The sequence below is a fragment of the Lysinibacillus fusiformis genome (genome assembly GCF_016925635.1).
GTDB classification, from domain to species: domain Bacteria; phylum Bacillota; class Bacilli; order Bacillales_A; family Planococcaceae; genus Lysinibacillus; species Lysinibacillus fusiformis_F.
In genome coordinates, this window is the sequence record NZ_CP070490.1 from 807400 (window position 1) to 922742 (window position 115343).

General features: G+C 38.2%; 111 protein-coding genes, 1 tRNA gene and 1 pseudogene (2 of these 113 only partly in view). 32 read left to right on the forward strand and 81 right to left on the reverse strand.

The genetic code is table 11. The features are described 5' to 3' along the window. The 4 genes in view from dltA to dltD are tightly spaced (at most 42 nt apart) and all read left to right on the forward strand, a layout consistent with a single transcriptional unit that may run on beyond the window. On the forward strand, positions 1 to 1235 hold the 3' portion of the coding sequence (gene dltA, locus JTI58_RS04090; protein ID WP_205445399.1) for a D-alanine--poly(phosphoribitol) ligase subunit DltA. The gene continues 241 nt to the left of window position 1, outside the view; only the last 1235 of its 1476 coding nucleotides appear in the window; its start codon lies off the left edge, out of view; it ends in the stop codon at positions 1233 to 1235. After that, a complete protein-coding gene (dltB, locus tag JTI58_RS04095) occupies positions 1232 to 2395 on the forward strand; it encodes a D-alanyl-lipoteichoic acid biosynthesis protein DltB (RefSeq protein WP_205445400.1) in 1164 nt (387 codons plus the stop codon). Before dltA ends, dltB begins: the two co-directional genes overlap by 4 nt. Positions 2396 to 2437: 42 nt before the next feature. Next, the gene (gene dltC, locus JTI58_RS04100) at positions 2438 to 2671 is read left to right on the forward strand and encodes a D-alanine--poly(phosphoribitol) ligase subunit 2 (protein WP_016994756.1); all 234 of its coding nucleotides are present in this window, start codon (positions 2438 to 2440) and stop codon (positions 2669 to 2671) included. Beyond that, positions 2668 to 3843 (forward strand): D-alanyl-lipoteichoic acid biosynthesis protein DltD, encoded by a 1176-nt coding sequence (dltD, locus tag JTI58_RS04105; RefSeq protein ID WP_205445401.1) that lies wholly within the window; start codon positions 2668 to 2670, stop codon positions 3841 to 3843. Before dltC ends, dltD begins: the two co-directional genes overlap by 4 nt. Before the next feature lie 635 nt (positions 3844 to 4478). Here dltD and JTI58_RS04110 read toward each other — a convergent pair. From JTI58_RS04110 to JTI58_RS04175, 15 genes and pseudogenes are all read right to left on the reverse strand, one after another. After that, positions 4479 to 5300, reverse strand: coding sequence for a methyl-accepting chemotaxis protein (locus JTI58_RS04110; protein ID WP_205445403.1), 822 nt, complete (start codon positions 5298 to 5300; stop codon positions 4479 to 4481). Positions 5301 to 5376: 76 nt separating this feature from the next. Further along, positions 5377 to 5496: pseudogene (locus JTI58_RS25185) on the reverse strand (hypothetical protein); the annotation flags it as partial. A gap of 360 nt (positions 5497 to 5856) precedes the next feature. Continuing rightward, positions 5857 to 6384 carry a DUF6241 domain-containing protein gene (locus tag JTI58_RS04120; RefSeq protein ID WP_205445405.1) on the reverse strand — a complete coding sequence of 176 codons (528 nt, stop codon included), beginning with the start codon at positions 6382 to 6384 and terminating at the stop codon, positions 5857 to 5859. Between the two features lie 402 nt (positions 6385 to 6786). Then, entirely contained in the window at positions 6787 to 7074 is a 288-nt protein-coding gene (locus JTI58_RS04125) for a site-specific integrase (RefSeq protein WP_347709117.1), read from the reverse strand. A gap of 220 nt (positions 7075 to 7294) precedes the next feature. Then, positions 7295 to 8587 (reverse strand): phosphopyruvate hydratase, encoded by a 1293-nt coding sequence (eno, locus tag JTI58_RS04130; protein ID WP_205445407.1) that lies wholly within the window; start codon positions 8585 to 8587, stop codon positions 7295 to 7297. A gap of 2 nt (positions 8588 to 8589) precedes the next feature. After that, on the reverse strand, positions 8590 to 10131 hold the full coding sequence (gene gpmI / locus JTI58_RS04135; RefSeq protein ID WP_205445408.1) for a 2,3-bisphosphoglycerate-independent phosphoglycerate mutase: 1542 nt from the start codon (positions 10129 to 10131) through the stop codon (positions 8590 to 8592). Further along, a complete protein-coding gene (gene tpiA / locus JTI58_RS04140) occupies positions 10124 to 10885 on the reverse strand; it encodes a triose-phosphate isomerase (RefSeq protein WP_205445410.1) in 762 nt (253 codons plus the stop codon). Before tpiA ends, gpmI begins: the two co-directional genes overlap by 8 nt. Before the next feature lie 19 nt (positions 10886 to 10904). Further along, positions 10905 to 12089, reverse strand: coding sequence for a phosphoglycerate kinase (locus tag JTI58_RS04145; RefSeq protein ID WP_205445412.1), 1185 nt, complete (start codon positions 12087 to 12089; stop codon positions 10905 to 10907). Positions 12090 to 12635: 546 nt separating this feature from the next. Continuing rightward, entirely contained in the window at positions 12636 to 13652 is a 1017-nt protein-coding gene (gap, locus tag JTI58_RS04150; RefSeq protein WP_205445414.1) for a type I glyceraldehyde-3-phosphate dehydrogenase, read from the reverse strand. Positions 13653 to 13778: 126 nt separating this feature from the next. Further along, a complete protein-coding gene (locus JTI58_RS04155) occupies positions 13779 to 14831 on the reverse strand; it encodes a sugar-binding transcriptional regulator (protein ID WP_205445415.1) in 1053 nt (350 codons plus the stop codon). A gap of 174 nt (positions 14832 to 15005) precedes the next feature. Next, positions 15006 to 15128, reverse strand: coding sequence for a hypothetical protein (locus JTI58_RS25025; RefSeq protein WP_255358808.1), 123 nt, complete (start codon positions 15126 to 15128; stop codon positions 15006 to 15008). A 261-nt stretch (positions 15129 to 15389) separates the two neighbouring features. Next, positions 15390 to 15623, reverse strand: coding sequence for a glutaredoxin family protein (locus JTI58_RS04160; RefSeq protein WP_205445417.1), 234 nt, complete (start codon positions 15621 to 15623; stop codon positions 15390 to 15392). Between the two features lie 305 nt (positions 15624 to 15928). Next, complete coding sequence (locus tag JTI58_RS04165; protein WP_205445419.1) at positions 15929 to 18202, reverse strand: S9 family peptidase; 2274 nt, start codon at positions 18200 to 18202, stop codon at positions 15929 to 15931. A 148-nt stretch (positions 18203 to 18350) separates the two neighbouring features. After that, positions 18351 to 19100, reverse strand: coding sequence for a TPM domain-containing protein (locus JTI58_RS04170; RefSeq protein WP_205445421.1), 750 nt, complete (start codon positions 19098 to 19100; stop codon positions 18351 to 18353). Further along, entirely contained in the window at positions 19100 to 19681 is a 582-nt protein-coding gene (locus JTI58_RS04175; protein WP_205445423.1) for a LemA family protein, read from the reverse strand. Before JTI58_RS04175 ends, JTI58_RS04170 begins: the two co-directional genes overlap by 1 nt. A gap of 133 nt (positions 19682 to 19814) precedes the next feature. On the opposite strand from JTI58_RS04175, the gene JTI58_RS04180 reads away from it, so the two are divergent. Then, positions 19815 to 20429, forward strand: coding sequence for a spore coat protein (locus tag JTI58_RS04180; RefSeq protein WP_205445425.1), 615 nt, complete (start codon positions 19815 to 19817; stop codon positions 20427 to 20429). A gap of 87 nt (positions 20430 to 20516) precedes the next feature. Here the strand turns inward: JTI58_RS04180 and JTI58_RS04185 are convergent, their stop codons facing one another. The 4 genes from JTI58_RS04185 to JTI58_RS04200 form a co-directional block, all read right to left on the reverse strand. Further along, the gene (locus JTI58_RS04185; RefSeq protein ID WP_205445427.1) at positions 20517 to 21239 is read right to left on the reverse strand and encodes an amino acid ABC transporter ATP-binding protein; all 723 of its coding nucleotides are present in this window, start codon (positions 21237 to 21239) and stop codon (positions 20517 to 20519) included. Next, the gene (locus tag JTI58_RS04190) at positions 21236 to 21946 is read right to left on the reverse strand and encodes an amino acid ABC transporter permease (protein WP_205445428.1); all 711 of its coding nucleotides are present in this window, start codon (positions 21944 to 21946) and stop codon (positions 21236 to 21238) included. Before JTI58_RS04190 ends, JTI58_RS04185 begins: the two co-directional genes overlap by 4 nt. Before the next feature lie 87 nt (positions 21947 to 22033). Continuing rightward, entirely contained in the window at positions 22034 to 22831 is a 798-nt protein-coding gene (locus JTI58_RS04195) for a basic amino acid ABC transporter substrate-binding protein (RefSeq protein ID WP_205445430.1), read from the reverse strand. Between the two features lie 498 nt (positions 22832 to 23329). Next, positions 23330 to 23404, reverse strand: a tRNA-Arg gene (locus tag JTI58_RS04200). A gap of 305 nt (positions 23405 to 23709) precedes the next feature. Here JTI58_RS04200 and clpP point away from each other — a divergent pair. Continuing rightward, positions 23710 to 24300 (forward strand): ATP-dependent Clp endopeptidase proteolytic subunit ClpP, encoded by a 591-nt coding sequence (gene clpP, locus JTI58_RS04205; RefSeq protein WP_004228025.1) that lies wholly within the window; start codon positions 23710 to 23712, stop codon positions 24298 to 24300. A 54-nt stretch (positions 24301 to 24354) separates the two neighbouring features. Here the strand turns inward: clpP and JTI58_RS04210 are convergent, their stop codons facing one another. From JTI58_RS04210 to JTI58_RS04275, 14 genes are all read right to left on the reverse strand, one after another. Further along, positions 24355 to 24612, reverse strand: coding sequence for an HPr family phosphocarrier protein (locus JTI58_RS04210; RefSeq protein WP_004228023.1), 258 nt, complete (start codon positions 24610 to 24612; stop codon positions 24355 to 24357). 112 nt (positions 24613 to 24724) lie between these two features. Continuing rightward, the gene (gene whiA / locus JTI58_RS04215) at positions 24725 to 25672 is read right to left on the reverse strand and encodes a DNA-binding protein WhiA (protein WP_004228019.1); all 948 of its coding nucleotides are present in this window, start codon (positions 25670 to 25672) and stop codon (positions 24725 to 24727) included. A 65-nt stretch (positions 25673 to 25737) separates the two neighbouring features. Next, positions 25738 to 26733: a gluconeogenesis factor YvcK family protein gene (locus tag JTI58_RS04220; RefSeq protein WP_205445432.1), complete on the reverse strand. Its 996-nt coding sequence runs from the start codon at positions 26731 to 26733 to the stop codon at positions 25738 to 25740. Between the two features lie 4 nt (positions 26734 to 26737). Continuing rightward, the gene (rapZ, locus tag JTI58_RS04225) at positions 26738 to 27631 is read right to left on the reverse strand and encodes an RNase adapter RapZ (RefSeq protein WP_054549566.1); all 894 of its coding nucleotides are present in this window, start codon (positions 27629 to 27631) and stop codon (positions 26738 to 26740) included. Between the two features lie 9 nt (positions 27632 to 27640). After that, positions 27641 to 28108 (reverse strand): NUDIX hydrolase, encoded by a 468-nt coding sequence (locus tag JTI58_RS04230; RefSeq protein WP_205445433.1) that lies wholly within the window; start codon positions 28106 to 28108, stop codon positions 27641 to 27643. 348 nt (positions 28109 to 28456) lie between these two features. Continuing rightward, a complete protein-coding gene (gene trxB / locus JTI58_RS04235; protein WP_205445435.1) occupies positions 28457 to 29401 on the reverse strand; it encodes a thioredoxin-disulfide reductase in 945 nt (314 codons plus the stop codon). Positions 29402 to 29563: 162 nt separating this feature from the next. Then, positions 29564 to 31087 carry a tetratricopeptide repeat protein gene (locus JTI58_RS04240; RefSeq protein ID WP_205445437.1) on the reverse strand — a complete coding sequence of 508 codons (1524 nt, stop codon included), beginning with the start codon at positions 31085 to 31087 and terminating at the stop codon, positions 29564 to 29566. A 90-nt stretch (positions 31088 to 31177) separates the two neighbouring features. Beyond that, the gene (gene hisIE, locus JTI58_RS04245) at positions 31178 to 31795 is read right to left on the reverse strand and encodes a bifunctional phosphoribosyl-AMP cyclohydrolase/phosphoribosyl-ATP diphosphatase HisIE (protein ID WP_205445438.1); all 618 of its coding nucleotides are present in this window, start codon (positions 31793 to 31795) and stop codon (positions 31178 to 31180) included. Continuing rightward, positions 31792 to 32553: an imidazole glycerol phosphate synthase subunit HisF gene (gene hisF, locus JTI58_RS04250; RefSeq protein ID WP_205445440.1), complete on the reverse strand. Its 762-nt coding sequence runs from the start codon at positions 32551 to 32553 to the stop codon at positions 31792 to 31794. The genes hisIE and hisF overlap by 4 nt, the downstream gene beginning before the upstream one ends. Further along, entirely contained in the window at positions 32547 to 33179 is a 633-nt protein-coding gene (gene hisH / locus JTI58_RS04255; protein ID WP_205445442.1) for an imidazole glycerol phosphate synthase subunit HisH, read from the reverse strand. Before hisH ends, hisF begins: the two co-directional genes overlap by 7 nt. Further along, positions 33176 to 33775 (reverse strand): imidazoleglycerol-phosphate dehydratase HisB, encoded by a 600-nt coding sequence (hisB, locus tag JTI58_RS04260; protein WP_205445444.1) that lies wholly within the window; start codon positions 33773 to 33775, stop codon positions 33176 to 33178. Before hisB ends, hisH begins: the two co-directional genes overlap by 4 nt. Before the next feature lie 4 nt (positions 33776 to 33779). Continuing rightward, positions 33780 to 35054: a histidinol dehydrogenase gene (gene hisD, locus JTI58_RS04265; RefSeq protein WP_205445445.1), complete on the reverse strand. Its 1275-nt coding sequence runs from the start codon at positions 35052 to 35054 to the stop codon at positions 33780 to 33782. 37 nt (positions 35055 to 35091) lie between these two features. Beyond that, positions 35092 to 35727, reverse strand: coding sequence for an ATP phosphoribosyltransferase (gene hisG, locus JTI58_RS04270; protein ID WP_205445447.1), 636 nt, complete (start codon positions 35725 to 35727; stop codon positions 35092 to 35094). Further along, positions 35720 to 36892 (reverse strand): ATP phosphoribosyltransferase regulatory subunit, encoded by a 1173-nt coding sequence (locus tag JTI58_RS04275; RefSeq protein ID WP_205445449.1) that lies wholly within the window; start codon positions 36890 to 36892, stop codon positions 35720 to 35722. Before JTI58_RS04275 ends, hisG begins: the two co-directional genes overlap by 8 nt. Before the next feature lie 571 nt (positions 36893 to 37463). Here JTI58_RS04275 and JTI58_RS04280 point away from each other — a divergent pair. Then, positions 37464 to 37667 (forward strand): hypothetical protein, encoded by a 204-nt coding sequence (locus JTI58_RS04280; protein WP_054549571.1) that lies wholly within the window; start codon positions 37464 to 37466, stop codon positions 37665 to 37667. A gap of 686 nt (positions 37668 to 38353) precedes the next feature. On the opposite strand, the gene JTI58_RS04285 is transcribed toward JTI58_RS04280, so the two are convergent. The 15 genes from JTI58_RS04285 to JTI58_RS04355 all read right to left on the reverse strand — a co-directional run bounded on the left by JTI58_RS04285 (position 38354) and on the right by JTI58_RS04355 (position 52769). Continuing rightward, entirely contained in the window at positions 38354 to 38896 is a 543-nt protein-coding gene (locus JTI58_RS04285; protein ID WP_205445451.1) for an acyltransferase, read from the reverse strand. A gap of 5 nt (positions 38897 to 38901) precedes the next feature. After that, positions 38902 to 39543 carry a pyrophosphatase PpaX gene (gene ppaX, locus JTI58_RS04290; RefSeq protein WP_205445453.1) on the reverse strand — a complete coding sequence of 214 codons (642 nt, stop codon included), beginning with the start codon at positions 39541 to 39543 and terminating at the stop codon, positions 38902 to 38904. Positions 39544 to 39556: 13 nt separating this feature from the next. Next, on the reverse strand, positions 39557 to 40378 hold the full coding sequence (gene lgt, locus JTI58_RS04295; RefSeq protein ID WP_205445455.1) for a prolipoprotein diacylglyceryl transferase: 822 nt from the start codon (positions 40376 to 40378) through the stop codon (positions 39557 to 39559). A 46-nt stretch (positions 40379 to 40424) separates the two neighbouring features. After that, positions 40425 to 41360 (reverse strand): HPr(Ser) kinase/phosphatase, encoded by a 936-nt coding sequence (hprK, locus tag JTI58_RS04300; protein ID WP_131521124.1) that lies wholly within the window; start codon positions 41358 to 41360, stop codon positions 40425 to 40427. 142 nt (positions 41361 to 41502) lie between these two features. Next, a complete protein-coding gene (gene cccB, locus JTI58_RS04305) occupies positions 41503 to 41820 on the reverse strand; it encodes a cytochrome c551 (protein ID WP_205445457.1) in 318 nt (105 codons plus the stop codon). A 48-nt stretch (positions 41821 to 41868) separates the two neighbouring features. Continuing rightward, positions 41869 to 42711: a YitT family protein gene (locus JTI58_RS04310; RefSeq protein WP_205445458.1), complete on the reverse strand. Its 843-nt coding sequence runs from the start codon at positions 42709 to 42711 to the stop codon at positions 41869 to 41871. A 164-nt stretch (positions 42712 to 42875) separates the two neighbouring features. Continuing rightward, positions 42876 to 44105 (reverse strand): EAL and HDOD domain-containing protein, encoded by a 1230-nt coding sequence (locus JTI58_RS04315; RefSeq protein WP_205445460.1) that lies wholly within the window; start codon positions 44103 to 44105, stop codon positions 42876 to 42878. Positions 44106 to 44269: 164 nt separating this feature from the next. Further along, the gene (locus tag JTI58_RS04320; RefSeq protein WP_205445461.1) at positions 44270 to 44917 is read right to left on the reverse strand and encodes a VTT domain-containing protein; all 648 of its coding nucleotides are present in this window, start codon (positions 44915 to 44917) and stop codon (positions 44270 to 44272) included. Between the two features lie 249 nt (positions 44918 to 45166). Then, entirely contained in the window at positions 45167 to 46714 is a 1548-nt protein-coding gene (locus JTI58_RS04325) for a fatty acid--CoA ligase family protein (RefSeq protein WP_205445463.1), read from the reverse strand. 142 nt (positions 46715 to 46856) lie between these two features. Further along, complete coding sequence (locus JTI58_RS04330) at positions 46857 to 48791, reverse strand: FtsX-like permease family protein (RefSeq protein WP_205445465.1); 1935 nt, start codon at positions 48789 to 48791, stop codon at positions 46857 to 46859. After that, the gene (locus JTI58_RS04335) at positions 48763 to 49539 is read right to left on the reverse strand and encodes an ABC transporter ATP-binding protein (protein WP_004230460.1); all 777 of its coding nucleotides are present in this window, start codon (positions 49537 to 49539) and stop codon (positions 48763 to 48765) included. Before JTI58_RS04335 ends, JTI58_RS04330 begins: the two co-directional genes overlap by 29 nt. Before the next feature lie 12 nt (positions 49540 to 49551). After that, positions 49552 to 49977: a hypothetical protein gene (locus JTI58_RS04340; protein WP_205445467.1), complete on the reverse strand. Its 426-nt coding sequence runs from the start codon at positions 49975 to 49977 to the stop codon at positions 49552 to 49554. 11 nt (positions 49978 to 49988) lie between these two features. Continuing rightward, the gene (locus JTI58_RS04345) at positions 49989 to 50972 is read right to left on the reverse strand and encodes a sensor histidine kinase (protein WP_205445468.1); all 984 of its coding nucleotides are present in this window, start codon (positions 50970 to 50972) and stop codon (positions 49989 to 49991) included. After that, the gene (locus JTI58_RS04350) at positions 50972 to 51676 is read right to left on the reverse strand and encodes a response regulator transcription factor (protein WP_004230457.1); all 705 of its coding nucleotides are present in this window, start codon (positions 51674 to 51676) and stop codon (positions 50972 to 50974) included. The genes JTI58_RS04345 and JTI58_RS04350 overlap by 1 nt, the downstream gene beginning before the upstream one ends. Before the next feature lie 100 nt (positions 51677 to 51776). Beyond that, positions 51777 to 52769: a lipoate--protein ligase gene (locus JTI58_RS04355; RefSeq protein ID WP_205445470.1), complete on the reverse strand. Its 993-nt coding sequence runs from the start codon at positions 52767 to 52769 to the stop codon at positions 51777 to 51779. 144 nt (positions 52770 to 52913) lie between these two features. Here JTI58_RS04355 and yhfH point away from each other — a divergent pair, with 144 nt between their 5' ends. After that, positions 52914 to 53039, forward strand: coding sequence for a protein YhfH (yhfH, locus tag JTI58_RS04360; protein WP_004230455.1), 126 nt, complete (start codon positions 52914 to 52916; stop codon positions 53037 to 53039). A gap of 475 nt (positions 53040 to 53514) precedes the next feature. Here the strand turns inward: yhfH and JTI58_RS04365 are convergent, their stop codons facing one another. From JTI58_RS04365 to JTI58_RS04390, 6 genes are all read right to left on the reverse strand, one after another. After that, a complete protein-coding gene (locus JTI58_RS04365; protein WP_205445472.1) occupies positions 53515 to 55704 on the reverse strand; it encodes a YhgE/Pip domain-containing protein in 2190 nt (729 codons plus the stop codon). 133 nt (positions 55705 to 55837) lie between these two features. After that, the gene (locus JTI58_RS04370) at positions 55838 to 56410 is read right to left on the reverse strand and encodes a TetR/AcrR family transcriptional regulator (protein ID WP_205445474.1); all 573 of its coding nucleotides are present in this window, start codon (positions 56408 to 56410) and stop codon (positions 55838 to 55840) included. A gap of 121 nt (positions 56411 to 56531) precedes the next feature. Then, positions 56532 to 57056: a FixH family protein gene (locus tag JTI58_RS04375; protein WP_205445476.1), complete on the reverse strand. Its 525-nt coding sequence runs from the start codon at positions 57054 to 57056 to the stop codon at positions 56532 to 56534. Positions 57057 to 57059: 3 nt separating this feature from the next. Beyond that, positions 57060 to 58448, reverse strand: a complete 1389-nt coding sequence (locus JTI58_RS04380; RefSeq protein ID WP_205445477.1) for a sensor histidine kinase — start codon at positions 58446 to 58448, stop codon at positions 57060 to 57062. Further along, complete coding sequence (locus JTI58_RS04385) at positions 58445 to 59128, reverse strand: response regulator transcription factor (RefSeq protein ID WP_205445479.1); 684 nt, start codon at positions 59126 to 59128, stop codon at positions 58445 to 58447. The genes JTI58_RS04380 and JTI58_RS04385 overlap by 4 nt, the downstream gene beginning before the upstream one ends. Further along, positions 59128 to 60096 (reverse strand): YncE family protein, encoded by a 969-nt coding sequence (locus JTI58_RS04390; protein WP_243456309.1) that lies wholly within the window; start codon positions 60094 to 60096, stop codon positions 59128 to 59130. Before JTI58_RS04390 ends, JTI58_RS04385 begins: the two co-directional genes overlap by 1 nt. A 183-nt stretch (positions 60097 to 60279) precedes the next feature. Here JTI58_RS04390 and JTI58_RS04395 point away from each other — a divergent pair, with 183 nt between their 5' ends. Beyond that, the gene (locus JTI58_RS04395; RefSeq protein ID WP_205445483.1) at positions 60280 to 61365 is read left to right on the forward strand and encodes a glycosyltransferase family 2 protein; all 1086 of its coding nucleotides are present in this window, start codon (positions 60280 to 60282) and stop codon (positions 61363 to 61365) included. A gap of 179 nt (positions 61366 to 61544) precedes the next feature. Beyond that, positions 61545 to 64718: a beta strand repeat-containing protein gene (locus tag JTI58_RS25190; protein WP_431844393.1), complete on the forward strand. Its 3174-nt coding sequence runs from the start codon at positions 61545 to 61547 to the stop codon at positions 64716 to 64718. A 94-nt stretch (positions 64719 to 64812) separates the two neighbouring features. On the opposite strand, the gene hemY is transcribed toward JTI58_RS25190, so the two are convergent. The 3 genes from hemY to hemE all read right to left on the reverse strand — a co-directional run bounded on the left by hemY (position 64813) and on the right by hemE (position 68374). Continuing rightward, the gene (hemY, locus tag JTI58_RS04405) at positions 64813 to 66234 is read right to left on the reverse strand and encodes a protoporphyrinogen oxidase (RefSeq protein ID WP_205445485.1); all 1422 of its coding nucleotides are present in this window, start codon (positions 66232 to 66234) and stop codon (positions 64813 to 64815) included. Positions 66235 to 66248: 14 nt separating this feature from the next. Continuing rightward, entirely contained in the window at positions 66249 to 67169 is a 921-nt protein-coding gene (gene hemH / locus JTI58_RS04410; protein WP_205445487.1) for a ferrochelatase, read from the reverse strand. Between the two features lie 155 nt (positions 67170 to 67324). Next, entirely contained in the window at positions 67325 to 68374 is a 1050-nt protein-coding gene (gene hemE, locus JTI58_RS04415; RefSeq protein WP_205445488.1) for a uroporphyrinogen decarboxylase, read from the reverse strand. Positions 68375 to 68608: 234 nt separating this feature from the next. Here hemE and JTI58_RS04420 point away from each other — a divergent pair, with 234 nt between their 5' ends. Continuing rightward, complete coding sequence (locus JTI58_RS04420; protein ID WP_205445490.1) at positions 68609 to 69124, forward strand: antibiotic biosynthesis monooxygenase family protein; 516 nt, start codon at positions 68609 to 68611, stop codon at positions 69122 to 69124. A gap of 76 nt (positions 69125 to 69200) precedes the next feature. On the opposite strand, the gene JTI58_RS04425 is transcribed toward JTI58_RS04420, so the two are convergent. Next, positions 69201 to 70382 carry an ABC transporter permease gene (locus JTI58_RS04425; protein ID WP_205445492.1) on the reverse strand — a complete coding sequence of 394 codons (1182 nt, stop codon included), beginning with the start codon at positions 70380 to 70382 and terminating at the stop codon, positions 69201 to 69203. Then, positions 70366 to 71115: an ABC transporter ATP-binding protein gene (locus tag JTI58_RS04430; protein ID WP_115674062.1), complete on the reverse strand. Its 750-nt coding sequence runs from the start codon at positions 71113 to 71115 to the stop codon at positions 70366 to 70368. Before JTI58_RS04430 ends, JTI58_RS04425 begins: the two co-directional genes overlap by 17 nt. 104 nt (positions 71116 to 71219) lie before the next feature. On the opposite strand from JTI58_RS04430, the gene JTI58_RS04435 reads away from it, so the two are divergent. From JTI58_RS04435 to JTI58_RS24795, 6 genes are all read left to right on the forward strand, one after another. After that, positions 71220 to 71633, forward strand: coding sequence for an HIT family protein (locus JTI58_RS04435; protein ID WP_205445493.1), 414 nt, complete (start codon positions 71220 to 71222; stop codon positions 71631 to 71633). Between the two features lie 148 nt (positions 71634 to 71781). Further along, entirely contained in the window at positions 71782 to 72318 is a 537-nt protein-coding gene (locus tag JTI58_RS04440) for a tryptophan transporter (RefSeq protein ID WP_205445495.1), read from the forward strand. Positions 72319 to 72452: 134 nt separating this feature from the next. Next, positions 72453 to 72848 (forward strand): YtxH domain-containing protein, encoded by a 396-nt coding sequence (locus tag JTI58_RS04445; protein WP_048391751.1) that lies wholly within the window; start codon positions 72453 to 72455, stop codon positions 72846 to 72848. 157 nt (positions 72849 to 73005) lie between these two features. Continuing rightward, positions 73006 to 73566 (forward strand): HTH-type transcriptional regulator Hpr, encoded by a 561-nt coding sequence (locus JTI58_RS04450; RefSeq protein ID WP_004230760.1) that lies wholly within the window; start codon positions 73006 to 73008, stop codon positions 73564 to 73566. Between the two features lie 204 nt (positions 73567 to 73770). Further along, positions 73771 to 74316, forward strand: a complete 546-nt coding sequence (locus JTI58_RS04455) for a DUF3267 domain-containing protein (protein ID WP_205445496.1) — start codon at positions 73771 to 73773, stop codon at positions 74314 to 74316. Between the two features lie 69 nt (positions 74317 to 74385). Beyond that, positions 74386 to 74571 (forward strand): hypothetical protein, encoded by a 186-nt coding sequence (locus JTI58_RS24795; protein ID WP_008173337.1) that lies wholly within the window; start codon positions 74386 to 74388, stop codon positions 74569 to 74571. A 232-nt stretch (positions 74572 to 74803) separates the two neighbouring features. On the opposite strand, the gene JTI58_RS04460 is transcribed toward JTI58_RS24795, so the two are convergent. Further along, the gene (locus JTI58_RS04460) at positions 74804 to 74908 is read right to left on the reverse strand and encodes a YjcZ family sporulation protein (protein WP_004230765.1); all 105 of its coding nucleotides are present in this window, start codon (positions 74906 to 74908) and stop codon (positions 74804 to 74806) included. 143 nt (positions 74909 to 75051) lie between these two features. Between JTI58_RS04460 and JTI58_RS04465 the strand changes: the two genes are divergently transcribed. Beyond that, positions 75052 to 76032 (forward strand): peptidylprolyl isomerase, encoded by a 981-nt coding sequence (locus tag JTI58_RS04465; RefSeq protein ID WP_205445498.1) that lies wholly within the window; start codon positions 75052 to 75054, stop codon positions 76030 to 76032. A gap of 674 nt (positions 76033 to 76706) precedes the next feature. On the opposite strand, the gene JTI58_RS04470 is transcribed toward JTI58_RS04465, so the two are convergent. From JTI58_RS04470 to JTI58_RS04485, 4 genes are all read right to left on the reverse strand, one after another. Then, positions 76707 to 78011: a methyl-accepting chemotaxis protein gene (locus tag JTI58_RS04470; protein ID WP_205445500.1), complete on the reverse strand. Its 1305-nt coding sequence runs from the start codon at positions 78009 to 78011 to the stop codon at positions 76707 to 76709. A gap of 164 nt (positions 78012 to 78175) precedes the next feature. Further along, the gene (yhaM, locus tag JTI58_RS04475; RefSeq protein WP_205445501.1) at positions 78176 to 79111 is read right to left on the reverse strand and encodes a 3'-5' exoribonuclease YhaM; all 936 of its coding nucleotides are present in this window, start codon (positions 79109 to 79111) and stop codon (positions 78176 to 78178) included. Continuing rightward, complete coding sequence (locus tag JTI58_RS04480; protein ID WP_205445503.1) at positions 79108 to 81996, reverse strand: ATP-binding protein; 2889 nt, start codon at positions 81994 to 81996, stop codon at positions 79108 to 79110. The genes yhaM and JTI58_RS04480 overlap by 4 nt, the downstream gene beginning before the upstream one ends. Before the next feature lie 4 nt (positions 81997 to 82000). Beyond that, positions 82001 to 83215 carry a metallophosphoesterase family protein gene (locus JTI58_RS04485; protein WP_205445505.1) on the reverse strand — a complete coding sequence of 405 codons (1215 nt, stop codon included), beginning with the start codon at positions 83213 to 83215 and terminating at the stop codon, positions 82001 to 82003. A 258-nt stretch (positions 83216 to 83473) separates the two neighbouring features. On the opposite strand from JTI58_RS04485, the gene JTI58_RS04490 reads away from it, so the two are divergent. Continuing rightward, a complete protein-coding gene (locus JTI58_RS04490) occupies positions 83474 to 83659 on the forward strand; it encodes a YhzD family protein (protein ID WP_036075853.1) in 186 nt (61 codons plus the stop codon). Between the two features lie 52 nt (positions 83660 to 83711). On the opposite strand, the gene JTI58_RS04495 is transcribed toward JTI58_RS04490, so the two are convergent. Then, complete coding sequence (locus JTI58_RS04495; protein WP_205445506.1) at positions 83712 to 84494, reverse strand: enoyl-CoA hydratase; 783 nt, start codon at positions 84492 to 84494, stop codon at positions 83712 to 83714. A 139-nt stretch (positions 84495 to 84633) separates the two neighbouring features. Between JTI58_RS04495 and JTI58_RS04500 the strand changes: the two genes are divergently transcribed. Beyond that, positions 84634 to 85605 carry an oxygen-dependent tRNA uridine(34) hydroxylase TrhO gene (locus tag JTI58_RS04500; RefSeq protein WP_205445508.1) on the forward strand — a complete coding sequence of 324 codons (972 nt, stop codon included), beginning with the start codon at positions 84634 to 84636 and terminating at the stop codon, positions 85603 to 85605. A gap of 299 nt (positions 85606 to 85904) precedes the next feature. Here the strand turns inward: JTI58_RS04500 and JTI58_RS04505 are convergent, their stop codons facing one another. Beyond that, positions 85905 to 87554, reverse strand: coding sequence for an FAD-binding dehydrogenase (locus tag JTI58_RS04505; protein WP_205445510.1), 1650 nt, complete (start codon positions 87552 to 87554; stop codon positions 85905 to 85907). Between the two features lie 809 nt (positions 87555 to 88363). On the opposite strand from JTI58_RS04505, the gene serA reads away from it, so the two are divergent. From serA to JTI58_RS04520, 3 genes are all read left to right on the forward strand, one after another. Then, complete coding sequence (gene serA / locus JTI58_RS04510) at positions 88364 to 89977, forward strand: phosphoglycerate dehydrogenase (RefSeq protein ID WP_205445511.1); 1614 nt, start codon at positions 88364 to 88366, stop codon at positions 89975 to 89977. A 96-nt stretch (positions 89978 to 90073) separates the two neighbouring features. Continuing rightward, complete coding sequence (locus JTI58_RS04515; RefSeq protein ID WP_230593750.1) at positions 90074 to 90577, forward strand: RNA polymerase sigma factor; 504 nt, start codon at positions 90074 to 90076, stop codon at positions 90575 to 90577. Further along, on the forward strand, positions 90567 to 91490 hold the full coding sequence (locus tag JTI58_RS04520; RefSeq protein ID WP_205445513.1) for a hypothetical protein: 924 nt from the start codon (positions 90567 to 90569) through the stop codon (positions 91488 to 91490). The genes JTI58_RS04515 and JTI58_RS04520 overlap by 11 nt, the downstream gene beginning before the upstream one ends. Positions 91491 to 91534: 44 nt before the next feature. Here the strand turns inward: JTI58_RS04520 and JTI58_RS04525 are convergent, their stop codons facing one another. The 5 genes from JTI58_RS04525 to JTI58_RS04545 all read right to left on the reverse strand — a co-directional run bounded on the left by JTI58_RS04525 (position 91535) and on the right by JTI58_RS04545 (position 96436). Beyond that, a complete protein-coding gene (locus JTI58_RS04525; protein ID WP_205445514.1) occupies positions 91535 to 92323 on the reverse strand; it encodes an HAD family hydrolase in 789 nt (262 codons plus the stop codon). Between the two features lie 131 nt (positions 92324 to 92454). Next, positions 92455 to 92703 (reverse strand): DUF3006 domain-containing protein, encoded by a 249-nt coding sequence (locus tag JTI58_RS04530; protein WP_205445516.1) that lies wholly within the window; start codon positions 92701 to 92703, stop codon positions 92455 to 92457. After that, positions 92690 to 93880 (reverse strand): MBL fold metallo-hydrolase, encoded by a 1191-nt coding sequence (locus JTI58_RS04535; protein WP_205445518.1) that lies wholly within the window; start codon positions 93878 to 93880, stop codon positions 92690 to 92692. Before JTI58_RS04535 ends, JTI58_RS04530 begins: the two co-directional genes overlap by 14 nt. A 69-nt stretch (positions 93881 to 93949) precedes the next feature. Continuing rightward, positions 93950 to 95296, reverse strand: a complete 1347-nt coding sequence (locus JTI58_RS04540; RefSeq protein ID WP_205445519.1) for a GntP family permease — start codon at positions 95294 to 95296, stop codon at positions 93950 to 93952. Further along, positions 95297 to 96436, reverse strand: coding sequence for a glycerate kinase (locus JTI58_RS04545; RefSeq protein ID WP_205445521.1), 1140 nt, complete (start codon positions 96434 to 96436; stop codon positions 95297 to 95299). 165 nt (positions 96437 to 96601) lie between these two features. Here JTI58_RS04545 and JTI58_RS04550 point away from each other — a divergent pair, with 165 nt between their 5' ends. Next, positions 96602 to 97699, forward strand: a complete 1098-nt coding sequence (locus JTI58_RS04550) for a CdaR family transcriptional regulator (protein WP_205445522.1) — start codon at positions 96602 to 96604, stop codon at positions 97697 to 97699. A gap of 21 nt (positions 97700 to 97720) precedes the next feature. Here JTI58_RS04550 and JTI58_RS04555 read toward each other — a convergent pair whose 3' ends face one another. Further along, positions 97721 to 99226 (reverse strand): coproporphyrinogen III oxidase, encoded by a 1506-nt coding sequence (locus JTI58_RS04555; protein WP_205445524.1) that lies wholly within the window; start codon positions 99224 to 99226, stop codon positions 97721 to 97723. 165 nt (positions 99227 to 99391) lie between these two features. Between JTI58_RS04555 and JTI58_RS04560 the strand changes: the two genes are divergently transcribed. Further along, positions 99392 to 99790 (forward strand): hypothetical protein, encoded by a 399-nt coding sequence (locus JTI58_RS04560; RefSeq protein ID WP_205445525.1) that lies wholly within the window; start codon positions 99392 to 99394, stop codon positions 99788 to 99790. Positions 99791 to 99840: 50 nt separating this feature from the next. Here the strand turns inward: JTI58_RS04560 and JTI58_RS04565 are convergent, their stop codons facing one another. From JTI58_RS04565 to JTI58_RS04580, 4 genes are all read right to left on the reverse strand, one after another. Beyond that, a complete protein-coding gene (locus JTI58_RS04565; RefSeq protein ID WP_205445527.1) occupies positions 99841 to 100752 on the reverse strand; it encodes a stalk domain-containing protein in 912 nt (303 codons plus the stop codon). A 653-nt stretch (positions 100753 to 101405) separates the two neighbouring features. Next, a complete protein-coding gene (locus JTI58_RS04570; protein ID WP_205445528.1) occupies positions 101406 to 102068 on the reverse strand; it encodes a ribonuclease H family protein in 663 nt (220 codons plus the stop codon). 130 nt (positions 102069 to 102198) lie between these two features. Continuing rightward, complete coding sequence (locus JTI58_RS04575; protein ID WP_205445530.1) at positions 102199 to 102546, reverse strand: YlbF family regulator; 348 nt, start codon at positions 102544 to 102546, stop codon at positions 102199 to 102201. A 15-nt stretch (positions 102547 to 102561) separates the two neighbouring features. Next, positions 102562 to 103704: a DUF445 domain-containing protein gene (locus JTI58_RS04580; protein WP_205445532.1), complete on the reverse strand. Its 1143-nt coding sequence runs from the start codon at positions 103702 to 103704 to the stop codon at positions 102562 to 102564. A 209-nt stretch (positions 103705 to 103913) separates the two neighbouring features. On the opposite strand from JTI58_RS04580, the gene JTI58_RS04585 reads away from it, so the two are divergent. The 4 genes from JTI58_RS04585 (at position 103914) to JTI58_RS04600 (ending at position 107544) form a co-directional block, all read left to right on the forward strand. Beyond that, a complete protein-coding gene (locus JTI58_RS04585; RefSeq protein WP_205445534.1) occupies positions 103914 to 104117 on the forward strand; it encodes a YheE family protein in 204 nt (67 codons plus the stop codon). A gap of 172 nt (positions 104118 to 104289) precedes the next feature. Further along, on the forward strand, positions 104290 to 104706 hold the full coding sequence (locus JTI58_RS04590) for a hypothetical protein (RefSeq protein WP_205445535.1): 417 nt from the start codon (positions 104290 to 104292) through the stop codon (positions 104704 to 104706). Positions 104707 to 105139: 433 nt separating this feature from the next. After that, positions 105140 to 106459 carry a hemolysin family protein gene (locus tag JTI58_RS04595; protein WP_205447108.1) on the forward strand — a complete coding sequence of 440 codons (1320 nt, stop codon included), beginning with the start codon at positions 105140 to 105142 and terminating at the stop codon, positions 106457 to 106459. A gap of 182 nt (positions 106460 to 106641) precedes the next feature. Next, positions 106642 to 107544, forward strand: coding sequence for a cation diffusion facilitator family transporter (locus JTI58_RS04600; RefSeq protein WP_205445537.1), 903 nt, complete (start codon positions 106642 to 106644; stop codon positions 107542 to 107544). 18 nt (positions 107545 to 107562) lie between these two features. Here JTI58_RS04600 and JTI58_RS04605 read toward each other — a convergent pair whose 3' ends face one another. Both JTI58_RS04605 and JTI58_RS04610 read right to left on the reverse strand, forming a co-directional pair. Then, positions 107563 to 108300: an effector binding domain-containing protein gene (locus JTI58_RS04605; protein WP_205445538.1), complete on the reverse strand. Its 738-nt coding sequence runs from the start codon at positions 108298 to 108300 to the stop codon at positions 107563 to 107565. 65 nt (positions 108301 to 108365) lie between these two features. Then, the gene (locus tag JTI58_RS04610) at positions 108366 to 109292 is read right to left on the reverse strand and encodes a helix-turn-helix transcriptional regulator (protein WP_205445540.1); all 927 of its coding nucleotides are present in this window, start codon (positions 109290 to 109292) and stop codon (positions 108366 to 108368) included. A gap of 556 nt (positions 109293 to 109848) precedes the next feature. Between JTI58_RS04610 and JTI58_RS04615 the strand changes: the two genes are divergently transcribed. Continuing rightward, positions 109849 to 110970 (forward strand): response regulator, encoded by a 1122-nt coding sequence (locus tag JTI58_RS04615; RefSeq protein WP_205445542.1) that lies wholly within the window; start codon positions 109849 to 109851, stop codon positions 110968 to 110970. 49 nt (positions 110971 to 111019) lie between these two features. Here the strand turns inward: JTI58_RS04615 and JTI58_RS04620 are convergent, their stop codons facing one another. Together JTI58_RS04620 and JTI58_RS04625 are read right to left on the reverse strand one after the other, a co-directional pair. Continuing rightward, entirely contained in the window at positions 111020 to 111667 is a 648-nt protein-coding gene (locus JTI58_RS04620; RefSeq protein ID WP_004230823.1) for a response regulator, read from the reverse strand. Positions 111668 to 111679: 12 nt separating this feature from the next. Beyond that, complete coding sequence (locus JTI58_RS04625; protein ID WP_054548662.1) at positions 111680 to 112795, reverse strand: GAF domain-containing sensor histidine kinase; 1116 nt, start codon at positions 112793 to 112795, stop codon at positions 111680 to 111682. Positions 112796 to 112983: 188 nt separating this feature from the next. Here JTI58_RS04625 and JTI58_RS04630 point away from each other — a divergent pair, with 188 nt between their 5' ends. Together JTI58_RS04630 and JTI58_RS04635 are read left to right on the forward strand one after the other, a co-directional pair. Next, positions 112984 to 113409, forward strand: coding sequence for a disulfide formation protein C (locus JTI58_RS04630; protein ID WP_205445544.1), 426 nt, complete (start codon positions 112984 to 112986; stop codon positions 113407 to 113409). A gap of 54 nt (positions 113410 to 113463) precedes the next feature. Next, positions 113464 to 114303 carry an RluA family pseudouridine synthase gene (locus JTI58_RS04635; protein ID WP_205445546.1) on the forward strand — a complete coding sequence of 280 codons (840 nt, stop codon included), beginning with the start codon at positions 113464 to 113466 and terminating at the stop codon, positions 114301 to 114303. A 622-nt stretch (positions 114304 to 114925) separates the two neighbouring features. Here JTI58_RS04635 and JTI58_RS04640 read toward each other — a convergent pair. After that, positions 114926 to 115343: the 3' portion of an aldo/keto reductase gene (locus JTI58_RS04640; RefSeq protein WP_205445548.1), read on the reverse strand. 413 nt of this gene lie beyond the right edge of the window; the window shows 418 of its 831 coding nt (coding positions 414-831); its start codon lies off the right edge, out of view; the stop codon is at positions 114926 to 114928.

A 115343-nucleotide genomic window follows, 5' to 3' on the forward strand; every position in this document is an offset into this window, starting at 1 on the left:
CTGTTGATTCATCAACACCATCTGAAAGATTACAGCTCATTACAGAAGCTTCTGGAGCAGGTTTAGTATTGACAACAGAGCTATTACACATGCAGATGAACATTCCAGTTATGGCAGTGCATGATATTCTGGATACCTCCTCAAAGGACGTAATCCTATCATCTGCAACATGGGTTCAAGATGAGGATATTCATTATATTATTTACACTTCTGGTTCAACTGGTCAACCAAAAGGGGTACAAATAACAGCTAGTAATCTAACACACTTTGTTATGTGGATGCAGGAGCACTTCCCTTTACAGGAAGACGGCGTATTTTTAAATCAAGCACCCTATTCCTTTGATTTATCTGTTATGGATCTCTACCCAGCTCTTGTTGGTGGACACACGCTTTATGCGATTACACAGCAAGAAATTGCTAATCCAAAAGCATTGTTTGATTCATTAGCGACGTCAAATACTCGGGTATGGACTTCTACACCTTCCTTTGCCAAGATGTGTTTGATGAACAAAGAATGGGATCAAAAACTCATGCCTGCATTGGATACTTTTTTATTTTGCGGAGAGGTTTTACCGATAGCGGTATGTAACGAGTTGATGCTCCGTTTTCCACAGGCAACAATTTATAATTTATATGGCCCTACGGAAACAACCGTCGCTGTATCCTATGTAAAGGTGACGACAGAGCTAGTAGCACGCTTTGAACAATTACCGATTGCCCCTATAACAGAGCCAAACGTATCTGTAGCAGGAGATGGAGAAATTATGATTTCAGGGCCAACCGTTAGTGCTGGGTATTTGGGAGCGCCTGAATTAACAGCGAAAGTTTTCCCAATCATTGATGGCAATCGCATCTATCAAACTGGTGATATCGGCTATGAGCAGGATGGTTATTTGTTCTTTTCAGGTCGTAAGGATTTCCAAGTGAAATTACATGGCTATCGTTTAGAAATCGAAGAAATTGAAAAACAAATTAGTAACCTGCCACCAGTTTCAAGCTGTGTCGTTGTACCTATTTATAAAGAGAAGGAAATCATTTCTCTTAGTGCCCATATTGTTTTACGTGAGCCATTAACAGACGCGGCCTTCAAAACGACAAAGCAATTGAAGGCACTTTTATCGGCGTACTTACCTGCCTATATGATACCGAAAACGTTTAAATATATGGATGCTTTACCATTAAACCCAAATGGTAAGGTTGATCGTAAAGGATTGGCGGTTATGGAAACAGTATGACGCCTTATGGAAATATAGCATTTTTTGTGATCATCGGACTTTTATTACTACCTACCATCCTATTAGGGTTACGAGGCAAATCTTCGAAACGCTATAATCTTTTTGTCTCGGTAATTGTCTTAGCACTGATCTTCGGACATTCATGGAATGGGACCATTTCGCTTGTACTATTTACGGTCTTTCAGGTAGTCCTTATTGTGGCTTATCAGCGTTACCGATTTCAGCAAAATAGCGGCACTATTTTTATAATAGCTGTGTTTTTATCTATATTACCGCTTGTCCTTGTGAAGGTTCTGCCGATTCTCGGGTTACATCATTTATTTGGCTTCCTTGGTGTGTCCTACATTACGTTTAAAGCGGTGCAAATGATTTTAGAAACCCGTGACGGCTTGATGAAAGAGAAAATTTCTGTAGTAGAGCTAGTCTATTTTTTATTATTCTTTCCTACCGTTTCATCGGGACCTATTGATCGTTGGCGTCGTTTTACGAAGGATTTTCATACCGTGCCTTCCTCGGAGGATTACCAAAAGCTGCTGTTGAGTGGAATTAACTATATTTTTGTCGGCTTTTTATATAAATTTATTTTGGCTTATTTAATTTATAACTACACGCTTATTTATTTGCCTAATCATACGTATAACTATTTGACACCTTTTCAGGGGCAACTAGCGTATATGTATATGTATAGCTTTTATTTATTCTTTGATTTTGCTGGCTATAGTGCATTTGCTGTTGGGGTGAGCCGAATAATGGGTATCCAAACACCGATTAACTTTAACCGCCCATTCGCCAGCCGCAATATTAAAGATTTTTGGAATCGTTGGCATATGAGCCTTTCGTTTTGGTTTAGGGATTACGTCTATATGCGCTTTGTCCTTTGGATGACAAAGAAAAAGTGGTTGAAAAATAAATTTGCTATTTCGTATATAGGCTTCTTTTTACTATTCTTTTTAATGGGTATTTGGCATGGTCTCGAATGGCACTTTGTGGTCTATGGACTCTATCATGCCCTATTGATTATCAGCTTTGATAAATTTGAACGCTGGAATAAAAAGCATAAGCGTTGGCCAAAAAATAAATGGACGCATGCTATTGGCGTAATCATTACGTTTCATGCCATATGCTTTGGCTTCTATATTTTTTCTGGCACATTATTTTAAACAAAGGGCTGTAAGAGCCTGTTCACTAAAGGAGAATTATTAATGGATCAACAACAAGTTTTAGAAATGCTAGTCGAGTTATGTGAAGATGAAATTATTGTAGAAAACCCAGATATTGATTTATTTGAAGAAGGTTTACTAGATTCGTTTGGAACAATTAATTTATTAGTTGAAATTGAAAATCGTTTTAATATTTCAGTACCTATTACTGATTTCAATCGTGAAGAATGGAATACGCCTAATCGAATAGCAGGGAAATTAGCTGAAAGACAATGATCAAAAAAGGCTTTCTTTCTTTATTTATTGCATTCGCTCTTTTTACTGGCTTTGTCTTCTTTCCTAATGCTTGGATTAAAGCCTGGATATCCAATGAGGATGTGGAGCAAGCCAAAACTAACATGTCTCCACTTGTATTTCAAGGCACATATTTACAGGAGCGAATGTTGCAGGAGCCTAGTTCCATGCCTCTATATGGCTCCTCGGAATTAAACCGTTTTGACCCGTTCCATCCATATAATTATACGCGAGCAATTAACGCTCCGTATTCGACATTTATGATTGGACGTGGGGGCATGCAGTCCATTACCCACTTCCTGAATTTTGCAGCACAAGAAAAGAATTTAAAGGATAAAAAAGTGGTCTTTATCATCTCCCCGCAGTGGTTTACAGAGAAGGGCATGGGTGAATTTCACTTTTCACCGAATTACTCCATGTTACATGCCTATGATTTAGCTTTTAATCAGGAGATGGATGCCGCTCTTCGTAAACGAGCAATGGAGCGTCTGCTAGAATTTGATACCGTCAAACGGGACCGTCTCTTAAAGACCATGTTTCAATATCAAATGTCTAACGGCAAGGAAAAGCCAATTACTGGACGTATGGCCATGGTCGCAGGTCGTTTCCACAAGGAATTGCTAGAAAAGAAGGATTTATATTATTCCCTTTTCCCACGTAAAGGTCATGCATTAAAAAGTAATGACAAGCTCATTGCCAATCAAAGCTTTGAACAACAATTGCAGCATGCAGAGGCATATGGTGAGAAACGTGTATCCAATGACTATATGATTGAAGATCGCGCCTATCAGCGACTTGTAAATGCTAAATTTTCAAAGTTTAAAGATATACGGAAAAAAGAGGATTATACAAACTCTCCTGAATATGAGGATTTCCAACTAGTAATAGATGTTTTAAAGGATGCAGGTGCCAAGCCACTATTCGTGTCCATTCCGGTTAATGGCTATTGGTATGATTATAATGGCTATCCTGAGGAGCGTCGTCAAAAGTACTACGATAAAATGGAGCAAGTATTACAGGACGCGAATGTTGCCTATGTTGATTTTTCAGATCATGAATATGATCCTTATTTTATAATGGATACGATTCATATTGCTTGGAAGGGCTGGGTCTATCTCGATCAAGAACTAGATCAACATTGGTCACAGCCATAAAAAATAATCAGGACAGTCTAGCATTACTAGACTGTCCTCATGCTGTTGAAAAAAGATGATGTCAACGGCAGAAAAAGCAACTTTGCAAGGTGAGAGGTTGATTTCCGTTCCACCAGCGTCCTTTCCAGGGGGCGTCCGATGAGCCGCTTCACACTCACTTACGTTCGCTCCAGGGTCTCCTCTGTGACGCTAAATCCCCTAGGAGTGACGCTGGCTCCACTCCAATCAACCATTCTGCAAAGTGTCTTTACTTTTTTTCATACTAGCATAGCAATCAAATAGCCCAATATCTGTATTCTTAGGGGGGATAGGATTTTTATTTTCAATGTGGAGAAGTGATGCGTGCTAACACCCCTCCATAAAGAGTAGTGAACACCTTTACTTTATTTGAAAACCTTTGCTAAAAAGGTAACACTTTTGTAGGTTGAAGTGGAAGGCTACTTGACTCCCGTGGGATAGCGAGACAGGCGAGCCCCTGCACGGAGCGATAGCGGAGGAAGCGGCTCGGCGCTCGCCCACAGGAAAGCAAGTAGCCTGCAACGGAAACCATTTTCACCTTTCACAAAAATTCTATTGATGGTTTTGTTTTTCAACAATATGAGGACAGTCTAGCATTACTAGACTGTCCTTTCTTATTATCGTAAGAGACCTTTTATGTAAACCGCCATTTGCTTGCTTATATCATTTAGTTTTTCAATGGCTTCACTAAATTGTTGAACCTGCTCTGCCTGATCATTTGAGGCTGCTTCGATTTGCTCCATGCTTTCCATAAGTGCTTGAATATTACTCGTAATCGTTTTAAGAGAGGTTTCAATTTGTTCTGTTGCTGTAGCTGTCTCACTAGAAAGCTTCCTTACCTCTTGCGCTACGATGTTGAAACCTGCACCGTATTGGCCTGCTCGTGCCGCTTCAATCGAGGCATTTAAGCCCAATAAATTAGTCTGTCTCGAAATCGTTTTAATAAAATCTGTTACTTCATTAGAACGAGAAGAATTTTCTAAAGCATGTCGAGATTTTTCTGTAATAGTTTCACTCGTTGCAGACAATTCTTCAGAATGTGCAGCAATCGTATGTACTTTTATTTGTAGTTCTTGAATAATAGCTTGCAAACTGCCCATAAAACCTTCCACTTTTTCTTGCGCATCAACTGGAAAAATTAGGCTTAATACGGCTACAACTTTACCATTTTCACGCACAGGATAAAGCTCACTATTCATTGCAATCCCAAAATACTCTTTTGGAATGCTACGCTTTAAAATTTGTCCTTTTGTGACACTATGAAAATCAGGTGTATCCTCAAGAATAGTCCCTACTTGTAAATTCGTTTTGACTCTTGTCCCCTCTAATACAAACAGGACTTTTCTTTCCTCTGCACAATTAATAGTCATTGCTATTTCCTTCTTAAAGACTTCATGAAAAATCGGCAACGTCTCTTCTAATGATTGAATAATCCCCATATCTCTATCCCCCTCTATTTTTCTTTATTATACTAGACTGCTTAGGGTATACATACTTTGAGGTATTTTTTGTCTATTATTTAAGGTTGTAGAACGATTGTAAACCAAGGTACTCAGCTGTGGAACCAAGTTGATCTTCAATGCGAAGAAATTGGTTGTATTTTACTACACGGTCTGTACGTGATGGAGCACTTGAGCATGAACCTTGATTTATTATGGTCAATTCTATGAAGTCTACAATAAATTTGGGAGTCTTAGTGAACACAAAAACTTGAAATATCGGATTTCGCTTGTTCCGCATTGTATGGTCCAAATTATGACCTCGCATGAATAGTTGAATCGCCAAACTCTTTTTGTACACGTTCTTCAATCCATAGGCTTTTGCGTTCAAAGTGATAATTAAATGATAAAGTTCTTTGTCTGTTAGCGGTCTTTCTTCATTCATAAATAAAACCCTCCACCGATAATTTTTTTGTATCTTAGTAATTGGTGGATTTTGTGTAATAAAAATTAATGATAACAAACAGAAAAATTTACATACAATTCAAAGACTCACCTATTTTTCATCTGTGTAAAATTGTTCAATATACTGTTCTTCTTCCTCGGGCGATAATAAACGAGTTGCTCTTCCTGAATTTGTTGTGTCATCGCCACCTTGCATTTCCCAAATTTTGTTATGGTCGTCAACGGCGTTTGAAAAATCACCTTTCGACCATCTTTCCAATATTGAAATGTAAAGATCTTTATATTTATAATCGTTCATTTTAACTACAGTTAACAATCGGTCAACTTTTTCTTGTGTTATTCGCTCACGCCCCCATTGAGAAGCAGCTTTCACTTTTTGGTGAGACATGCTATGGATGGTTTCATTTACTTTCATTTCCATTAAATTATCAGGATAAAGCAATTCTTCTTTTGTAACTTTTTTATCTTCAAGCGCTACTCCGTCAACAGTTATAGTGGCTCTTTCTTTTTTGGCAACAGGTTTTTCCATTTGTTCGGTGGATTTAATGTAACCAAAAATCCCTCCAAAAATGACCAATACTGCAATGATAACAATTGCAGATTTTGTTTTTCTCTTCATGTTATTAACTCCTCCTTGTAATTTATATCATTATGCAATTATGTATTGGTTTATATTATGTAATTAGGATAATAATAACAGAATTTTGAAACAAGGTTCAATGAAAAACTATAGTACAAACACTGTTCTTAGATAATGGTATATACATTGTATACAGCATGTTAACCAACGCAAAATTGCGTTCGTTGATTAAATACAACTGATACAATTTTGTATGCGTTAATATAGGTAAGTCCATCATAGGTGCTCTCTATAGAGGAGAGTACCTCCATGCGTAAACACTGCTGAGGTATCTAGCATTTTGCTAGGTACATAACGTTTTTACAAGGCGGTCCTGTTTTGCGACTCCCTCCAAGGGTCTGAATAATGTTACGAACCTTCTAATTACTATTCGTATCCTTTTCACCAAGGGTGTGCGTAATGTGCATACCTTTCATCACACAACGATTCGGTGCGTGCCATGATGTTTAATGTGACATATTCTTCCGCCACCAAATACGTGTAAAACGACCTCAACGATTTAATTACAGTGTTAATGTAAGTCGCCTTTTTACCAAGATTTAATTGATGTTGAATATATTTTTTTACATGAACTGTAGAAACGTCTTCAATTTCATTCACCTCATGAAACTCGTCCAGATATTGAATGAAGTGAGTTATATTGTAGTTATAAGTTTCTGTTGTTCTAATTGAATAATTTTAATCTGTAATTAGCATGTAAATTCTTTTAATCAATCTTTGATAAGCAAATAAAAAACCCCCAATCTACAAGTGTTTATCACACTTATAAATCAGAGGTTGAAACAATACATACGTATTGCTAAATTCACCTAAATGTACAACATAGTTCAAATTGTATAAAAAGGTTGTGTATTACTAAGTTCAAAGCATTTTTTCTTAAATCAAATGCTTATTTTATATTATAGAATGAATTTAAACCAAGATACTCTGCTGTTGAACCAAGTTGATCTTCAATGCGAAGAAGTTGGTTGTATTTAGCTACACGGTCTGTACGTGATGGAGCACCTGTTTTAATTTGACCAGCATTTGTTGCAACAGCGATATCAGCAATTGTTGCATCTTCTGATTCACCAGAACGATGAGAAATAACCGCTGTGTAGCCTGCACGTTTCGCCATTTCAATTGCTTCAAATGTTTCAGTTAACGTACCGATTTGGTTTACTTTGATCAGGATTGCATTTCCTACGCCTTGCTCAATACCAGCTGATAATTTTTTCGTATTTGTTACAAATAGGTCATCACCTACTAATTGTACGCGACTGCCGATACGGTCTGTTAATAGCTTGTGTCCAGCCCAATCATTTTCGTCTAAGCCATCTTCAATTGAAATGATTGGATATTTGTTTGTTAACTCTTCGTACCAATCAACCATTTCTTCAGAAGTTTTTACAACGCCTTCACCATCTAAGTGGTATTTGCCATCTTCTTTATTGAATAGTTCAGAGGATGCTACGTCCATTGCAAGTTTTACTTCTTCACCTGGTTTGTAGCCCGCTTTTTCAATCGCTTCTAAGATCACTGTAATCGCTTCTTCGTTAGAGCCAAGGTTTGGTGCGAAACCACCTTCATCACCTACTGCTGTGTTGTAGCCTTTTGCTTTTAGAACAGCCTTTAGGCTATGGAAAATTTCAGCACCGATGCGTACTGCATGACGGAAAGATTCTGCACCAACAGGCATAACCATGAATTCCTGAATGTCTACATTGTTATCTGCGTGAGCTCCACCATTTAGGATGTTCATCATTGGTACTGGTAATTGTTTAGAGTTGAACCCACCAAGATATTGATAAAGAGGTACATCTAAATAATCTGCCGCAGCATGTGCGACTGCCATGGATACACCTAGAATTGCGTTGGCACCTAGCTTGCCTTTGTTTTCTGTGCCATCTAGCTCGATTAAAGCTTTGTCAATGACAACTTGATCAAGAACAGAATAGTTACCTTCTAATTCTTCCGCAATAATTGTGTTTACATTTTCAACTGCTTTTAATACACCTTTGCCTAGGTAACGAGATTTGTCACCATCGCGTAATTCTACCGCTTCGTATTCACCTGTTGATGCACCTGATGGTACGATTGCGCGGCCAAATGCGCCTGATTCTGTAAATACTTCAACCTCTACTGTTGGGTTCCCACGTGAGTCTAAAACTTCGCGCGCATAAACTTGTGTAATAAATGGCATAATTAATTCTCCTCTTTTTCAATTAATGATTGTCCTGTCATTTCAGTAGGCTGTGACACCTGTAATAATTCTAACATGGTTGGCGCTAAATCGGCTAAAATACCACCATTTCTTAACATTATATTTGGTTTTGTCACAATTACTGGAACAGGATTTGTTGTATGAGCTGTCATTGGCTCACCTGCTAAAGTTAACACTTCATCAGAGTTGCCATGGTCAGCTGTAATAATAGCTGCACCACCTTTTGCAAGGAGCGCATCTACTACTTTCCCTAAGCATTCATCTACTGCTTCAATGGCTTTAATTGTTGGCTCCAGCATTCCACTATGACCAACCATATCAGGGTTGGCAAAGTTAAGAATAATGCCATCAAATTTTTCAGCCTCAATTTCTGCAAGTAAGGCTTCTGTCACCTCATAAGCAGACATTTCAGGTTTTAAATCGTATGTCGCCACCTTTGGAGAAGCAATTAAAATTCGTTCTTCACCTGGGAATTTTTCCTCACGTCCACCACTCATAAAGAATGTAACATGTGGATATTTTTCAGTTTCCGCAATGCGCAACTGTGTTTTCCCATTCGTCGCTAATACTTCACCAATTGTATTTTTCAAGTTGTCATTTTCATAAGCAACCTGTGCGTTGACTTCATCACTATAATGTGTGAAGGACACAAATTTTAAATTCTTTGGATGCTTTGCAGATATTGCAAAACCATCGAATGATTCATTTGTAAACACTTTTGATAGCTGAATCGCACGATCAGGACGGAAGTTAAAGAAAATCACTGCATCATGATCGCCAATTGTTGCTATTGGCTCACCATGCTCTTGAATGCTAAATGGAATGACGAATTCATCTGTCACTTCACGCTCATAGGATGCTGCTACACCACTTTTGGCACTTTCTGCTGTTTGACCAACACCATCCACAAGTACATTATAAGTGAGCGCAACACGATCCCAACGTTTATCACGATCCATTGCATAGTAACGTCCATGAATCGAAGCAAATTGCCCTATGCCTATTTCAGCCATTTGCTTTTCTGTTTCTTCGATAAAGTCTAATGCCGTTGTTGGTCCAACATCACGACCATCTAAGAAGCCATGTATATAAACTTCATCTAATCCCTGCTGTTTAGCTAGTTTTAATAGCGCAAACATATGCTCATAATGACTATGAACACCACCGTCTGACAATAAGCCCATAACATGTAGCTTTGACTGATGAGCTTTAACATGTACTACTGCATCTAAAAAGGCTTGATTCGTAAAGAAATCTCCATCGCGAATGGATTTATTTAAGCGTGTTAAGCTTTGGTAAACAATACGTCCAGCACCGATGTTTAAGTGCCCCACCTCTGAATTTCCCATCTGTCCTTCAGGTAATCCAACGGCTTCTCCCGCTGCTGTTAATGTCGCATGAGGGAATTGGCTCCAATATCGATCGAAATTTGGCTTATTCGCCTGTGCTACTGCATTCCCGAATGTTTCATCTCGAAATGCAAAGCCATCTAAAATAATTAATGCTACTGGCTTTTTAGGCATTTGCTGCCGCCTCCAATAATGTTAAATAAGATTCTGGTTGTAAGCTTGCTCCACCAACTAAAGCACCATCAATATGTTCTTTCGATAAAAGCTCCTGAATGTTATCAGGCTTCACACTACCGCCATATTGAATGCGTACAGCATTCGCAGTTTCAGCGTTATAGAGCTCTTCGATTACTGCTCGAATCGCTCCACATACTTGGTTTGCATCGTCTGCCGTAGCAGTTTTACCAGTACCAATCGCCCAAATCGGTTCATATGCAATGACCATATGCTCTACTTGCTGTGCTTCAAACCCAGCAAGTGCCGCTTTAATTTGACCAGCAACTTTTTGCTCTGTTGTGCCAGCTTCACGTTCCTCTAGCGTTTCACCACAGCAAATAATAGGTACGATAGTATGTGCAAGTGCTGCTGCTACCTTTTTATTAATCGCTTCGTCTGTCTCATTGTAGTATTCGCGACGTTCTGAGTGCCCTAAAATGACATAGTCAACATCTACACTTGCTAGCTGTGCTGGACTAATTTCACCAGTAAAAGCACCTTCATTTTCATAGTGCATTGTTTGTGCACCAATCGCCAGCTCTGATTCACTAGCAACTTGCACAAGTGTAGGTAGGTAAAGAGCTGGTGCGCAAATAACAGCATCTACTTTGTCATTGGAAGGAAGTTTTTCCTGTACAGCATCTACAAATTGAATAGCTTCTTCAAATGTTTTAAACATTTTCCAGTTACCTGCAATAATTGGTTTACGCATCATTTTGCCTCCGATTAGCTTATTTATCGTTTAGTGCTACAATCCCTGGAAGCTCTTTGCCTTCCATTAATTCTAAGGAAGCACCGCCACCTGTAGAAATATGATCCATCTTATCTGCTACTTCAAATTTTTCAACTGCCGCTGCCGAATCACCGCCACCGATTACCGTGTAGCCTGCAGTTGTTGCCATTGCATCAGCAACTGTTTTTGTGCCGTTTGCAAATTTGTCCATTTCAAAGACACCCATTGGCCCATTCCAAATGATTAATTTAGAGTTTTTAATAACTTCTGCATAGTTTGCAGCTGTTTTTGGACCAATATCTAGGCCCATCCAATCAGCTGGAATAGCCTCTACATCGACGATTTGTGTTTCAGCATCCTGTGAAAATTCATTTGCCACAACAGCATCGACTGGCATATGTAATTGCACGCCTTTTACTTTTGCCTTTTCAATAAAGGACTTTGCTAGCTCAATTTTATCTTCTTCTAACAATGATTTACCGATATCATGGCCTTGTGCCTTAATAAATGTAAAGGATAAACCTCCACCGATAATTAGGTGATCTACTTTCTCTAACAGGCTTTCAATAACACCAATTTTATCTTTTACTTTGGCACCACCAATAATGGCTGTAAATGGATGCTCAGGGTTAGACAAGGCTTTACCTAGTACATCTAATTCCTTTTGCATTAGGAATCCAGATACAGCTGGAATATGCTTAGCAATTCCTTCTGTAGAAGCATGTGCTCGGTGGGCTGCACCAAAAGCATCATTGACATAAATATCTGCTAGCTGAGCAAATTGCTGTGCTAATGTCGGGTCATTTTTCTCTTCACCAGCATGGAAGCGTACATTTTCAAGCAATAGAATATCTCCATCTTGCATGTTTGCAACGGCTTCTTCCACCGCTTGCCCAATGGATTCATCAAGCTTCGTAACAGGCTTGCCCATTAATTCAGCTAAGCGAATGCCAACAGCTGTTAAACGCATGTCTTCCTTTACTTCACCCTTTGGACGACCTAAGTGAGAAGCTAGAATAACTTTAGCACCCTGCTCTACTAAATACTCAATTGTAGGAATAGCTGCACGAATACGTGTCTCATCCGTAATAGAACCATCTGCCATTGGCACATTAAAATCTACACGTACAAAAACGCGTTGACCCTTTACATCGATATCTTTCATTGTTTTCTTATTTAACATGAAGAAACTCCCTTCAAAATTTATTTTAGTCTTACACCCTTGTGTTTTACCCATCTTGGCTCTACACCATGCTTACTAAATTGAAAAGTCATTTTGGTACTTTTTCAGGGTCACTATCTAGTGTGATTATGATTCTCCAACTTTTGATAATGAACCCTAATACTTGTTTTTATAGTAGCAAAAGTTACCTTCTATGTCTTGCAATCACCATGTATCAATTACGCCTTAGCGTAATTGCGTCCAGATTTTTTTCGAGCTTGCTCTAAAAGCTCCTCTTCAAAATCTGTGACATCTGCTGGGGCTTTTATCTTGATTCAGTTTGTGTTTGGACACCCGCTGAATCAAAGAGAGCAATTTGTGTATTCATCTCACCACCTATGGAGGTGGGCGTTTTCTGCTAAATCTAGATAAAAAGGAGTAAGGGTTATCCCTTACTCCCAATACCCTTGTATATTATATCTATTCGATATTATAAAGGCTATACTTTTTGTGCATAAAAAGCAGTAATATGTCACACTTTTTACTCAAAATGTCGAAATATGATACTTATTTATGGTTTAATCCTTGTTCAGCAATGTATAAAGCTAGGTCCATTAAGCGAGTAGAGTAACCAATTTCGTTATCATACCAAGCTAAAACCTTCACCATTTTGTTTTCTAATACCATTGTTGAAAGACCATCTACAGTAGAAGAATGATGGTTACCGTTATAATCGATTGATACTAATGGTAGCTCATTGTAATCTAAAATGCCTTTTAATTCATTTTCAGAAGCTTCTTTTAATGCTGCATTAATCGTTTCTTTCGATACATCTGCTTTTAGCTCCACAACTAAGTCAACACATGATACGTTAGGTGTTGGCACACGCATAGAGAAGCCATCTAGCTTACCTTTTAATTGTGGTAATACTTTTGAAACTGCTACTGCTGCACCCGTTGTTGTTGGAATCATAGAAACCGCCCCAGCACGTGCACGACGTGGATCAGCGTGTGGGAAGTCTAGAATTCGTTGGTCATTTGTATAAGAGTGAATTGTTGTCATCATACCGCGTTCAATGCCAAATTTCTCATCAAGCACTTTAGCTACTGGTGCAAGACAGTTTGTTGTACAAGAAGCATTGGAGATGACATCATCAGTTGCTGGGTTATAATCCTCATGGTTTACACCCATAACAAATGTAGGCATTGCCCCTTTTGCTGGTGCCGATAGAATGGCTTTTTTCGCGCCTGCTTCAATATGCTTGCCTACTTCTTCCATTGAACGGAATCGACCAGTACATTCAAGCACTACGTCTACGCCTAATTCGCCCCATGGTAATTGTGCAGGATCTTTTTCAGCATATACTTTTACACGTTGGCCATTTACTACGAAAGAATCTTCATCTGCATTGACTTCAGCATCATAGATACCGTGTACTGAATCATATTTCAATAAGTGCGCAAGCTGACCAGCATCTGTTAAGTCGTTTACGGCTACTACTTCAATTTCATCATGCTTCATTGCCTCACGAAATACTAAACGTCCAATACGTCCAAATCCATTAATCGCTAATTTTAATGCCATTGTTAATTCCTCCAATAATGTGTATTGTCTGTCTCTATGAATAGAGACATCAAAATTTACTTTATGCTCATTCAAAAAGTGTTCTAGCACTTTCTGAGATCGAGTGACATGTTTGATACTTTACCATCATTCAAGATGCTTATTTTCTATAGAAGATAATTGGGCAGCAATTGCTTTGGCTGCTGCTTCATCTGTTACAAATATGGTTTGCTTAGGTGCTACTTTAAAATAAGAAAGCATTGCATTGACCTTTTGTTTTCCTGCTGCAACTGCAATGACTTGCTGACTATTTTGTACCTGCTCAAGTTGAATACCAATCGTACGTATACGATGAACAATTTCACCATTAGCATTAAAATAATAGCCAAATGCTTCACTTACAGCGCCTTTCTCCTCAAGAATTCGCAAATCCTCTGGAGATGAATTACGACGAATCGCCATTTCCTCTGCGGAGCCAATCCCGTGAATGACGCAATCTGCTTGATCGTAGAATGCCATCATTTCTGTTACCATCGGCTCTGTTAACATCGCTTGATAAGCTTGCTCACTTAAATGCTCTGGTAAAAATAAAGTACGGTACTGTGCCTCCATCTGCATGGCAAATGTTGCAACAAGTGTATTGGCCTGCATTTGCATTTCATGTCCAATCCCTCCGCGTGCAGCTACAAAAGTGATATCCTTTTGTCCGTCTAGAGGATGTAAAAATTGTGCAAGAGAGGCAACAGATTTTCCACCAGTGACAGCTACTACTTGCTCATCAAAAGCAGTCGACATAAATTGCAATGCCGCTTCTTTGCCTAGCATGGTCAGGATTGTATGATCCTCATTGTAATCACCAGGAACTACGACTACACGCTGGATGCCAAAATGGTTTTCGAGCACTTTTGCAAGCTGTGTTAAACCAGACCATTCGTAAACGATGACTCTTAATTTTTCAATGACTATTTCACCATCATCTGTACATACCATACCCGACTTTTGCGCATCTAATAACCCTTGCTCACGTAAAATATCAGTTTCTTTACGTATTTCTCTTTCTGTCATTTTCAGTGAATCGGCTAGCGCACGTCGTCCGATTGGTTGCATAAGTTGAACGGCTTGCAAAATTCGATATCTTGATTGCAGAAGCGGATACATTTCAGGAAGTAGCCTTTGCTGTGCCTCTGGAACAGTTAACATATCTATCTACTCCCTTAATTAATAGTTGTGGGTTTATTTTTATCCCACTCAATTATTTTGTGTCCCACTTATACTTTTATTATAATATGCATTGTTTTAAAGTGCAAGTAGTTGAATTGTTTATATTAAAAAAAGCCTCATAGCCATCAACATGGCTACGAGACTTTGTTGTACTTATTTAGTGAAAGATAAAATCGCGTTCTTTTTAAAACCTTCTAAAGCTTTTGTTGCTTCACTTTTATTTGTAAATTCAAAAATACGAACATCCTTTTTCTCAAATACTGTAATAACCCACATTGTAAAATCTCCCTTCACATCATTCATTTTTGTAATATAACAACCACTAAAATTTGTGATACATTCGCTAAACTGTTTTATAACAACTTCTTACTTGATACCTATTCTACTCCGTTTTTTATGAAAAGAAAGTCTAATGTGAAGGTCTTCACAAACTGTTCAAATTCAAAACGCTTTCATTGAACAATTTGTGAATTGTGTGAATTACAGCTAACAATAGAGTCATTTTTTCCGTTAATAACCTTTTATACATTCAGTAAATTAACTGCCTAATTGCTCCATCAAGGTGGCATAATCTAAATTACCATACTGGATTACAACACCATCCTTTTCAACTACAGGAATCATTAGCATATATTTTTCATGTATGCGATCATCTTGCTCAATATCAATCACATCAATTTCAAAGGGAACATCTTCCTGAACAAGCTTTAATGTCTGTAATCCTTCTACACATAAAGGACAATTTGCCCGACTAAAAAATTTAATCTTCATAGATAGCACCTCCCATCTTTATTATAAACGAAAGTACAATGAAGTTATGGCTACTATTCATTGACGATTTATATTTTGATGGATGACGCCTCTAGAATGTTTTTACCAGAATTTAAAAAGCATAATCTTATTCGTTTCAGTATTTCTCAAGTGGATGAACAATAAATTTATAATGGTATTGAGGAACTGGCTCTGTATATTTCTCCATTTGATCGTAAGAAACGCTAGACAAACTCTATTCACCTTATGTAATTAAAAAGGCATTGATTGTGAGCAAGCTACACATCAATGCCTTTCGTTTCAGATTATTTTAAATGACTATCGAAAAATTTCACCATGGCATTATAGAATTCAATTCTATTTTCTTCGTTAGCGAAGCCATGTCCTTCATTATCTTTTAGCATGTATTCTACATCCACACCTCTAGCATGTAAGGCTTCCACAATTTGATCGGATTCTGCTTTGTTTACACGTGGGTCATTTGCACCTTGAGCGACAAATAATGGTGTTTTGATTTTATCTGCATGGAAAACAGGTGAAACAGCTGTTAATAATTCTTTGTCCTTCTCTGGGTGACCTACACGCTCATAAAACATGTTACGCATAGTTTCCCAGTAAGGTGGGATGGTATTTAATAATGTGAATATGTTAGATACCCCTACATAATCAACTGCTGCAGCATATAAATCAGGCGTATACGTAATACCAGCTAATGTTGCATAACCTCCAAATGATGCACCATAAATACCGATGCGATCAGGGTCTGCAATGCCTTGGTCAATTGCCCATTGGACACCATCAGTGATGTCATCTTGAATTTTCAGACCCCATTGCTTATTTCCAGCTTGAAGGAACTCTTTACCATAGCCAGTTGATGAACGGAAATTCACCTGTAGCACTGCATAGCCACGATTAGCTAACAATTGTACTTCTGGATTGAAGCCCCACATATCACGTGCCCATGGCCCACCATGTGGATTGACAATAAGAGGGAGATCTTTCACTTCTTTATTTTTCGGTAAAGTTAAATAGCCATTAATTGTTAAACCATCTCGGCTCTTATAAGAAATTGGATGCATTTCAGCAAGTTCATTCGGATTTAACCAAGGACTTAAAGTGGCCAATTCTGTTAGTTCATCTGTTGTTGAATCGTAGTAATAATATTTTCCATAGACAGTATCACTTGAAACACTTACAATAAATTTTGTCATTTCTTTATTGTAATCATTGATACCAAGCTCACTTTCATGCACATTCAGCTTGCTTTGAATTTTACGGAAAAGCTTTTCAAAGTTCTCGTCAAAGAATTGATAATGTGGTTTATCTGTTATATATGCACCATATAGCAATTTATCGTGTTCAGCACTATATAAGACACCTGAAACATCTACTTGATCATTAGACATAATGACTTCTTCATTACCTTTTAAGTCGTATTTCACCACTTCTACTTTGTCTCTACCTTTATTTGATGTAGCATAAATGTATTGATTGTCTTTAGAAAATGCTAGTGGCATTACTTCATCGCCAGCTTCCATTTCAATAAATGGCTTGAATTCATCCTTTTCCGAATCTCTATAAAGAATCGTTCCTTCCACACCATCTGAAGCTACGGCAATTCGCACATTTCCATTGCGATCTGCTAGCCAGCTCGTAATATTACCAGGATTTTTTGCAACATGAGTTGTTTCACCAGTCTTTACATTCAGTTTATAGACATCAAAAACTGTTGCATCTTCCTTATTCATCATGATAAGTATTTCATCTTTAACACCTTGCAGACCACTTAATATGCCAACTGTGACGTTTGGATATGGTGTTAAATCTTTTTCCTCAGCGCCATTAAATGTTGTAGAATAAATATGGAAGTTTTCATCTCCACCTTTATCCTTTAAATATAGTAAATTATTATCTTTCCAGAAAAATCCTGCAACATCACGATCTTTTGAATTAGAAACACGAACGGGCTCACTATCATCATTCATCTTTTTCACGAAAACATTGGATCTGTTCTCCCAAGCAGAGGAAAAAGTAATGTAATTGCCATCAGGTGAAAGTTCATAACCAAAGTTCCCAGGATTCTTCATAAAGTCTTCAACTGAAATTTCCTTTACACCTTCATGATTGGAACCATTTTTTTCTTGTTTTGCATTGTTTAAAATTTTTACTGCATCTTGTTTTGATATTGCTTCACTACTTAATGATAAGCCATTAAATAAACCAATTTTATTGGCTTTCTCTAAATACTCAGCAAGTGAAGCCTCCTTTTCTTCTTTATTTAACGCTCTTACTAAAATTCGAGCCGCTTCATCATGTTTAATCGTCAAACTTAAATCTGTGAATTCCCCAGCCTTTACCCATTTATCAATAATTTGTTGACGCATTGAATCTGAGCCGTGCTGGAATGTTAAAGTTGTTACAGCTAAATTCAAAAATTCCTGCGCTGTCAAACGTTCTTCTTGTGCTATCACGGTGCTAGTTGTTTCGTTGGCAGCACGAACTTCTTGCATTGTTGCAGGTATAACGACAGAGGTTGTTAAAATAATCGCTAACGATGCGGATAAAAATCTTTTCTTCAAAAATGATTCCTCCCTATATCAGTTTACGTTATATCGATTGTCGATACATTTAAATTATAACAATTCTAGCATTATTGTCAATAATTGAGAGAATTTAATTGATTCATAATGAAAGCGAACTAAACAAATTAGTTCGCCACTACCCCTATTAAAATTTCCGGCTTGCTCCTCCGCCGGCGGAAGATCCTCCACCAAAGCCGCCAAAGCCACCTCTACTTGAACGTCCTCCACCAAAGCCACCTGGATAGCCTCTATAGCCTCCACTGCGAGGACCTCCGCCGCCTTTCGAAAAGAACGAATAAATAATAATGACAACGATAATGATTAAGATAATTAACCAAGTGGGCATGTCTTCCCCTTCGGTTGTATGTGCTGGTAATTCACCGCTCCAATTATACTCTTGGGCAACAGCTCGAAAAACTTCAGTATAGGTCGCTTGGAAAGCTTGATCTAAATTACCCGTACTTGCCGAAGGATAAAAGGCATTATCTAAAATGCGTCCTAATTTACCATCTGGTAATGCTCCTTCTAAGCCTTGGCCCACAGCGATTACAACGTCGTTATTCCCTTCCCCTTGACCAAAAGTAGCTAAAATCAAGACACCGTTATTTTTCTCCTTATCACCTATGCCCCATGACCGAATCAATTTTGTTGCATACATCTTTGGCTCTTGTCCATGAAGACTATTAACTGTGACTACCATGATTTCAGCACCCGTACCTTGATCCAATTGCTCTGAATAATGATTTAACTCTTCTTTGACATTCGCTGAAATTACATTGGCAAAGTCATGTATATACGTATTTTTCATGGGTGATGGCATAGCTGCTTTCGTTATATTCGTGAAAAAAAGAAGCACCGAACAAACGATGACCATCTGTACAATGCAACGTTTCATTAATGTGTACCTGATTGACTAAAGTCGATAGATGGTGCTTTGTCAGCTCCTGCTGCGGCTTTAAAGTATTCTTTTTGTTCGAAGCCAAACATCCCTGCCATCAAATTACCAGGAAAACGTTTAACATGTTTATTGAATTGCTGCACCTCATTATTGTAATCCTCACGTGCTACCGCCAGGCGATTTTCAGTACCTGCTAGCTCATCCATTAACTGACGGAAGTTTGCATCTGCTTTTAAGTTTGGATAATTTTCCACAACGACTAGTAAACGACTAAGAGCGCCCGTTAATGCATCATTGGCGACAGCTTGCTCCTCTGGTGAGCTTGCACTCCCCATTTGGGCACGCGCCTCCGTAATACTCGTTATCACCTCTTGCTCATGATTGGTATAGCCTTTCACAGATTCCACCAGATTGGGAATCAAATCATAGCGACGTTGGAGCTGATTTTCAACTTGTGCCCATTTAGAATCAACATTTTCCTCGGCTGTCACCAGGCTATTATATTTAGGTATGAATAATAAGGCAATTACAACAAGAATAATGACAATTATTCCAATTGGTCCAAGCAACTTTTTCAAATTTAAGCCTCCTTGACTTGCTTTTCCTTCTATCATTAGTCTACATTTTTACCTTTACATTTATACCGTATGAAATTGAATTGACTCGACATACTAAATACTGCAACAAAAAATTATTGAGGAGGCGTTTTTTTTGTCACAATCGTTTTACAACGAATCATCCAATCAAACAAATTTCAACCAACAGCATAGCCTAAATCATGGTGGCCATGAAATGATGGACATGCATGAAACAATTGGCGAAATTATTGCAGGTATGAACCAAGCCATTATTTTGCGTCCCCATGTAAAAGACCCTGAACTACTCAACATTTTGGATCGTCAATATAATTTCACTCTAGGTATGTACAATACAATCGTAGAGTCCTTTAAAACAGGGCACGATCCATCTGTTCCAACAGGACGTTACCAAATGGAAACAGGAAATGACTTCAAATATGGCTTAAATCCTGGTCAACCGAAAAAGCCAATGCAAAATGCTAATGAAATAAATGATGAAGCCATTTCTGGATTCTTACTTGGTGCTCAAAAAGGCGCAGCAAAATGTATGACAACCGCTGCGTTGGAGACAACAAACCCTGTTGTTCGTCGCGTTGTTGCAGATAGTATTCCTAACTGCATTGAAATGGGATACGAATTATCCATTTATCAAAATAAACACGGCTATTATCAGGTGCCTCAGTACTCCCAACAGGATATGCAAACGATGCTAAATGCATACGACACAACATCTAATCCCCTTCATTAAATAAGAACAGTCCATGGTGAATACTCATCATGGACTGCTTTTTTTAGCACAAAAAAGCGAACGAGCATGTCGTTCGCTTTTTCAGCTTTATAATACTTTTCCTAAAAACGCCTTTGTTCGGTCGCTTTGTGGATTGCCGAATAGTTCCTCTGGAGAACCTTCTTCTACGATATAGCCTCCATCCATAAAGACTACTCGATCGCCTACTTCACGAGCAAAGCCCATTTCATGCGTCACAACCACCATTGTCATCCCTTCAGCCGCTAGATTTTTCATAACATCTAGCACCTCTTTTACCATTTCAGGGTCAAGTGCTGAAGTTGGCTCGTCAAATAAAATAGCTTTTGGCTTCATAGCTAAGGCACGAGCAATTGCCACACGCTGCTGTTGACCACCCGATAGCTGCTCAGGATAATTATAGGCCTTGCTATCGAGTCCAACTTTTTTTAATAGCTCATGTCCTAGTTCTTCTGCGTTTGCACGACTCATTTTACGAATTTGCATAGGTGCCATCGTGACATTATCGATAACAGTCATATGCGGGAATAAGTTAAATTGTTGAAACACCATGCCCACTTCTGCACGTATTTCATTGATATTCGTTTTAGGATCATTAATCTTTACATTTTCAATATAAATAGCACCATCTGTTACTTCTTCTAACATATTAATGCATCGTAGAAATGTACTTTTTCCTGATCCAGATGGCCCAATGACACAGACAACTTGTTTTTCTTGAATTTCGTAATCGATTCCTTTTAATACTTCAAGCTTACCAAAGTACTTGTGTAGGTTTTCAATTTTTATCATCTTGCTTCCCGCCCTTCTACCTTAGCTTTACGAGGGACATAACTATTGCTAAATCGTTTCTCGATAAATGCTACAACTTTCGTTACACCATATGTTAAAACTAAATACAATAATGCTGCAACGATATACGGTTCCCAGAAGCGGAAGCTTGCACCAGCTACTACCTTACTAGCATATAAAATATCTGGTGCGGCAATAACTGTTACGAGTGAAGAATCTTTTAATAATGCGATGAATTCATTCCCTAATGGTGGGATCATACGTCTAAATGCTTGAGGTAAAATGACCTTACGCATCGCTTGGTTATGTGTTAACCCAAGAGAGCGTGCAGCCTCCATTTGCCCTTTTGCAATACTTTGAATCCCTGCACGGAAAATTTCTGCATTGTAAGCAGCACAGTTTAAAATAAGCGCTGTAATCCCCGATACCATATAACCTAAAGAATGACCAAAAATTGTTGGAATAACTGCTAAGTGAATTAACAAGATTTGTACAAGCATCGGTGTTCCACGGAATAAATCGATATATAGTTTAGATGGCCAATAAATCCATTTTTTACTCGATAATTTTCCAAGACCTAAAAATAGCCCTAATAGAATACCGCCAAAATAACCACTAAGTGTCAAAATAAGTGTTACGCCAATACCTCGTATAAACATATCTCGGTAGTTCCAGACAATGTCCCAGCGTAAGTCAAAGATGTCCATCCGAAAACCCCATTCCCCTTTAAATTACGAATAATAAATGAGCCGCTAGCAAAATTACTATGTTAGTAGCATCATGTCATTCATTTGTTACTCAAAATCAGTGCCCGTAATTTCTTTTAATTTACCGTTTTCTTTAATCTTTTTAAGACCTTCATTTAATTTATCTAACAATTCTTTATTCCCTTTTTGAACCATAAAGCCATAGTATTCTTTGTCGAATGCGTCATCTTCAATTACTTTTAGTTTTTGATCTGGATGAGCTTTCATATATTCATAAACTACCGCATTATCTCCGATAGCTGCATCAACATTACCATTTAGCATCTCTTGAATCGCGATTGGCTGACTTTCAAATGCCATAATATTTGTACTTGCTTCCCCTTGTAGCTTTTTCGCCGCCATATGACCAGTAGCATTAATTTGTACTGATACTTTTTTATCTTTTAATTCATCAAGAGATTTGATTTTTGAATCTTCTTTCACAACAATTAATAATTGAGACTCATAGTATGGTTCAGTGAAATCAAATGATTCTTTACGCTCTTCAGTAATTGTGATTCCTGAAGCTCCGATATTTGTTTCACCATTTTTAATTGTTTGGAAAACTGGTTCCCACCCAATATTATTCCACTCAACTTCAAAGTCCATTTCATCTGCAATAGCTTGTAAAATATCGACATCAATCCCTACAATTTTCCCTGAATCGTCAACAGATTCAAATGGTGCAAAAGTGGCCTCAGTACCAACTTTGTATACTTTCTTGCCATCTCCGCCGTCTTCTGAAGGTGTACTACCAGAAGAAGCATCATCTTTTGTACCACATCCTGCAAGTGCTAATGTTAATGCTGCGATAATCATCAGTAACATCCAACCTGTTTTTTTCATTGTATTTCCCCCTAGTTCGATAATTTTCCAAAATACGTATTATTTTTCGCAATTCGGAAATGTTAGACTATTAGGTCAATTATATTAACAATATAGTATTTAGACAACAACTTTTCGCATAAAACTAAATATTTTTTCATATAAATTTATAATTAATTCATATAATTTGAAAAAACATGTATAAATCACAAGAAATTAAACCTAAAACTAATATATATACAATGAGAACCATGCCAAATTTCGATAAATTTAGGCAAAAAAAAGAATCCCCTCAGATAGGATTCTTTTTTTTCGACTATTGCTAGTCTCACGTACAGTATGTTCACTAAAAAATAATTTGGAGTTATTGCTTTTTTGAAGGTTTGAAAGGAATAAATAGGGGAATAATGCCAACTAGGACAGTATTCACTTTATTCTTCCTCTCGATCTCCAGTAAGCAGGCTGCTAAACTACTTATTAGGAGATGAGCTATTACAGTATATCAATTCATCAGTAAAATGGCGCCCTCGGAGGGAATCGAACCCCCAGTGCAAGAACCGGAATCTTACGTGTTATCCATTACACCACGAGGGCAAAAGACACAAAAAAAAAGTACTCACTCTAGGCTTACGAAAAGCATGATGTAGATAACCCTCATTTGAAGCATACCTGCAAAATAGTGTCCTGTACTTTAAACTTATAACCTTAATTATTATACAAGCCCATCCCATATAATTCAACCATAGAATGCAAAAACAATTTATTTTTTTTAATTTCACTTTAGCAGGGTTAATATTTGACCTTCCCTGACTATAATGTGTATGATAAGGATACAGCTGAAATACAAAGGAAATTTTCAGTAAAGGTATTCGAATTTAGCTTTTTAAGGAGGATTTAACATGAATTTAATTCCTACAGTTATTGAACAAACAAGTCGTGGTGAGCGTGCATATGACATTTATTCACGTCTACTTAAAGACCGTATTATCCTTTTAGGAAGTGCCATTGATGACAATGTTGCTAACTCCATTGTCGCTCAGCTTCTTTTCCTACAAGCAGAAGATCCAGATAAAGATATCTCACTTTACATTAACTCACCTGGCGGATCCATTACGGCTGGTATGGCTATTTATGACACAATGCAAATTATTAAACCACAGGTACAAACAATTTGTATTGGGATGGCTGCATCAATGGGTGCTTTCCTACTTGCAGCTGGTGAACCTGGTAAACGTTTTGCTCTACCAAATGCTGAAGTAATGATTCACCAACCACTAGGTGGTGCACAAGGTCAAGCGACAGAAATTGAAATTGCTGCTAAACGTATTTTATTCTTACGTGAAAAACTAAATGGCATTTTATCTGAACGCACAGGTCAACCACTTGAAGTCATTGCAAGAGACACAGATCGTGATAACTTCATGACTGCTGAACGTGCAAAAGAATATGGCTTAATTGACCACATTATGCATCGTAGCGATAATAAATAAAAAATAAAAGGCATCACAGATTTGCTCTGTGATGCCTTTTGTGTTCAATGAATGTTAATCTTCATTTTCAATAATTGTTGCCAATGCTGTAACCGCTTGCTCAGCATCGTTACCTTCACTACTTAAAGTAACTTCAGTACCTTTAGCAACAGCTAAGCTCATGACACCCATAATGGATTTGGCATTTACTTTTTTCTCATCTTTTTCTAGAAAGATATCAGCACTAAAACGATTTGCTTCCTGCACAAATAGTGCTGCTTGTCTAGCTTGTAGTCCTAATTTTAATTTAACCTGGACTCTTCTCTCAATCATTCTCAAAACTCCCCTTCACTACCGTTCATCTATTAGTTTTATCTTACCTCACTTACTAGCAAAAGAACAATAAGCGATTAGCATGACATTCATACCTGAAAAGTATGATAACTTAACCACCTATTTTTTCACCGCGCCTTAATGCATCAGCAATCTCATCAATTTTTCTCAATCGATGGTTGACACCTGATTTACTAACCGTTCCACTAGATACCATTTCACCAAGCTCTTTTAATGTCACATCTTGGTATTCTACACGGAGACGTGCTATTTCACGAAGCTTCTCTGGTAGTTGATCTAGACCAATTGAATTTTCAATAAATCGAATATTCTCCACCTGCCGTAATGCTGCACCAATGGTTTTATTTAGGTTGGCTGTTTCACAGTTTACAATACGGTTGACACTATTGCGCATGTCTCGCAATATGCGAACATCTTCAAATTTCATCATAGCCTGATGTGCACCAACAATATTAAGGAAATCCGAAATTTTTTCTGCTTCCTTTAAGTAAGTCACAAAACCTTTTTTACGTTCGATTGTTTTGGCATTGAGTTCAAATTCATTCATCAAATCCATTAATGCTTCACCATGCTCTTTATATAAAGAATACACCTCTAAATGATAAGCTGATGTTTCTGGATTATTGACAGAACCTCCTGCTAAAAATGCACCTCTTAAATAAGCTCTTTTTTGGCCACTCTTTTGAATGAGCTTTCTTGAGATCGTATGGTTAAATTGAAAGTCGTCTGAGATGATTTCTAAATCAATTAACAGCTCACGCGCACCTTCTCTTACACGGCATATATACACATTATTTTTTTTCAGTCGCATTTTCTTACGAACCAGTAATTCCACATTGTACGGATACAATTTTTTCATAATCGTATATAGTCTTCTGGCAATTGCAGCGTTTTCAGTTTGCACGTCTAAGCTTAGTTGTTTATTTGCAAAGGATAATGAACCATTCATACGAATTAGGGCAGAAACTTCTGCTTTCATACAATGATTGTCCGCTTCTATTTGTGTTAACTCTTTTTTTGTTTCAGAAGCAAAAGACATATCACGCCCCCCTTTCAATCCTGATTTCTATGTATATGTTCATCTTACCATATACAATAAAGCCATTATGTTTCTATTATTGGTCCTCTTACTTTTTGATGGTAAATATCAGCATAATCTACCAGCCATTCTGCAACATTCGCAGCATTATGCCGAACTGTGCCATCTGGACGAATTGTAGCAATGTCTCGTTTAATAACTTCTAATCCCATGCTTTCAAGCTTTGCTACGTCAAATGTCACTGGTTCCGCTCTTTCTTCTTTATACAGTTCTTTAACAGGGTTAGGGAGTTCTTCATCATTTACTAAAATGGAATCGATAAAGTCATGGCCAACATGCTTATGTATAGCTGTTACATGATCGCCTGCTGTATAAGAAATGGTTTCACCCTTTTGTGTCATTAAATTACAAACATATATTTTTCTTCCTTTAGCCTTAACAACTGCTTCTCCTATCTCCTTAACAAGCAAATTCGGAATAATGCTTGTATACAAGCTTCCTGGTCCTATTAAAATATAGTCGGCACGAAGTATAGCACGAATAGCTTCTGGTAACGGTTGCACATTTTCAGGTACTAAAAAAACGCGATTAATGCGTTTTGTCGCTGTCGGGATTTTTGATTCGCCCTCAATAATTGAACCGTCCTCAAGCACAGCATGTAAGGCGATTTTTTTATTAGCAGCTGGTATTACTCGACCATGAACTTTTAAAACCTTTCCCATCTCACTAATAGCATGACTGAAATCTCCAGTAATATCAGTGAGTGCCGTAAGCATTAAATTCCCTAAGGAATGACCTCGTAAATCTTCAGATGCTGAAAAACGATATTGAAACATTTGCTCTACAAGGGGCTCAATATCTGATAATGCTGCAATTACATTGCGTACATCCCCAGGTGGTGGAATATCATAATCATCACGTAAACGCCCTGAAGAACCGCCATCATCTGCTACTGTCACAATAGCAGTAATATCAAATGGGTGGTGCTTCAGCCCGCGAAGTAACGTGGAGAGCCCTGTGCCACCACCAATTACCACAAGCTTTGTTTGCTTTTTCCCCATTCACTCATTCCTTTCTACGATTAATATCACGATGCGTAATAACCGTATTTTCCTTGCCCGCAAAATATGCCCCAAAAAATTCTGCTAATGTCACGGAGCGATGCTGGCCCCCAGTACAACCAAAAGCAATAACAAGCTGTGATTTGCCCTCTTGTCGATAGAGAGGAATCATAAAGTCTAATAAATCCGTTAGTTTTTGTATGAGGATTTGCGTGTCTTCCAAAGCTAAAACATAAGAAGATACCTCTGTTTGAAGACCCGTTTTTGGACGTAGCTCCTCCACATAATATGGGTTTTTAAGAAAACGAACATCAAACACTAAGTCCGCATCAATCGGCATACCATGTTTAAAGCCAAAGGACATAATGTTAACGGTAAAAATAGTATCTGCCTCACTCGCAAATTCTTTGACAATTTTTTCACGCAATTGCTTTGGTTTCATATTAGATGTGTTATAAACAAAATTAGCACGGCCCTTTACTTCAGATAAAAGTACTCGTTCCTGTTTAATTCCATCTAGAGGTAAACCGTTCACTGCTAATGGATGGGCACGTCTTGTTTCTTTATAACGTCTGACTAATGTGGCATCATCTGCATCTAAAAATAAAATACGAGCAACAATATCGCCTTCTTTTAGTATATGGTCCAATGCGCCAATTAGAGCATCAAAAAAGTCGCCTCCGCGCATATCCATTACTGCCGCAATTCGGGTACTGTTTTTACCAGAATCTCTCAGTAAAGTTAAAAAAGTTGTAAGTAACGCAGGTGGTAAATTATCAATACAGTAATACCCTAAATCCTCAAAGCTTTGAATAGCTACAGTTTTCCCAGCCCCAGACATTCCTGTAATAATAACCAATTCATGTGTACTTTGTTGGCCTTCAACCACCACTGTCATGCAACTCCTTTATTGTTCTTTTGAAATTTGTATTTTCTGATGAAGTAATTCAAAATTCGTTGTATAGTCAAACGTGCCATACTGAATGCCTGATTGCGAAACAGCAAATTGTAAATTAGTTCGATCTCCTTCAGCCATTGGCAAATGTGCTAAATCCTCTACTGGGTGCCATGCAAGCTTGCCTTCTCTTGTTTCTTTGAATGGTATACCTTCTACATCCTTTGCAACAAATGTATAGAGCATCCATTCATCCACTACATCATTGTTTTCTTTAATGACCATCGTATAAACACCCTTTAAATGAACATGTAAAGGTGTGACATTTGTTTCTTCTTGAAACTCACGTAAAGCAGCCTCAAAGATTGACTCGCCGCTCTCCATTTTCCCTCCTGGCGCTACATACCAGCCTCGTCTTGGTTTCTGAAGTAATAATACTTTACCGTCTTTTACGGCAATTAAATTTGCAATTCTTTGCATAGGCACACCTCTAATCACTTTTGCATTCTACTCTTCATTATAACAAGACCTTGTAAGATTTGTCCTCATTTACAACTCTTGTACGCAGACAATTAACAATTTAGTTTTATTCAAAGATAACCATTTCATCTTAGGCGAAATTTACGTTTTTCCTGATAGGATTATTTGGTTTTTTACACATAAAAAAGTAGGTTGCTCCCACCTAATGGAGGCGGAAACAACCTACTAAACAAAATAAAAGGGGGATTGCTAATTACATTTTTAATGATACACCTTTTATATGTCATACAAGTTACAGCAATATTAAAACCACATTAAAATTGTATTTTTTACCTTAAAATAGCCATGTTAGGCATTAATTTTCTCTAATAACTCTTCTACATAATGTTGAACAGCTTGCGCGGCAATACTACCGTCACCAGTTGCTGTTACAATTTGACGAAGTGATTTTTCACGAACATCTCCAGCTGCAAAGATACCTGGGATTTTTGTTTCCATCGTGTCGTTTGTCAAAATATAACCAGCATCATTTAAGATGCCTAATGACTCAAATGGTTTAGTTAAAGGTAACATACCAATATAGACAAAGACACCATCTGTTGCAAATTCAGATTCCGTACCATCGACAGTTGATTGTAGCGTTACACTGCCAACTTTACCATTTGCTTCATTGATTTCTTTTACAGTTGTATTCCAAATGAAATCAATTTTTTCATTGGCAAAGGCACGATCCTGTAGAATTTTTTGTGCACGTAATTTATCACGACGGTGGACAATTGTCACCTTATCAGCAAAGCGAGTTAAATAGACACCCTCTTCAACAGCTGAATCTCCGCCACCCACGACAACTAGATTTTTTTGTTTAAAGAATGCACCGTCACATACTGCACAGTAGCTGACACCACGGCCACCAAGTTCTTTTTCACCAGGCACGCCCATTTTTTTATACTCAGCACCAGTTGTAATAATAATGGCACGTGTTTTATATTCTTTTGCACCTGATTTAATTGTTTTATATTCTTCTCCATCGATGATTTCCGTTACATCACCATAGGCATATTCAGCACCAAATTTTTTAGCATGCTCAAACATTTTTGTAGAAAGCTCTGGTCCTAAAATTGTCTCAAAACCTGGGTAGTTTTCTACTTCTTCTGTGTTTGCCATTTGTCCACCAGGGATACCACGTTCAATCATTAATGTTGACAAATTCGCACGAGATGTATAGACAGCAGCAGTCATCCCAGCAGGACCTGCACCAATAATTACTACATCATAAATTTTTTCTTCCGACATAAATACTTCCCCCTAAACAGAATACTTTTTATCTTCATTCAACCAATAAGTGTAACGTCATCTATAGAAGAAGATCAATGACGCTAAGGAAAAATTGGTGATAGCGTTAGTATGTTCATCGTATGTGAAAGTATAAAGTTATTCAACTATGTTGCTCACACATTAATTATGACTGTTTGGCAAAAACGTTAAGATTTCGTCAATATACTTCGATAAAGTAGATACCGATACTCCATATTGCTGTGCAATTTCCTTTTTTGTCACTTTGAGCATTTGTGAAGATCTGAATAAATAATCATTTGCTCCTGCAATTGCTGTTGGATTTGTAAAACGATAATTTTCTACTAAAGCTTGTTCACATAGCACAAACCACATTTGAAACATCGGGACAATTAATGATGATAGCTTTCCATACTGTTCTAATAAAATTTCTGAGACCTGTACTGCCCGTAAAAAGCTTGCTTCTACTTTGTTTTTCTTATCAAATTCATGTCCTAGAGCATAAGCCAAAAACAATTTCTCAAAAGAGCCTAATTGTTCGATATCAATCCATTTCGGATGGGCGATAATTTCTTGCTTATGCGCTGTACCTTTCAGTAAAAACAAACCAAAAATGCGCTCACTTGTATACGTGCTCTCTAATTTTTCAACAATAAAATCACGGTCATGCTCCAACGCATCAAGTCCAAATTCATTTTCTTGTTGGCGCCAAGGTTCGAAGCCCTCTTTGTCTGGGTCTAGCTCTAGAAGCTGATCCCACGCACTTTTTGAAATTTCCTCATGACCTGAGAAATAGGCAGCATGTGACAACCAAAAGTAAAATCCTGCATCTCCTAAATAGCCTCTCTTTTGCATACTGCGCAACCATTTATAGGCTAATTCATACTGTCCGATTAAGGCTAATGTCGCACCAAGTTTATAACGATGCTCCCATGTATAGGGTTGAATTTTAACAAGGACATTTAACAGTTCTTGTAAATCCTCTTCATTTTTTTCATAATACGCAATCACCGTTAAATTGCATAATGCATGTAGATTGCCCTTATTTTCACGTAGCACCGTATGCAAGAGCGCCTTAGCTTGCTCTTCTTCTCCAACATAAAAATAAGCGAGTGCTAGATTATTATAGGCTGACCAAAATGCTGGTCGATCTTCAATTAAATCTTCTAAAATAGTAATAGCTTCTGGAAAATCTCCCTTTTCCATACAACGACGAGCTTGTTCCTGACGATATAAATCCTCACCAGATCCTTCAAGCTCTTCAAAATCATCTTGCTCAAAAGCGACAAACTCTAATATTTCTGCTGCTTCATCAGCATAAGCACCCTCAGGTTCTAGCTTTAAATATTCTTCTGCAAAGCGTTTAGCATCATGCATGATGCCCACACATCCTGATACTTCTGCCATATAAAATATGATTTCTGGATTATCTGGATCAAGTTGATAGGCATGACGAAGCAGATCATACGCTTCCTCAAAACGTTGACCTTCTAACTCTACTATGGCTAACTGCAAGATAATCATTGGATCGTCGGGACTTAAATCTACCGCACGCTGTAAATATTTATAGGCTTTATTCATTTGTCCACTGTTCATTGCTTGAATTGATTTCTTATAATAATAGTCGCCTGTTGGAATGAACGACACTATATTCGATTGAGTCTCATTTTGACGTTTCTTTTCCAATATATTTCCTCCGAAACAAGAAATAAGGAACGTATTTTACGTTCCTTTACACAGTAATTCCTATTATACCACACAATCAATAATATGCTGTTATTTCTCCTCGTGACGTTTTTCCAACACATGTAGAACATCATAAATGCTTACTTTTTGTTCTTGTAATAGTACTAGGAGATGATAAATTAAATCAGCTGCCTCCCATTTTACTTCCTCTGCATCTCGGTTTTTAGCACCAATGACTACCTCTGTTGCTTCTTCTCCAACCTTTTTACAGATTTTATCGATGCCCTTATCAAATAAATATGTAGTATAAGCTCCTTCTGGCATTTCTTGCTCTCGCTTTTCAATGACACGAGCAAGTTTAGAAACGATGTCCACAGAGCCGACCTTCTCTTTTTGCTGCATAACCTCAGTGAAGCAAGAAATTGTACCATTATGACATGCTGGCCCCATCGGTAGAACCTCCACTACTAACGCATCTTGATCACAATCTGTCTTGATTGACACTACTTTTTGTGTATGACCACTTGTTGCGCCCTTATGCCAAAGCTCTTGACGGGAACGAGAATAAAACCAAGTTTCCCCTGATTCAATTGTTTTAGCTAATGACTCTTTATTCATATAAGCTACTGTTAATACCTCTTTTGTATTGGCATCTTGTACTACAGCTGTAACAAGACCTCTCTCATCAAATTGAATGTTCTCTATCATCTTACTGCCACTCCTTTTTCACGTAAGTATTCTTTTACTTGCGCTACACTTGTTTCTTTGTAATGGAAGATGGAGGCTGCTAGTGCAGCATCTGCATCTACCTCATGTGCTAATACTTCGTAAAAATGTTCGGCATGTCCCGCTCCACCACTAGCAATCACAGGGACTGTCACAGCAGCACGTACTGCTTTAGTTAAGGCTAAATCAAAGCCAGATTTTTCTCCATCTTGATTCATACTTGTTAATAAAATCTCACCAGCTCCTAACCGTACAGCCTCTTTTGCCCACTCAATGGCTGACCAAGTTGTCTTGTTGCGTCCACCATGTGTATAAACCATCCATGTGCCATCTTCTTCACTATAGCGAGCATCTATTGCAACAACGATACATTGTGCACCAAAAAAATCAGAGCCTTCCTGAATAAGAGCGGGCCGCTCCAACGCAGACGTGTTCACGGATACTTTATCAGCACCTGCACGTAATATACGCTTCATATCATCCAATGTACGAATGCCTCCGCCAACAGTAAAGGGGATGGCAAGCGTAGCTGCTGTTTGACGAACAACGTCTACCATCGTTTCTCGACCTTCATGCGAAGCAGAAATATCTAAAAATACAAGCTCATCTGCTCCTTGTTCATCATAGAACTTCGCAAGCTCCACTGGATCTCCTGCATCTCGGATAGAGACAAATTGTATACCTTTTACAACACGACCTTCTTTCACATCAAGACATGGGATAATACGTTTTGTTAGCATGCCTTCACACCTTTCAGCCATTGCTCTAATAAATAAACACCTAATTCTCCTGATTTTTCAGGGTGGAATTGCATGCCAGTCACTGAACCATTTGTCACAATACCAGGTACTTTAATGCCGTAGTAATCCGCATAGGCAACAAGCTCTGATTCTTCTATATCTGTTGCATAAAATGAGTGAACAAAATAGACATGCTTCGCTGATACTTCATTATTTAACCAGGCAGGACGATTTGTCACAATCAGCTCATTCCAACCCATATGTGGCACTCGATATGCTTGGCCATCCTGGATACCACTAAAGCGTTTAATGCACCCCTTGAAAAAACCTAGCCCTTCTGTTGAGGTTACTTCATCACTTTGCTCAAACAATAATTGCATGCCTAGACAAATTCCCAAAAGAGGACGGTTTTCACTTTGTGCCTTGTGTAAATATTGATCTAATTTTGTTTCTGCTAAACGCTTTCTGGCATCAGGGAATGCGCCGACCCCTGGTAACAATAGGGCATCTGTTGTATCTAACACCTTCTCATCAGCCGTTACAATAACTTCACAGCCTAGACGTTTTAATGCCTGTTCCACACTAAATAAATTGCCCATACCATAATCAATGACACCTATTTTCACGTTAACAGCCCCTTAGTCGATGGTACACCTTTCACACGTGGGTCGATTTCCACTGCAGCATCAATCGCACGTGCTAATGCTTTGAAAATCGCCTCAATAATGTGATGTGTATTTTGTCCATAGGGTACAATTACGTGAACATTCATTCGTGCCTCAAGGGCAAATTTCCATAAAAATTCATGTACTAATTCTGTATCAAACGTTCCTACTTTTTCTTTTAATGTTGGCACACGGTACTCTAGATGAGGGCGATTCGAGCAATCTACAACCACCTGAGCGAGTGCGTCATCCATCGGTACAAAGGCGTTACCATAGCGTTTTATGCCTTTCTTATCACCAAGTGCTTCTCGAACAGCTTGTCCTAAGACAATACCAAGATCCTCTGTTGTATGGTGATCATCAATATAGGTATCACCATTTGCATGTATTGTGCCATTAAATAATCCATGCTTGATAAATAAGTCCAGCATATGGTCCATAAACCCCACGCCTGTTTGAATATCTGCGTTACCCTCGCCATCTAAATCAATTGCTACTGAAATTTGCGTTTCATTTGTCGTGCGCTCTATCTTTGCATATCGTTTCTTTTCTGTCATCGTCCTATTCCTTCTCCCATCCACGTGATTCCACTGCACGGGCATGGCCCTCTAAGCCTTCCATACGCGCTAGACGTGCAATTTTTGGTGCATTGTCTTTCCATGTTTTTTCACTATAGTAAACAATACTTGATTTTTTCACAAAATCATCGACATTTAAGCCACTTGCAAAACGAGCCGTACTATTGGTTGGTAGCACATGATTCGTCCCTGCAAAATAATCACCAACTGGCTCAGAACTATACCGACCTATAAAAATACCGCCAGCATGTCTTATTTGCTCAGCTAGCCCCTCTGCATTTTCTGTCACAATTTCTAAATGCTCAGGTGCCAATGAATTAATGGCCTCCACTGCATCTGACAACGTTTCAGCTACATAAATTACCCCAAAATTTTCTATGGAAGCACGAGCTACTTCTTGACGTGGTAGGTTCAGCAATTGCTTCTCTACTTCCTCAGCTACTTTTTTGGCTAATGACTCTGAGGTTGTGACAAGGATGGCGCAGGCTAGCGGATCATGCTCTGCTTGTGATAATAGATCTGCAGCAATCTCATCAGGATAGGCTGAATCATCAGCCAGCACAGCAATTTCACTTGGTCCCGCAATCATATCAATCGCTACTTCTCCAAATACCTCACGTTTGGCAAGTGCCACAAAAATATTTCCTGGACCTGTAATTTTATCAACTGGGGAAATTGTTTCTGTGCCATAGGCAAGAGCTGCAATGGCTTGTGCTCCACCAACTTTATAAATTTCATCAATCCCTAAAAGGTGAGCCGCCACAAGGACACCTGCTGGTAGCTTCCCATTCTGCCCTGCAGGGGAAGTAATAACAATACGTTTCACCCCTGCAACTTGTGCTGGTATCACATTCATCAATACAGATGAAGGGTAGGCTGCTGTGCCACCCGGAACATATAGTCCTACTGCATCTAAGGCTGTCACCCGTTGACCTAGCCAAGAACCATCTCCCAGTTCTAATCGATAACCTGAACGTATTTGTTGTTCATGATAAAAACGGATATTTTCCGCAGCTTCTGCTAAGTCCTTATAGAGTTGTTGATCAAGTGCATTTACTGCTTCCTGTATTTCTTCTTCAGAGACACGGAAGCTCTCAGGTACATAGCCATCCCATCTCTCAGTATAGGTACGTAATGCTGCATCACCCTGTGCCTTAACATCTGATAGCACCTGTCGCACAACTTTTATCTGTTCCTCATTTCCCCCTTCAAGTGGTCTTTTTAAGGAAATGCCTTTTTCAAGTTTTGTTATTTTCATAGGATGAATCCCCTTTAGTCTATGTAGCTAAAAATGATTACTTTTTCTGCTCATTCACACATTTCTTTAATCGCTTCACGAGGTCAATAATACGCTCACCTTTCATACGATAACTTACTGGGTTTGCAATTAGTCGAGAAGAGACAGCGGTAATAAATTCATATTCTACTAAGCCATTTTCTTTTAATGTACGACCCGTAGAAACAATATCGACAATTCGATCAGCTAAGCCAATCATTGGTGCTAATTCAATAGAACCGTTAAGCTCGATTATTTCCACTTGCTCTCCAATGCCTTTGTAGTACTTCATTGCAATATTCGGATATTTCGTAGCAATTCTAGGTGCAATCTCATTCATTGAAGTGTTTGGTAAGCCTGCAGAAGCGATATAGCAATTACTAATTTTCAAATCAAGTAATTCATGCACCTCTCGCTGTTGCTCTAACAAAACATCCTTCCCAGCAATACCAATATCAGCTACACCATGTTCAACATAGACAGGAACATCCATTGGCTTTGATAAAATAAAGCGAATTTTTTCCTCGGGTATTTCAATCATTAATTTACGTGACATCTCTACTTCTTCAGGTAAATTAAAGCCTGCCTCTAACAACATTTGATATGCCTCTTCAAAGATTCGTCCTTTGGGCATTGCAATCGTCAATTCATTCACCGCCAACTTCCTCCTGTCCAACTACCACCACTTCTGTAAAGTATGCTAAAAAGGCCGCTTCATCGACTAGACTACTACGTAACTGTAAAGTAGCTAATTTTCCTGTTGCTCGTAATGTTTTAACCTTTAGTAAAGCCGCCTCAAATTGTTCTTCCTCAAAAAGTACAACGGTTGCTTCCTGTCGTTTCTCTGTTTGCCCATTTAAAGTTTCTAATAAACGATCTACTCGAATACTAAACCCTGTAGCACCAACTTTCGAACCAAATACCTCTAACAGGCCATCATAACGGCCTCCATTTCCTAATAAAAAGCCACTTCCTACAGCAAATACTTCAAAAAGCATGCCTGTGTAATAACTCATATGACTCGAAAGTGTGAAATCAAATGCTACATAATCAGCTAAGTCAGCCATTTCCAATAGTTGAGCAAGCTGTTGCATGTATTCTAATGCATCATTTTTACGGACATATTTTTCAATATCTCGGATATCTTTAACATTCATGGCTTCTTCAATAAATTGTAAGAGGGCATCAGATTTTGCTTTTGGCAGGTCAAAAGACTCCACCGCTTCTTCAAACCCTACATAATTTCGTTGGACAAGCAATGTTCTAAGAATTGTTTGCTGTTCGATACTCTCTGTGTAATCTTGTAAAATGCAATTTAGTATGCCAGCATGTCCAATCGTGATTTTAAACTCTTCTAATTTAAAATGCTTTAATAGCTCCATTGCCGTTACAATAACTTCTGCATCGGCAAATACGGATTGATCACCTATTAATTCAATCCCCATTTGATCAAACTCTGCTGGTCTTCCACCCTCTGCTTCCTGAGCTCGAAAAACGCTCGCGAAATAGGCAAGACGTAGAGGAATCATTTCTTTCAATAATTTTGATGTAGCTACTCGAGCAATCGGTGTAGTCATATCAGGTCGTAGCACTAACGTGTTTCCTTGGCTATCCACTAGCTTAAATAAATGAGCATCAGCAATAGCCGAAGCCTTTCCCACTGTATCGAAATACTCCACAGCAGGCGTTTTAATAAACTCATAACCCCTTTTATATAAAAAGTCTCTGCCAGCATGTCTAACAGCTTCAACTTTCTCATAGATTTGCGGAAATGTATCGCGCATTCCAAGTGGTTTTTCAAACATTTTTATTGACGACATATGGACACTTCCTTACATTTTACTTTAATTCACTAGAGTATTAGAGAATTAGAGAATTAGATTATGAAAGAATTTTAACTTATTTCAATTAAACAGTCAACGCTATCCTTATTAATTATCAAAATCTTTAAATACTTATTATTCTGTTAATTATACACATTAAGTAGAAAAGAATTACATAAAAAGCATGACTCATTTCTCTTATAATTTGACAAAATATTTTACTGAGAAAGAGAATGTGTCTAAAATGTGACAAATCAATTATTAATCACTTAGAGTATTCGCTGAAAAATTGATAATGATTCTCTCTTAACAAATCATTGGTAAAAATAAAGATTTATCAATAGACTATTCTCAATATAGAAATTGATAAATTATCTTAGAATAATTATTTTTCATCTCTCACTTAAAATGATTATCAATCTCATTATCATCAAGAATACTTTACTATCAATATTTTGATTGATTATTACTCTCATTCTATTTTTCTTTTTACATTTGTAAAAACTTAATATAGAATAGCATTAATAACAAAAAGAACCATATACACTACACATTGGAGGGATTTATTATGGCATGTCCATTCGTACAACTTAGTGAGCAAATGATCGTTAGTATTTGTAAAGGCGAGTTTTATCCTGGTGACAAAGTAACACTTCACACAACTGAAGACATTGATGGGACTGCAATTAAATCAACCTTTGTTGAAACTACTTGCTTAGGTGATCACGACACTTGTGAATTCAAGTCAGACTATGATGCAGCTCTTGCATAAACAGTAAAAGCTACTCCAAAAACTAATGACTTTTGGAGTAGCTTTTTTATGCAAAAAACTCACGAAGTATATACCTATACTACGTGAGTTCATGTTGTTGCAAAAAGATGATGTCAACGGCAGAAAAAGCAACTTTGCAAGGTGAGAGGTTGATTTCCGTTCCGCCAGCGTCCTTTCCAGGGGGCGTCCGATGAGCCGCTTCACTCACTTCCGTTCGCTCCAGGGTCTCCTCTGTGACGCTAAATCCCCTAGGAGTGACGCTGACTCCACTCCAATCAACCATTCTGCAAAAGTGTCTTTTCCTTATTTTTCATACTAGCGGTATCGATCAAAATAGCCCATGATTTGTATGATTAGAAAAAGGATAGGCTTTTATTTTCAATGTAGAGAAGTGATGAATGACAACACCCCTCCATAAAATGAGTAGTGAAGACCTTCCCTTTATTTGAAAACCTTTGCTAAAAAGGTAACATTTTATGGGTTGAAGTGGAAGGCTACTTGACTCCCGTGGGATAGCGAGACAGGCGAAGCCCTGCACGGAGCGGTAGCGGAGGAAGCGATTCGGCGCTCGCCCACAGGAAAGCAAGTAGCCTGCAACGGAAATCCATTTCTACCTTTTAATTGACTGTTTTGTTTTTCAACATTAAAAACTCACGAAGTTTATACCCATACTGCGTGAGTTTCTATTATTTTTTTGGTGTACACCACTCTACAGTCTCATTGCGTTTGCGCTCTGTCATTTGTTCAGCAGTATAAATTATTCGCATCGGATTGCCCCCTGCTAAACAACCTGCTGGTACATCCTTATGTACAAGAGTGGCAGCTGAAACAATGGCACCATCTCCAATTGTTACACCTGGTAAAATGGTTGAATTTGCCCCTATCATTACTTCATTTCCAATATGAACATCACCTAAGCGATATTCCTCTATTAAATATTCATGCGCTAAAATGGTTGTATTAAATCCAATTACGGTATTGTTTCCAATGAAAATTCGTTCTGGAAACATGGTATCTGGCATGACCATTAAGGCTAATGACGTTTGCTTACCAATTGTCATGTTTAAAAATGTACGATAAAGCCAGTTTTTCACACGTAAAAATGGTGTGAAGCGTCCAATCTGAATGACAATGAAACACTTCATCACCTTCCAAAAGGACACCGTATCATATATATTCCAAAGTGAATTGGCTCCTTCGACACGGTAACGTTCTGTTTTACGCGCCATCTACCCTACCCCTCTTTCACAATATCAAATAAATCTGACATATGCTGTAACATATATTCTGGTTGATACTGCTGTAAGTACGCCTCACCTTTAATTGCCCAAGCAACACCAGCTGCTCTTACACCAGCACGATGTCCTGCTTGAATATCATGCGAATTATCACCAATCATAATGGCATATTCTTTTTCTATTCCTAATCGTTCCAAAGCAAGTAATACTGGCTCTGGATCAGGCTTCACATTGTTCACATCATCTGTACCAATACGCACATCAAATAGATGCGTTGCCCCAAGAATAGCAAGTCCACGATCAATGGTCTCATTACGTTTCGTCGAAACAATAGCCAATCGTATACCTTGAGCTTTTAATTGCTCTAGTGTTGACACAACATCAGGGTATTGGCTGACTAGTTCATCATGGTGCTCAATATTCCAAGCGCGATACATTTCTATCAAAGCTTCTTCTTCACCTGGTGCAATGTCATTAAATGTCTGTTTCAATGATGGACCAATGAATTTCAGGCAATCTTTTGGCGAATATTGCCCGGGAAATCGCTCATTTAATACATGCATAAATGTTTGAATGATTAAATCATTTGTATTCAGTAAAGTTCCATCAAAATCAAATAGTAGTGCCTTTACAGCCATCTTTTACAACCCCTTATTTATTATCCAAGTATTTCACGGCTGGTTTCACTTTTATTCTACGATAAATAATTGCACCTAAACCAACTACAATACCAATAATGGAGACAACCTGTGCTGAACGTAAATCTCCAACTAAGTAGAGGCTATCTGTACGCATCCCTTCGATATAGAAGCGACCGATAGAATACCATATTAAATAGCTAAAGAAAATTTCACCACGATGTAAGTTCACTTTACGCAAAGCTAATAAAATGATAAGCCCAATCAGGTTCCAAACCGATTCATATAAGAAAGTGGGATGTACATAAGAACCTAATTCTTCGATATACATTTGATTAATAATCCAATCTGGTAGCATTAGGTTTTCTAAAAATGCTTTCGATACCTCACCACCATAAGCCTCTTGGTTCATAAAGTTGCCCCATCGCCCAATAATCTGCCCGATTAAAATACTAGGTGCTGCAATATCTGCTACTCGTAAAAAGCTTACATTTTTTATACGAGTAAATATGTAAGCTGTGACAAATGCCCCGATGAGTGCTCCATGAATGGCAATACCACCATTCCATATCTCAATGATTTTGCCTGGATTTTCGCTATAGTAATCCCATCGCATTGACACATAGTAAATACGTGCACAGATGATGGATATAGGAACTGCCCATAATAATAAATCTGCAAGAAAATCTTCAGGCAAACCTCGCTTAACAGTCTCTCTTTGTCCAACAATATAGGCTAAAATGATTCCCGACACGATTAGCAATCCGTACCAACGAACTGGAATGGGGCCTAAATGAAAGGCGATCGGGTCAATCTGTAATAGTAATAAATCCATCTTCTACTCCTCTCAATATGTCATGAACAATGTTGTTTGTAACTTTTTAATCATCTAACACATCATTAGATGTAATCACTTCATCTAAACGTCTTGAAAATTCCTCTGCTGCATTGACGCCCATTTTCTTTAAACGATAATTCATTGCTGCCACTTCGATAATAACGGAGACATTGCGTCCTGGTCTTACCGGAATTGTTAATTTTGTTAGTTCCGTATCAATTATCTTCATTTTTTCTTCTTCTAAGCCTAATCGATCATAAACTTTTTGTGGATCCCATATTTCTAGTTCAATGATGAGGGTAATCCGTTTATAGGGACGTACTGCACTTGCACCAAAGAGTGTCATGATGTCAATAATGCCGATTCCTCGTATTTCCAATAGATGCTCTAAAAGAGGAGGAGGGCTCCCAATTAATAGGTTTTCTGATTCTTGACGAATTTCAACACAATCATCAGCTACTAAACGATGACCCTTTTTTACAAGCTCAAGTGCTGTTTCACTTTTACCTACACCGCTTTTACCAATAATAAGCACACCGATACCATACACATCGACAAGCACACCATGCGCTGCTGTCATTGGAGCTAAGCGTCCCTCTAAGTAGTTCGTCAATCTACTCGAAAATTTGGTTGTGGTCATATGTGTTTTGAACACAGGTACATGCTTTTCGTTTGAGGCCTGAATAAGCTCCTCTGGTACTTCTAAATCTCTAGAAATAATAATAGCAGGCGTGTCTTGTGAACAAAGTAAACGCATACGCTCAAGCTTGACATCTGCTGGTAGCATTTCAAAAAAGGAAAGTTCCGTCTTGCCGAGCAATTGTACACGATTTGCCGGATAATGGGTAAAGTAACCTGCCATTTCAAGACCTGGTCTTGAAATATCACTTGTCACAATTGTCCTGCCTATTCCTTCTTCACCAGCTAATAACTCTAACTTAAATTTCTCCATAACATCTCTTGTTAATACTACGACCAATGAAAAAGCCTCCAATCAATGGATAAGGTTCTCCTTATTTTAGCATGTCTATGTGTAAAAGAAATGTATTTACTCTCAATACAATGTTTACTTTCACTAAAAAAACTAGCGGCTCTCCAGCCCGCTAGTTTTTTAAAAGCTATTATTTTTGAGCCGCTAACCACTTAGCAACTGCCTCAGCATCTGCACCTTTTACTAATCCTGCAGGCATGCCGTTTTTACCATTATTAATAATATCTAAAATTTCTGATTCAGATAAACGAGAACCTACATCATTTAATGCTGGACCATTTGCACCTTGTAGCTCGCCACCATGACAAGTAACACAAGATTTCATTGCAATCGCTTCGCCATCTGGCTCTGTAGCACTTTCATTATTAGTTGCAGTTTTATCTCCGCCACCACATGCAGCTAAGAAGATTGCTGATCCGAACACTAATGTTAACATTGCTTTTTTCATTAGTACCCCTCCTCATAATAAATACCTTACGCCGCCATTATACCAAATTTATGCACGTTTGAAACCTTCTCCTAATACCTCATAAGCATCAGAAACGATAACAAACGCTGATGGGTCAACGCTTTTAATGAGTTGTTTCAGCTTTGTGAATTCTGTTTGATAAACAACAACCATCAGAACTGGTCGTGCTTCTCCTGTATACCCACCGATTGCTGGTAACTTCGTTACACCACGATTGATTTCAGCATATATGGCTTCCCTTACCTCATCTTGTTTCAATGTAATGATATAGACCATTTTAGATTGACTAAAACCTAGCTGAATAATATCAATCGTTTTTGTGGTAACATAAAGTCCAATGAGAGCATACAAACCTTTTTCTAAGTCGAAAACAATTGCTGCACTAATTGCGATAACGCCATCTATTAACAGCACACTTGTTCCAAGCGACAATCCTGTATATTTCGTAATGATTTGCGCTAGTAAATCAGTGCCACCAGTTGAAGCATTCCCCTTAAAGACCAGTCCTATCCCCAGGCCAACAACAATTCCGCCAAAAAGAGCACCCAATAAAGGATTATCAGTCCAAGGCTCCCAGCTATTTGTTAACAAGACAATAAACGGTAACGTAATTGTCCCAATAAAGGATTTTATCCCAAATTTTTTGCCCAGAAATAACACACCAGCAATAAAAAGCGGAATGTTAAATGCATATTGAACAATTCCCGGATTCCAACCAAATAAACCATGTAAAATCGTACTAATCCCACTTACCCCACCTGAAGCGACTTGATTTGGTAATAAAAAGACATTAAAACCAACAGCAATTATTGCCGCTCCTACAATGACATACACATACTCCACAATGCTATCTCTCACATCATGTTTCATTTCCCCACGCCCACTTCAACTATCAGAATTTTTTAAAGACGAGATGATTATAGCAAATACTTTTAGCCTTGAGAACTTCATCTTGATGAAGGGATACTATATTGAGGAAGATATAAAATAAGCTATCTTACTGTAATCAATAAGATAGCTTTTGCTGATTTGGTTTAAAATGATTTTTCTGCCCATTCGATGGCTTCATAATATAAAAGATCAATATCAACTAACTGAATATTCAACTGTACAGCTAGCTCTTCTAATCGCGGCCAATCTAATTTGCTTAACGCAATACTAAACTCCAAATAAGGGGACATTTCTGTTTCAAAGCCTAAAATGGTATTCGTAATATCCTCTGAGAATGGTAGTTGCTGTAAAATAACATTCATCGGTCTTTGAAGTAATGTATCGATAAGTGAAAACATGCCGACTAAAAAATATTCTGAGAAATTCTTTTTATAAGATAGCTTAGCTAGTTTCTCACAAACCTTAGCTCGGAATAAAGATGTACACATCACTTCTTTAAAAAGATCGGAATCGGCATCGATATCAATTTCACGCATGGCCAATAAATAAATCCATTTTCGTAAATTCGATACGCCTAGTAATACAATCGCTTGTTTGATGGAGCGCACTTTCGATTTAGAGCGTTTAGATGAGTTATTAATCATTTGCAATAATTTGTATGTCAATGAAATATCACGTTCAATATTTTCCGCTAATAATTGAATATTCGGTTCTTCCTCTTTCAGTAAGGAGATAATGTGAATATATTGAATCGCATTCGCTGGAATGTCTGTTGCTCGTATTATTTGCGGTTGTTCAAAAAAATAACCTTGAAATAACACATAGCCAGAGGATTTAGCGACTTCAAATTGGTGACGCGTCTCTACCTTTTCAGCAAGCAATTGAATATGTGGAAATTTCTCCTTTACTTTATTTTCAATTTCCATTCTTTTTACGATGGAAGAGGCTAAAAAATCTACCTTAATATAATCAATTTGTTCGAATAATTCATCATAAACTTCCACTTGATCATCCATCATAAAATCATCCAAAGCAATTTGAAACCCATGTTTTTTTAGCTCAATCACACGCTCCACTAACTGAGAGGTAAGTGGAACATCCTCTAATATTTCAATCACTACCTGTGAGGGATTTAAAAATTCATGTATAGAGCTCATCAGTAGGTTTTCAGTAAAATTAACAAAACCAGGTTTACCTTTCGTTACCTCTTCAAAACCAATTGAAAGAAATGAGTTCACAAGTACGTCAATCGTTGCTGCATCTGAATCAACCATTGGAAAGGCATTTACGTTTTTGCTACGATATAACAATTCATATGCAACGACCTGCTCATGCAGATTAAATATAGGCTGTCTGCCAATGAATACTTCCATTTCGTTGCCCCCATTTCTCCATTTTCTAGTAATTTATAGTATAACATTTTTTACGACCTGATGCTTATACTTCAAGCTAACTTAGCATGGTCGCATTGGCTTTTTTAGACAATTTAAAAGAAAAGACAGTCCCGTGATAATTCATCACTTTAGGACTGTCCTTATTATTTACCGACTTTGGCTTTGATTGCTCCGATCACTGCAGGCACAACTGATATAAAGATAATCAAAATAAGTACAACTGAGAAGTTATCTTTAATAATTGGAATATTTCCAAAGAAGTAACCTAATAATGTACAACTGAATACCCATAAAATGGCACCAAAAATATTGAAGAATAAGAAATAACTATATTTCATTTTACTTGCACCCGCCACAAACGGGATAAATGTACGAATAAATGGCATGAAACGTGCAATAACGATCGTTTTCCCACCATGTGTATTAAAGAATTTTTCTGCTGCTTCCATCCGCTCTTTTTTTACAACTCTACCGAGGAGGCTCTTTGGTGGGATAGATGTCCCTACCTTATGTCCAATATGATAGTTCATCGTATCTCCCAAAATAGCTGCTGCTAAAAATACAGGGATTAAAATCCACATATCAAACGCGCCCATTGCAGCGGCTAATGTTCCACTTGCAAATAACAAGGAATCACCAGGTAAGAATGGGAAAATAACAACGCCTGTTTCTACAAAAACAATCGCAAATAAAATAAGATAACTCCAATTGCCAAAATCACGAATAATTTCTTCTAAATGCACATCGATATGCACAATAAAACTGATTAACTCCTTAATGAGCTCTAACATGTTTTTGTATGCTCTCTTTCAATAGTATTTTTACCTAAAAGCTTTGACGTGGCTTCACCTCAAAGGGTTCCAGTTTTGTACGTCTTTTTACATTACTTCCTCACTATATGACAAGCCCTTGAAAAGTATGTAGAAGATTTCACAAGTTTGATTTTATCACTTACAGACATCTACTCTCAACTGATTTTACTATTATACGAATAATGTACAAAAAAAGAGCTACCATTTTTCAATAGTAGCTTTTCTCGTTTAAACTTTTTCTTTTAATGAACGTCTTAATATTTTTCCTGTTGTGTTTTTTGGTAGTTCATCCAGTATCTCAATTACTTTCGGTACCTTGTATTTCACCATATGCTTAGCACAATAGGATAAAAGATCATCTGTCGTAGTAGCCGCTACTTCTTTTAACACTACATAGGCATGAACCGCTTCTCCTAAGTTCGGGTCTGGGAAGCCTACCACTGCTGCCTCCACAATATTATTATGGGCAAACAGCACTTCCTCCACCTCACGAGGATAAACATTAAAGCCCCCTACAATAATCATATCCTTTTTGCGATCGACAATGTAAAAATACCCTTCTTCATCTACCTTTGCTAAATCTCCTGTAAAGAGCCAGCCGTCGCGAATCGCCATCGCCGTTTCTTCAGGCATTTTATAGTAACCCTTCATCACATTTGGACCATGTACAATCAGCTCTCCAACTTCGCCAACAGGCACTTCCTGACCATTGACATCGACAACTTTGTTCTCGACATTGCTAATGGATGTTCCGATAGAGCCAGCTTTACGCTCACGATCTAATGGGTTAAAACATGTAACGGGTGAAGCTTCGGATAAGCCGTATCCCTCTGACACACGCACATTAAATTTCTGCTCGAAATTATGTAATAGTGCAACAGGCAAGGAGGCACCACCTGAAATCGCTAAACGAATTGTCGAGAAATCTTCTGGATTGCCTTCAGGTAATTGATATAAGAAATTATACATGGTAGGAACACCAGCAAATACCGTTGCTTTTTGCTCTCGTGCTAAAGCAAAAATTTCGCTAGGGCTAAAGCGTGGTGCAAGTAAAACCGTTGCTCCACTTAATAAAGGTGCATTAACCACTACCGTTAAGGCAAAAACATGGAACACAGGTAATGTTGCAATGACACGGTCCTCTGCTTTAATTCCTAGATAATGGGCAACATCCCGTGCATTTGAGTACACATTGCCATGTGTCAGCATAGCCCCCTTTGGACTACCTGTAGTTCCTGACGTATATAAAATAATAGCATTATCATCATCTGCTACTTCAACAGGTTGTAAAGATTGAGAAGCATTGGCGATAACCTGTGTAAATAAATGTGTTTTTTCTTGTGCTTGTGTTGATAAAGCTCCCACTTTTTCCGCTATATCTGGTGTTGTTTCACAAACTATAAATGTTTTTACTTGTGGAAATGCTTGTACACCTTTTTCAACCAAAGGAAGCAACATATCCAGAGCAATAACCGCTTTTACATCTCCATTATGCAAAATGTAAGAAATTTCATCCGGTGTATAGATTGGATTAACAGGTATTGCTGTTGCCCCTAAGCGCATTGTTGCATATAAGGCAATTAAATAGTGTGGCGTATTGCCGAGTAAAAACGCCACATGATCCCCTTTTTCAACGCCTAAATCTTGTAATCCCTTTGCAAAGCGGCCAACAGTATGCTCAAATTCCCCGTAAGTCGTATCTTTCCCCATAAAATGATACGCCACTTTTTCAGGTTGTTCTGTTGCCTGTTGACGAACACGTGAAACTAAATTCAATTACACCATCCCCTTATCGTATAAAATGAATCGCTATTCAGTAATATTATATAAGAAATATATCTAAAAAACAATGAGTCTTTTTATCTCATGTCATAAATTACGTCAAATAATTCATTTTTTTCTCTTTTAAACAAATACATCATGAACGAATATGAGAGATATAGCGCCAACGAATTAAATAAAAATAAACTACTTGTATTAATACAAAAAAGCCAAAAGCAAAGAATACTTCTTTTACAATCGAAATATTTGCAAAATCTTTCAAAATACCTTGAACCATTAGAAAAGCAAAGGCACTATGCATCATCGCAACACCCCAAGGTAAAAAGAATTGGGGAAATAAATGGCGATTAACTAGCTTTTTTAGCTCGGTATCCGTTAACCCCATACGCTTTAATACATCAAATTTACGCTTTTCACGTTCGAGGGATGTATGCAGTTTAAAATAGATAAAGCTTCCAGCCGCAAGTAAAAATACAGTGGCAACTAAGACACCCACTAATGTAAATAATGAGTAGGTAGCTAGTATATAAGAATAATTTAATCCTGCATTTTCAAAGTAAAAAGGGCTAAATTTATCCTTCTTAATAAAATATAAATTGGATTCTAGATGATCGATATCCTTACCAATATCTTTTGTTTCCATCCATTGAGGAATAACAAATGTAAATAGATGATAGCTTGGTTGAATTATGTCTTGATCGGAAATCGGATGAATAAGCTTTGCGAAGTCTTCATCACTAATGACAATCGAATTGACACTTACTATCGAACCCGGAAACACTATTTTGGGATAGACACTATCAATGGTGAGCGATATATTGTTTTCTTCCAAAACAGTATGCACAATTCGATTTTTTAATTTTTTTAGGGAATCCTCCGAATAAGGAATGAATACTGCCTCACCTGCTCCCAGATTCAATAATGGATAACTATAGGAAGACAGCAAGACGTTCATATCGGACTCCCGAAAAACCTCCACTTCGTTTCGAGTGAAGGAAGAGGTTTGCTTCACAACAATAAAACGGGATAGCTGATAAGATAAACCTTTCTCCTCTAATTGCAGCCTTAAAGAATTGATATGCTCCCGTTCATATGGATTATCGACATCCCCCTTATAAACCAGTCCGAGTGGATTTAATCGATCATATTGAGTTGTATAAGAGGACATCGTCGCTAAAACACCCACAGATAAAAATGCAAGTGTGGATACCATCGTCACAACGAAAAACATTTTCACGTTGTCCATCATAATATGAGTTTGTTCAGCTAGTGAGAGGAGACGGTAGCGTTGCCAATGATACTTTCGTTTCCCACGCGCTAAATCTAAAAAGCAAGGGACGGAATCACTGAAAAAATAATAGGTGCCAAATGTTGCTGAAAATGGTATTAACAGCGTTAGCCCAATTAATGATGTATGTCCGACAACAAATGCTAGAATATACGTCGTTACTATTAGAGCAATACCATAGACAGCTCGTATTTTGGAGTAAGTTGTTAAGCTATTTAAATAATCACTGCCTTTAATGAGATCTCGTAATTTTCTCTCTCGTGTAAAGTACACACTAATAAAAGAAATAACGAAAAACGCACTTGTGAAAACACCAATCGTCAGTAAAAATGGCTCCCATGATACATATAGTGGTAAATCATCTAAATGTAAAATTTCTCGTACAATCATAAAAAAGAATTTTGAAAACGAGAAACCAAAGACAATCCCTACTATAATGGAGCCAGAGCCAATAATCATCGTCTCTAAAAAAACAAGTCTATTCATCTGACGCTTTTCCATTCCCAAGTGCAATAAAATGGCAAATTCATGTGATCTGGCCTCTAAAAAGGCACTCATGGAATAATATAAAAAGAATAATGTGAAGAGGACCAGAACAATTTCAGCCCCCACCATCCCAATGAGAGACATTTCTCCTAATATCCCACGTTCAATATCAGGATGAAACATCAGCATGGAATAGATAAAAAATACAGCCACAGAAAAAAAGCTCGCCATGAAAAAGGCACCATATATCCGGCTGTTCCGCACGACATTACGGTAAGCGAATTGTCGAAAGGTCACCTACTTGCCCTCCTCCTAGTAAGCTTAAAACATTTAATATACGTTGGAAAAACATCTGACGACGGTCATCTCGATAAATTTCATTGAAAAATTCACCATCTTTAATGAATAACACTCGATCACAATAACTCGCTGCAATCGGATCATGCGTGACCATCACAATGGTCGTTTGTTTATCCTGATTCACTTTTGTTAATAGTTCAAGCACATCACGTGAAGAATTCGAATCTAAATTACCTGTCGGCTCGTCCGCTAAAATGAGACTTGGATTATGAATAAGTGCTCGACCAATTGCCGTTCTTTGTGCCTGTCCTCCAGATATTTCATTTGGACGTTTATGAAGGAAAGAAGTTAAGTCTAGCTTTTCTACAATACTTGCTAGACGCTCCTCCATTACCTCTAGCGGCTGCTGATCTAATGTTAAAGGCAACACGATATTTTCCTCGACCGTCAGCATATGCAAAAGATTGAAATCCTGAAACACAAAACCGAGCTGTCTTCTTCTAAAGTAAGCAAGCTCTGTTGCATTCAATTTATGTGGATTCATTCCATCTAGTATAATTTCTCCACTAGTTGGTTCATCGATGGTCGAAATAATATTCAGTAATGTCGTTTTACCGCTTCCTGAGGGGCCCATAACAGCTAAAAACTCGCCTTCTTCCACGTCAAAGCTCAACTGATTTAATGCACGATGTGTGACTTTGCCTTCGTACACTTTTGTTACATCTTTAATTTGTAAAATAGGCATACTTCATTCACCTTATTTCTTCATTAATTCTAAGGATTGGGGTAAAAGCCACGGTAATACGACCTCAAAACCGATGTGAAAATGAGGCTCTGTTAAAGCCAGCAGTGACTCTTCCTCTACTAAACTAAAGCAATGCTCCCCAACAATCACATCCCACGCATCCGTTTCTCCCTCTATAATCTCCCCACATACAGTATAATACCCGCTGTACATGATCTGTTGACCGTCGACAGGAAAGGCATTCAATAATGTTGGTTGCTGTAAGTTTAACCCAAGGCTAGTTGAAAAATGCAGAAGCTCTTCGTCTAGCTTTTCATTTGCCATGAGGAAATTTTGATAGGCTAATGGATCTCCCGTTTGCAGATGCGTCATATAAAGAGCTTTTGTTTTCTCCTTATCAATCGTTAATTTCCAATCTTCTATACATACTTCTACCATCCGAATGCCCCCTAATTTGTAAATGTTACTGTCACAATCGTTCCTTTTTCTACCTCTGATGTAATAGCCAGCTCATGCCCTAGCTTTTCACAGATTTCTTTGGCTAAATAAAGGCCCATCCCAGTAGATTCCCCTGTTTTCCGCCCATTTTCGCCAGTAAAAAAGGCTTTCGTAACACGTGAAAGATCGGAAGCTGGAATCCCAATACCCTCATCACAAATAGCTAGCTGTACATAGTCATCCTTTTCAATGGCAGAAATAACAATTTTTTTATTGGCTTCAAACGTGTATTTCACCGCATTGGTGATAAACTGCCCTAGAATGAAGCGAAGCCATTTCGAATCACTGGCAACAATAAGGTCATCCTCAATATGAATTTCAGGGAAAACTCTTTTCGTAATAAATAAACGTTTATTTTCATTAACAGTTGCAGTTACTATGGCTTTTAGCGCAACTCGCTCTACTTGCATGTCATCCTCAAAATTTTCTAATCGTGCATTGACTAGTACCATGTCCAAACCCCTACGCAAGCGATCAATTTCCTCCTGGACATTCTTTTTATCAAGTGGACGGTCATCCTGTAATAATAATTCAATTACCGAAATAGGTGTTTTCATTTGATGGACCCACTGGTTCATAAACTGATCATGTCTTTTTTGACTTGCATATAACGCATGCAGCTCATGTTGATAAAGTCGATACAACTCATGCATATATTTCTCGGTTTGCACAGCTTCTGGCGTTTTTGCATTTTTTTGTAGCACATCCTCCATTGCTGTTGGAAGCTGGGTTATCTTCAGCAAGTAGCGTTGTCGCATTAAATAGCGGACAAGTAAAAATGAGGCTAATAGTACAAGGCTAATACAAAAGGAATAAATAGCTGTATCAATATTTCGAAAACCGTCTAGCGCATAGATAATCATGATAAAGCCAACTAATATGAGCTGAAACACAATAAATGATGCATAATCACGTAAAAAAAGCTTCCAGCCCACTATAGCTCACCTGCACTTAATATGAATCGATAGCCTGCACCACGTACCGTTTCGATTGTGGACGATATATGATAATCCGCTAACTTTTTTCGAACTCTGGTCATATTCACATTCAATGTGTTCTCATCGACAAATGCCTGATCGTCCCAAAGTTCCTCTAACAATTGCTCACGTGACACTACTTTCGGTGCATTGCCCATCAGCAGCTCTAAAATGATACATTCTTTTTTCTGAAGTGGAATTTCTAAATCATTTTTATGTAGCTCCATTCTTTCTAAATGAAGTACAAGCTGTCCTTGCTTGATTGTCCGCTCTTCTTGCCTTGCTGCATATTCACCATATGTACGGCGTAGATGACTACGGATTTTAGCCAACACAATTTCGTAGTTAAAAGGCTTTGTAATGAAATCGTCGCCACCATTTTCAAGTGCAAAGATTTGGTCCATTTCTCCTGAGCGAGCAGAAATGAAAATAATCGGGCATGTTGTATGCTGACGTAGCTGGCGACACCAATAATAGCCATCGTAAGCAGGTAAATTTATATCAAGCAGCACCATATGTGGATTAAATGCTGTAAATTCTTCTATGAGATGATCAAATTCTTGAATTGTTGCAACTTCGTATTGATATTTTCTAAGCGTTTCCGCTAGTAATGATGCAATCTTGACATCATCTTCAACTATGAATATTCGATGCTTTTCCATATCAACACTCCTTTCTTTCTATATTGTATCAAAAAAAGGTTCGACGACATAATTGTCAGCGAACCTTTAGGCTAAATCATTACACGAAACCGTATTTTCCTTAATAAATTAATTGTAAAAAGTCCTCAGTTGAAATTCCACCAAAATATGTAGGAATATCAATGTCTGCTAATGCCTTAGCAATAGCCGCTCTGTCATAGTTTGTCCCAACTAAGCGCTGTTCTATATCAGCCATATCACCTACACCAAAGAAATCTCCAAAAATATGCGCTTCTTCCATCACACCATGATTTACTTCTAGGCGAATATCAATGCCTCCTGTTGGGAATCGATGTGTTTTTTGAATATTAAAGCGTGGTGATTTCCCAAAATTCCACTCCCATGTTTGATAGCGCTCTTCTGATAGTTTGTGGATATTTGCCCAATCTTCCTCAGTTAACTCATAATAACGAATATTTTCTTCTCCATCGAAAATGGATTTCAAAATTTCAAGACGGAATTCCTCAATCGTCATTTGCTCTGTTAAAAACTCTGAAATGTTTGCTACTCGTGAGCGAATCGATTTAATACCTTTTGATTCAATCTTATCCTTTTTGACCTTTAGGGCAGAGACCACTGCATCTATTTCTGTATCAAACATCAATGTACCATGACTGAACATACGCCCTTTTGTAGAGAATTGGGCGTTCCCAGAAACTTTACGACCTTCTGCTAGTATATCATTTCGTCCTGATAGTTCTGCATTCACACCCATTTTTGCTAGAGCGTCAACTACTGGTTGTGTGAACTTTTTATAGTTCATAAAGCTATCGCCATCATCATTTGTAATAAAGCTGAAGTTAAGATTCCCTAAATCATGGTAAACAGCACCACCACCTGACAGACGGCGCACAACAATAATGCCATTATCCTCTACATAGTCTGTATTGATTTCTTCAATCGTATTTTGGTTTTTACCGATGATGATGGACGGTTGATTAATGTAGAAAAGGAGCACTGGCTCTTTCTCAACGTCCATTGTTTTTAACAAATACTCCTCAATAGCAAGGTTAATGCGTGGATCATGGATCCCTTTATTATCAACGAAAATCATAGTTCACGTTTCCTCCTTCACAAAATATCCATATTTATTTTACCGTAAATTAGGCATTTTGTGTTGACGAAAAGCATCTGTTATAATACACTAGGAAATATCAAAACAGTAATAGTACAGATGAACTTAAAGGAGGAGTCCACAATGTTAGAAAACGTAGTTGAATTTTTCAAGAATTTACCTGCAAAGCAATGTACTGAGTGCGGTGAAAAAATGGAAGAGCAAAGCGAATGCTACAGCAACACTTGTGAAAAATGTAACCACCTATAAGCATTTGCCTATTCTGATATAGTCATATACGTGCCCCACACGTAGCAATTATGACACCCTTCATCATATTTTGATGAACCCTTAATTAAATCTCTTACACTTACAAAAAACAACAGCTGATACGCTCATATCAGCTGTTGTTTTTTTGTTATTGAAAAAGGACGATATCACTAAGGGGGGGATTGCCGTTCTACCAGTGTCCTTTCCAAGAGCTTCATATGAGTGAACTGCACTCAAAATATTGAACTTAAAAATCTAATTTAGTGAGTATAGGCGGACTACTGCACGAAGCGGTAGCGAGGAAGCTTCTCGCCCACAGGAAAGCAAGTAGCCTGCAACGGAAATCCATTTTCATCTTTCACAAAAATTTTATTGATGGTTTTGTTTTATTTATGTCATTTGAGGTTGAAGAATTATTACATAACCCCTATGAACAAAAAAAGCACTCACCGTACGTTGGGTGAGTGCTTCATGATTAGTTTTCTTCAGCTACTTTAGAGTAACGTTTATTGTGCAGTAGCATGAAATAACCAAATGTGATAGCTAAGAATGCTACTAAGAAACCAGCTAGAACACCATAGTTTTGCATTAAGAATGACGTATCGCCAGTAGAAATACTTGATTTAAATGCTTGAACTGTATATGTCATCGGTAATAGCTTGTTAAATATTTGTAATGGTGAAGGAATTAATTCTAATGGGAACGTACCTGCACTTGTTGTTAATTGTAAAATTAACACAACAATTGCCATGAAACGTCCAGGGTCACCAAAGATCGAAACAAGCATTTGAATTAAGGCTAAAAATACATAGCTTGTTAATAATGCTGTTAAGATAAAGTAGCCCATATTATTCACTTCAAGTCCTAGACCCCATTTTACAATGACTACTGTTAGTAATGTTTGCACTAAACCTACGACTGCTAGTACAGTCACTTTACTTGTAAACCAAGATGCTCCGTTTTTAGGGCGAATAGCAGGTTCAACAAGTGGGAACACAATCGAAATTAATAATGCACCTACGAATAAGCCTAAAGAAATAAAGTACGGTGCAAAACCTGTACCATAGTTAGGAACATGGTTTACTGACTCTTTTTCAACTTCAACTGGACTACCTACCATATCATACGTGTCTTGATTTGCTTTGACTTCATTTGCTTTTTCACTCGCCTCACCTAGTTTACCAGATAAAGTAGCTGTACCATCTGCAAGCTCCGTAGAACCATCCGCAAGTGTTGCAGATCCTTGTGCTAGCTCACCAGATTTTGAAGCAAGTGTAGAAGTACCTTGATTTAATGTTGTTGTACCATTCGCTAATTCATTTAATCCAGATGCTAATGTTTTTGAGCCTGTTACAGCTGTATTCACACCCGCATGTAGTTCACCTAATTTTGCAGCTAATGTGGCATTACCTGCTTGTAGACCTTTTGCACCTTCCAATAAAGCATTGCTTTTAGCTGTTAATGCATTCGCACCAGCTAATACTTCTGCCTGACCTGCTGCAATTTGAGTTGCACCAGAGCTTACTTGATTGGCACCAGCTTGTAATTTTTCTGTACCAGCTGATAAAGATGTTAAACCGTTATGCACACTAGCACTACCTGCCTGTAGTTCCGCTAATGTTTGTTTTAATGCTGCTGCTTGTTCTTCAGGCATTGAAGCCATCATTGTTTGTAATTGGTTGGATAGGGCTGTAATGCCTGCCTCCACTTTTGCAGATCCTGCTGTTAATTGGGTTGCTGCACCATTCAATGCACCAGCGTTCTCAGCAATAGATGCTGCACCTGCACTAATTTGCTGTTGTTTGTCGTTTAAAGTATTTAAACCAGCACCAACTTTTGCCACACCTTGTGTATATTGTGATAACCCTTGTTCAAGACTCGTTGCACCATTTGCAGCTTGCTGTGCACCTTGTTGTAATTGAACAGTGCCATCTTGTATTTTGACTAAACCACTAGATAAGTCATTTGCGCCTTTTGCTGCATCCCCAGCACCTTTTGTTAATTTATCTGTACCATTTGATAATTCAACTGTGCTTGATGCTAGCTGCTCCAGATATCCTTTTAAATCTTTTGCACCATTCGCTACTTTTTGCGCACCCTCATCTAGCTTATTTGAGCCATCTGCTGCCTCTGTAAAGCCATCTCCAAGTGTTGCAATCGAATCAAATAATTTTTCAGCATAAGTCGCTGATACTTGTGAATTTACTTCAGCACGTACACGATCCATTGCCGTCTCACCAATTTGAGCACCAAGGAAGTTTAATCCCTCGTTTGGAATGTAGTTCATCACTAATTTTGATGGTTTGTCATCTAATAGTGTTGTTGCATGTTCAGAGAAATTTGTTGGAATTTCTAAAATCATATAATAATCACGACTATTTAAGCCTTTTTCAGCTTCATCCTTTGAAACTTCTATAAAGTTAAATTGTTCGCTATCTATCAATTTATCGACTAAGGTATCCCCCAAGTCTAATTTAACGCCATCCATCTCAGCACCAGTATCTTCATTGACAACGGCTACTGGTAGATTAGGAAGCCCCGCATAAGGATCCCAAAACGCCCATAAAAACATACCCGCATACATTACTGGAATAAATAATACAGCAATGATGGAAACCAGCATTTTTCTTGTTTTAAAGATCTTCAGCCACTCAGCTTTAATCATATAATATCCTCACTCCTAAACTATTTGACCGAAAACGTCATTTGGTCATTTTCATTCAAAAAAAATAGTCAACCTCGACAATATTGCAAAAAGAACACTTGATTCGATACTTCTACAGCTGTATTTTATCGAATCAAGTTAGAATCAAACCTCGAAAGATCGTTTCCTTAAAAAGATTGAGAATCTTATCTTCAGGGATCACATCACCGTGTAACTCATGCCAATCGACAACAAAAGCTAGATATGCCTTCAGCAATAAGTAACTAACAAGTTCCGCATCACATTCTCTAATTTCACCTTTATTAATACGTCGTTGTATTAACTCTGCGACATACGATAAGATTTCAGTCTCAATGCGTAATAGCACTTGTTTAACTGCTGGTGTTCGTAATTCTTTTTCTTCCTCGATTAGCTTTGCAAATAAAAGATGTTTTTCTCGGAACTGTAGCATTTTCATTAAAGCATTATGCGCATTATCCATAAAGCTTGCTGATGCATCCAACACTGCATCCGCTTCCGCTTTCATCTCTCGTACAAGTGACATAGCGATCTCTTGAAATAAAATTTCTTTATTTGCAAAGAATGTATAAATCGTACCTTTACCGACATTGGCAATTTTCGCCACTTGCTCCATCGTTGTTGCCTTGTAGCCAAACAACGTAAAAGATTTTGCAGCTGCTTCAAGAATTTCCTGCCTACGATCCATTAGTAACATCCTTTCTTGTTAGGTTATGTACATCTATTGTACACTTCAATAAAAATGACCAGAAAACCATTTCGGTCATCTGGTCATTATCATATTCCTATTTCAAAAAAATTGCAAGCCTTTAATGATGATTTTTTTCATCTTTTTTTTCGTCACCATGATCCGTATCATCTGATGTTTCAGAATTATGATCCATCATATTATTATCCATGCTGTTATTGGCTTTTTCATCTTCTGGTACAACCTTTGTCATATCTGGATTTCCAGCAATAATTTGTTGCTTTGGCATATTATGAACACCGTTTGCTGTTGTATGTGCATACATAAAGTAAACACCGTCATGATCAAATGTAGTCGTTGCTTTATAAACACCGTCTTGCTCTAATTTCCCATCAATCATTTGTCCTTCATCACGTTTCCCTGATTCCCAAACTTCAAATTCTACAACAGCATCATCGACATTTTCTCCACCTTGTTCAACATGTGCTGCCAATTCAATTGTTTCATTGAGTGCTACTTCTTTTGGTGTTAAAATCTCAACTTCGGGGATTTGAGGTACTTCTGGTTCTGGTAAAGCCTCTTTTTTTTCTCCACACCCTACTAATAATGTAGGGACTGCAATTAGCGCAAATAACCACTTTTTCATCTTTTAATCCTCCATTAATGGCAACCGTATCTTCACGGCTGTGCCTTTTTCAACAACACTTTCAATTTCTAACGTACCTTGTAACTGTTTTAGTAACTGTTCAACAATAGATAAGCCTAGTCCACTACCACCGTCCGCTCGACTTCGTGCTTTGTTAACACGATAAAATCGCTCTGTAACATGTGATATATCCTCTGCTGGAATACCGATTCCATAATCCCTAATAGTAATTTGGGCACTACCAGCCTTTTCAGCCGCAACAATTTCCACTTTAGAATTTTCATGCGAGTAATTAATCGCATTTTCAATAATGTTAATAAAAATTTGTTTTAGCTTCACTTCATCCGCTTCAATAATTAGTGCATCATCTACATCTAAATATAAAGTTATGTTCTTTTTATTTGCTTGATGTGTTAATATTTTTTGAACCTCTCGTAATGTTTCACCTAACGGAATTGGATATAAATCAATATCGGTTTGTTCATTTTCTGTTCTTGCCAGTTGAAGTAATTCGTTTGTTAAGCGTTCCATGCGGTTGGCCTCACGGACGATTAGCTGAATGGTTTCTTCTTTTTGGCCTTCTGTAATGATGCCGTTTTGCATGGCTTCGCTATAGCCCTTTACATAGCTTATCGGTGTTCGTAATTCATGCGAGACTGTTGCCAAGAACGTTTTTTGTGCTTCATCCTCTTGCTGAATTGCCTCTGCCATTTTATTAAAGGTACTAGATAGTTTACCGATTTCATCTCGTGAATTGACAGGCACACGTGTCTCATAATTCCCATAGGACATCTGTTCCACTGCACGCTGTAAATCGCTTAATGGTCGCATAATATGTCGAATCCCTTTATAAATTAAATAGCTAGCGACTACTAAAAATATGAAGGCACTAATAAACAATAAAATAACGCCACTATTTGCCAATTCACTGATTTTGGCCAATGGGAAATAAATATAAATAATACCTTCTAATCGATTTTGATCAACAAGTGGTACAACCACCGAAATAAGTTGTCGATCAAAACGAGGCTCGTACCCAATTTTTTGCACATATTTTCCTGCTAATAATTTCTGTCTTTCCTCAGGACCAATCAATGTCTCATAATCTATATCAAATGGAACACAGGCACTTAATTCACGTGGATTCCTTACCGCAAATATATTCAAATTTGAATAATCATTAAATTGTTCGATATCTGCGATAAATTCATCCGTTACCTTTCCATTGTCATACATTGTCTGTAGCTTCAAACCGACTTCGACCATTGTATCTTCTGTATCTTGTACATATAAACGTTGATACAAAAAATTTGTGAGAACATACATAAAGACAACGGTAATAATTAAAAAAGCGAAAATTAACAACCAAATGCGAGTGGCAATCTTTTTCATTCGCCAGGATCAAAGCGGTAGCCCACTCCCCAAACGGTTTGAATATGTGCAGCCGCATCCTTTCCAAGCTTTATTCGCAACGTTTTAATATGTGTATCAACCGTGCGCGTACCACCTACATAATCAATATCCCAAATCCGTTCTAGTAATTGCTCTCTGGAATAGGCATTACCTGGATTTTTCATAAATAAGTGCAATAGCTCAAATTCCTTTAAAGTAAGTGGAATACTCTTTCCATCAACAGATACTTTTCGTGCTATTTCATCTATTTTAATAGAGCCAAAAATCACGTACTTCTGCTGTAGCTCTGTAATATTCGCACCACTTCTTCTTAATACAGCATAAATTCTAGCTACCAGTTCATCATGTGTAAATGGTTTAACAATATAATCATCCCCACCAAGTGTAAGACCTTTCACCTTATCCTCATTCGCATCACGTGCAGTCAGAAAAATAATCGGTACATTGGACATAGCACGAATGCTTTGACAAACAACAAAACCATCCTCATGTGGCATCATTACATCAAGTAATACTAAATCTATATTTTCACGTACTATTACATCGTAAGCCTCAGTTCCACTAGCGGCAGTAAATGTCTCTATATCAGAGTTATTGAGCATCATTTCAATTAAATTACGCATATCCTGCTCATCGTCAACTATTAATACAGTTGTCATCATTGTTCCTCCCTTACTAACAGCTGAAAAGCACCTTTCCCTACATCAACTGTTTTTTCCTTCTGGCCATCCTTTATAAAGTACAATGTGTGATCGTCATAGCCAGCGACAACAATATAATCTTTAAACTGATTCACTACAAAGGGATTTGCTCCAACCTCTTGCTGCCATTTGATATGACCATCAAAATCAGCCACATATAACTCGTTGTGACCATGACTTACAACAAGAACGGCATCTTTGGTCTTTTTTAACCCTACTGGCATCAAAGGCATGTCAATCTCTCCATGCAGTTGGCCTGTAGTCAAATCATATTTTTTAACTGAACTATTTGGCTTACTTCCTTCTCCATGACCGCCTATCCATAGTTCATGTGTTTCTTCTAGGACAGCTATTCCATGTGCAGATTTTTGAATCGGCCACTCTTGCTCAATAGTCAAATCCTTCATATTTAACACAGATAATTTTGTATCTTTAAAATTAATAACATACAGTTTATCCCTATAAGATGCCATTGACATCGGATAATTGCCAAGCTGTTGTGTGGCTAACTGATTGCCTTCTTGATCAAAGCTTGTCACTGTATTGGTTTTACTATTCGTGATAAAAAATTGCTTGATGTTGTCATCGTAGTATACATTGGTCGTACCAATCTCTACTTTTTTTGAATAGAGCTTTTCTCCAGTTGATATTGTATAGACGTCTATGTTATTTAATTGGTGTCCATATAATAAAACTTGGTCATCTCCTAATAGGATGGCCCCTGAATAAGCTTTATCAAATAACCATGTTGCAAGTACATTGCCATCCTCATCAATAAAATCTAATGATGGTTCTTGTATGTTTAATGAAGCTATAAAACTTCGTTCCCTTTCAATGGGTTCATATGACTTTTCAGCGCAACCCGCTAACCATAGAATTTGTAGTAACGAAAAAATGAAGAATGCCCATTTTTTCAACTTTATCACCTCTGCCCCTTTACTATACTTCACAATTGTGAAATTCGGGTGAAACTTGGAAGGTAAATTTATGACAAACCATGAAAATACATTTCACATTTCAGGCTCACAATCCCTCTATCAGTTCAATCATCCAACCAATATTTCCGTCCTTACATATATTACAAAGATAATGGTAAGGAGGAATATAGTATGATTTCCATTAGCTTATGTATGATTGTAAAAAATGAAGAAGATGTTATTGGTCGATGTCTTGAATCCGTCAAAGATCTAGTAGATGAAATTAATATTGTCGATACTGGATCAACAGATAGTACAAAACAAGTGGTTGCACAGTATACAGACAGAGTTTTTGATTTTAAATGGATACATCACTTTGCAGCAGCACGAAACTATTCCTTTCAACAAGCAACAAAGGAATACATCCTCTGGCTAGATGCAGATGATGTTTTTCTAGAGGAAGATCGACAAAAATTAAAGGCACTCAAAGCATCTCTAACCTCTAATGTAGATGCTGTTTCAATGAATTATCATTTAAGTTTCGATCATGAGGGTAATGCAGACGCCTTAATAAGAAGATATCGTCTAGTCAGAAGAGAAAAACAATTTCAATGGATTGGTGCAGTTCATGAATATTTAGAAGTCGGTGGCGTGTTGTTTGATAGTGATGTCGCCGTTAGCCATTTACCGTTAACCCACGATCACGCCCGAAATATTACGATTTATAGACAACTGATTGAAGCAGGAGAAACACTATCACCACGTGATACATTTTATTTTGCTAATGAATTAGTAGATCATGGTCAATTTGAGGAAGCTATTTACTATTATGAATTATTTTTAACCTCCAAATTAGGCTGGGTAGAAGATAATATTCGTGCCTGCTTAAAATTAGCAGATTGCTATTCCCATTTAAATGATAAAGAAAACAACTTCAATGCTATTTTACGAAGCTTTGAATACGATGTTCCCCGCCCCGAAGCCTGCTGTCGCCTAGGCTATCATTTCATGGAGCAATACAAGAATTACGAAGCAATTTTTTGGTACGAGCAAGCACTTGTTATTAAACAAAAATCAAACGCTCCTTTTCAAAACAAAAGCTTTTCTACATGGCTCCCTCACCTACAGCTCTGTGTGCTTTACGACCGCTTACAACAATATGAACTAGCCAATGCACATAATGAATTAGCTGGCTCGTTCATTCCAAATGATCCAAAAATTCTACACAATAAAGAATATTTCAAGCGTATTTTAACAATCAATCAAAATGACTCTTAAAAAATTTCAATAACCAACTAAAAAGTTTTAGCTCATATTCATATGATAAACATCCAATTATCTTAAAAACAGTTGCAACGAATCTATAAATAACTCTCGATTTACAAGTAATTAATAGTTATGTGTCTACCTCCCCTATCATTATTCAGAATACGATATTTGAGAGAGGAGGTGAGATTATGCATTTTGGAAATTTTATAGATAGAGTTTGCAGTAAGTGTCATTCATTTCCTTGTTGTTGTAAAACTGGCCCTATTCCAAGTTGTCCAATTTGGCCAGTAAAGCCTACAGGACCGACTGGTGGGATAACTGGTCCAACAGGTAGTACTGGTGTGACTGGCTCTACTGGGGCTACCGGCGTTACTGGCGTTACTGGCTCTACCGGGGCTACTGGCTCTACTGGGGTTACCGGGCCTACTGGGGTTACTGGCTCTACTGGGGTTACCGGACTGACTGGCATTACTGGGGCTACTGGCGTTACTGGGGCTACTGGGGTTACTGGGGTTACCGGACTGACTGGCATTACTGGCTCTACTGGCGTTACTGGGGCTACTGGCTCTACTGGGGCTACTGGCTCTACTGGGGCTACTGGCTCTACTGGGGCTACTGGGGCTACTGGGGCTACTGGGGCTACTGGGGCTACTGGGGCTACTGGGGCTACTGGGGCTACTGGGGCTACTGGGGCTACTGGGGCTACTGGGGCTACTGGGGCTACTGGGGCTACTGGGGCTACTGGGGCTACTGGGGCTACTGGGGCTACTGGGGCTACTGGGGCTACTGGGGTCACTGGCTCCACTGGGGATATCGGACTTACCGGAGTTACTGGAGTTACTGGCTCTACTGGGGTTACTGGACCTACTGGGGTTACTGGACCTACTGGCTCTACCGGCGTTACTGGCTCCACTGGGGTTATCGGACCTACCGGCGTTACTGGCTCTACTGGAGATATCGGACCTACCGGCGTTACTGGCTCTACTGGAGATATCGGACCTACCGGCGTTACTGGCTCTACTGGAGATATCGGACCTACCGGCGTTACTGGCTCTACTGGAGATATCGGACCTACCGGCGTTACTGGCTCTACTGGGGTTACCGGGCCTACTGGGGATACCGGCGTTACTGGCTTTACCGGGGCTACTGGCTCTACTGGACCTACTGGGGTTACCGGACCTACTGGGGTTACTGGCTCTACCGGCATTACTGGCTCTACTGGGGTTACCGGACCTACCGGAGTTACTGGCTCTACTGGAGATATCGGACCTACCGGGGTTACTGGCTCTACTGGAGATATCGGACCTACTGGGGTTACTGGCTCTACTGGCTCTACTGGCTCTACTGGCTCTACTGGAGATATCGGGCCTACTGGTGTTACTGGCTCTACTGGAGATATCGGACCTACCGGCGTTACTGGCTCTACTGGGGTTACCGGGGTTACCGGGGTTACCGGGGTTACCGGGCCTACTGGGGTTACTGGCTCTACTGGCTTTACCGGGGCTACTGGCTCTACTGGGGTTACCGGACCTACTGGGGTTACTGGCTCTACTGGGGCTACTGGGGTTACCGGGCCTACTGGCGTTACTGGCTTTACTGGGGATATCGGACCTACTGGAGCTACTGGCTCTACCGGCGTTACTGGCTCTACTGGGGTTACCGGACCTACTGGGGTTACCGGACCTACTGGGGTTACTGGCTCTACCGGCGTTACTGGCTCTACTGGGGTTACCGGGCCTACTGGGGTTACTGGCTCTACTGGGGTTACTGGCTCTACTGGAGATATCGGACCTACTGGCGTTACTGGCTCTACTGGGGCTACTGGGGTTACCGGGCCTACTGGCTTTACTGGCTTTACTGGCTTTACTGGGGATATCGGACCTACTGGGGCTACTGGCTCTACCGGCGTTACTGGCTCTACTGGGGATATTGGACCTACCGGCGTTACTGGATCAACTGGGGTAACCGGACCTACTGGGGTTACTGGCTCTACCGGCGTTACTGGCTCTACTGGGGTTACCGGGCCTACTGGCTCTACTGGCTCTACTGGCTCTACTGGCTCTACTGGCTCTACTGGCTTTACCGGGGCTACTGGCTCTACTGGCTCTACTGGCTCTACTGGCTCTACTGGCTTTACCGGGGCTACTGGCTCTACTGGACCTACTGGGGTTACCGGACCTACTGGCGTTACTGGCTCTACCGGCGTTACTGGCTCTACCGGCGTTACTGGCTCTACCGGCGTTACTGGGATTACTGGAGTTACTGGCTCTACCGGCGTTACTGGACCAACTGGGGTTACTGGCTCTACTGGAGATATCGGACCTACTGGGGCTACTGGCTCTACTGGAGATATCGGACCTACTGGCGTTACTGGCTCTACTGGAGATATCGGACCTACTGGGGCTACTGGTTCTACTGGGGTTACTGGCTCTACTGGGGTTACTGGCTCTACTGGAGATATCGGACCTACCGGCGTTACTGGCTCTGCTGGAGATATCGGACCTACTGGGGCTACTGGCTCTACTGGGGTTATCGGACCTACCGGCGTTACTGGGGTTACTGGACCTACTGGGATTACTGGGGCTACCGGCGTTACTGGACCGACTGGGGTTGCCGGTTCTACTGGCACTACTGGGACTACCGGCGCAACTGGACCTACTGGGATCGCTGGGGCTACTGGTTCTACTGGTTCTACTGGCACTACTGGGGCTACCGGCGTTACAGGACCGACTGGGGTTGTTGGTTCTACTGGCGCAACTGGCGTAACCGGGGCTACCGGGGCTACTGGGGTTGCCGGTTCTACTGGCACTACTGGGGCTACCGGCGCTACTGGACCGACTGGGGTTGCTGGCTCTACTGGCGTAACCGGGGCGACTGGACCAGCTTTTACCGAAGGATTCTCAGCATTTAAAAACACTTTAGCTGTTAGTGCGTCTACGTCTATCACTAACTGGAGTATAGCATCGCCTTACTTTACTACTCCTGCTTTTAATCCGACAACTGGCGTATTCACTGTACCAACTACGGGTAGATATTCCTTTGAAGCAACTATCAACTATTCTACTACTGCGGCCATTACTGTTGCTTTAGGAGTAGGAGTAAATCCTTCATTTGCAATCCGAAGAAATACATCAACAAATTTAATTAGCGGATTATTCCCTGTATTAAATGTAAACGTTGCACTTGTATTAACATTGCGTGCAATTCTTGGAAATGGCACTGTGACTTTGGCAGGTGAGGTACAACTAAACGCTGGAGATACTATTGATCTATTCTATGAAGCCAATGGCCTGACAATCGGTCTTACACTAGGCGGCGCTAACTCTGGTGGTATCGTTTGGTCATGTCATCGAATTTCTTAGAGCGAGGACATTGATAGCTAATACAGTTTTTAGTAGAAATATACAAAAAATAGTACAAACATTGATAATAAATGTTTGTACTATTTGCTTTCCATTACTTAAATATTTCCATTAATACTTCATCCGCAACATGTTTACCTTGCTGCACACACTCTGGAATCGATATTCCTTCAAACGAGCTTCCTGCAAGTTTGATAGTTGGAAAATGTTCTTGTAATTCCTGCTTGATACGTTGAACTTTCGCTTCATGTCCAACTGTATATTGTGGCATCGCATTTTTCCAACGTGTTACAACTGTTGTGATAGGTTCCCCATCAATACCAATCGTTTTCTTTAAATCCTGTAGCACGGTTTTTTCAATCTCCGTATCCGATAACGCCACTATCGCTTCGTCGCCCACTCGACCAATATAACTACGTAATAATACATAATCGTCTGGTGAGGTACCTGGCCATTTTCGATTCATCCAAGTACAAGAAGTAATCGAAAAATCACTATTTCTCGAGACATAAAAAGACAGTGCATCTAAATCACCGAGCTGTTCCTTTTTAAAGGCCATTGTAACGGTTGCAATAGTTGCAGCCTTCATAGTTCCCAATTCATGTAACAGACTTTTCTTACTAAACATTTTTTCAGCCATATTAAAAGGGGTAGCAATAATAACAGCATCCGCTTTGATATGCGAGAAATTATTGAGCATCACTTGAACTGAACCATCCTTGCCATGCTCTATTTCCTCTACTTTGACACCCTTCATAACTGTCCCAGGAAGTAGTGATTCTTCTATACTTTCAATGAGTGTTTCAAGGCCATTGCTAAAGGTTTGAAAGATTCCCTTATTTTCAGCTATCTGATGATTGCTTAAGAAATTTGTTCCTGACTTCTTCATACCAATCAGCAAACTACGATATTTTTGTTCTAAACTATACAACTGTGGGAAGGTTGAGCTCATACTTAATTGCTCAATATCTCCTGCAAATGTACCCGCTAGTAATGGTTCTACTAGATTTTCCACAATCTCAGCACCAAATCTTCTTCTAAAAAACGCGCCTAGCGGTTGATCGTCATCCTGTGCTGAACGAGGAATGAAAAAGTCCCCAGCCGCACGAACTTTACCGCTAAGTGAAAACAAGCCTGATGTTATGAAGGAGGAGATATGGGGTGTCTCTCCTGATAGGAGATGACTAGGTATTGGATATAACTGACTACCAACAGCAACATAATTTGGCCCTGCATTGCTTGTTAATAGTTTCTGTTCGATCCCAAGATCCTTTGCTAAAGCATTGACATAGTTTTCACGATCAAAAAAAGATTCTGGCCCACGCTCAATAATAAAGCCATCTTTTCTTAGAGTTTGAATTTTTCCGCCAAGACGTAATGACGACTCGACAAGTACGATATCTAATGGCAATTCTTTTTCGCTTGCTTCTTTTTGCATATAGAACGCAGCTGTAAGGCCTGTAATGCCACCGCCTACGACAACTACCTTTCGTCTTTTCTGAGTCACCAACATCATCACTTTCTTTTCGCTTAGCTTAATTTTTTATGAATTGCATCTACCATCGCATCAATAAATAATGGATGTGTGTTTGGCATCGCTGGACGGTAGTATTTTGCGCCAAGTTCATCACAAACTACTTTACATTCAAAATCATTGTCATACAACACTTCTAAATGCTCTGTTACAAAACCTACTGGTGTATAAACAAATGAACGGAAGCCCTTTTCTTCAAATAGCTCACGTGTTAAATCTTGAACATCTGGACCAATCCAAGGCTCTGGTGTTTGACCTGCTGATTGCCAGCCAACCTTTACATTTTTTAAACCTGTCGCAGCTTGAATAAGACGTGCTGTTTCAATTAGTTGATCTTCATATGGATCACCTAAGTTTTTAATTTTTTCAGGCAATGAATGAGCTGACACAATTAGACAAGCTGTCTCACGTTCTTCTTCTGACATTGCATTGAATGTCTCATTCACTTGTTGTGTCCAGTACTCAATGAATTTCGGCTCGTCATACCAAGATTCCACAGAAGTAATCTTTAAGCGACCTCCTGCTGCCTCTTCAGCACGACCATTATAAGACTTAATAGAGAATGTAGAGAAATGAGGAGCTAAAACAATAGAAACTGCTTCTTTTATGCCCTCTGCCAGCATTTGCTCTACTGCATCTTCAATAAATGGATGAATATGTTTTAAACCAATAAACAATTTATATTCTACAGCATCCTGTACTTCGTTCAAACGCGCACATAATGCTTCAGCTTGTGCTTGAGTTGCCGCAGCTAATGGGGACAAACCACCGATTGCTTCATAGCGACTACGTAAATCTTCTAAATGCTCTGCAGAAGGTTTACGTCCATGACGAATATGCGTATAGTAAGGTTCAATATCTTCTTCTTTATAAGGTGTTCCGTATGCCATTACTAATAAGCCTTTAACTTCTTTCATTACCCTTTTCACCTCTAAAATTGTTTTATGTTTTCATACATTATGTGATAAAAAGAAGCTGCCCAATCTTTATTATTGGACAGCTCCTTTTCTACATGGAAATTAAAACTTCCTATATAGAAAAGGACATATTATTTACACTTCATTGACTTCTATTAAGAACGAGCTTGAATTTGTTGAGCACTATATTCATGAATAAGCGTTGTAAGACGTTTTAAGACATCAGGGTCAACCTCTGGGAAAACACCATGTCCTAGATTAAAGATATGACCTGGCATTTCTAGACCTTGATCGATAATATCTTTTGTTCTTTTTTCAATAATTGACCAGTCCGCCAGTAATAGGGATGGATCTAAGTTACCCTGTACAGGTTTTGTAATGCCATTCGCACGTGCGTCTTTAATAGGTAAACGCCAGTCTAAGCCTACAACATCGATCGGTAAATCATTCCATTCTTTTGCTAAATGGCTAGCACCGACACCAAATTGAATTAATGGTACATTTTCTTTTTGCAACTCTGCAAAAATACGCGTCATAATTGGTTTAATAAATACGCGGTAATCCTCGACATTTAAAGCCCCAACCCATGAGTCAAACACTTGGATGGCTTTTGCGCCAGCTTTAATTTGAGCTGTTACATCTGCAATAATCATGTCAGCTAGTTTATCCATTAAAGCAAACCAAGCTTGAGGTTCTGAAACCATAAATGATTTTGTTTTATTATAGTTTCTTGAAGGACCACCTTCAATCATGTAGCTTGCAAGTGTAAATGGTGCCCCAGCAAAACCGATTAAAGGAACATTCAATTGCTCTTCGGCAAGTAACTTGATCGTCTCTAATACAAATGGTGTATGCTCTTTGGCATTAAATTCACCTAATTTTTCTACATCAGCTACTGAACGAATTGGATTTGAAATAACAGGACCAACGCCTGCTTTGATTTTTACATCTATCCCAATTCCAGGGAGAGGTGTGACTATATCTTTATATAAAATAGCTGCATCAACATTATAATTTTCTACAGGCAGACGAGTGACATACGCACATAGTTCAGGTTGATGTGTAATTTCCTCTAAGGAATACTTTTCTTTAATGGCACGATATTCTGGCTGAGATCGTCCTGCCTGACGCATATACCAAACAGGTGTATGTGCGGTCCTTTCTCCACGTGCAGCACGTAGAAGTGTATCATTAAAAGTTGTCATGAATAGTTCCTTCCCCTCGTTAAATTGTTACTATAAAAAAATCGCTTGTTTATTCCTTTATTATTGATATCCGTTTCCAATAGTAAACGCTTCCTCTGAAATTGTATAGTTTTCCTAGTGAAATGTCATAAAATTGTTCTTTCTCGACATATTCTTTTTGAACGGAGCGTTAGACTTCCGCTAGAAAGGGTATAATCACGCTATATTAGTAAGATTCATAAGGAGGATAAATTCATGTATATTTATTTAACTTCTGGTACTGGCGATTTTTTAGAGCAAGTAAAAAATAAGTATCCTAATGACCATATGATTTTAATTCATGGGGAAGGTAATTCTGTATTGATACATGAAACAGAAGGAAAAACAGTATTTGCGACGCCCCGTAAATTTGAAGTGCTAGATTCAGTAAATGATATAGAGGAACGTGGCTTCTTTGTTTTCAACAATATTCCTGTAACAGATGAAGGGCGTCCAGTTTTCGAGCACCGCTTTTTAGAGCGTTCACGCGCAATTGAAAATGAGCCAGGCTTTGTGGCATTCCGTTTATTACGTCCAATCAAGAGTGAGACTTATATTGTTATGACGCAATGGAATGGACCACATTCTTTTGAAGCATGGAAGAGCTCCAAAGCGTTTGAATCAGCCCATGCAAAAACAGACGATTCAACAGCCGTACGTCAGCAAAATATCTTTTCAGCAGCTTCCTATGTCACTACTTACAGTGCTATACCGAAAGAAGATACAGAGTAGATAGATAATAAAAAAGCTCATTTTCCGAATGCGAGCATTGGAAAATGAGCTTTTCAATTTGTCAGCTATAGCCTCTTCATTTGGACATTTTCGCTGTTAATTCACTAATCACTAAAACTAGGATAACGGCAATATAAAACATGGGCTGTGTAATGGCACATAAACCAACAATAATTGCTTGGGTAATCATTGCTAAACGTACAATTTGCTTTACAGCTAGTTGACGAGCATGATCTGGTAACGGATAGAGCATGTCCATTCGAAATTCACCACTAGATAGCAGCGCTTGTTTTAACTGAATTGTTGTGGCAAAGCTTAGTGCGCCTGCTACAATCCATGTAACGACAGGAATGTCTACAAAAGCTGCGATGACGGCAGAAATGGCCGTAAGACGAAGCCATAAATAGAAATGGTCATCTGTCCGGATAAAGGTACGGAACACCAAATACTTTTGAGTATTCTCCTTACCATACGGTACAAACCGATAGAGCCAGTCCATCAAGCCTCGACGCCGAATGCTTCCATGTAGATGAGGTACATCTGTAAAATAATTTGCAAAACGATAGAAGCTCATCATACGATTCTGTTCGAGCTTGACAAAATGCTCATACGGCACAGGTTCGCCAACTGATTTTTTTCTAAAAACAATAATATAAATAATGCTAATAACTGTAGCGACTACTGCTAATAGCAGCTGCGCATGAAGCCCCATATATAGAGCAGCAGCAAATATAACAGCTCGAATAAATCTATCCACCCAAACCATTTGTCCTCGTTCACTATAACGATAGCTGAATTCTCCTCGAACACTTAGATATTTCAATACAATGGTAAGTAAAAAAATCGTCCATATTTCCACCGTTGTTAATTCCGTCACAGCTTTTAATAACGGGATACTAACAATATAGACAATCGCTACAATCCACACCTGAGACCAAAACGTCCAAGCCAGCGCCTTGCTGAAATACAGAGACATTTTTGATTCTAAAGGTAATAAGTATACTTGATCTGGCTCTCTCAACAGTGTAGTCGGACGGCTAAAGGCCAATAAAATCCCTATGATAACAGCTACCACGATTTCTGCTGGAAAGTCTGGTTGAACAACTTTCAGCCATTCGCTATATTGATAGCCCCCTGCTCCTATTAGAAATACAAGTACAATGGCAATATGCCCTGTAAATATAAATTGCATATATTTTTGTACTTCTCCTATATAATGCATGAAGCGAGAGGACCATACATCACGCAAGTTCTTCATGGTCCCGCTCCTTTGTCATAGCAATATAAAGGTCATCTAATGTCGCATACGGCATAGCAAATGATTGACGTAAATCAGCCATTGTTCCTTGTGCTCGCACTCTTCCTTCATGTAATAAAATAATGCGATCACAATGCTTTTCAGCTGTCGATAGAATATGTGTAGACATTAATATAGAAGCGCCTTCTTTTTTCTTTTCATCCATTTGGTCTAATAACGATTGAATACCTAGTGGATCTAATCCCACAAAAGGCTCATCAATAATATATAGACTTGGATTCACTAAAAAGGCACACATAATCATGACTTTTTGACGCATTCCCTTTGAAAAGTGTGAAGGGAACCAATTTAATCTTTTCTCCATTCGAAACTCTTTTAACAGCACCTCAGAACGAGCATCGAGTGTTGCTTTGTCTATACCGTAAGCCATTGCTGTTAATTCTAAATGCTCTCTTAATGTTAGCTCATCGTATAATACAGGGGTCTCAGGAATATAAGAAAAAGCTGTACGATACTTGTCCGTATCTTCCTTTAATGTCACACCATTTAAACGAATGTCCCCTTCCTTTGGCAACATCGTTCCTATAATATGTTTAATCGTTGTACTTTTACCTGCTCCATTTAAGCCGATTAAGCCAACTAATTCACCTTTTCCAATCGTAAAAGATAGATCTTTAATAACAGGTTTTCTTGTATAACCACCTGTCACATGCTGTACCTCTAATACTGACATATCCTCACTCCTCTTCTTGTTTTATATTTTATCAAAAATTAGCAAATGATACAGGTTTGAGTATGATAGAATGTACTTACATATACGTTAAGGGGGAAATTCTTATGAGCGATTGCCTATTTTGCAAAATTATTGACGGATCCATTCCAAGTACAAAAGTTTATGAAGACGATCATGTCTATGCATTCACAGACATTTCACCTGTTGCAAAAGGACACACACTATTAATTCCAAAGCATCACTGCCAAGATCTATTCGAGATGCCAGAGGAAGTGGCACGTAATCTATATGCTGTTGCACCAAAAATCGCGAATGCTATTAAAGCAGCGTTTCAGCCAATAGGTTTAAATACAATTAATAACAACGGTGCTGCCGCTGGACAAACGGTTTTCCACTACCACTTACATTTTATTCCGCGTTACGATGAAAAAGAAGGGCTAGGCCTAATTTGGCAAACACAAAAGTACACACCAGAGCAGTTGGCAGAAGTAGCAAAAAATATTAAAGCCAATCTATAAGCCATTTGTAATATATTAACATTGGAATGTTCAGAATGCTGTATTGCAAATTTTAAAAATTTAGCGTACAATCACAAATAAGTTTCGCTAGCGGTCAAGAGGACACGCTAGGAGACAAATAGATTAGCATAGTCGAGGAGAGATTCAAATGAATACAAAGAATTTAGTATTAATGGCACTGTTAGTAGGTGTCGGTGCTGCACTTTATGTGGTTACACCAGGAATGGTGAATGGGATGAAGCCTGATTTTATGTTAACCATGATGTTTATTGGCATTTTATTGTTCCCAACTGTGAAAGAAACGTTCCTACTTTCTCTTTCAACAGGAGTGCTTTCAGGTTTATTTACAACATTCCCAGCAGGTCTAGTTCCAAATATTATTGATAAAGCTGTTACTGGTTTTGTATTTTTAGCTGCTTTACTCATTCTCAAAAAACTGGCAGGTCATTTCGCCGTATCTGCTGTCTTAGTTGGCTTGGGAACGATTCTTTCAGGAACTGTCTTTTTGGCAGTAGCGCTTTTTGTGTTCAATGCAAATGTTGGTGCAACATTTGCGATGCTATTTATTGGCGTTGTCCTTCCAGCTGTCGCATTTAACGTTGTTGCGTTTGCTGTTATTTATCCAATTATTGCAAAATTAGTGAAGCGCTCTAAATTCAATACAGCTATTTCTCAAATTTCATAAATAAACACTTTAAATAATCAAAAGAAACTAAACTGTGACGGTCAAATCACTCGTTTAGTTTCTTTTTTCTTTTTGTATTTGTGCATTTCATGGTTTAATAGTAGATAAACATGACTAGAAATGAGGTATCCAATATGAAAGCAAAACCATTTTTACTTGGACTAACAACAGGCATTATCGGTGGAACAATCGCTGTACTTTTCTCAACACCGCAATCTGGACAACAGCTACGTGCTTCTGTCAAACAAAATGTTGACCAAACAAAAGGTATGCTCCTTGATGTAAAACAACAAGTAGGGACTGTTAAACAATCTGTTAATACATTAACAAATGAAGTTAAAAATAATATCCCGCAAATAATAAATGATTTAAAGCAAACAATAACGACTTTTACGGAAGAAATTGAACCTACAAAAAATAATTTACAACAAGAATTAGATGCTTTACAGAATTCGATAAGCGAAATCGAGAAAAACATTGCACAAATAACAGAAAACAAGAAAAAACCGCAAGAAAAAGTTAGCGACTAAAGTCCTTGGTAATAGGTGAATAATCTATTTTTTTAGTAAAAACTATTGCTATAATATTATTTTTTAGCCACTTTTCAATTTTTTAATTTTTCTAACTTTAAACTTTTTTCCTTTACTGCTATAATATTTTTAAAAATGTGAAAGAAAGCAGTAGGTGATGGCTTTGTCAGAGGAATTATATACACAAAAAGAAGCGATGCTTTATAGTCAGAGAATCGCGCAGTTATCAAAAGCGCTGTGGAAAGCGGTTGAAAAGGATTGGCAACAATGGATTAAACCTTATGATTTAAATATTAATGAACACCATATTTTATGGATTTCATACCATTTAAAAGGGGCTTCCATTTCTGATGTTGCAAAATTTGGCGTGATGCATGTTTCTACAGCATTTAATTTCTCCAAAAAACTAGAAGAGCGTGGCTTTCTTAAGTTTTCCAAACGTGATGACGATAAACGTAATACGTATGTTGAGCTTACCGAAGCTGGCACAGAACTCATTATAGAGATGAATAAAAACTACCATAATACGTATCATTCCGTACTGGAAGGATCACTAGCATTAAAAGATTTATATGGCCGTTTCCCTGATTTTTTAGATGTAATGGCTGTTATTCGCAATATCTATGGTGAGGATTTCATCGACATTTTCGAACGCTCCTTCCAACATTTCCGCGATTCCTTTGACACGCTAGAAGAACGCACACCTGTAAAAGGATAAGACGAAGCTTCAAACTGCACATAATTTTTCCTGCAATTATTTATAAGTTGAACATAATGAGTTATACTACTGTTCATTCAGGAATAAGTCATGTGAAAGGAGGTATTTCAGAAATATTTCTGAAGTACCTCCTTTTTCTTGCATTCTAACATAATTCAATTTACATTAAATAGGACACTTCCTATTTCGGAGTTGATAATAACCATGCATTGCTGGAAAATTTTAAATTTAGAACATCATTACGGTACTACGCGTATTATTATAATGAGTGTCATTACTTTTTTAGTGGTCTTTTCTGTTTCGTATGTAACGTTTAATTTATTCAATGAAGAGCATTATACAGATCGTTTATTCTGGCTCTTTGTAATAGCTGTGTTAACACTCTATCCTATTCACAAATTTTTGCACTTTTTGGCGCTATACGATTTACGCCAACATTTAAAATTACGCGTACGTAGTCAATTTTATATAATTCCTGTTTTACACATGCGAATTCGAGAGCCTTTATCTAAAAATCGTTACATCTTAGCATTACTTACGCCTTTTATCGTTGTAAACACTAGTATTATAGTTGGAACATGGCTTTTACCAGCCTATACACATTATGGGACATTGCTGTTAGCCTATCATTGTAGTCTATGTCTGATTGATATCCTTTACGTGAAGTATCTATTGAATTCACCTAGAAATTCGCAAATAGAAGAAACACCTAAAGGCTATGAAATTTTAGTTCCACCAACTGTTCACTAAATGCTTGTACTTGTTTTTTATTGGCGTTCTTTGTTATGCTATTACTATTGAAAGAGGGGAGGAATAGACTTGCTATTAATGATTGTAGTTCTATTCTCGGTATTCTATTTATTTCAAATTAACCGCATGACATATGCTCTATGCATGCGACGTGAAATTCCCGAAGAAAACCAACCAAAAATATTCCGAACTATAAATATACTTATTACGATCCTACTTGTCTCATTCTACATTGAAATTTTATATGCAGTATAACAGAAAAATCCATTACGCCTCGGCGTAATGGTTTCTAAATTTTTCTAGGCTTTTTTTAAAAAATTTATGACATCCGCGCCCGTCCGCACGCTCGAAGATAAGTCGAGCCCCCCATGCAACAACTTTTTCTAGCCAATCAGATTGGCTAGAATCTCAGGCATGCGGCGCGAATGTCTAACATTGTTAAGAAAAGCTAAGAGTTAAAGCTCTTAGCTTTTCACTGTTTTATTAATTAGTATAGGAACGCTGCACCAACGATAATTAATAAAATAAATAACACAACTAATAAAGCAAAGCCTGAGCCGTAGCCACCGCCACCGTATCCTCCGTTGCCCATAACTTCACCCCCTTTCTTTTCTATATCCTATGCGCTTCAAAATTTGAAATATAGGCAATACTCAAGGGGGAACCATTTTGTTTTTAAATCGTTTATGTTATAGTAAAAAATGGACGAAACCATGTTAGGAGAGAATATCCACTATGAAAAAGACAGTTTTATCTTTAACTTTAGCTGCGTCTGTATTAGCGCTTGGTGCTTGTAGCGGCGGAGACAGCAAAGCAATCGTTACTTCTAAAGTGGGCGATATTTCAGTAGCTGATTTTAATGAAAAGGCAAAAGCTTTAACAGGCTCATATGTAATGCAGCAAATGGTGACTGAAAAAGTTTTAGCTGACAAATATGAAGTAACAGATAAAGAAATCAAAGAAGCTTATGACACAACTGCATCACAATTTGGTGATGGCTTTACACAAGCACTTGCTGAAAGTGGCTTAACAGAACAAGGCTTTAAAGATTCTTTACGTGTCCAACTTCTTCAAGAAAAAGCTTTAAAAGATCAAGCTATTAAAGAAGAAGATGTGAAAAAATACTACGAGCAAATGAAAACAGAACTAAATGGTCGTCATATTTTAGTAGCAGATGAAAAAACAGCTAAAGAAGTGATTGAAAAAATCAAGGGTGGCGCTAAGTTTGAGGACGTAGCAAAAGAGTACTCAACTGATACTGGCTCTGCTCAAAAAGGTGGAGAGCTTGGATGGTTCTCTGTAGGTTCAATGGTAGACGAGTTTAACGATGCTGCTTATGCTCTTGAATTAAATACATTAAGTGAGCCAGTAAAATCTAGCTTTGGTTATCACGTAATTGAAATTACGGACAAGCGTGATGTTAAGGGTGTTGGTTCATTTAAAGATGAAGAAGAAAACATTCGTTCAACTATGTTAAATAAACTGAATCAAACTGGTGAAGCTCAAACAATTCTAAAAGACATCATTGCAAAAATGGCAAAAGATGCAGATGTTAAAACATCTGATAAAGATTTAAAAGATTCACTAGAATTCTTCACAACAACAAGTGAAGAACAAGCAAAAGCAGCTGAAGAAGCAGCTAAAAAAGCTGAAGAAAATGCTGCAAAAGAAGATTCTGAAGACAAAGCAGAAGATACTGACAAGGAATCTAAATAAATTAGAGACTAGTGTTAATATCTATAACAAAAAGAAGCATCTGACATTTTAGATGCTTCTTTTCTTAGTGTTGAAAAACAAAACCATCAATAGAATTTTTGTGAAAGGTGAAAATGGTTTCCGTTGCAGGCTACTTGCTTTCCTGTGGGCGAGCGCCGAGCCGCTTCCTCCGCTCCCGCTCCGTTTAGTGGCTCGTCTGTCTCGCTATCCCACGGGAGTCAAGTAGCCCTCCACTCCAACCTACAAAATGTTAACTTTTTAGCAAAGTTTTCAAATAAAGTGAAGGTCTTCACTACCCATTTTATGGAGGGCTTTTGACACTCATCACTTCTTCGCAATGAAATTAAGAGTCTATCCTTTCTCTAATCATACAAATAATAGGCTAATTTGATTACTACGGCTAGCTAGTATGAAAGATAAGGAAAAGCCACTTTTGCAGAATGGTTGATTGGAGTGGAGCCAGCGTCACTCCTAGGGGATTTAGCGTCACAGAGGAAACCCTGGAGCGAACGCAAGTGAGTGAAGCGGCTCATCGGACGCCCCCTGGAAAGGACGCTGGCGGAACGGAAATCAACCTCTCACCTTGCAAAGTTGCTTTTTCTGCCGTTGACATCATCTTTTTGCAACAACATGAAAAGAAGCATCTGACATTTCAGATGCTTCTTTTTTCTTCTCTATTTTACTTTAAACTGACTAATTTCAGCTTGTAAGTCATTTGACATTGTTTGAAGTACATTTGCCGCGCTTGCGATTTCCTCATTAGAGGCGCTTTGTTGCTCGATTGATAAAGCTATGTGCTGTATGCCTGAAGACGTACCATTCGCAATACCTACAATTTCTTTTACAGCATCGTCTGTTTGGCTTGCCTTGTCATTGACACGCAATACAATATCCGTTACTTCCTTTGTACGATGACTAATCTGTTGCAAATATACGACAATATTTTTAAAGGCATCGCCTGTCTGTTCAACAGCCTCACGCCCTTCCTCCACAAACTGTGTTCCACTATTAATAGCATAAACAGCACTGGAGGTTTGCTTTAAGATATCATCTACTAATGTTCGAATATTGTCTGCAGCCCTTCCAGATTCCTCCGCTAGCTTTCTTACCTCATCCGCTACAACCGCAAATCCTTTTCCAGCCTCTCCAGCACGTGCCGCTTCAATAGAGGCATTCAATGCAAGAAGGTTTGTTTGATCTGTAATACTTGTAATCAGCGCTACAATCGTACTAATTTCCTTTGATTTTTCACCTAAAGCATTCACAACTGCTGTTGACTGATAGACAGATTCATTAATTGTATTCATTTTATCCATCGTTTGCTCAATTAACTGTAAGCCTAAATCCGCTTTTTGGTTTGTTTCATTCGCTATAGATGCAACTGCCTGTACAGCAGAAGATGCATGATCCATATCTTTAGTAATTAAATGTGCTGATTCAGATAATAAATCCATTTGCCCCAATTGTCCTTCTGCACTGGAGGCAATCTCCCCAATTGCAGTAGAAATGGTTTCAACTGTTTGACTACTTTGCTCTGTAATCATTGTAAATTCCTTTGTAAAAGTCGATACATCTGTAGATGCTTTATTCGTCTTTTCAATGACCGTGCCAATTTGCTCCAACATATGATTAAATTCAGTCGATAATTGACCAATTTCATCTTTCAAATGATCATCAATTCGTACAGTTAAATCGCCATCAGCAGCCTGTGTCATAGCATTTAACACACGCTTTACACGCCTTAAGACGATATACCTTGTGCATAATGAAATAATTACTGTGCCAATAAACAACGAAATAAATGTATTAATGACAACACCCGCACTACCATTTAATTGCACTACCTTTTCGAATTGACGACTCACAAACTCTGAAATATGGGAGCTTATAAACAAACTTATACCAATAGCTAGTATCATTTTGAAAATCAAACTTTTCCAAAACTTAATTTTCCGCGAAAAAAGTCCCTCTGTATCCATTGCTTTTCCCCATTCCTATAATTTCTCTCTCTATTCTAAAAGAAATACTAATATTGGTACAATAGTTAGCCACCAATATTACACATATGAATATTTAGACTTAGAGAAATTAAAAGTGAATAGCTAGTAAGTAGCAACAGTTTATGGTCTGAATTATATTACTATTAAATAGTAGGCTTATAGAATGAACGATTATCCAGTGGGAAGAGTCGCTCTGTAAATTCACCCGGTGCTGTTTTTCCTAATGCTCTTGTTAACATATTCATCTTCGCATCGATGTTATCTATATAATGCAAGATTTCCGCTTCTTGAAGCATAGGTTTTTTTGGGCTTCCCCACTCTTCTTTCCCATGGTGAGACAATACCATATGCTGTAGCAGCATGACTTCCTCACCTTCAATTTCAAGCTCACTAGCAATCTTAGCAATTTCATTGACCATAATTGTAATATGGCCTAACAAATTGCCCTCCACTGTATACGTTGTGGCAACTGGTCCTGATAATTCTACAACCTTGCCTATATCGTGTAAGATAATTCCTGCATATAATAGGTCACGATTAAGTGTTGGGTATAAATCAGCAATAGCTTTACCTAGTTTGAGCATGGATACCATATGATCTAATAAACCTGACGCATAGTCATGATGATTTTTAGTCGCTGCTGGAAAAACTAAAATGGCCTCTTGATGCCTTTTAATAGCTGCTCTTGTAATTCTAGAAATATTAGGGTTTTTAATATCAAAGAAAAATTGGTTTAATTCTTCATATAGTTGTTCTTTCGGTGTTGCAGAGGACGGCACTAAATCATGGATAGCAATTCCTTCCTCTGGCTTGGCAACACGAATCGATTTGATACGCAATTGATTCTTCCCTCTATAGTCATGAATCTCTCCACCTACACGCACAATAGCTTCCGCATGATACAGCTTTTCATGGTCCTCATTTGTGTCCCATAGCTTTGCCTCAATATCTCCACTCTTATCTTGTAATAATAGCGACATAAATGGCTTTCCAACGGTTGTAACACCTTTTGTCGCTTGTTTTATTAATAAAAATTGATCAACTGCTTCTCCAACTTGGAGCGTCGTTATCCCTTTCATGTTGACGTCACTCCCCTTTCATTTGCTAATGCTCCTATATCGACAATTTGCTCTCGCTGCCAATGTTTGAGCATTGTGTCATGGCAAGTAAAATATAAAATTTGACGTTCATATCCTACTTCTTTCATTAATTGTACCATTTTGTCTGTGCGGTTTCGATCAAAATGGACAAAAGGATCGTCCATAATCATTGGAAATGGAGCCGTGTTCACTAGGGTTTTTGCAAGGGCCATTCGCAATGCAATATATGCTTGCTCTTTGGTAGCCTGTGACAATTCCACCATTTGATAACGTATTCCTGCAGCATCTTGTGCTACAAAATAACCTTCCTCATGAATCGAAAGTTTGTCATAGCTTCCGCCTGTAAGTAAACGAAATATGGCATTCACCTCTGCAAGCACATGCGGTAATTTCTCTTCACGAAGACGAAATAAAGTTTCATGAATAGCTGTCGCTACAGCTTTTTTAGTTGCCCATTGCTCAACTAGCTGCTGTAATTCTGTTTTCTCCTGCTCAAACTGTTGAAGCACTTGGCCATACTTTTCATCATTTAATAGCTGTTCCTTTTCCATAAGCAAAGAAGCGCGTTGTTCCAGACATTGGTCAATTGCTAGTTGCAATGAATGCTGCCCTTGTTCTAAAGCAAGTATGTCCTCGTTAACTGTGTCCTCAATCAGACTCGCTTGCTGTTGAAGATTGAGTGAAGATAATTGAGCCTGAACAGTTTGCAACTCTGTCACAATTTTTCTTCTCTGCTCAGATTGCTCATGCATTTCATAATATGCCTGCTCGTTTTGAATTTGCGCTTCCTTAAATAGCTCGGACATTTCTGCTGAATAACAATCAATTCTTGATTGTCCACCTTCCATTTTTATTTGGAGGCTAGCTAGCTGATCTTTTGCATGCTGTGCTTGCTGTTGATGCTGCTGTGCTTCAAGATAGGCTGTACGTAAATATATATAGACTTCATGTTCATCATAGGCTCCATCTAAAACCCGTTGTATTTGCTCATAAATGCTATTCTTTTCTACCTGAGCTTCTTGCAAAAGACTTAGGGTACTGTTTCTTTTAGCTGCTAGTTCTTGTACACCACGGATACGCATAAATAATTCGGGCATTAACGTGCGGGCTATCGTTCCCTGTAAGCGATAACGCTTTAAAAAATGCTGGAGTGTCTGAGTGGCTTCTTCACTCTCTACCTCCGCTTGTTGAATTTTATATTCAAGAGAAGTGTATTGCTGCTCCTTCTCTTTTTGCTGTTCATTGACATGTAACCAACGATCTTCGTATCTATGCTTCTTTAAAAGAATTTCTTGTACTGTCATTTCCTCTTGCTCTAACTCCCGTAGGAGGAAACTGTGCTCTTTACTAGTAGGCTCATCTGCTCGATTACCATATCGAATAAACAAAAGGGTTAGCAATGATAAAACTGCTCCGATGATCATTACAACTAGATTTTTTTCAAATACACCATAGGCAAACGACATGAAACCAAGCAGCAGTACAAGCCAGATAAAGTAATGAGGTTGCTTCTGCTTACTACGTTGCGATTTGGCAGTACGTAATTGCTCAAGCTTTCGTTTTTGTTGGGGCCACTGTGCTAAAATATGTTCTTCTTCACTTGTTAATGACTCCTGCATGATCCGCTGCTTCTGTTTAGCAATTGCATCTAATTCTAGATGAACCTGCTCAAGAGAACGTAGATGAAACTTTAACTCCTCCTCTGCCTCCTCTAACTTACCTAATTGAAGCTGAAATTGTTGTTCTTGTTGGAGTGAAACTGTTTCTTGCAGAAGTATATCTTGTGCCTCTTTCTCTTTTACACCTAATAAACGAAATTGTGCTTCGATTTCTTGCTCAAGCAAAAAGAGATCATCATGTAAATTTTGCTCTTTCACCATCAGTTGATGCCATGTTGCCTCTTTTTGCATAAGGCTAGCCATTTCATTGACCGTTTGCTCATCCACTGTTGCAAGTACTTTATCCTGCAATGTTTGATACTGCTCCTTTAATTGCATCAGCTGTTGACTTTCATGTAACAGACGATCCTTTAATTGTTCATAGCGTCTGATACCCTCTGCTGGAAACTGAACATGTTGATAATTGGTCAATGTCTGCTGTAAAGTCTGTTGCTGCTTAAGAAGAGGTAGTGCCTGCTTTTGAATAGTTAACTGCTGCCACTGTTGCTGTTGCATTTTTTGCGTACCATATAGCTGCTCTAACTTTTGCTCAAGTAGTTGTAATTGCTGTAATTTGTCCTCAAATGTTTGAATCTTCCCTTGTTCCTGTTTAATTGTTCGTTCAAGCTGCTTTAATTGTTCAATCTTTTGATTAATCAATGGCACTTTACCTGTCTTTTTAAATAACTCGCTAGCCTCTTTATCCATTTTCTTTTCAAGGGTGGATAAATGCTGAATACCTGTTGTACCTGAGGCAAGTAGCAAATGGGTTAGCTCCTCCTCAGACATTTTTTCAATACCTTGTAGCTCATGCAATGAAAAAGAAAAGATGGATTCGAAGGAAGCCCTAGAATAACCATATAAAAGCTTTACTAACAACTCCTCATGCCCCGTTGTACCATCCTCAAAATAGACAGTAACATCACCAGCAGCCTTTCCTTTCACACGTTCAATTGTGCATTGGCCATAAATCGGGTGCAAAAGTGTCAGCTGACCCCCATATTTCGTCGAAACTTTCGGCTCATATTTGCGCTGTGTCTGCTGCCTTGTAGGAAAACCAAAAAGCATTTGTAGTATAAACTGCTGAATCGTCGTTTTTCCTGCTTCATTTAATCCATAAAAAATAGTGACGCCATCACTTAAGGAGATGGAGATATTTTCATGCTTACCAAAGCCATATATTTGGATTTTCTGTATTGTCAGCATGTAATCACGCCCTTTGAATTTCTTCTGCTAATAATGTTTGTGCACGATGCGTTAAGTTCTCAATATCCTTTTCACTTAGTGGCTCTATCAGCCTAGCACCACCGGCATATTGGTACAAATCTTTTAGAATATCCTTCCATTCATTACTGTCCCACTGCTCCATTAAGCTCACAACGGATTGAGTTGTTGCTGTATGCTCATAAAATCTTGCTGCCTTTTGCAACACCATTTTTTGTACCCAACACATTGGCTCAATGCCTTCCTCAGCCTCTCGAATAGTCTCTAACCAAGCATCTACTGTTGCATGCTCAAATAAAGCTTCCGTTTGCTCATCAATATGTTGCAAATGAAGCTCTACTACCGATGCGCCATACTTCTTCCTATTGGCTGTAATCGCTTCTGCACATCTCTTCAGTAATTCATTGGCATGCACCACACTCGAACAGTCCACCTCTATCGTGCTATAAACGACAGCAGAAGTAGAGATAAAACCAAGTTCAGTTGATGTTTTGGATAACGTCACATCATAAAAACCTTTCATTCCTTGTTCTTTGCGATGTCGACTTTGAATATTGCCTGGATAAACAATGGCTGGGTTTTGATGTAAAAGCTGTCGTTTATGAATATGGCCTAACGCCCAATAATGATAGTTCTTTTCAAGTAACTGCTGTTTTGTAAAAGGGGCATACACATCATGTGTCGTATTGCCTGCCTCACTGCCATGTAGCATACCAATATGAATGGCTTGCTGATCCTGAGCAGTTGGATAGCTTTCAATAACGGACTCCTTCAAATGACGTTCAGGATAACTAAAACCATATATATTCACTTGCTGACCACGTATTTTTAATTGAACCACACTCGTCTCAGCTGGTAATTCATAGACATTACTTGGTAAAGCAAAACGTGTCCAAGTGCCATTTAAATGATCATGATTTCCGTAGCTCACAATCACAGGGATATTGTGTTGAAAAAGTTTTTCCATTGCATCTTGAAATCTTCGTTGTGCTTGCAAGCTACGATTTTCACCATCATAAATATCTCCAACAATTAGTAAAAAGTCAGGTTTTTCCTGAATCGCTTTATGGATAATTTTATCGAATGCTTCAAAAGTGCTTGACCGAATTTTCTTTAAAATGTGTTCGGGTAGGCCAAATAAGCCCTTAAATGGACTATCTAAATGTAAATCTGCCATATGGAAAAAACGAATTGCTGACATCCAATCACCTCAAATAGTAGATAATTCTCTCTTTCGTGCAAACCAAAGTAATAATATGTTGACTAATCGAAACCGAATATTTGTTCTATTTTATCATAATTCCTGTTTGATGAAAAATGCTATTACGGAAAAAAACAACATTGCCTTACTTTTTCCACAATTTTCGTAATTTATCAAAAAATTCACTAGTTTTACCGTGAAGTTTATAAATCTTCTATGTATAATAGAAATATATTCAAGTAAAAGGGTGGGGTCTGTATGGAGAATTATCGTTTTACAGCTTTTGAAAAAACAGGGGAAACATTGTTTGATGAAACTTGGACTTTTGAAAATGATGAGGCTGCTAAACTAAATGGACAACAACAAATTGAGGAAAAAGGTGTTGCCGATAAAACGCATCGTCTAGTAAACGCTTCGGGTAAATTAATTTTATTCCATGTTTAGTGGCTAATAAAAGGCACGTAGTCAATTGTTTGCTACGCGCCTTTTATTATTTTTATTTCCCTACAAAGACAGGCATTCTTTTCTCTACAAATGCATGAATGCCCTCAACATGATCTGTTGTTTTACGCATTGCAGACTGGCCCTCAGCCTCTAATGCTAAGATATTTTCTAGCTGTGGCATATTTTGTGCATGCAGAATTTTTTTCGTCGTAATCATGGAAGAGATAGGGGATGCAAGCATTTTCCCAACAAGCTGATCTGCCATTGCAAATACAGTGCCCTCTGGTGCAATATAGTCAATTAACCCTACATCTAATGCTTCATTTGCTGTTAATACCTTCCCTTCCCATATCATTTGTTTCGCTTTAACCGTTCCTACACGTTCCTTCATGAAGAAATGACCGCCACCATCTGGAATGAGTCCTATTCCAATGAAATTCATAGCAAGTTTACTATTTTCACAGGCTACAACAATATCTGCCCCTAGTGTTAGACTAAATCCTAAACCTGCTGATGCACCATGAACTGCTGCAATCACAATCATTGGTAGCTGATAATATGCCTTCACGATACGTGTCAGATAAACCATTGCCTCATCAATATTCAGCGGTTTGCTTTCATCTAGCATTGCTTTTATATCGCCACCCGCAGAAAAGACCTTTCCTTCTCCCCGAATAACAAGCACCTGAATATCTCGTTCCTGTTGTAGAGCCTCAAAGCATTCTGCAAGTTCACGCATCATGACATCATCCATAGCATTCATCGCCTGTGGACGATTCAACGTTAACGTTGCACGACGTTCTAACTTCTCTAAAGTAATCGTTGAAAATTCCATCTCTATAACCCCCAATTATGAATAGTCATTCACTATGTATAATTCGTGTTTTTCTTGAAAACTCCTTCTACGCTAAGCAAAATTGCTCTTGTTATGCTATATTAAAGGACGAATATCGACATAAAGGTGGTAACGTATTTTGACACAAAAAGACTATCGTGTATTACTTTATTATAAATATATTACGATTGAAGACCCTGAAGCTTTTGCAGAAGAACATTTAGCATTGTGTAAAGAAATTGGGCTTCTTGGTCGCATTTTAGTAGGCTACGAAGGTATTAACGGAACCGTATCAGGTACCATTGAGCAAACAGATGCTTACATGAACCATATGAAGGCTGATGCTCGTTTTAATGATATTATGTGGAAAATTGATGAGGTTGAAGGGCATACCTTTAGAAAAATGCATGTACGTCCTCGTCAGGAAATTGTTCACCTAGGTTTAGAACAGGATATCAATCCGTTAGAAATCACAGGTGATTATTTAACACCTAAAGAATTTATGGAACAAATGCAAGAAGATAACACAGTGATTATCGATGCCCGTAATGACTATGAATATGATCTCGGTCATTTCAGAGGTGCTGTACGACCTGATATCGAAACATTCCGTGACCTCCCTGCTTGGATGGAGGCACATAAAGAAGATTTTGCAGATAAAAAAATCTTAACTTATTGTACAGGTGGTATTCGTTGCGAAAAATTCTCTGGTTGGCTAAAACGTGAGGGCTATGGTAAGAGCATAGGTCAATTACATGGCGGTATTGCTACATATGCGAAAGATCCTGAAGTAAAAGGCCAATTATGGGATGGTCAAATGTTTGTTTTTGACCGTCGTCGAAGTGTACCGATTAATCAGGTGGAGCATGTCATTGTTGGGAAGGATTATTTCACAGGGGAACCTTCTGAACGATATACAAACTGTGCAAACCCAGAGTGTCATAAATTAATGCTGTGTGAAGAAAAACATGAGGCATTTTACATGCGTAGCTGTTCAGATGATTGTCGTCGTGCCGAACGCAACTTCTTCGTGGAGGAAAACGGTTGGACAAAGGAACAAGTTGAAGAGCAAATTGCTAAGATTGCAGAGGTCCAACAATCAAGTTGTTAATACTTGGAGAGATAATGCATTGTTAGAAGTTGGTTTCTCTGTAGTTTGAGCAAATGAGATTTCTAATCCATTCAATAATTTGAGCTAAGTGATCATTGCTGATGGATTTCCGCTCCAAAATAGGACCTAAGCGCTCATTTCTAGTGGATTTCCGCTCCATATCGTGAACTAAGTGCTCATTTCAGAGCGATTGCCGCTCAAAAACTTCAGCATAGTGATCCTACCTCAGCATGATCAACCCATTCAAAAAGAGCATCGTTCATCAAGACGATGCTCTTACTCGTATAAAGAAATACACTCTATTCTTGTGCTAAATAACGCCCTACCTGTCGTCCACTAAATAAACAGCCACCGACAAATGTCCCTTCTAAAGCGCGGTAGCCATGGACACCACCGCCACCGAAACCACTAACTTCACCAGCGGCAAATAAACCAGGTATTGGCTGACCGTCCATGCCCAATACAGCGCCATTTAAATTTGTTTGTAAGCCACCTAAAGTTTTCCTTGTTAGAATGTTTAAGCGAACGGCAATTAAAGGCCAATTTTTAGTATCTAAAATTTTATGGGGCTTGGCAACGCGTACCAATTTATCCCCAATATAATTTCTTGCCCCATGAATGGCGTTTACTTGTAAATCCTTCGTAAACTTATTATCCATTTCACGATCTCTTGCCAAGATTTGCTCTTTAATTTTCATGAAATCAAGTAAGTCATTCCCAGCAAGCTTATTCATTCCATCTACGAGTTCTTTTAAATCATGTGCAATCACAAAATCCTCTCCATGATTTTTAAAAGCTTGGATAGGAGCAGGTGGACCTGGCAAAATGCGTTTTAGCACATCGCCAATGCTTTTGTTTGTTAAATCTGGGTTTTGCTCTGAGCCAGATAAAGCAAATTCTTTCTCAATAATTTTTTCCGTTAAAATAAACCAGGAATAGTCGTAACCTGTTTTTTGAATCGCCTCTAACGTACTGAGCGTATCGAACCCTGGAAAATTGGGTGCATGAAATCGATTCCCCTCTGCATCAAACCACAGGGAGGAAGGACCTGGCAATATCCGAATTCCGTGGTTGGGCCATATCGGGTCCCAATTTCTTAATCCCTCTGTGTAATGCCACATGCGATCACGATTTACAATACGTCCCCCAGCATGTTCCGTGATCTCTAGCATTCTCCCATCAACATAAGCCGGCACACCACATACCATATTTTTTGGGGGTGTCCCTAATCGAGCAGGCCAATTTTTTCTCACTAAATCAAAATTGGCCCCAATGCCACCACTTGCCACAATCACAGCTTTCGCTTCGTAGGAAAATTCCCCAATCCCTAATCTCGAACTTTTTTCACCTCGGTTAATAAAGGTTTCAGCTAGTATAGTTCCGCTAATTCCTGTAATCTTTCCTTCTTGCTGCACAAATTCATCCACACGATGTCTTGGCTTGAAGTCAATAAACCCTTCTTTCATCGCCTGTTTTACTTTATCTACAAATGGCTTTACAATGCCAGGTCCTGTTCCCCAGACAATGTGAAACCTAGGTACTGAATTGCCATGACCTCCTGCTAACGAACCTCCCCGCTCTGCCCATCCAACAACGGGGAAAAACTTTATCCCCTTTGACTTTAACCAGTCGTATTTTTCCCCTGCAGCAAAATCGACATAGGCTCTTGCCCATTTATATGCCCAAGAATCCTCATCATCTAAACGATCAAAGCCTGCAGTTCCTTGCCAATCTTGCCATGCAAGCTCCTTACTATCTTTAATCCCAAGCCTTCTTTGCTCTGGAGAATTTACTAAAAATATTCCACCGAAAGACCAATATGCCTGTCCCCCAATTGAATTTTCAGGCTCTTGATCTACTAAAAGAACCTTTTTCTTTACATCGATTAATTCACAAGCTGCGACTAATCCTGCAAGTCCAGCACCAACTATTGCAACATCATACTTCATTCTTACACCCCCAAATCAATCATCCTTAACTAACATTCTTCTCTCACAGTCTGTTTACCTTCTACTATTCATATTTTTGTCTAAAATGTGACAAACAAAAACGTTCGCTTTCTTGGAACAAAACCATCGGCAATTAGCATAAATCCTCTATTTTATTCCATTTAATTCCCATATATTTTTTTATTCTAAAACTGCACAGAAACCTGATACTATCGGACTTTTCAAATATCGTTAGCGCTTTCATTGTATCCTCCAAAAAGACGAACAATTAAATGATAAAACATATAAAACGTTCGTTTTTAGTTATTTTTCAGACTTTTGAAGTCACTATTTTTAAAGTTTTTAAGAAATATCGTTGACAAAGGTGAACAATAGGGATTATGATGTTAACAAATTTAATCACACAAAATATAACGACGGAGACACACTAGTCGCAAGAAAATCCAAAGAGAGCTGATGGTTGGTGCAAATCAGTGATTTCTACGATAATAGTTCCACTCCTGAATAGATAGGCCGAACAACTTTAAAGTAAGCTTATCCGTCCCATGCACGTTACGCATATAGCTAAGACTGCCAGAATAAATTTTCCAGCAGTGATTAAGGGTGGTACCGCGAACCAATGTTTATTCAGCCTTTCGCCCCTTACAACACAATAACTGTGTTTGTAAGGCGTGGAAGGCTTTTTATATTGTTTTCGATTTAGAAAGGAGATTGTTTGCATGCTGTAAGATGTTCGAATTTTACAAATTTCAGACTGTCGTAGATAAAGCCACAACCTACCAATAATGAGGAAAAAGGAGCTAATTATAATGACTATTGCAACAAAAACAAGAACTATTAACGTATTTATCGCTGATCCACTAAGTGAGGATGGTATTTTCCCATTACGCCAGGAACAAGATTTAGATTTAAACATTATTGTAGACACAGGACTAGCACCAGAAGAATTAATCGCTAAAATCGCAGATGTAGATGTATTACTTGTTCGTTCTCAAACAACGGTAACACGTGAAGTGATTGAAGCAGCTAAAAGCTTAAAATTAATTGGTCGTGCTGGTGTTGGTGTCGATAATATTGACCTAGCTGCTGCTACTGAACATGGCATTATCGTGGTCAACGCACCAGATGGTAATACAAACTCAGCTGCCGAGCATACAATTGCGATGATGACTTCACTTGCTCGTCATATTCCACAAGCTTTTAATACATTAAAGAATGGAAAATGGGATCGCAAATCTTATGTTGGCGTGGAGCTAAAAAATAAAACTTTAGGTGTTGTAGGTTTTGGTCGAATCGGTGTTGAAGTAGCTTATCGTGCAAAAGGTCAACGTATGAACGTTATGGCTTACGATCCTTTCCTAACAGATGAGCGTGCAAAAGAATTAGGTGTCACAAAAGCGACAGTTGAAGAAATTTGTGCAGCTGCAGATTTCATTACAGTTCATACACCACTTCTACCTGAAACTCGCAATCTTATTAATAAAGATAAATTTGCGATGATGAAAGATGGCGTACGTATTATTAACTGTGCACGTGGCGGTATCATCAATGAAGACGATTTATATGATGCAATTGTAGCAGGAAAAGTAGCTGGAGCAGCTCTTGATGTATTTGTTTCTGAACCAGCAACAGATCATAAGCTACTGACTTTGCCACAGGTGATCGCAACGCCTCACTTAGGAGCATCTACAATCGAGGCACAAGAATCTGTAGCGGTTGACGTATCAAATGACATCATTAAATTTTACAAAACAGGTACTGTAACAAATCCAGTGAACATGCCATCTATACCAAAAGAGCTTCTTGCACAAGTTGAGCCTTTCTTTGAATTAGCGGAAAAGCTTGGTTCATTCCTATCACAAGTAACAACAGAGCCGGTCAAAGAAATCAACCTATCTTATGCTGGCGAAGTAGCAAACTATGATGTTCGTCCATTAACTTCAAATGCGTTAAAAGGTTTACTGTCTAAAAATCACGGTAATCATGTCAATGATGTTAATGCTCGTTACTTATCTGAACGTATCGGTATGAAAATTAATGAGCACAAAACAACAACAGCAAAAGGCTTTACAAGCTTAATTACGATTGAAATTATTACTGCTAACGAAACGCATACTGTGGCGGGTACACTATTAAACGGTTTAGGTGCACGTATTGTAAAAGTAGAGGACTATGTTGTTGACGTCATTCCACAAGGCCACCTTCTTTACATTAAAAATACGGACAAACCAGGTGCAATTGGCCGTGTAGCAACAAAGCTTGCAGAAAAAGAAATCAATATCGCGACAATGCAGGTTGGTCGTGCACAGGTTGGTGGTACAGCGGTTATGATGCTAACGGTTGACAATGTTGTAACAGAAGAAGATTTAGTTTTTGTGGCACAGCTTGAAAACATTGATGAGGTAAAGGCCATTAACCTATAATGAATAATAACAAGAAGCAGGGAGTCTCTACTCTCTGCTTTTTATTTTGGTAAAATGATACTTTTCTAAGGGTTCTTCGTCTTTAAAGAAAAGGAGGTGTACAGCTTGAAAATAGAAGAAATATTTTACTTACATAATCACACCATTTTTAAATACTTATATTACTTACTAAATGATGAAAAATTAGCGGAGGATTATACACAGGAAACCTTTGTCCGTTATTTGAAACATCACCAAACAATAAAAGAAGGAGCCGATCTCGCTTGGTTGCGGTGCACTGCACGGAACCTTGCCTATGATCATTATCGTCGAAAAAGGATTATTCAATTTGTCCCTTTTTTACAACAGCATGAAGAACAAGCGTCACCTTCTCCTCATCAATGGCTGATGCAACAAGAAGATGCCAAGATGCTATATCTTGCTATTCGTAAACTAAAAATCACCTATCGTGATGTGATCATTCTGCGCAAAATAGAGGGGCTTTCCATCGAGGAAACCTGCACTATTCTTGGCTGGAATGAGGGGAAAGTAAAAAACACATTAAAACGAGCACTCATCGCATTAAAAAAACAGTTAGGAGGTGAGATGGATGAAGAATGATAAGAAGACATGGCAACACTTAGATGATTTAATGTTATCGGATCAGCAGCAAAAAAAATTATTACGCAATATGACAGAGCCCTCAGTAATTAGTAAACAAACGACTAAAAATAGATGGAAAATCCCTTCTGTGTCATTGCTATTTATAGTAGTTCTTTCTATATTACTATTATCTTTTATTCAAAGTCCTACTAATTCTCCTACAACAATGGATTCCTCCAAAGCAATCCAACGAATCTATTTAAAGGAGAATAGGAACAAGGAAACCTTTATAGCACAGGATTCTTGCCTGTATGTTCCTCAGCAATGCTATGCTCATTCAAAGGCTATCACACAGCTACAACAAAATTGGGACAACGCTTCTCCTGTAACAATATCCGCTAGTCAGTGGAAAAGTGGTACTATCTATGATATTTTGGTTCTCTATAATGACCGTACACAAGAGAAATGGAAGGTACTTAATAATAAGATTTTCTTCAATGTCGAAACAAAGCAAGCCTTTCTGATTGAAGAGTCATTTGACTCACTACGCTATTTTTATGATGAGAAGCGGTCGACGAAACTTATTATTGGGAACAGTTTCATCCTACTTATGCATTTCATCCTATGGATTGCTAAAAAAAGAATGCCTCATACAGAACGTCGCTTTTTCGCTGCGACAGTTGAGCATGCTATTGCCAATGCCATCATGCTCGTGTTGTTTGGAGGTATTTCATTTGGTATCTATCTTGTACACCATACAATTCATGCAATAATTATTTATGGCCTTTTCTCACTCTACTCCTTTATGCAAATCTATTATCGTAAAAAGGCTGGTGAACCTCAGGGTTACTTAATAGCTAGCGCTCTTGTCCAGCTTTGTATAGCTATAGCTTTTACATGTTTATATCTTGGACTGAATGTCTATTTTTAACAAAAAAATGTACTGACTCCATGAGGGATCAGTACATTTTTATATTATAGCTTATTTATAAGCTCCAACAATGCTGTCAAAGCGTCTACCTCATAGGTAGGTGTCACAGCCCCATTGGCGATATTGTTTTCACGATTAATCCATACATTGCGCATTCCGACACGAGATGAACCTAAAATATCAGTATTAAGATTGTCACCAACCATAATTGCCTCGTCAGCTGTAATGCCTGCTTTCTCCATCACATACTCAAAAATAGATGCGTCCGGCTTACCTTTACCAAAGTCTCCTGAAATAATAATATGATCAAAATATGGTGCAATTTCTGGTGTAATTTCTAGCTTTAAATTTTGCAAACTTGGTGCGCCATTTGTTAGCAATACAAGCTGATATTTTCCTTTTAATTCATCTAACACCGCAAAAGTATCTTCGTATAAAAATGGCGCTACTTTACGCTCGGCTACAAAGCGCTCTCCTAGCTCTGCTCCAAACGCTGTATCCTCAATACCAAGAGCAGCTAACCCTTTTGTCCAAGCCGCTGCACGATAACTAGGAACAATTTCTTTCATTCTTTGGAAGGAATCTGTCGAGTCGTCAAACGTTCCCCAAAGCCCTTCAAATGGATTGATACCAATTAAAACCGTATAATCATATGTTTCATACCCTTCATACAAAGCACGTGCCTCTCGGCGAACAGCTTCCTCTAACTCAGCAGGATTCACATTATGTACTGTTGCTGCATAGTCACATGTTTTTTCAAATGCTGTTTTGACCGATTTTTTATCCCATAGTAGTGTATCATCTAAATCAAAAATAATTGTATTTATCGACATTTTGTCCGCTCCTAGCTCCCGATTAATACTACTATTTTAGCATATTTTCAAAATATTTAGGATAACAAATTATGTACAATTCCTCTATCTAAAAACAAGCTGTGCGTCAAATCTTCACAGCTTGTCATCTATTAATTATGTTTATTACGCAAACAGTTCATTAAACTTTGAATGTCTGCTCTTTTTTGTTGTGTTTCATCTTGTAAAATTTCAATATAGTAAATGCCATCTTTTTCTTCTATTAGAACACGTTCACCTACTCGCACTGGCTTGTTCATGGCTGACTGTGAAATAATGAGTTGTTCCTCTTCCTCTGGAAACTTTAAGAAAACCGCATAGCCATCTTCAATACGGTCTAATGTGTATTTACTCGAGCTCACTGACAAGTTCCCCTTTCTCATTGCGTAATTGCGCAGCATCTCCATCATTTAACCAAATCTGTTTAGTTGTCCATTTCAAATAATTTTGCCCTTCTCGCGCATTGGTTCCACTAGTAATATATATTGTTTTCCCTGGCTGTAAAGAAAGATTAGGGAAATTAAAAACTTGATGTCCTTCAATTGAAATAAGCTGCCAATCTTTTAAAGATACCGCTTGTTGTCCACTATTTTTAATACCTACAATTTCAGTGATTAGATCCTTGCTAACGATCTCAATAGCTATTGGCGGTGCTTCTACTTTAGATGGTTTTTTGCCAGTTTCTACTTTAGAAGTTTCCTTCCCATTCACCGCATAGTTTACCCCATCTGTGGATACCGTAATCGTTCCTAAATCCGCTGTGGCATAGATTTTACTACCAATAGCCTGCAAACGATCTACTACTTCTGTATGTGGATGACCATATTTATTATCTTCTCCATAACTTAATATCGTGACTTCTGGTTTTACAGCCCGAACGAACTCCTCTGAGCTGCTTGTGTTAGAGCCGTGGTGTCCTGCTTTTAAAACCGTTGCTGTCACATCATACTGCAGCATGTCCTTTTCTAATGCTATTCCAGCATCTCCCGTCAATAAAAAGGAGACATTGCCATAAGTCATTTTTAAGACAATGGAGGCATCATTATTATCTGTAGCCTGTTCATTCGCATTTAATACTTTCACATTCACTTCCTTATCAAATTCAATCTCATCACCAGTTTTCGGTACATGATAAGGAATATTTTTTTCATCAATGCGTGTTAGCATTTCTTCAAAGGTTTGCGATGTATGTACTTTTCCTGAATCATAAAATTGCTCAATCGGCATGGTATCTAATACAGGAATAAGGCCACCGATATGATCAGCATCTGGGTGTGTCGCCACTACTATATCGAGCTTATTTATCCCAAGTTCTTTTAAATAAGAAACAATCTGTTGTCCTGCGCCCTTCACTCCTCCATCTACAAGCATTGTTTTACCATTCGGTGATTCAATCAGTATAGAATCCCCCTGACCCACATCAATAAAATGAACCTGCATTTCATGACCAGCTGTTACAGGAATTTTCTCTGTCTTGACTACCTCGGTACAGCCAACTAATAAAAAAATACAAAGGAGTAATACTATTATTTTTTTCATCTACTAACTTCCTTTCTATTTTCCTATTATACAAAAAGAGAGCTACCCATGGGCTGCTCTCCTTTTACTTTAAACAAATATCCACCATAAAATCATCGTAATAATAATAGTCACAAGACCCTGTAATAATGTGGCCACTGTTTGCGCTTTATAGGCTTGTGTCACTTCCATACCACTATACTGCGTAATCACCCAGAAGAAGCTATCATTCACATGGCTAACGGTCATTGCTCCTGCACCTATTGCCATCACCACTAATGCTAATGGTACCGCTCCCTCAATTCCAAGTGTCACAAGCATAGGGGCTACTAAAGTAGATGTAATCACAAGAGCTGTTGTGGAAGAACCTTGGGCTGTTTTCAATGCTGCTGCTACTATAAACGGCACGAGAAGGAATAACGTACCTGAGGCAAACATACCTAAATCCATTTCCTGAAGCATTTCTCCAACACCAGCGTTTTTAATAACAGTACCAAACGAACCACCAGCCCCTGTAATAAGTAAAATAGGTGCCGCTTCTTTTAAGCTTTCGCCAATCCAACCTGTTAATGTCGTTTCACTAATTTCCGGCAATAATAAAAATGCAGATGCTACACCTAAAAATAAAGCTACTGTTGGAGAACCTAAAAATTTAAAGATTGTATTGAAAGTGGATTCCGTATCACCAACTAATGCTGCTATAGAACCAAGACCGATTAACACAATCGGCAGAACGATTGGTAAAAACGCTTTAAATGTTGAGGGCATTTTACCAAAGGATTTAATGACTTCCTCATAATCTAATGCCTCTACCTCATCTTCAGGTACTCGAATTTTCGTCGCTACTTTCACTGACCAGAGATAACCTACAAATGTCGCTGGTATCGCTACTAGTAAACCAATAACAATGACTGTTCCTAAATAATCCGCTGCGCCAATATTTCCTGCTGCTGCAATAGGCCCTGGAGTTGGTGGTACTAATACATGCGTCGCAAATAAGCCCGTTGCTAAAGCTACTGCCATGGATGCAATCGTGACATTTGCTCGCTTTGCCAATGATTTTTGTAAGCTAGATAAAATAATAAAGCCTGAATCACAAAATACTGGTATGGAAACGATATAACCGATTAAAGACATCGCTAATTGCGGACGTTTAGGTCCTACAATGCGTAACACTACTTCTGCCATACGATAAGCAGCACCTGATTTTTCTAATATTAAACCTATGATGGTACCAGCGATAATGACTAAACCAATACTTGTCATCAAGCCTCCAAATCCAGTATTAATGCTTTCCACAACGGTCAATAATGGCATACCTGAAGCAATCCCAACAAAGAAAGCACTAATTAATAAAGCTAAAAACGGATGAAGCTTCAACTTAGCCGTTCCCAAAACAACAAATAATACCCCTATTAAAATAATGATGAACAACATCTAGTCATCCCCCTTTTGTATGTAACGCTCAATCATTCTTTTTGTTTTTAAGCGAATATAGTGAGCAGGTTCTTGCATTGCCTGTTGTACATTAATCTCCTCATCTACCAATGACTCAACAATAGTAAAATACGTTTGCAATGCTGCATTCGCTTTTTCATCGATTCCTCCAGATAACAGCATTGCCTCTACATTCGCTTGCTTAGCAGCCTTCGCTACACCCAATGGTGCCTTACCATGTAATGTTTGGAGATCGGATTTTCCCTCACCCGTTATCACTAACTGTGCTTCTGCTAAATGAGCCTGTAGCTGTACAGCATCCAGCACAATATCAATTCCAGCATGAAAGGTTCCTTTTAAAAATGCGATTAATGCGCCGCCCATTCCCCCAGCGGCTCCTGCACCTTTAAAGTCATGTAATCGAATAGAAAATTCGGTTTCAACAATATCTGCAAAATGCTTTAAACAGCGATCAAATTCGGCAATCTGATGTTTTTGAACACCTTTTTGCGGACCAAAAATAGCGGTTGCCCCTTGTTCACCAATGAGCGGATTATCAACATCACAAGCTATCGTAAATGTTGCCTCTGCTAATCTAGCATCTAACAGACTACTATCTATAGCATCTAATTTCATGAGGTTAGAAACACCAGCCTCAAGCTCTAACCCCTCCGCTGTTATTAAACGCACACCTAATGCTTGTAACATGCCAATACCCGCATCATTTGTAGCACTTCCGCCAATGCCAATAATAAATTTTCTAAAGCCTTGATCGAGTGCGGCTTTAATTAATTGTCCTGTGCCATAAGATGTAGCAAGTTCAGGGTTTTTCTCATTTTCTTGTAACAACATTATCCCGGATGCTTGAGCCATTTCTATCACACATGTTACTTGATCACCCAATACACCATATTGGGCCTGGATAGCTCTTCCCAATGGATCAAGCACAGTTACGGAAAAATATTGACCATTTGTAGAGGCGATAAGTGATTGCAGTGTGCCTTCTCCACCATCTGCAACTGGTAATATAATGGTTTCAATCGATTGATTTGCATCCAGAATTCCTTTCTGCATTGCTTTTGCTACTTCAACTGCTGACAGAGTACCCTTGTAGGAATCTGGACTAATTATGACTTTCATGTTCTACCTCCACTTATGTCGTCCATTGATATTTACGTAAATTTTCATATCCCCATGTTAAGCGCTTACAATTTATTATAATGACAATAAATTCAGAAAACATTATAATAGGTGTACAATTTAGCTGTCATATAACAGGATGCTTTTTATGCGGGGTGTATAAACATGTTGACAAAAAAGTTAGCAGAAGAAATTGTCCATCAAACGATGCTGCGTTTGCGGCACAATATTAATGTCATTAGCCCAAGTGGAGTCATTTTAGCTTCCGGAGATAAAATGAGGGTGGAAAATATTCATGAAGGTGCGCTTTATGTAGCACAAACAAAAAAGACTTTAATTATTAACGAAGAGAATATAGCGCTGTTTCCGAATACAAAACCAGGCATTAATATGCCTATTATGTATCAGGATGAGGTAGTAGGTGTTATTGGTATAACAGGAGAGTCGGAGGAGATGCTTGAAATTGCTAATCTCGTGCAACTCACAACAGAGATGATGACCCATCAAGCGATTGTTGAATCTAAAAGCGAATGGCAACGAAAGAATAACGATTACATATTTGAAGCACTCGTTCATGGGAGTAAGCTAGAAGGAACCTTAAATGAACGAATTCAAAAATTACCCTTTGCCCTAGCGGCACCCTTTCAAGTGATTTTAGTAAGCTTAAGTGAAGCATCTTACGTAGAAAATACGATTCCGTTCTTTTTTGAGGATTTATTTTACAAGCAGCCTATTCTTGCAGGTCATAGCCAATTACAGGAATACTATATCCTGCTAACAAATTGTGAGGAGCAAAATTGCCGTCCCATTATAAAAGCACTTCGCAAGCAGAAACAGAAACTACCCTCCCTTCAAATTGGTGTAGGGCCCGTGGTACAGCATTTATCCCAGCTTCCCTATAGCTATCAGGGCGCCAGAACAGCTCTAAAATTTTCTGCAATCCATAATGAATTGACTTTTTTTGAAGATGTCGAGTTATTTTCCCTTTTTAAACCTCGTGAATCGGAGGAAGTACAAGCATTCTACCGTCGCATACTCAAAAATTTGGACGCTAAACAATTAGAAACATTACAATCATTTTTTGACTGTAATTTACAGCTAAAGCTTTGTGCACAACAATTGAATATTCATCGTCATACACTTACTTATCGTTTAAATAAAATAAGAGAATTAACAGGCTATGATCCGCAATATTTTGAGGATGCCGTTCTGCTAAAAATGGCCTGTACATTACGATCACTACAAACAATGAAGGCAATCTGAACAAATCAGATTGCCTTCATCTTACTCGTTATACAATTCATTTAAAAACTCGATTTTTTTCCCAATAGCCTCTTCAAAGGTCATGATATAGGCGGCAGGATCTTTCGGATTATGGAATTGTGTAATTCTTCCTGTTTCGGGATGCACAAATTTTGAAGATGCCCCACAGCCAATTCCTAAGATTGTCTGCACCTCTTCCATAATAACGATATTATAAATACTTTCTTCTCCCGCTTTACTATAGCCGACATTTTCTAAATTACCTAATATATTTTTTTGGCGATATAAATAGTATGGAACATAGTCATTTTCTTTTGTCCAAATCTGTGCCATTTCCATCATTTCAGCAACCGTATCACGATCGGCTACTTTGTATTTATCCTTATTGCGTGTCATCTCTGACGCACGTTTAAATGATAGTGTATGAACAGTTAATGACTCTGGCTGCATCTTTGCCGATTCCTCTAATGAATGTTGGAATTCCTCGATTCCTTCATTCGGTAGCCCAATAATGAGATCCATATTGATATTGTTCATACCTGATTCTCTTGCAAGCCAAAACTTATCAATGGTTTCCTGAACCGTATGATGACGACCAATGGCTTTTAATGTTTCATCTGTATAAGATTGTGGATTTACACTAATACGATCAATTCCCCACTTTTTAAGTACTTCTAATTTTTCAGGTGTGATTGTATCCGGTCTTCCTGCTTCAACTGTAACCTCTCGAATGGTTTCAGGGTTAGGGAATGATTCATACATTGTTTGATATAAGGCGTCCATTTCATCGGCCTCAATTGAAGTTGGTGTACCACCACCCCAATAAATGGAGGTGATTTTCATTTGATTGTCCTTCAGCCATTTGCCCATTTCACGTAGTTCAATATGCAAGCCATCTAAAAAAGTTGTAACACGCCCTTGCTTACGATTGCTACCAATCGCATAGGCTGGGAAAGTGCAATATGCACATTTGGTAGGACAGAATGGAATACCGATATAAACACTGATCTCTTGTCCAATCGCATCAAGATCAGGAATGGTTACTAGTTGTCGGTCCACAATTTCCTTTAATAGTGCCACTTTGTCCTTTGATAAGCGGAAATCTCGAATTAATAGATCAGCAATTTCCTGCTCACTTTTACCTTCTTTTCTAAATTTATGATATAGCTTTGTCGGGCGTACACCTGTTAAAATCCCCCATTGTTGATGCACCCCAGTATGTTGTTCAAGAACATCTAAAAATACGTGTGACAATGCACGTTTTATACGAATATTTAGCTCACGACCTGTTGCTGGTGTTTCATATTGAATACGATATTCATTTGTATATTGCTGACCATCTACAATTAAGACTGCTTTTGTAGAAATGGAAAAATCATCTCCAGTCTGAAAGTCAAATGAAGCGGACATGTCTGCTCCCTTTGGTTCAACCTTCAACTTGGAATCCTCAAAAAATAAATTCGCAATATGATTTAATACGCGAATCCAATCTTCAGGATATTTTTGATCTATGTGAATAATTTTCATTTCGTTTCGCTCTCTTCTTTTATATATTGCAGATTTAAGTTTAACAAATTTCTATGACTTTAAGCAAAATAACAATTAGAATCTCAGAAATGACAGAATATTCAGTTTAAATGTAGACAAACTATTTTTTTGTCATTATAATTTTCAGAAAAGGTGGTGTCGAGAATGTTTATTTTAAAAAATGGCAACTATACCTCTGTTTCGAGCTTTATACATCAAGTAGAAGTAGCATTCCACCATTTTGATTTAGAGCGATGTGACGAAAAAACATTATACGTCACGGTAAAACTTAAATACGGCACACATAAAGTACTTTGTGATTTTATTTACATTGTTGACCAACAGGAAATCTATGGTGCTATCTCTATCAACAAGCATTATGAAAAAACAAGGGTATTTATTCAACAGCACTTCCAGCAATTTTTATTGTATTCAGATGAAATGACATTGGCCAAAAGCTTTATGAATACAGTATCCTTTAAACAATGTCTTCAGCAATTTGCGAAAAAGTATCCAACCTATATTTCCTCAAAAAGCCATTACACGCTAGCAATGGCTGAATAACTTCAAATAAAAATAGTATGCCAAGCATTGTTGGCATACTATTTTCTCAATTATTTTAAATATTCATCCACAAATTCAATAGGTACATATGTCTTTGTATCTTTCAAGGTCGGTGCAACTGTTAGTGTACGTAATGCCTTATTATAGCCAAATGTTTTTTCTCCGCGAGTAATTGTGTAAGACATATTGCCCTTTGAAAGAATAGCCCCTTTACCTGTAGAGTCCACTTTGAAGCCAAGTTTTTCAGCGATCACGCGTAATGGCACCATTTTTGTACCAGCTACTTCGTAAGAATCTGATGCGATAATATTATCAATTTCTTCATTTACTGGATTCACCATAGTTGCGGGATAATCGTCCAGTACAATCACTTTAGATGGTGTTGTTTGTGCTGGAATACTTTTAGTAGAGGCTGTATAGAAAACAACAAGGTGCTTCTCTGCTAAATCTTTAGCCTCTACCTTTTCACCTTTTACATCCAATAGCTCTGTATCTTTACCGATATTTAATTTTAAAATATCATACGTATTTGTTAAATCTTCAAAGAAATAATCAACTTCTACAAAGCCAACTTCCTCTGATTCAACAATGACAACCTCAGGGTTGAATTGTGGTGGATAAATATATTTTTGAGGTTTGTTAGCAAATGTATAAGCTAATACTTTATCACCTTTTTGAAGCTCCACTTTCTTACCAGTATTGTCAAACACAAGTGTATCCTTATTAATTTCTAATACATTTGTTTGCTCGCCTTCTTTTACTGTGTAGTATGTAATGTTTTCCCCAACACGAACATCTTCCACAGTACCACGAGTATCATTGAAAATGTGTACAGGATCAATTTGTATTTGCGGTACCTCTGCTCCTGTAGAATGCTGCTCATTTGCTGAAGCTACCGGTACAAGGGCACTTCCAAATAATAATGCAGTCATAGCTGCAGGTGCTATTTTTTTCATGTTCATAAAATCTCTCCTTATTGTTTGGATTCATAGGAGTAGTAGCTTTAAAATGGAAAAAGTTTCAGTGTAAATAAGGAATTAATGAGAAAGAGGTGGCAGTATCTACTGTCACCTCTCCTTAGTGTTGAAAAACAAAACTGTCAATTGAAAGGTAGAAATGCAGGCTACTTGCTTTCCTGTGGGCGAGCGCCGAATCGCTTCCTCCGCTACCGCTCCATGCAGGGCTTCGCCTGTCTCGCTATCCCACGGGAGTCAAGTAGCCCTCCACTTCAACCCACTGACTTTTTAGCAAAGGTTTTCAAATAAAGTGAAGGTTGTCACGCATCACTTCGCCACATTGAAAATAAGAGCCTATCCCCTCTAAGAATACAGTTAATGGGCGATTTGATTGCTATGCTACTATGAAAAAAAGTAAAGACACTTTGCAGAATGGTTGATTGGAGTGGAGCCAGCGTCACTCCTAGGGGATTTAGCGTCACAGAGGAGACCCTGGAGCGAACGGAAGTGAGTGAAGCGGCTCCTCGGACGCCCCCTGGAAAGGATGCTGGCGGAACGGAAATCAACCCCTCACCTTGCAAAGTTGCTTTTTCTACCGTTAACATCATCTTTTTTCAACAACATGAAGAGGTGGCAGTATCTACTGCCACCTCTCATTATTAATCTTTTACAATCTCGCTCAAGCCTGTAATATCTATGCCATTTAATGCTTGTGTAGCAAGGCGGTCCGCTTCTGAATTATCCTTACGTGAAACAAGCTGGTATTCTGCTTGGATGTGAAGCTGCTCTAATTTTGCAACAATTTTATCTGCCCAGCTTGCTAATTCCTTTTCCAATGCAGGCCATTCTCCATTTAGCTGATTGATGACCACCTGTGAATCTCCTATAATACGAACAGGTAAATGATGGACATTTAACAGTTCAAGCTCTACTAAGCCTAAATAAAGCGCTGCATACTCTGCCTCGTTATTTGATTTCAATTCAGACGAAAACGCATTTCTTCTTAAACGTAAAGGTTTACCATTTTGTTCATAATAAATAGCGCAGCCTAATCCTGCTTGCCTTGTCCCACGATCAAAACCTCCATCAAAATAGACCGTAATATTATGTGGCTCTGTATCAATTTCCTTTAAATATGCTTTTAGCTCTTTAAGTGACCAATTTGTATCTTGTCGATCAACGCAATGTAGCGATTTTACCCTTCCCGTTCTTTCCATATCCTCTGCAAGTAATAGTGCTTGAGCTGCAGGCATTTCAGCTGAACGTAAAACCGTTGTTGCTCCTTTTGGTGTTTTATAGGTCCATTCAATGATGACATGCATAATCATAACCTCCAATACTCTCTAATTGGTACATAAAGTAAAAACGTGTACCGACCAATAGCGGATACACGTTTTCCTCTTACTTGTTATATGTGCAATTCCTAGAAAAATTATTCCTTTTATATTGCAATCATTGAATTCCTTCATATAAACCTTGGATAGGTTTTATTAAAATACGATTTACTTCTTCAATTACTTTACTAAGCTTCATTTCCGCTTCAAGCATCGTTGAAATTTTTTCATTTTGCTGTGCAAGCTGTGCCGCTTTTTGTGCATAGACAAGCTCATCTTCCAAAATATCCTCACCAGCTAATTGCTTTTTCTGTAACTCGATTTGGATTTTACGGAAGTTTTTAAAGACATTTAATGCCTCTTCATCATGTTTAACAACTTCAACAGCAGCTTTTAATGCTTCAAATTCTGGAATCTTACGGAAAGTTGCCTCTAGCGCATTAATGTCATTATAAATATTAATCATTCATACAATCTCCTTTTAAATAAAGTAAACTATCAAGCCTTGCACAATCCCAATTAATCCACCAAGCACCGCACCTAATACGGTAATCATTTTAAACTCACGTTTTGAAATACCTAATACAAGCTCCTCTAATTTCTCTACTGGGAATGAGTCCACCTGCTCTCGAACGACCTCTTGTAAATTTAAACGTTTTAGTACATCCTCAAGTTTTTCCTCTGCCTTCACAAAAGCTTTTTCTATCACTTGTGGGATCACGGTATACTTCGCCCACTCATTTCCTTCAGGCCAATAATAAGAAATCGGCTGATTTAAACGTTCTGAGATGGCTAATTGCTCTTTCACGTACACTTGTAATTTCGATAAAATGGGTTCAAATTGAACATCTTGCAAAAAGTCCATAGCTGGTCGATCTTTGAATTTTTCCCATTCCTGTGTAAATATTTTAGTTAGTAATGTTGTCGTTCCTGGTGCTTGTAAAAATTTCACAAGCTCACGTTGAACTTTCCCAACAAGTGAGGAGGAATCACCTAAGAACATATTAATCATGCCACCAAGAGACCCTTTTGATGATAAAAAGTCATCAATCATCGCCTTAATCGTCATTTCGCCTTCAGGGGATAAAAAATAATCCTCGCCTTTTTCTAAAATATGCTGAACCGCTACTGGAATTTTAGCATCAATCGTATTTTGAATATCATCAGATAACAGCGTACGAATTGATTTTGTTGATAGTGTATTCTTTACTGACGAAAATTGTCCCTCAACAATCGCTTCAACCTTCTGCTCAATGGTAGCAGGCATATGTGAAAATCCCGCTAAGTTTAGCCAATCCTGAATTGTTTTGTCGTTTGTAAAGATTGTTTCTTCAACTTTTGTTTGCACAAAGTGTTCTACTTTGTCCTGAATATCCTTTGAGAAAAATTTCTTTTTAAATGTTTCAGGAGTTAGCAAATAATTTACTACTGTAAGACCAAGCTGTTTCGCTAATTCATCACGTCGTTTCGGGATAAGACCTGGTGTAAATGGGAGACGCCAGTTTTTAATGTATATTGCATTATGTGGACGAAAAAGCATTTTAATGGCTAAGTGATTTGTTACGCCCCCAATTGCAGCTCCAATTATAGCCATAAAAAGTAATGTCACTATAAAATTATCCATTAGTATCCTCTCATTTCAATTGTATTCACAATTGGCGTATTTTGTCGCCTTCTGCACTCATTATAGCAGAGCAAGGATTTTCAACGAAAGAAATACCCCTTTAGAATTTCAATCACACCCTATTCACTTCTATCGAGAAGTGAATAGTTGCAAAATTATCGTTCTACTTAAATAATATGAACTACATACTATAGAAACGAGGTTTGATGATGATTCAGCATTTTAGTTTTAAACCACTATTTGAAAACACTCAACTACCAGGGTGGGCCATTTCATTTTTTTATCAACGAGAACGATACCAAGCGGAATATTTAAAGGATGGTACGATTCAGTGGATAGGAGCCATTCCATCAGACGAAGAGGATGTTAAAAAAATGATACATGAGCTTATGCTTTTCCATGTATACGATTAAAATTTGTAGTCACTTTTTCGCCCTAATCCCGCACAAAAATACCTATATTTACTATAAATAGCACGTCCTTTAAGCTAATTATGTTGAATCATGTTGAAATTTGTATATTTTTCTTATACATTTATGATATCAGCTTATATAGTAAATGTTTTTTATGCAGGGGGCCATTTCAATGAGTAAAGTCACACTTTCGGATGACTTAAATAGCTATAATTCAAAAGCGTTAATTCGTGTAAAAGTAAAAGAGTTGTTTTCAGAATTTTCCGCTAAAATATTCGAACTAGCGGATGAGGCGGGGGCTGTTAATAGTAAAAAATTCGAGGAACTTTCTGGCTATAAAAGCGACTTTTACAATGAGTATTGCAGTCAATTAAAGGGCTTGTTTGATTCTTCTGCTAGCTCCTTCGGCAAGAAATCAATCAAAACGTTCTATTTGGCGTACAACAATAAGAACTATGTTCTAACACAGCAAGGTATTACAGAAAAAGCACCTGTCTCTATCGCACCGTTTACAGGTGATATACCTTTAAAGGAAACCGTTCATGATGTTGAGAAAGCGTGCTTAAAATTACGCTTCCAACAAGAATAGTAGTGATGGTAAACGTTTAGAAAGGGGGAGTCTCAAATGAATATTGAGACTCCCCCTTTAGCTATAAAAAATAATTCATTTAAAAAAATCCGCAAGCTAAAGCACTCTTGAGATTTTTGACGTGTCGTATTATATGAGATGCAAAATGCTTCTTTCCCTAAACAAACTATCTTTGCTCTTTTTAAAGTTAGCATATAGCAATAGTAAATACAATCTTTTGATATTTGAATCTAGCTACTTTTTTTCAAAAAGGTACGTGAAAAACAAGCGAAAAAGTTGTTGTCAATATTTGTGTTTTTCTTTTAAATAACTTATTATTGAAACATCCAACAATTTTTTAAATCATAGGAGGTGTACACTTTGTTTACTTCCCTCATTTGGGCGGGAACAAAGGAATTATTTGGACGGAGACATATTGGAGATAACCATTAGGTTGGCGGCATTCGCCCTACTAATTATAATGACAGGATTTTTCGTTGCAACAGAATTTGCAATTGTTAAAGTGAGAACTACCCGCATTGATCAATTGCTCGCAGAAGGGCATAAGAAAGCGAAAAATGCAAAACGTGTTGTTTCAGATTTAGATGAGTACTTATCTGCATGTCAGCTAGGTATTACCATCACTGCACTTGGTTTAGGTTGGTTAGGTGAACCTACATTTGAAATCATTTTGCACCCAGTGTTTGAATTTCTAAATTTGAATGGTAGTATAACATCTATCCTTTCATTTATACTTGCATTCTCAATCGTTACGTTTATGCATGTTGTTATTGGGGAATTGGCGCCAAAAACATTAGCCATCCAAAAAGCAGAATTTGTCACATTAAACTTTTCTGGCGCATTAATTTTATTCCACAATATTACGTATCCGATCATTAAGTTATTAAACGGATCTGCTCGCGGTTTAACAGGTCTTTTTGGCTTAAAAATGATGTCAGAATCAGAAGTGGCTCATACAGAAGAAGAGTTGCGTATGATTTTATCGGATAGTTTAAAAGGTGGGGAAATTAATAACTCAGAATATGAATATGTTAACAGTATTTTCGAGTTCTCAGATCGTCTTGCAAAAGAAATTATGGTTCCTCGAACTGAAATCGTCGGCATTGAAAAAGAGCTTACGATTAAAGAAGTTTTTGATTTAATGGGTGTTGAGCAATATACTCGTTATCCAATTCTGGATGGAGATAAAGATCATATTATCGGCTTAGTCAACATGAAGCATTTATTAACCGCTTACATTAAAGATTCCAAAAATGGTGATAAGCCAGTCATTGATTATATGCAACCTATTATTCGAGTGATGGAAACGACGCAAATTAACGATTTATTACTAAAAATTCAACGTGAACGTATTCATATGGCCATTTTAATGGATGAATATGGCGGAACATCTGGTTTAGTGACGATTGAAGACATTATTGAGGAGATTGTCGGCGATATTCAAGATGAATTTGATGAAGACGAAATCCCGGAAGTACAAGAAATTGCAGAAAATCATTTTATTTTAGATGCTAAGATGCTTCTTGAAAATGTGAATGATATGCTAGGTACTGACATAGAAGATGATGATATTGATACTATCGGTGGTTGGTTCATGACGAAGCGTTTTGATGCGGTCGAAGGAGACAGTATTCAAGAGCAAGGTTTTGAATTTATCGCAAAAGAATTAGATGGTCACCATATTTTATACTTAGAAGTTCTGAAATTACCTTACAGTGATTTATCAAATGAATATGACGCAGTCATTGATTAAAATTGAATTGTCTGGTCGTGGTACTTTAAAAAGCACGCTTGTATAATTCAAGCTATAAATATGGTCTTTCCTTCACACCTTATATAGGTGGGAGCAACTACCGTAATAAATAGATGAAAACGACTCCCTTTTAAAAGGGGGTCGTTTTCTAATGTCCGAAAGTTTTGCGAGGAGGAAACAAAATGGAGCTCTATACAAATTTACGTCAAGGGGAAAAAGGTGCATGGCTATCCATTGGTACATATCTAATCCTCAGCTCTGCCAAGCTTACAATAGGCTACATTGGTACATCTGAGGCGTTGAAAGCAGATGGTTTAAACAACACCACTGATATCATTGCATCCATCGCCGTATTGATTGGATTACGTATTGCCCAAAGACCACCTGATTCCAACCACCAATACGGACATTTACGTGCTGAGACTGTTGCTTCTTTAGTAGCATCGTTCATTATGCTCGTTGTTGGTCTTCAAGTATTAGTTAGTTCTTTAAAAAGCTTATGGGCACCTACTGGTACAACACCTTCTCTGTTAACTGCATATGTAGCAATCGGTAGTGCCGCTGTCATGTATGTGGTTTATCGTTATAATTTAGCACTGTCTAAAAAAATTAAAAGTGCCGCTGTTAAAGCAGCCGCCTTTGACAATCGCTCTGATGCACTTGTCAGTATCGGTACAGCTATTGGAATTTTTGGAGCCATTTTCGGCTTCCCAATCATTGATTCACTTACAGCTCTCATTGTTGCCTTTTTAATTATTAAAACAGCAGTAGAAATCTTTTGGGAAGCTGTTCAAAGCCTTACAGATGCATTTGATATTGATGAAGTTGAAACATTATCGTTCTTAATCCAGAACGTAGACGGAGTGATGGAGCTTTTAGACTTTAAAGGACGTGCACATGGCAATATGTATTTCATCGACGTTACTGTCACAGTGGATCCTTATTTAAATGTCTTTGAAAGTCATCGCATTACAGAAGAAATTGAGCATACCATTATGCGTGAAAATCGCTTTTGTCAGGTTCTCGTGCATATTGAGCCACATATAATCCCTCCACAAAACGACGATAAGTCTCCTACCAATTGATTGGTAAGAGACTTATTTTTATTTAATAGCTATATAAATATCTACTTGTGATTCGTGTGGGTTAGCGCATCGTTCATCATAAAGTTCAAAGTCGCCTGTGTATGTTCGTTCAACTTTAGAATTTGCAAACCACGCCCAAATTTCTTGCCAAGTTTGAATGACAACGTCTGGCATTGTTCCTTTATCAGATGTAAAAACTAAATACTTAGCCGCTGGAATCATTTTCACTACTAAATCAGCTGGAATGTTATCATTATTTACCTCTACACCAAGTGTAATGTTGTAATTACCATTCACATCCGTTTCATAGTCCGAATACAAACCATAGACATTACCATTTTTTCGCTCTGCTATTTTGCCCGCAATATTTTGCTGATAAAAGTGATCCCATAATTGCGGAATTTTAGCTTGTTCTGTTATTTCATTTGCATTACTTGTTTGAGTTGAAATGCCTACGATATTAAATGCGTTCAATTCAACCACTTTTGGTTCTTTCCACTCATTTTTTCTCCATCGCTTTAAACTTGGCAAAAAGGAAGTCAGCATATTACGTGCCTCGTTTTCAGACATACCATCTTCCTTAAGATGTGGTACACAATTTTCAATCATTTCTTCCACTGTTAAATGAGGTTGTTTAAACTCGCCTCCCTCATAACAATATGTACAATAATCCTGACTTTTGTTCCCTTCCTTTTCAGTGCCCAATAACGCCTCGTCTACTAAAGGCATACCACAGCTTTGACAATAGCTTTGCATCGTCATTCCACCTTTCGCTTTATTTGTCCTTACTATACCAAAGGAAACCTGACAACTGTCTGTCATCAATTGTCTAGATTTTTATATAATTGAACAATTTCTTGTGCGCGTTTTTGAATAATATCTCTTATATAAAGAGGTTCAATGATTTTAATGCGATGCCCAAAGCTGAGCAAGAAGCCATAAAGCCATTCATCTTCGGGTATAGCTATATTAATCATAGAATAGTCATGGTCTATATGTTCTGCACCAAAGGATTCCTCCACTAATGTCGTGATGTCTTTATCAAAAAAAATGACTAAATCGACTACGTTTTGTGGTCGATGCCATTCTTTCCCCCAAGGAAGTTCACTTAAATTCACTTCCTTCCGCTCAAAGGTAGAATCAACTTGTAGTAAGTTTTTCATTCTCGCAAGCTTAAATAAACGAAAATCCTTTCTTAATGTACAATAGCCATATAAATACCATATCTTACCTTTTTGCACAATTGTATGTGGTTCAACTATTCGACTTGTTTGCTCCCCATACGTAGTAGAGTAATGAAAGCTTATACAATGCTTACGCTCTATTGCTTTCTTTAGTGTCGTAATATGCTCTTTAAAAAGAACGTTTGGGCCCCATGGACTAAGATCGACAAATAAGTGATCCATTGATTGTTTTACATGATCATCAGCAATACTCGTTATTTTCTCAAGCACAGCTTCAGCGTGGGCATCTTCATAAGTAGTCAAAGCACTTTTAATCGCAATAGAAAGTGACGTCAGCTCGTCCTTCGTCAACACTTGCTTATCAACACGATAGCCATCGATTAAACTGATGCCACCATTTACACCTTGTTGACTAATAACAGGTACACCTGCACAGCTCAGTGTTTCAATATCTCGATAAATTGTACGAACGGAAACATTAAACAGCTCTGCTAATTCCTGAGCCTTCACCTTTTTACGGTTGATTAAAATCATCGTCATTGTTAGAAGACGCTCTAATTTCATGGTAAAATCTCCTTTCATGCTATCCCATTATTCCTATATACACTTCTATTTTAATTAATATCCTATCTTTTTAAGTATTTTTTAAGTACTTTTTGAGTATTTTTTAAGACAAATGTACTATAATAACGCCTAATTATTGTTACAACAATTATACTATTTTAGCAATATAAGAAAAAACAAGGCTTATGCCCCTATTCAACTTTCATTCCAAATACTATGTTGTTTTATTTTTGTATAAGAATAGTTTGATTTAAACGCCTAAACAATTATTTCAATTCTCTTAACACAACATACAAAACTTTTATCTTCTATATATTGAACGGCGAAACTTTCTTTGAATGGATTTGACATGATGTAACAACACACATCAGGATTCATGGACTCTCACCTGTGGAAGTACTACAACACAAATTGCTTTTTTCTAGTATCAAATTTTTAATAGAAAAGTTGAGTGATATCCACTTTTCTTGCCCTTCACTATATATAGAAAGCCTTTTCACCCAAAATGAACTAGAGTTTAATGTTTTTAATTTAATTGTAAAAAGGAGAGTTTGATGTGATTCGAGCCGTTTTAATAGACAATGAACCTTTAGCTTTACACTATTTTCAAAGTAAACTACATGCCTTTCAACAAATACAGGTGATTCAAACCTTTACAAGTGTAGAAGTATTTCTGAATGAGTTGCCGACTATGGAGTTTGAGGCTATCTTTTTAGAGGTAAAACTTCAAGAATTATCAGGACTTGAAGTAGCTGATATTATTAAAACAGAGCGTCCACAAGTCAGTGTTATTTTTATTACCTCCTATCATGAATTTGCATTACAAGCCTATGAGATTGGTAGTCTTGACTATGTATTAAAGCCTATCAGTCATGCCCGTTTAGAAAAAACAATAGCCCGTATTGAGCATGAATTTTCTATACAGCAAATGCTTCAACAAGCTACACAAACTTTATTAAATGTACAGTGCTTTGATCAATTTGCCGTCTATAGTAACAATAGTTTAGTGGCATTTAAAACTGAAAAAACGAAGGAATTGTTTGCTTATTTTATTTTGCACCCAAATATACCAATTCATCGAGATTATTTAATTGAAATTCTATGGCCAGATTTAGATTATGTGCGGGCCAAATCCAATCTTCATACGGCTCTTTCCTATTTAAGGAAAACTTTAAATACAATTGGCTATGAAAACTGTATTGTCTTTTCAAATAAATACTATATCTTTGAAAGGCCAAATATTGTGTGTGATTTATACGATTTTCAAAAACTTCATGAAGATTTTTCACGACTGGAATTCCCCTCTATTTCTTTGATTAATCAATGTCTTTCTATTTATAAGAATGGCCTTTTTGTTTTTGATGATTATGAATGGTCAACTGCCTATAAGGATAAATTAATGAAATCATACATAGAGTTATTAGAAAAGGGATTTCAAACAACGATCTTTTCAGATACTGAAAGAGCGATGGAATTTTTACATGCATTATTAGAATATGATCCATACAATGAACAAAAACTTGAGTACTATTTATATACGTTAATACAGGCAGGGTTTCATGAACAGGCGCATAAAATTTTCCAAACATATAAACAAAAACTAGAGGAAGATCTAGCACTAACACCAAGCTCTACATTATTAGAGATATCCAAAAAATTATTTGCTCAACAAAAATAATGTAAAAAAACGGCGAGTGCTACTATGTGAGTAGAAGCTCGCCGTTTATTTACATACCGCTACCCTCAGTTAGCCCGTGCTTAACAGCATATAGCGCTGCCTGGGTACGGTCCTGTACTTGTAGCTTTGTAAAAATATTTGAAATATGGGTTTTCACCGTTTTTTCTGTGACAAAGAGTGAGGATGCAATTTCCCGATTACTCTTGCCCTTGGTGAGCTCTGCTAGCACATCCTGCTCACGAGGTGTCAGCGGATTTAATAAATGGGGTGCGTTCTGTGACTCTTGGCGATCCATTTCAAGCGTTGTCGTTGCTTCAGGATGCAAAGTGTTTTCCCCACGCATAATACGACGAATGGATAAGACCAATTCATCTGGCTCGATATCTTTTAACTGATAGCCCGCCGCTCCTGCCTCCATTGCTGGGACCACATGATCTCGATCAGAAAAGCTAGTAAGCATTAAAATTTCTATTTGCGGAAACTTTGCTTTGATGCGTTTAGTTGCCTGAATGCCATCCATTTCAGGCATGACTAAATCCATTAAGATAATATCTGGTTGGATGCTTTCCGCTAATGCTACGGCTTCATGCCCATTTTTCGCCTCTCCAACAACTTCAATATCCTTTTGTGTCTTTAAGAAAAACAGTAGTCCTCTTCGCACTACGTGATGATCGTCTGCAATTAATACACGTATCATGTCCTCTCCCCCTTAATACGGCAAGCGGATTAGCAGCTCCGTACCTTTGCCAATTTCACTTACCCAGTCAGCAGTTCCACCCACTGATTTTGCACGATCCTTGATAGATTGTAAGCCCATCGACAGCAACTTTGTATTGTTATCAATAACAAAGCCTCGTCCCTCATCACGAATAACCAACAATATATCTGTTGATGTAACAGTAATATACAATGCTGCCTCTAATACACCTGCATGGCGACGTACATTATTTAAAGCCTCTTGCGCTACTCGAAATAATGTTTCTTCAATACGTGAGGGAAATTGCAATACACCTGAAACCGTAACATGTAGTTTCAAGCCAAGCATTTCAGCATATACTTTCATGGCCTCAAGTAAACCATTTTCTAACCCTTTAGGTCGCAGTTGCCAAATTAGCGCACGCATCTCTGTTAGTGCATCTTGTGTTAAATGCTGAATCTCTTTAAATGTTTCTTTTACTTCACAATCATCCGTCATCTCAATGCCAGCTCTTGCTGTTAACGTGACCGAGAAGAGTAGTTGATTGACTGAATCGTGTAAATCACGAGCTAGACGATTACGCTCCTTCACAAGTGCCATTTCCTGCTCCTGCTTTGTCAGTAAAATTCGCTTAATAGCCGACCCCATCTGAAAGGCAACGGATTCTAATAAAGCTAGCTCCTCCTCTGAAAAGCGCACTGTATCCTTAGATGCGACATTTAATACCCCAAAACGTTCTTGTCCTGATTGTAGAGGTACTGTCGCATGATGTGTAATTCCTTCATGATCCCCAACATTTGCGGCTATGGCACTTTCAATACGCTGACACTCGATAATATTGGAGGCTTTTTTTAGCTCTTCATTGCGATAACGTGATACACACCAACAGCCACCCTTTTTTAAATAATGACAATTGTTATATTCTAATGCCTCTGGTAAATTTTCATGGACAACAAGCTCTGAGCGCCCCTTTGCATCAATAAAAAAAATCCAGCCTGTTTCAAAGTTGGTGCCATTTAAAAATTTGATGAGTGCACCTTTTAGCATTGTGACAATTTCAGTTTCTTCATTTAATAGTTCAGCAATTTCTTTTAAAATACTGATATTGGAATGCTCATTCTCCCTCACGAAAACACCTCTTCTTTAGCATTACTATTGTTAATGATACCATTAAGCTATTGAAAGCGTCTGCTTCCGCCGTTCATACTTTAGACTGAATTTCATCACATACCTTATTTTGTGTAAGTTGATTTACATATAAAACTAGAACCACTATAATCGAACAAGGACATGGTTTTATGAAGGGAAGATTGGATATGTCTAAAAAAGAGGAAAATGGCTTATTATTTATTTGGATTGTTTCTGCTATAGCAACGTTAGGTTCTTTATATTTTTCTGAAATTCGTCACTATGAACCTTGTAAATTATGTTGGATTCAACGTATTTTTATGTATCCAATTGTTATTATGACGACAGTAGCATTTATACAAAAAAATGCACGTATTGCTGTCACAACAGCTGTATTTTCTGTCATTGGCGGCAGTATTTCACTTTACCATTACGGAATTCAAAAGCTTAGCTATTTAGCTGAAAATGCCCCTTCCTGTGGCGCAGTTTCCTGTACAGGACAATATATTAACTGGCTAGGCTTTATTACGATTCCGTTTTTAGCATTAACTGCATTTATTTTAATCGCAGGGGCAAGCTTTTATTTAATAAAAGCTTCTAAAGCTGCAAAATAATCGGAAGACCGTGTTCTACCTTTGGAATACGGTTTTTTCTACGGAGGAAGATCTATGTTTCATTATGAAATCGCTGAAGATAACTTAAGTGTGGAAGAATTGCTACGTAATCAGTGGCAACTTGGTAAAAAGCTCGTTCATGAATTGCGTATGGCCAAAGCCATCACATTGGCAAATGATGAGCTGATTCAATGGAAAACACCTTTACAAACTGGAACAATTATCAAATTTACGTTTCCTATTCCAACATCTAGCTACAAACCAACACCTGTATGTGCTATTGATGTAGTCTATGAGGATGACCATTGTTTAATCGTATCGAAGCCAAAAGGTATGGCAACACATCCTAATGATGCTCGTGATACACATACATGTATGAACCATGTCATGGCACATATCAAAGAACAAGGTGGTATTTATGCTGAGCATGTTCATCGTCTCGATAAAGGGACACAAGGCTTATTACTAGTTGCAAAGCACCCTTTAGCAAAGTCCATTTTTGATCGAATGATTGAGGAAAAAACCATTATTCGTACGTATGCAGCAGAGGTGCAAGGTAATTTACGAACAGCTTCTGGAACGATTGCTGAACCAATTGGCAAAGACCGCCATCATGCCACAAGACGTGTTGTATCTAAAACTGGACAGCATGCTGTAACACACTATGAAGTGGTGGCCCGCTACAAAAATTCCTGTGTTGTTCATCTTATACTTGAGACTGGGCGAACACATCAAATTCGTGTGCATTTAGCCTATATCGGCCATCCAATTATTGGGGATACTATGTATGGTGCACGAGAAACAGCAAGTGATGACTACGAACTGCATGCCATTCAATTAGAATTTGAACATCCATTTTTAAATAAACGTATTATCGTCAAGGACGAGCAATAAGAAAAAAGATCCCGCCTCTCTGTTGGAGAGCGGGATTTCATAGTGTTGAAAAACAAAACCATCAATAGAGTTTTGGTGAAAGGTGAAAATGGTTTCCATTGCAGGCTACTTGCTTTCCTGTGGGCGAGCGCCGAGCCGCTTCCTCCGCTACCGCTCCGTGCAGGGGCTCGCCTGTCTCGCTATCCCACGGGAGTCAAGTAGCCTCCCACTTCAACCTACAAAATGTTAACTTTTTAGCAAAGGTTTTCAAATATAATGAAGGTGTTCACTACTCTTTATGGAGGGGTGTTATCACTACACATTGAAAATAAGAGTCAATCCTATCTCTAATTATACAAATGATGAGCTATTTTGGTTGCTTCGGCTAGTATGAAAGATAAGGTTGCACATGGTTGATTGGAGTGGAGCCAGCGTCACTCCTAGGGGATTTAGCGTCACAGAGGAGACCCTGGAGCGAACGCAGTGAGTGAAGCGGCTCATCGGACGCCCCCTGGAAAGGACGTTGGCGGAACGGAAATCAACCCCTCACCTTGCCAAAAGTTCTTTTTCTGCTAGTGACACGATCTTTTTTCAACAATATGAAATCCCGCCTCTCTATCTGAGAGCGGGATTTACTCATTTTCTAAAAATCGAATTTGAAATGATCTGGATCTTGCCCAAAACGTTGGTTACGATTTAATGTTGCCATTTTCTCCATTTGTTCTTGTGTTAATTCAAAGTCAAAAATCTTTGCATTTTCCTCAATTCGGCTCGGTGTCACTGATTTTGGAATAACGAGTGTATCATTTTGTAAATGCCAACGTAGCACTACCTGAGCAGGGGTTTTATCGATTTCTTGCCCGATTTCAATAATGGTAGGATCCGCAAGTACACCTCCGCGTCCTAGTGGTGACCATGCCGTAACAGCAATTTGATGTTCACTGCAAAATGCGCTTAATGGCTGCTGCTGTAAATATGGATGCATCTCCACTTGATTGACCATTGGCGCGATATTTGACTTTGCCAATATTTTTTCTAAATGATGCTCATGATGATTCGAT

Coding starts and splice junctions, on each gene's coding strand:
- yhaM (WP_205445501.1), bottom strand. CDS start 79,111: ATGAAAGGGATAACGACGCTCCAAGTTGGAGAAGCAGTTGATCAATTT.
- JTI58_RS04285 (WP_205445451.1), bottom strand. CDS start 38,896: ATGGCGCGTAAAACAGAACGTTACCGTGTCGAAGGAGCCAATTCACTT.
- JTI58_RS04275 (WP_205445449.1), bottom strand. CDS start 36,892: ATGTCGTCAATAAAAATGTTTGAAAAACCACTTGGAATGCGCGATACA.
- JTI58_RS04590 (WP_205445535.1), top strand. CDS start 104,290: ATGAGTAAAGTCACACTTTCGGATGACTTAAATAGCTATAATTCAAAA.
- JTI58_RS04550 (WP_205445522.1), top strand. CDS start 96,602: ATGTTGACAAAAAAGTTAGCAGAAGAAATTGTCCATCAAACGATGCTG.
- gpmI (WP_205445408.1), bottom strand. CDS start 10,131: ATGCCTAAAAAGCCAGTAGCATTAATTATTTTAGATGGCTTTGCATTT.
- JTI58_RS04445 (WP_048391751.1), top strand. CDS start 72,453: ATGAAAGCAAAACCATTTTTACTTGGACTAACAACAGGCATTATCGGT.
- JTI58_RS04155 (WP_205445415.1), bottom strand. CDS start 14,831: ATGTTAACTGTTCCAGAGGCACAGCAAAGGCTACTTCCTGAAATGTAT.
- JTI58_RS04420 (WP_205445490.1), top strand. CDS start 68,609: ATGTATATTTATTTAACTTCTGGTACTGGCGATTTTTTAGAGCAAGTA.
- JTI58_RS04315 (WP_205445460.1), bottom strand. CDS start 44,105: ATGGAAGTATTCATTGGCAGACAGCCTATATTTAATCTGCATGAGCAG.
- JTI58_RS04480 (WP_205445503.1), bottom strand. CDS start 81,996: ATGCTGACAATACAGAAAATCCAAATATATGGCTTTGGTAAGCATGAA.
- JTI58_RS04570 (WP_205445528.1), bottom strand. CDS start 102,068: ATGCATGTCATCATTGAATGGACCTATAAAACACCAAAAGGAGCAACA.
- ppaX (WP_205445453.1), bottom strand. CDS start 39,543: ATGGCTGTAAAGGCACTACTATTTGATTTTGATGGAACTTTACTGAAT.
- JTI58_RS04210 (WP_004228023.1), bottom strand. CDS start 24,612: ATGATTGAGAGAAGAGTCCAGGTTAAATTAAAATTAGGACTACAAGCT.
- JTI58_RS04280 (WP_054549571.1), top strand. CDS start 37,464: ATGGCATGTCCATTCGTACAACTTAGTGAGCAAATGATCGTTAGTATT.
- JTI58_RS04585 (WP_205445534.1), top strand. CDS start 103,914: ATGATTCAGCATTTTAGTTTTAAACCACTATTTGAAAACACTCAACTA.
- hemE (WP_205445488.1), bottom strand. CDS start 68,374: ATGACAACTTTTAATGATACACTTCTACGTGCTGCACGTGGAGAAAGG.
- JTI58_RS04365 (WP_205445472.1), bottom strand. CDS start 55,704: ATGATTAAAGCTGAGTGGCTGAAGATCTTTAAAACAAGAAAAATGCTG.
- JTI58_RS04120 (WP_205445405.1), bottom strand. CDS start 6,384: ATGAAGAGAAAAACAAAATCTGCAATTGTTATCATTGCAGTATTGGTC.
- JTI58_RS04370 (WP_205445474.1), bottom strand. CDS start 56,410: ATGGATCGTAGGCAGGAAATTCTTGAAGCAGCTGCAAAATCTTTTACG.
- JTI58_RS04535 (WP_205445518.1), bottom strand. CDS start 93,880: ATGAAAAAAATAATAGTATTACTCCTTTGTATTTTTTTATTAGTTGGC.
- hisD (WP_205445445.1), bottom strand. CDS start 35,054: ATGAAAATAACAAAACTTGAAAAAGGCATTTCCTTAAAAAGACCACTT.
- JTI58_RS04460 (WP_004230765.1), bottom strand. CDS start 74,908: ATGGGCAACGGAGGATACGGTGGCGGTGGCTACGGCTCAGGCTTTGCT.
- cccB (WP_205445457.1), bottom strand. CDS start 41,820: ATGAAAAAAGCAATGTTAACATTAGTGTTCGGATCAGCAATCTTCTTA.
- JTI58_RS04525 (WP_205445514.1), bottom strand. CDS start 92,323: ATGTCGATAAATACAATTATTTTTGATTTAGATGATACACTACTATGG.
- JTI58_RS04310 (WP_205445458.1), bottom strand. CDS start 42,711: ATGAAACATGATGTGAGAGATAGCATTGTGGAGTATGTGTATGTCATT.
- JTI58_RS04520 (WP_205445513.1), top strand. CDS start 90,567: ATGAAGAATGATAAGAAGACATGGCAACACTTAGATGATTTAATGTTA.
- JTI58_RS04160 (WP_205445417.1), bottom strand. CDS start 15,623: ATGAAGATTAAATTTTTTAGTCGGGCAAATTGTCCTTTATGTGTAGAA.
- hisB (WP_205445444.1), bottom strand. CDS start 33,775: ATGACAGAAAAGAAACGATATGCAAAGATAGAGCGCACGACAAATGAA.
- JTI58_RS04450 (WP_004230760.1), top strand. CDS start 73,006: ATGGCTTTGTCAGAGGAATTATATACACAAAAAGAAGCGATGCTTTAT.
- JTI58_RS04580 (WP_205445532.1), bottom strand. CDS start 103,704: ATGGATAATTTTATAGTGACATTACTTTTTATGGCTATAATTGGAGCT.
- JTI58_RS04425 (WP_205445492.1), bottom strand. CDS start 70,382: ATGAAGAACTTGCGTGATGTATGGTCCTCTCGCTTCATGCATTATATA.
- JTI58_RS04485 (WP_205445505.1), bottom strand. CDS start 83,215: ATGTCAGCAATTCGTTTTTTCCATATGGCAGATTTACATTTAGATAGT.
- JTI58_RS04430 (WP_115674062.1), bottom strand. CDS start 71,115: ATGTCAGTATTAGAGGTACAGCATGTGACAGGTGGTTATACAAGAAAA.
- hisF (WP_205445440.1), bottom strand. CDS start 32,553: ATGCTAACAAAACGTATTATCCCATGTCTTGATGTGAAAGAAGGTCGT.
- JTI58_RS04380 (WP_205445477.1), bottom strand. CDS start 58,448: ATGAAAAAGATTGCCACTCGCATTTGGTTGTTAATTTTCGCTTTTTTA.
- JTI58_RS04620 (WP_004230823.1), bottom strand. CDS start 111,667: ATGATACGTGTATTAATTGCAGACGATCATCACGTAGTGCGAAGAGGA.
- tpiA (WP_205445410.1), bottom strand. CDS start 10,885: ATGCGTAAACCAATTATTGCAGGTAACTGGAAAATGTTTAAAACATTT.
- JTI58_RS04170 (WP_205445421.1), bottom strand. CDS start 19,100: ATGAAACGTTGCATTGTACAGATGGTCATCGTTTGTTCGGTGCTTCTT.
- JTI58_RS04465 (WP_205445498.1), top strand. CDS start 75,052: ATGAAAAAGACAGTTTTATCTTTAACTTTAGCTGCGTCTGTATTAGCG.
- JTI58_RS04335 (WP_004230460.1), bottom strand. CDS start 49,539: ATGCCTATTTTACAAATTAAAGATGTAACAAAAGTGTACGAAGGCAAA.
- JTI58_RS04560 (WP_205445525.1), top strand. CDS start 99,392: ATGTTTATTTTAAAAAATGGCAACTATACCTCTGTTTCGAGCTTTATA.
- JTI58_RS04185 (WP_205445427.1), bottom strand. CDS start 21,239: ATGATAAAAATTGAAAACCTACACAAGTACTTTGGTAAGCTTGAAGTA.
- JTI58_RS04575 (WP_205445530.1), bottom strand. CDS start 102,546: ATGATTAATATTTATAATGACATTAATGCGCTAGAGGCAACTTTCCGT.
- dltD (WP_205445401.1), top strand. CDS start 2,668: ATGATCAAAAAAGGCTTTCTTTCTTTATTTATTGCATTCGCTCTTTTT.
- hemH (WP_205445487.1), bottom strand. CDS start 67,169: ATGAAAGAAGTTAAAGGCTTATTAGTAATGGCATACGGAACACCTTAT.
- JTI58_RS25025 (WP_255358808.1), bottom strand. CDS start 15,128: ATGTGGGTTATTACAGTATTTGAGAAAAAGGATGTTCGTATTTTTGAA.
- JTI58_RS04355 (WP_205445470.1), bottom strand. CDS start 52,769: ATGATTTTCGTTGATAATAAAGGGATCCATGATCCACGCATTAACCTT.
- JTI58_RS04190 (WP_205445428.1), bottom strand. CDS start 21,946: ATGGACATCTTTGACTTACGCTGGGACATTGTCTGGAACTACCGAGAT.
- JTI58_RS04395 (WP_205445483.1), top strand. CDS start 60,280: ATGATTTCCATTAGCTTATGTATGATTGTAAAAAATGAAGAAGATGTT.
- lgt (WP_205445455.1), bottom strand. CDS start 40,378: ATGGATTTATTACTATTACAGATTGACCCGATCGCCTTTCATTTAGGC.
- serA (WP_205445511.1), top strand. CDS start 88,364: ATGACTATTGCAACAAAAACAAGAACTATTAACGTATTTATCGCTGAT.
- JTI58_RS04375 (WP_205445476.1), bottom strand. CDS start 57,056: ATGAAAAAGTGGTTATTTGCGCTAATTGCAGTCCCTACATTATTAGTA.
- JTI58_RS04195 (WP_205445430.1), bottom strand. CDS start 22,831: ATGAAAAAAACAGGTTGGATGTTACTGATGATTATCGCAGCATTAACA.
- JTI58_RS04610 (WP_205445540.1), bottom strand. CDS start 109,292: ATGAAATTAGAGCGTCTTCTAACAATGACGATGATTTTAATCAACCGT.
- JTI58_RS25190 (WP_431844393.1), top strand. CDS start 61,545: ATGCATTTTGGAAATTTTATAGATAGAGTTTGCAGTAAGTGTCATTCA.
- JTI58_RS04440 (WP_205445495.1), top strand. CDS start 71,782: ATGAATACAAAGAATTTAGTATTAATGGCACTGTTAGTAGGTGTCGGT.
- clpP (WP_004228025.1), top strand. CDS start 23,710: ATGAATTTAATTCCTACAGTTATTGAACAAACAAGTCGTGGTGAGCGT.
- JTI58_RS04605 (WP_205445538.1), bottom strand. CDS start 108,300: ATGCAAAGCTATTGTCAAAGCTGTGGTATGCCTTTAGTAGACGAGGCG.
- JTI58_RS04505 (WP_205445510.1), bottom strand. CDS start 87,554: ATGAAGTATGATGTTGCAATAGTTGGTGCTGGACTTGCAGGATTAGTC.
- JTI58_RS04565 (WP_205445527.1), bottom strand. CDS start 100,752: ATGAACATGAAAAAAATAGCACCTGCAGCTATGACTGCATTATTATTT.
- JTI58_RS04490 (WP_036075853.1), top strand. CDS start 83,474: ATGGAGAATTATCGTTTTACAGCTTTTGAAAAAACAGGGGAAACATTG.
- JTI58_RS04555 (WP_205445524.1), bottom strand. CDS start 99,226: ATGAAAATTATTCACATAGATCAAAAATATCCTGAAGATTGGATTCGC.
- JTI58_RS04340 (WP_205445467.1), bottom strand. CDS start 49,977: ATGGTAGAAGTATGTATAGAAGATTGGAAATTAACGATTGATAAGGAG.
- JTI58_RS04145 (WP_205445412.1), bottom strand. CDS start 12,089: ATGTTAAATAAGAAAACAATGAAAGATATCGATGTAAAGGGTCAACGC.
- whiA (WP_004228019.1), bottom strand. CDS start 25,672: ATGTCTTTTGCTTCTGAAACAAAAAAAGAGTTAACACAAATAGAAGCG.
- gap (WP_205445414.1), bottom strand. CDS start 13,652: ATGGCATTAAAATTAGCGATTAATGGATTTGGACGTATTGGACGTTTA.
- JTI58_RS04630 (WP_205445544.1), top strand. CDS start 112,984: ATGTCTAAAAAAGAGGAAAATGGCTTATTATTTATTTGGATTGTTTCT.
- JTI58_RS04635 (WP_205445546.1), top strand. CDS start 113,464: ATGTTTCATTATGAAATCGCTGAAGATAACTTAAGTGTGGAAGAATTG.
- JTI58_RS04320 (WP_205445461.1), bottom strand. CDS start 44,917: ATGTTAGAGCTCATTAAGGAGTTAATCAGTTTTATTGTGCATATCGAT.
- JTI58_RS04545 (WP_205445521.1), bottom strand. CDS start 96,436: ATGAAAGTCATAATTAGTCCAGATTCCTACAAGGGTACTCTGTCAGCA.
- trxB (WP_205445435.1), bottom strand. CDS start 29,401: ATGTCGGAAGAAAAAATTTATGATGTAGTAATTATTGGTGCAGGTCCT.
- JTI58_RS04385 (WP_205445479.1), bottom strand. CDS start 59,128: ATGACAACTGTATTAATAGTTGACGATGAGCAGGATATGCGTAATTTA.
- JTI58_RS04230 (WP_205445433.1), bottom strand. CDS start 28,108: ATGCAAAGAATTGCAAATTTAATTGCCGTAAAAGACGGTAAAGTATTA.
- JTI58_RS04350 (WP_004230457.1), bottom strand. CDS start 51,676: ATGGAAAAGCATCGAATATTCATAGTTGAAGATGATGTCAAGATTGCA.
- eno (WP_205445407.1), bottom strand. CDS start 8,587: ATGCCATTTATTACACAAGTTTATGCGCGCGAAGTTTTAGACTCACGT.
- JTI58_RS04600 (WP_205445537.1), top strand. CDS start 106,642: ATGGAGCTCTATACAAATTTACGTCAAGGGGAAAAAGGTGCATGGCTA.
- JTI58_RS04495 (WP_205445506.1), bottom strand. CDS start 84,494: ATGGAATTTTCAACGATTACTTTAGAGAAGTTAGAACGTCGTGCAACG.
- dltC (WP_016994756.1), top strand. CDS start 2,438: ATGGATCAACAACAAGTTTTAGAAATGCTAGTCGAGTTATGTGAAGAT.
- JTI58_RS04470 (WP_205445500.1), bottom strand. CDS start 78,011: ATGGATACAGAGGGACTTTTTTCGCGGAAAATTAAGTTTTGGAAAAGT.
- JTI58_RS04220 (WP_205445432.1), bottom strand. CDS start 26,733: ATGGGGAAAAAGCAAACAAAGCTTGTGGTAATTGGTGGTGGCACAGGG.
- JTI58_RS04455 (WP_205445496.1), top strand. CDS start 73,771: ATGCATTGCTGGAAAATTTTAAATTTAGAACATCATTACGGTACTACG.
- dltB (WP_205445400.1), top strand. CDS start 1,232: ATGACGCCTTATGGAAATATAGCATTTTTTGTGATCATCGGACTTTTA.
- JTI58_RS04540 (WP_205445519.1), bottom strand. CDS start 95,296: ATGTTGTTCATCATTATTTTAATAGGGGTATTATTTGTTGTTTTGGGA.
- yhfH (WP_004230455.1), top strand. CDS start 52,914: ATGTTAGAAAACGTAGTTGAATTTTTCAAGAATTTACCTGCAAAGCAA.
- rapZ (WP_054549566.1), bottom strand. CDS start 27,631: ATGACAGTGGTGGTTGAAGGCCAACAAAGTACACATGAATTGGTTATT.
- JTI58_RS04435 (WP_205445493.1), top strand. CDS start 71,220: ATGAGCGATTGCCTATTTTGCAAAATTATTGACGGATCCATTCCAAGT.
- JTI58_RS04110 (WP_205445403.1), bottom strand. CDS start 5,300: ATGGGGATTATTCAATCATTAGAAGAGACGTTGCCGATTTTTCATGAA.
- hisIE (WP_205445438.1), bottom strand. CDS start 31,795: ATGATAGAGAACATTCAATTTGATGAGAGAGGTCTTGTTACAGCTGTA.
- hemY (WP_205445485.1), bottom strand. CDS start 66,234: ATGATGTTGGTGACTCAGAAAAGACGAAAGGTAGTTGTCGTAGGCGGT.